Annotated in this window: 113 protein-coding genes, 3 tRNA genes, 1 pseudogene and 1 other annotated feature (2 of these 118 only partly in view); of the genes and pseudogenes, 54 read left to right on the forward strand and 63 right to left on the reverse strand. The window is 56.3% G+C overall.

Going from position 1 to position 114559, the window contains the following annotated elements:
• From lspA to APU11_RS28780, 4 genes and pseudogenes are all read right to left on the reverse strand, one after another.
• Nucleotides 1-46 carry the beginning of a signal peptidase II gene (lspA, locus tag APU11_RS06770; RefSeq protein ID WP_013095527.1) on the reverse strand. 455 nt of this gene lie to the left of the window's left edge, so the window shows 46 of its 501 coding nt (coding positions 1-46); its start codon is at nt 44-46; its stop codon lies beyond the left edge, outside the window.
• Nucleotides 46-2862, reverse strand: a complete 2817-nt coding sequence (gene ileS / locus APU11_RS06775) for an isoleucine--tRNA ligase (protein ID WP_058651117.1) — start codon at nt 2860-2862, stop codon at nt 46-48. Before ileS ends, lspA begins: the two co-directional genes overlap by 1 nt.
• A 45-nt stretch (nt 2863-2907) precedes the next feature.
• Complete coding sequence (gene ribF / locus APU11_RS06780; protein ID WP_058651118.1) at nt 2908-3834, reverse strand: bifunctional riboflavin kinase/FAD synthetase; 927 nt, start codon at nt 3832-3834, stop codon at nt 2908-2910.
• 7 nt (nt 3835-3841) lie between these two features.
• Nucleotides 3842-4060 (reverse strand): annotated as a pseudogene (locus APU11_RS28780) (DUF2575 domain-containing protein).
• Nucleotides 4061-4161: 101 nt separating this feature from the next.
• On the opposite strand from APU11_RS28780, the gene rpsT reads away from it, so the two are divergent.
• Complete coding sequence (rpsT, locus tag APU11_RS06785) at nt 4162-4425, forward strand: 30S ribosomal protein S20 (protein ID WP_003856458.1); 264 nt, start codon at nt 4162-4164, stop codon at nt 4423-4425.
• A gap of 57 nt (nt 4426-4482) precedes the next feature.
• Here the strand turns inward: rpsT and nhaR are convergent, their stop codons facing one another.
• The 4 genes from nhaR to dnaK all read right to left on the reverse strand — a co-directional run bounded on the left by nhaR (nt 4483) and on the right by dnaK (nt 9934).
• Nucleotides 4483-5382, reverse strand: coding sequence for a transcriptional activator NhaR (nhaR, locus tag APU11_RS06790; RefSeq protein WP_020688469.1), 900 nt, complete (start codon nt 5380-5382; stop codon nt 4483-4485).
• 56 nt (nt 5383-5438) lie between these two features.
• On the reverse strand, nt 5439-6614 hold the full coding sequence (gene nhaA / locus APU11_RS06795; protein ID WP_029882679.1) for a Na+/H+ antiporter NhaA: 1176 nt from the start codon (nt 6612-6614) through the stop codon (nt 5439-5441).
• A 173-nt stretch (nt 6615-6787) separates the two neighbouring features.
• Nucleotides 6788-7933 carry a molecular chaperone DnaJ gene (gene dnaJ / locus APU11_RS06800; RefSeq protein ID WP_014830600.1) on the reverse strand — a complete coding sequence of 382 codons (1146 nt, stop codon included), beginning with the start codon at nt 7931-7933 and terminating at the stop codon, nt 6788-6790.
• An 87-nt stretch (nt 7934-8020) separates the two neighbouring features.
• Entirely contained in the window at nt 8021-9934 is a 1914-nt protein-coding gene (dnaK, locus tag APU11_RS06805) for a molecular chaperone DnaK (RefSeq protein ID WP_013095521.1), read from the reverse strand.
• Nucleotides 9935-10231: 297 nt separating this feature from the next.
• Between dnaK and satP the strand changes: the two genes are divergently transcribed.
• Complete coding sequence (gene satP / locus APU11_RS06820; RefSeq protein ID WP_013095518.1) at nt 10232-10798, forward strand: acetate uptake transporter; 567 nt, start codon at nt 10232-10234, stop codon at nt 10796-10798.
• Here the strand turns inward: satP and APU11_RS06825 are convergent.
• The 3 genes from APU11_RS06825 to tal all read right to left on the reverse strand — a co-directional run bounded on the left by APU11_RS06825 (nt 10775) and on the right by tal (nt 13871).
• Nucleotides 10775-12097 carry an MFS transporter gene (locus APU11_RS06825; RefSeq protein ID WP_020688467.1) on the reverse strand — a complete coding sequence of 441 codons (1323 nt, stop codon included), beginning with the start codon at nt 12095-12097 and terminating at the stop codon, nt 10775-10777. The two genes, satP and APU11_RS06825, sit on opposite strands and share 24 nt — an antisense overlap.
• 122 nt (nt 12098-12219) lie before the next feature.
• Entirely contained in the window at nt 12220-12807 is a 588-nt protein-coding gene (gene mog, locus APU11_RS06830) for a molybdopterin adenylyltransferase (protein WP_013095516.1), read from the reverse strand.
• Between the two features lie 110 nt (nt 12808-12917).
• On the reverse strand, nt 12918-13871 hold the full coding sequence (gene tal, locus APU11_RS06835) for a transaldolase (RefSeq protein WP_013095515.1): 954 nt from the start codon (nt 13869-13871) through the stop codon (nt 12918-12920).
• Between the two features lie 262 nt (nt 13872-14133).
• Here tal and APU11_RS06840 point away from each other — a divergent pair, with 262 nt between their 5' ends.
• Entirely contained in the window at nt 14134-15564 is a 1431-nt protein-coding gene (locus tag APU11_RS06840) for a sodium:alanine symporter family protein (RefSeq protein ID WP_058651119.1), read from the forward strand.
• Between the two features lie 66 nt (nt 15565-15630).
• Nucleotides 15631-16404: a peroxide stress protein YaaA gene (gene yaaA, locus APU11_RS06845; protein WP_013095513.1), complete on the forward strand. Its 774-nt coding sequence runs from the start codon at nt 15631-15633 to the stop codon at nt 16402-16404.
• Between the two features lie 33 nt (nt 16405-16437).
• Here the strand turns inward: yaaA and APU11_RS06850 are convergent, their stop codons facing one another.
• From APU11_RS06850 to yjjY, 7 genes are all read right to left on the reverse strand, one after another.
• Nucleotides 16438-16731 carry a DUF2502 domain-containing protein gene (locus APU11_RS06850; RefSeq protein WP_013095512.1) on the reverse strand — a complete coding sequence of 98 codons (294 nt, stop codon included), beginning with the start codon at nt 16729-16731 and terminating at the stop codon, nt 16438-16440.
• Between the two features lie 243 nt (nt 16732-16974).
• The gene (thrC, locus tag APU11_RS06855) at nt 16975-18261 is read right to left on the reverse strand and encodes a threonine synthase (RefSeq protein WP_058651120.1); all 1287 of its coding nucleotides are present in this window, start codon (nt 18259-18261) and stop codon (nt 16975-16977) included.
• Between the two features lie 3 nt (nt 18262-18264).
• Nucleotides 18265-19194: a homoserine kinase gene (gene thrB, locus APU11_RS06860; RefSeq protein ID WP_038418657.1), complete on the reverse strand. Its 930-nt coding sequence runs from the start codon at nt 19192-19194 to the stop codon at nt 18265-18267.
• A gap of 1 nt (nt 19195) precedes the next feature.
• A complete protein-coding gene (gene thrA, locus APU11_RS06865; RefSeq protein WP_058651121.1) occupies nt 19196-21658 on the reverse strand; it encodes a bifunctional aspartate kinase/homoserine dehydrogenase I in 2463 nt (820 codons plus the stop codon).
• 24 nt (nt 21659-21682) lie between these two features.
• Nucleotides 21683-21800: a sequence feature (Thr leader region), on the reverse strand.
• Entirely contained in the window at nt 21739-21807 is a 69-nt protein-coding gene (gene thrL / locus APU11_RS26620; protein WP_015572623.1) for a thr operon leader peptide, read from the reverse strand. It overlaps the preceding feature by 62 nt.
• A gap of 211 nt (nt 21808-22018) precedes the next feature.
• Entirely contained in the window at nt 22019-22705 is a 687-nt protein-coding gene (locus APU11_RS06870; RefSeq protein WP_038418655.1) for a tRNA/rRNA methyltransferase, read from the reverse strand.
• Nucleotides 22706-23104: 399 nt separating this feature from the next.
• Nucleotides 23105-23245 carry a protein YjjY gene (yjjY, locus tag APU11_RS27905; protein ID WP_001541509.1) on the reverse strand — a complete coding sequence of 47 codons (141 nt, stop codon included), beginning with the start codon at nt 23243-23245 and terminating at the stop codon, nt 23105-23107.
• A gap of 95 nt (nt 23246-23340) precedes the next feature.
• Here yjjY and arcA point away from each other — a divergent pair, with 95 nt between their 5' ends.
• Nucleotides 23341-24057 carry a two-component system response regulator ArcA gene (gene arcA / locus APU11_RS06875; RefSeq protein WP_003856501.1) on the forward strand — a complete coding sequence of 239 codons (717 nt, stop codon included), beginning with the start codon at nt 23341-23343 and terminating at the stop codon, nt 24055-24057.
• Nucleotides 24058-24103: 46 nt separating this feature from the next.
• Here arcA and creA read toward each other — a convergent pair whose 3' ends face one another.
• Nucleotides 24104-24577, reverse strand: a complete 474-nt coding sequence (gene creA, locus APU11_RS06880; protein WP_040020122.1) for a protein CreA — start codon at nt 24575-24577, stop codon at nt 24104-24106.
• 211 nt (nt 24578-24788) lie between these two features.
• Between creA and robA the strand changes: the two genes are divergently transcribed.
• Entirely contained in the window at nt 24789-25658 is an 870-nt protein-coding gene (gene robA, locus APU11_RS06885) for an MDR efflux pump AcrAB transcriptional activator RobA (protein ID WP_013095505.1), read from the forward strand.
• Here robA and gpmB read toward each other — a convergent pair.
• Nucleotides 25655-26302: a 2,3-diphosphoglycerate-dependent phosphoglycerate mutase GpmB gene (gene gpmB / locus APU11_RS06890; protein WP_013095504.1), complete on the reverse strand. Its 648-nt coding sequence runs from the start codon at nt 26300-26302 to the stop codon at nt 25655-25657. The two genes, robA and gpmB, sit on opposite strands and share 4 nt — an antisense overlap.
• 49 nt (nt 26303-26351) lie before the next feature.
• On the opposite strand from gpmB, the gene yjjX reads away from it, so the two are divergent.
• Nucleotides 26352-26867, forward strand: coding sequence for an inosine/xanthosine triphosphatase (gene yjjX, locus APU11_RS06895; RefSeq protein ID WP_029882672.1), 516 nt, complete (start codon nt 26352-26354; stop codon nt 26865-26867).
• A 27-nt stretch (nt 26868-26894) separates the two neighbouring features.
• Here yjjX and trpR read toward each other — a convergent pair whose 3' ends face one another.
• Both trpR and sltY read right to left on the reverse strand, forming a co-directional pair.
• Entirely contained in the window at nt 26895-27224 is a 330-nt protein-coding gene (gene trpR, locus APU11_RS06900; RefSeq protein ID WP_013095502.1) for a trp operon repressor, read from the reverse strand.
• Between the two features lie 55 nt (nt 27225-27279).
• Nucleotides 27280-29217 carry a murein transglycosylase gene (gene sltY / locus APU11_RS06905; protein WP_013095501.1) on the reverse strand — a complete coding sequence of 646 codons (1938 nt, stop codon included), beginning with the start codon at nt 29215-29217 and terminating at the stop codon, nt 27280-27282.
• Between the two features lie 227 nt (nt 29218-29444).
• Between sltY and ettA the strand changes: the two genes are divergently transcribed.
• Nucleotides 29445-31112, forward strand: coding sequence for an energy-dependent translational throttle protein EttA (gene ettA / locus APU11_RS06910; RefSeq protein WP_013095500.1), 1668 nt, complete (start codon nt 29445-29447; stop codon nt 31110-31112).
• A 91-nt stretch (nt 31113-31203) separates the two neighbouring features.
• On the opposite strand, the gene APU11_RS06915 is transcribed toward ettA, so the two are convergent.
• Complete coding sequence (locus APU11_RS06915; protein ID WP_047023421.1) at nt 31204-32103, reverse strand: LysR family transcriptional regulator; 900 nt, start codon at nt 32101-32103, stop codon at nt 31204-31206.
• A gap of 108 nt (nt 32104-32211) precedes the next feature.
• Between APU11_RS06915 and APU11_RS06920 the strand changes: the two genes are divergently transcribed.
• Nucleotides 32212-33213: a zinc-binding alcohol dehydrogenase family protein gene (locus APU11_RS06920; RefSeq protein ID WP_058651122.1), complete on the forward strand. Its 1002-nt coding sequence runs from the start codon at nt 32212-32214 to the stop codon at nt 33211-33213.
• 116 nt (nt 33214-33329) lie between these two features.
• Here the strand turns inward: APU11_RS06920 and nadR are convergent, their stop codons facing one another.
• The 3 genes from nadR to serB all read right to left on the reverse strand — a co-directional run bounded on the left by nadR (nt 33330) and on the right by serB (nt 37027).
• The gene (nadR, locus tag APU11_RS06925; protein ID WP_014830583.1) at nt 33330-34562 is read right to left on the reverse strand and encodes a multifunctional transcriptional regulator/nicotinamide-nucleotide adenylyltransferase/ribosylnicotinamide kinase NadR; all 1233 of its coding nucleotides are present in this window, start codon (nt 34560-34562) and stop codon (nt 33330-33332) included.
• A 35-nt stretch (nt 34563-34597) separates the two neighbouring features.
• A complete protein-coding gene (gene radA, locus APU11_RS06930) occupies nt 34598-35983 on the reverse strand; it encodes a DNA repair protein RadA (RefSeq protein WP_013095496.1) in 1386 nt (461 codons plus the stop codon).
• 75 nt (nt 35984-36058) lie between these two features.
• Complete coding sequence (serB, locus tag APU11_RS06935) at nt 36059-37027, reverse strand: phosphoserine phosphatase (protein WP_058651123.1); 969 nt, start codon at nt 37025-37027, stop codon at nt 36059-36061.
• 117 nt (nt 37028-37144) lie between these two features.
• Here serB and APU11_RS06940 point away from each other — a divergent pair, with 117 nt between their 5' ends.
• Nucleotides 37145-37789, forward strand: a complete 645-nt coding sequence (locus tag APU11_RS06940; protein WP_013095494.1) for a YtjB family periplasmic protein — start codon at nt 37145-37147, stop codon at nt 37787-37789.
• 39 nt (nt 37790-37828) lie between these two features.
• On the forward strand, nt 37829-38845 hold the full coding sequence (gene lplA / locus APU11_RS06945; RefSeq protein ID WP_058651124.1) for a lipoate--protein ligase LplA: 1017 nt from the start codon (nt 37829-37831) through the stop codon (nt 38843-38845).
• A gap of 61 nt (nt 38846-38906) precedes the next feature.
• Here lplA and deoD read toward each other — a convergent pair whose 3' ends face one another.
• The 4 genes from deoD to deoC all read right to left on the reverse strand — a co-directional run bounded on the left by deoD (nt 38907) and on the right by deoC (nt 43190).
• The gene (gene deoD, locus APU11_RS06950) at nt 38907-39629 is read right to left on the reverse strand and encodes a purine-nucleoside phosphorylase (RefSeq protein ID WP_013095492.1); all 723 of its coding nucleotides are present in this window, start codon (nt 39627-39629) and stop codon (nt 38907-38909) included.
• Nucleotides 39630-39712: 83 nt separating this feature from the next.
• The gene (gene deoB / locus APU11_RS06955) at nt 39713-40936 is read right to left on the reverse strand and encodes a phosphopentomutase (RefSeq protein ID WP_013095491.1); all 1224 of its coding nucleotides are present in this window, start codon (nt 40934-40936) and stop codon (nt 39713-39715) included.
• 51 nt (nt 40937-40987) lie between these two features.
• On the reverse strand, nt 40988-42310 hold the full coding sequence (gene deoA, locus APU11_RS06960) for a thymidine phosphorylase (protein ID WP_032618491.1): 1323 nt from the start codon (nt 42308-42310) through the stop codon (nt 40988-40990).
• Between the two features lie 100 nt (nt 42311-42410).
• Complete coding sequence (deoC, locus tag APU11_RS06965; RefSeq protein WP_058651125.1) at nt 42411-43190, reverse strand: deoxyribose-phosphate aldolase; 780 nt, start codon at nt 43188-43190, stop codon at nt 42411-42413.
• A 262-nt stretch (nt 43191-43452) separates the two neighbouring features.
• Here deoC and APU11_RS06970 point away from each other — a divergent pair, with 262 nt between their 5' ends.
• Together APU11_RS06970 and APU11_RS06975 are read left to right on the forward strand one after the other, a co-directional pair.
• Nucleotides 43453-45000: a YjjI family glycine radical enzyme gene (locus APU11_RS06970; RefSeq protein ID WP_058651126.1), complete on the forward strand. Its 1548-nt coding sequence runs from the start codon at nt 43453-43455 to the stop codon at nt 44998-45000.
• Nucleotides 44975-45835 (forward strand): YjjW family glycine radical enzyme activase, encoded by an 861-nt coding sequence (locus tag APU11_RS06975; protein WP_040020135.1) that lies wholly within the window; start codon nt 44975-44977, stop codon nt 45833-45835. Before APU11_RS06970 ends, APU11_RS06975 begins: the two co-directional genes overlap by 26 nt.
• Here the strand turns inward: APU11_RS06975 and APU11_RS06980 are convergent.
• From APU11_RS06980 to APU11_RS07015, 8 genes are all read right to left on the reverse strand, one after another.
• Nucleotides 45830-46612 carry a TatD family hydrolase gene (locus tag APU11_RS06980; protein WP_023621924.1) on the reverse strand — a complete coding sequence of 261 codons (783 nt, stop codon included), beginning with the start codon at nt 46610-46612 and terminating at the stop codon, nt 45830-45832. The genes APU11_RS06975 and APU11_RS06980 overlap by 6 nt on opposite strands.
• On the reverse strand, nt 46609-47661 hold the full coding sequence (locus tag APU11_RS06985) for a patatin family protein (RefSeq protein ID WP_040020138.1): 1053 nt from the start codon (nt 47659-47661) through the stop codon (nt 46609-46611). Before APU11_RS06985 ends, APU11_RS06980 begins: the two co-directional genes overlap by 4 nt.
• A gap of 120 nt (nt 47662-47781) precedes the next feature.
• Complete coding sequence (locus APU11_RS06990; RefSeq protein WP_003856556.1) at nt 47782-47943, reverse strand: DUF1328 domain-containing protein; 162 nt, start codon at nt 47941-47943, stop codon at nt 47782-47784.
• Between the two features lie 126 nt (nt 47944-48069).
• The gene (gene osmY / locus APU11_RS06995) at nt 48070-48687 is read right to left on the reverse strand and encodes a molecular chaperone OsmY (protein WP_013095484.1); all 618 of its coding nucleotides are present in this window, start codon (nt 48685-48687) and stop codon (nt 48070-48072) included.
• 300 nt (nt 48688-48987) lie between these two features.
• Nucleotides 48988-50577 (reverse strand): peptide chain release factor 3, encoded by a 1590-nt coding sequence (gene prfC / locus APU11_RS07000; RefSeq protein WP_023621922.1) that lies wholly within the window; start codon nt 50575-50577, stop codon nt 48988-48990.
• A gap of 92 nt (nt 50578-50669) precedes the next feature.
• A complete protein-coding gene (yjjG, locus tag APU11_RS07005) occupies nt 50670-51347 on the reverse strand; it encodes a pyrimidine 5'-nucleotidase (protein WP_058651127.1) in 678 nt (225 codons plus the stop codon).
• 20 nt (nt 51348-51367) lie between these two features.
• On the reverse strand, nt 51368-51811 hold the full coding sequence (gene rimI / locus APU11_RS07010; protein ID WP_013095481.1) for a ribosomal protein S18-alanine N-acetyltransferase: 444 nt from the start codon (nt 51809-51811) through the stop codon (nt 51368-51370).
• On the reverse strand, nt 51780-52193 hold the full coding sequence (locus tag APU11_RS07015) for a DNA polymerase III subunit psi (RefSeq protein WP_058651128.1): 414 nt from the start codon (nt 52191-52193) through the stop codon (nt 51780-51782). Before APU11_RS07015 ends, rimI begins: the two co-directional genes overlap by 32 nt.
• 102 nt (nt 52194-52295) lie before the next feature.
• On the opposite strand from APU11_RS07015, the gene rsmC reads away from it, so the two are divergent.
• The 4 genes from rsmC (at nt 52296) to APU11_RS07035 (ending at nt 53795) form a co-directional block, all read left to right on the forward strand.
• Nucleotides 52296-53324, forward strand: a complete 1029-nt coding sequence (rsmC, locus tag APU11_RS07020; RefSeq protein WP_058651129.1) for a 16S rRNA (guanine(1207)-N(2))-methyltransferase RsmC — start codon at nt 52296-52298, stop codon at nt 53322-53324.
• A 151-nt stretch (nt 53325-53475) separates the two neighbouring features.
• Nucleotides 53476-53562: transfer RNA gene (locus APU11_RS07025), tRNA-Leu, on the forward strand.
• A gap of 28 nt (nt 53563-53590) precedes the next feature.
• Nucleotides 53591-53677, forward strand: a tRNA-Leu gene (locus tag APU11_RS07030).
• Between the two features lie 31 nt (nt 53678-53708).
• Nucleotides 53709-53795, forward strand: a tRNA-Leu gene (locus APU11_RS07035).
• A 42-nt stretch (nt 53796-53837) separates the two neighbouring features.
• Here APU11_RS07035 and APU11_RS07040 read toward each other — a convergent pair.
• On the reverse strand, nt 53838-54107 hold the full coding sequence (locus APU11_RS07040; protein ID WP_028028099.1) for a DUF1435 domain-containing protein: 270 nt from the start codon (nt 54105-54107) through the stop codon (nt 53838-53840).
• Between the two features lie 216 nt (nt 54108-54323).
• Between APU11_RS07040 and APU11_RS07045 the strand changes: the two genes are divergently transcribed.
• Together APU11_RS07045 and fhuF are read left to right on the forward strand one after the other, a co-directional pair.
• Nucleotides 54324-55388: a GGDEF domain-containing protein gene (locus APU11_RS07045; RefSeq protein ID WP_058651130.1), complete on the forward strand. Its 1065-nt coding sequence runs from the start codon at nt 54324-54326 to the stop codon at nt 55386-55388.
• Between the two features lie 92 nt (nt 55389-55480).
• Nucleotides 55481-56269 carry a siderophore-iron reductase FhuF gene (gene fhuF / locus APU11_RS07050; RefSeq protein WP_058651131.1) on the forward strand — a complete coding sequence of 263 codons (789 nt, stop codon included), beginning with the start codon at nt 55481-55483 and terminating at the stop codon, nt 56267-56269.
• A 95-nt stretch (nt 56270-56364) separates the two neighbouring features.
• Here the strand turns inward: fhuF and APU11_RS07055 are convergent, their stop codons facing one another.
• Nucleotides 56365-57711 (reverse strand): PTS sugar transporter subunit IIC, encoded by a 1347-nt coding sequence (locus APU11_RS07055; RefSeq protein WP_058651132.1) that lies wholly within the window; start codon nt 57709-57711, stop codon nt 56365-56367.
• A gap of 328 nt (nt 57712-58039) precedes the next feature.
• Between APU11_RS07055 and APU11_RS07060 the strand changes: the two genes are divergently transcribed.
• Entirely contained in the window at nt 58040-58498 is a 459-nt protein-coding gene (locus APU11_RS07060; protein ID WP_058651133.1) for a YbaK/EbsC family protein, read from the forward strand.
• 42 nt (nt 58499-58540) lie between these two features.
• On the opposite strand, the gene bglJ is transcribed toward APU11_RS07060, so the two are convergent.
• The gene (gene bglJ / locus APU11_RS07065) at nt 58541-59176 is read right to left on the reverse strand and encodes a DNA-binding transcriptional activator BglJ (protein ID WP_013095473.1); all 636 of its coding nucleotides are present in this window, start codon (nt 59174-59176) and stop codon (nt 58541-58543) included.
• Nucleotides 59173-59910, reverse strand: a complete 738-nt coding sequence (locus APU11_RS07070) for a LuxR C-terminal-related transcriptional regulator (RefSeq protein ID WP_020688833.1) — start codon at nt 59908-59910, stop codon at nt 59173-59175. The genes bglJ and APU11_RS07070 overlap by 4 nt, the downstream gene beginning before the upstream one ends.
• Before the next feature lie 412 nt (nt 59911-60322).
• Here APU11_RS07070 and APU11_RS07075 point away from each other — a divergent pair, with 412 nt between their 5' ends.
• From APU11_RS07075 to APU11_RS07120, 10 genes are all read left to right on the forward strand, one after another.
• On the forward strand, nt 60323-61099 hold the full coding sequence (locus APU11_RS07075; RefSeq protein ID WP_029882175.1) for a threonine/serine exporter ThrE family protein: 777 nt from the start codon (nt 60323-60325) through the stop codon (nt 61097-61099).
• A complete protein-coding gene (locus tag APU11_RS07080; RefSeq protein WP_058651134.1) occupies nt 61090-61563 on the forward strand; it encodes a threonine/serine exporter in 474 nt (157 codons plus the stop codon). The genes APU11_RS07075 and APU11_RS07080 overlap by 10 nt, the downstream gene beginning before the upstream one ends.
• 67 nt (nt 61564-61630) lie before the next feature.
• Nucleotides 61631-62272: a TetR family transcriptional regulator gene (locus tag APU11_RS07085; RefSeq protein WP_029882177.1), complete on the forward strand. Its 642-nt coding sequence runs from the start codon at nt 61631-61633 to the stop codon at nt 62270-62272.
• A gap of 41 nt (nt 62273-62313) precedes the next feature.
• The gene (locus APU11_RS07090; RefSeq protein ID WP_058651183.1) at nt 62314-62766 is read left to right on the forward strand and encodes a MarR family transcriptional regulator; all 453 of its coding nucleotides are present in this window, start codon (nt 62314-62316) and stop codon (nt 62764-62766) included.
• An 84-nt stretch (nt 62767-62850) separates the two neighbouring features.
• Entirely contained in the window at nt 62851-63279 is a 429-nt protein-coding gene (locus APU11_RS07095) for an organic hydroperoxide resistance protein (protein ID WP_013095463.1), read from the forward strand.
• A gap of 148 nt (nt 63280-63427) precedes the next feature.
• A complete protein-coding gene (gene dnaT / locus APU11_RS07100; protein ID WP_014830554.1) occupies nt 63428-63973 on the forward strand; it encodes a primosomal protein DnaT in 546 nt (181 codons plus the stop codon).
• On the forward strand, nt 63970-64707 hold the full coding sequence (gene dnaC, locus APU11_RS07105; protein WP_013095461.1) for a DNA replication protein DnaC: 738 nt from the start codon (nt 63970-63972) through the stop codon (nt 64705-64707). The genes dnaT and dnaC overlap by 4 nt, the downstream gene beginning before the upstream one ends.
• Before the next feature lie 83 nt (nt 64708-64790).
• Entirely contained in the window at nt 64791-65273 is a 483-nt protein-coding gene (locus APU11_RS07110; protein ID WP_013095460.1) for a DUF2501 domain-containing protein, read from the forward strand.
• A gap of 270 nt (nt 65274-65543) precedes the next feature.
• Nucleotides 65544-67835: a phosphatidylglycerol--membrane-oligosaccharide glycerophosphotransferase gene (opgB, locus tag APU11_RS07115; protein ID WP_058662023.1), complete on the forward strand. Its 2292-nt coding sequence runs from the start codon at nt 65544-65546 to the stop codon at nt 67833-67835.
• Entirely contained in the window at nt 67835-68353 is a 519-nt protein-coding gene (locus APU11_RS07120) for a GNAT family N-acetyltransferase (RefSeq protein ID WP_045902510.1), read from the forward strand. Before opgB ends, APU11_RS07120 begins: the two co-directional genes overlap by 1 nt.
• Nucleotides 68354-68423: 70 nt before the next feature.
• Here APU11_RS07120 and tsr read toward each other — a convergent pair whose 3' ends face one another.
• Together tsr and hpaR are read right to left on the reverse strand one after the other, a co-directional pair.
• Nucleotides 68424-70088 carry a methyl-accepting chemotaxis protein gene (tsr, locus tag APU11_RS07125; RefSeq protein ID WP_013095457.1) on the reverse strand — a complete coding sequence of 555 codons (1665 nt, stop codon included), beginning with the start codon at nt 70086-70088 and terminating at the stop codon, nt 68424-68426.
• A gap of 83 nt (nt 70089-70171) precedes the next feature.
• A complete protein-coding gene (hpaR, locus tag APU11_RS07130) occupies nt 70172-70612 on the reverse strand; it encodes a homoprotocatechuate degradation operon regulator HpaR (protein ID WP_013095456.1) in 441 nt (146 codons plus the stop codon).
• A 268-nt stretch (nt 70613-70880) separates the two neighbouring features.
• Between hpaR and hpaG the strand changes: the two genes are divergently transcribed.
• The 14 genes from hpaG (at nt 70881) to yjiA (ending at nt 85849) form a co-directional block, all read left to right on the forward strand.
• Entirely contained in the window at nt 70881-72158 is a 1278-nt protein-coding gene (gene hpaG / locus APU11_RS07135; RefSeq protein ID WP_013095455.1) for a 4-hydroxyphenylacetate degradation bifunctional isomerase/decarboxylase, read from the forward strand.
• Nucleotides 72155-73621: a 5-carboxymethyl-2-hydroxymuconate semialdehyde dehydrogenase gene (gene hpaE, locus APU11_RS07140; protein ID WP_013095454.1), complete on the forward strand. Its 1467-nt coding sequence runs from the start codon at nt 72155-72157 to the stop codon at nt 73619-73621. The genes hpaG and hpaE overlap by 4 nt, the downstream gene beginning before the upstream one ends.
• A 1-nt stretch (nt 73622) precedes the next feature.
• Nucleotides 73623-74474: a 3,4-dihydroxyphenylacetate 2,3-dioxygenase gene (hpaD, locus tag APU11_RS07145; protein WP_013095453.1), complete on the forward strand. Its 852-nt coding sequence runs from the start codon at nt 73623-73625 to the stop codon at nt 74472-74474.
• A 9-nt stretch (nt 74475-74483) separates the two neighbouring features.
• The gene (locus APU11_RS07150; protein ID WP_040020166.1) at nt 74484-74864 is read left to right on the forward strand and encodes a 5-carboxymethyl-2-hydroxymuconate Delta-isomerase; all 381 of its coding nucleotides are present in this window, start codon (nt 74484-74486) and stop codon (nt 74862-74864) included.
• Between the two features lie 122 nt (nt 74865-74986).
• On the forward strand, nt 74987-75790 hold the full coding sequence (hpaH, locus tag APU11_RS07155; protein ID WP_038981112.1) for a 2-oxo-hept-4-ene-1,7-dioate hydratase: 804 nt from the start codon (nt 74987-74989) through the stop codon (nt 75788-75790).
• Nucleotides 75791-75799: 9 nt separating this feature from the next.
• Complete coding sequence (hpaI, locus tag APU11_RS07160) at nt 75800-76597, forward strand: 4-hydroxy-2-oxoheptanedioate aldolase (protein ID WP_038981110.1); 798 nt, start codon at nt 75800-75802, stop codon at nt 76595-76597.
• A gap of 21 nt (nt 76598-76618) precedes the next feature.
• Complete coding sequence (hpaX, locus tag APU11_RS07165) at nt 76619-77965, forward strand: 4-hydroxyphenylacetate permease (protein WP_040020168.1); 1347 nt, start codon at nt 76619-76621, stop codon at nt 77963-77965.
• A 9-nt stretch (nt 77966-77974) separates the two neighbouring features.
• On the forward strand, nt 77975-78865 hold the full coding sequence (hpaA, locus tag APU11_RS07170; protein WP_045295466.1) for a 4-hydroxyphenylacetate catabolism regulatory protein HpaA: 891 nt from the start codon (nt 77975-77977) through the stop codon (nt 78863-78865).
• A gap of 218 nt (nt 78866-79083) precedes the next feature.
• Complete coding sequence (hpaB, locus tag APU11_RS07175; RefSeq protein ID WP_013095447.1) at nt 79084-80646, forward strand: 4-hydroxyphenylacetate 3-monooxygenase, oxygenase component; 1563 nt, start codon at nt 79084-79086, stop codon at nt 80644-80646.
• A 17-nt stretch (nt 80647-80663) separates the two neighbouring features.
• On the forward strand, nt 80664-81176 hold the full coding sequence (locus tag APU11_RS07180; protein ID WP_013095446.1) for a 4-hydroxyphenylacetate 3-monooxygenase reductase subunit: 513 nt from the start codon (nt 80664-80666) through the stop codon (nt 81174-81176).
• Between the two features lie 178 nt (nt 81177-81354).
• On the forward strand, nt 81355-82257 hold the full coding sequence (locus APU11_RS07185) for a WYL domain-containing protein (protein WP_020688847.1): 903 nt from the start codon (nt 81355-81357) through the stop codon (nt 82255-82257).
• A gap of 205 nt (nt 82258-82462) precedes the next feature.
• The gene (locus tag APU11_RS07190; protein WP_058651136.1) at nt 82463-84616 is read left to right on the forward strand and encodes a carbon starvation CstA family protein; all 2154 of its coding nucleotides are present in this window, start codon (nt 82463-82465) and stop codon (nt 84614-84616) included.
• Between the two features lie 65 nt (nt 84617-84681).
• Complete coding sequence (locus APU11_RS07195) at nt 84682-84885, forward strand: YbdD/YjiX family protein (protein ID WP_003856610.1); 204 nt, start codon at nt 84682-84684, stop codon at nt 84883-84885.
• Between the two features lie 10 nt (nt 84886-84895).
• The gene (gene yjiA / locus APU11_RS07200) at nt 84896-85849 is read left to right on the forward strand and encodes a GTPase (protein ID WP_058651137.1); all 954 of its coding nucleotides are present in this window, start codon (nt 84896-84898) and stop codon (nt 85847-85849) included.
• A gap of 58 nt (nt 85850-85907) precedes the next feature.
• On the opposite strand, the gene APU11_RS07205 is transcribed toward yjiA, so the two are convergent.
• Nucleotides 85908-87266 (reverse strand): esterase-like activity of phytase family protein, encoded by a 1359-nt coding sequence (locus APU11_RS07205; protein ID WP_045295464.1) that lies wholly within the window; start codon nt 87264-87266, stop codon nt 85908-85910.
• A gap of 402 nt (nt 87267-87668) precedes the next feature.
• Here APU11_RS07205 and APU11_RS07210 point away from each other — a divergent pair, with 402 nt between their 5' ends.
• Nucleotides 87669-88214 (forward strand): YfaZ family outer membrane protein, encoded by a 546-nt coding sequence (locus APU11_RS07210; protein WP_013095440.1) that lies wholly within the window; start codon nt 87669-87671, stop codon nt 88212-88214.
• Nucleotides 88214-88534, forward strand: a complete 321-nt coding sequence (locus APU11_RS07215; RefSeq protein WP_013095439.1) for a hypothetical protein — start codon at nt 88214-88216, stop codon at nt 88532-88534. The genes APU11_RS07210 and APU11_RS07215 overlap by 1 nt, the downstream gene beginning before the upstream one ends.
• 41 nt (nt 88535-88575) lie before the next feature.
• On the opposite strand, the gene APU11_RS07220 is transcribed toward APU11_RS07215, so the two are convergent.
• On the reverse strand, nt 88576-89946 hold the full coding sequence (locus tag APU11_RS07220; RefSeq protein WP_013095438.1) for an NAD-dependent succinate-semialdehyde dehydrogenase: 1371 nt from the start codon (nt 89944-89946) through the stop codon (nt 88576-88578).
• Nucleotides 89947-90083: 137 nt separating this feature from the next.
• Here APU11_RS07220 and APU11_RS07225 point away from each other — a divergent pair, with 137 nt between their 5' ends.
• From APU11_RS07225 to APU11_RS07235, 3 genes are read left to right on the forward strand one after another with little or no spacing between them, the layout of a single operon-like run.
• A complete protein-coding gene (locus APU11_RS07225) occupies nt 90084-90827 on the forward strand; it encodes an AraC family transcriptional regulator (protein WP_013095437.1) in 744 nt (247 codons plus the stop codon).
• A gap of 48 nt (nt 90828-90875) precedes the next feature.
• Nucleotides 90876-91529 (forward strand): LysE family translocator, encoded by a 654-nt coding sequence (locus APU11_RS07230; RefSeq protein WP_044158894.1) that lies wholly within the window; start codon nt 90876-90878, stop codon nt 91527-91529.
• A gap of 3 nt (nt 91530-91532) precedes the next feature.
• Nucleotides 91533-92831: a DUF445 domain-containing protein gene (locus APU11_RS07235; RefSeq protein ID WP_013095435.1), complete on the forward strand. Its 1299-nt coding sequence runs from the start codon at nt 91533-91535 to the stop codon at nt 92829-92831.
• Here APU11_RS07235 and APU11_RS07240 read toward each other — a convergent pair.
• The 7 genes from APU11_RS07240 to APU11_RS07270 form a co-directional block, all read right to left on the reverse strand.
• A complete protein-coding gene (locus APU11_RS07240; RefSeq protein WP_013095434.1) occupies nt 92801-93877 on the reverse strand; it encodes a DUF2955 domain-containing protein in 1077 nt (358 codons plus the stop codon). The two genes, APU11_RS07235 and APU11_RS07240, sit on opposite strands and share 31 nt — an antisense overlap.
• A complete protein-coding gene (locus tag APU11_RS07245; RefSeq protein WP_029882194.1) occupies nt 93867-94934 on the reverse strand; it encodes an HlyD family secretion protein in 1068 nt (355 codons plus the stop codon). Before APU11_RS07245 ends, APU11_RS07240 begins: the two co-directional genes overlap by 11 nt.
• Nucleotides 94931-95401 (reverse strand): MarR family transcriptional regulator, encoded by a 471-nt coding sequence (locus APU11_RS07250; protein ID WP_013095432.1) that lies wholly within the window; start codon nt 95399-95401, stop codon nt 94931-94933. The genes APU11_RS07245 and APU11_RS07250 overlap by 4 nt, the downstream gene beginning before the upstream one ends.
• A 203-nt stretch (nt 95402-95604) precedes the next feature.
• On the reverse strand, nt 95605-96300 hold the full coding sequence (locus tag APU11_RS07255; RefSeq protein WP_045295461.1) for a winged helix-turn-helix domain-containing protein: 696 nt from the start codon (nt 96298-96300) through the stop codon (nt 95605-95607).
• Nucleotides 96272-96670 carry a hypothetical protein gene (locus tag APU11_RS07260; RefSeq protein WP_058651138.1) on the reverse strand — a complete coding sequence of 133 codons (399 nt, stop codon included), beginning with the start codon at nt 96668-96670 and terminating at the stop codon, nt 96272-96274. Before APU11_RS07260 ends, APU11_RS07255 begins: the two co-directional genes overlap by 29 nt.
• Nucleotides 96663-96986 carry an antibiotic biosynthesis monooxygenase gene (locus APU11_RS07265; protein WP_023620659.1) on the reverse strand — a complete coding sequence of 108 codons (324 nt, stop codon included), beginning with the start codon at nt 96984-96986 and terminating at the stop codon, nt 96663-96665. The genes APU11_RS07260 and APU11_RS07265 overlap by 8 nt, the downstream gene beginning before the upstream one ends.
• A 151-nt stretch (nt 96987-97137) precedes the next feature.
• Nucleotides 97138-98553 (reverse strand): aldehyde dehydrogenase family protein, encoded by a 1416-nt coding sequence (locus tag APU11_RS07270; RefSeq protein WP_048972326.1) that lies wholly within the window; start codon nt 98551-98553, stop codon nt 97138-97140.
• Between the two features lie 100 nt (nt 98554-98653).
• Between APU11_RS07270 and APU11_RS07275 the strand changes: the two genes are divergently transcribed.
• Nucleotides 98654-99556, forward strand: coding sequence for a LysR family transcriptional regulator (locus APU11_RS07275; RefSeq protein ID WP_023620661.1), 903 nt, complete (start codon nt 98654-98656; stop codon nt 99554-99556).
• Here APU11_RS07275 and APU11_RS07280 read toward each other — a convergent pair.
• The gene (locus APU11_RS07280; RefSeq protein WP_013095424.1) at nt 99543-100022 is read right to left on the reverse strand and encodes a carboxymuconolactone decarboxylase family protein; all 480 of its coding nucleotides are present in this window, start codon (nt 100020-100022) and stop codon (nt 99543-99545) included. The two genes, APU11_RS07275 and APU11_RS07280, sit on opposite strands and share 14 nt — an antisense overlap.
• A gap of 102 nt (nt 100023-100124) precedes the next feature.
• Between APU11_RS07280 and APU11_RS07285 the strand changes: the two genes are divergently transcribed.
• Nucleotides 100125-101513, forward strand: coding sequence for a PLP-dependent aminotransferase family protein (locus APU11_RS07285; RefSeq protein ID WP_047023206.1), 1389 nt, complete (start codon nt 100125-100127; stop codon nt 101511-101513).
• Between the two features lie 87 nt (nt 101514-101600).
• On the opposite strand, the gene APU11_RS07290 is transcribed toward APU11_RS07285, so the two are convergent.
• On the reverse strand, nt 101601-101762 hold the full coding sequence (locus APU11_RS07290) for a DUF1127 domain-containing protein (protein WP_020687816.1): 162 nt from the start codon (nt 101760-101762) through the stop codon (nt 101601-101603).
• A 176-nt stretch (nt 101763-101938) separates the two neighbouring features.
• Between APU11_RS07290 and APU11_RS07295 the strand changes: the two genes are divergently transcribed.
• Nucleotides 101939-103357, forward strand: coding sequence for a PLP-dependent aminotransferase family protein (locus tag APU11_RS07295; protein WP_029882201.1), 1419 nt, complete (start codon nt 101939-101941; stop codon nt 103355-103357).
• A gap of 100 nt (nt 103358-103457) precedes the next feature.
• Here APU11_RS07295 and APU11_RS07300 read toward each other — a convergent pair whose 3' ends face one another.
• The 3 genes from APU11_RS07300 to APU11_RS07310 form a co-directional block, all read right to left on the reverse strand.
• On the reverse strand, nt 103458-104579 hold the full coding sequence (locus APU11_RS07300) for a cupin domain-containing protein (RefSeq protein ID WP_013095420.1): 1122 nt from the start codon (nt 104577-104579) through the stop codon (nt 103458-103460).
• A 136-nt stretch (nt 104580-104715) separates the two neighbouring features.
• A complete protein-coding gene (locus APU11_RS07305) occupies nt 104716-105312 on the reverse strand; it encodes an ATP-dependent Clp protease proteolytic subunit (protein WP_013095419.1) in 597 nt (198 codons plus the stop codon).
• Nucleotides 105313-105375: 63 nt separating this feature from the next.
• Nucleotides 105376-106146 carry a DeoR/GlpR family DNA-binding transcription regulator gene (locus tag APU11_RS07310; protein WP_058651139.1) on the reverse strand — a complete coding sequence of 257 codons (771 nt, stop codon included), beginning with the start codon at nt 106144-106146 and terminating at the stop codon, nt 105376-105378.
• Nucleotides 106147-106227: 81 nt separating this feature from the next.
• Here APU11_RS07310 and APU11_RS07315 point away from each other — a divergent pair, with 81 nt between their 5' ends.
• Entirely contained in the window at nt 106228-106614 is a 387-nt protein-coding gene (locus APU11_RS07315) for a VOC family protein (RefSeq protein ID WP_058651140.1), read from the forward strand.
• A gap of 179 nt (nt 106615-106793) precedes the next feature.
• Nucleotides 106794-107411, forward strand: coding sequence for a response regulator (locus tag APU11_RS07320; protein WP_023620669.1), 618 nt, complete (start codon nt 106794-106796; stop codon nt 107409-107411).
• A 3-nt stretch (nt 107412-107414) separates the two neighbouring features.
• On the opposite strand, the gene APU11_RS07325 is transcribed toward APU11_RS07320, so the two are convergent.
• The 5 genes in view from APU11_RS07325 to APU11_RS07345 are tightly spaced (at most 60 nt apart) and all read right to left on the reverse strand, a layout consistent with a single transcriptional unit that may run on beyond the window.
• Entirely contained in the window at nt 107415-112997 is a 5583-nt protein-coding gene (locus tag APU11_RS07325; protein ID WP_058651141.1) for an ATP-binding sensor histidine kinase, read from the reverse strand.
• A 9-nt stretch (nt 112998-113006) separates the two neighbouring features.
• Nucleotides 113007-113387 (reverse strand): response regulator, encoded by a 381-nt coding sequence (locus APU11_RS07330; RefSeq protein ID WP_013095414.1) that lies wholly within the window; start codon nt 113385-113387, stop codon nt 113007-113009.
• A gap of 22 nt (nt 113388-113409) precedes the next feature.
• Nucleotides 113410-113670, reverse strand: a complete 261-nt coding sequence (locus APU11_RS07335; protein WP_013095413.1) for a XapX domain-containing protein — start codon at nt 113668-113670, stop codon at nt 113410-113412.
• Complete coding sequence (locus APU11_RS07340) at nt 113667-113879, reverse strand: DUF1427 family protein (protein ID WP_013095412.1); 213 nt, start codon at nt 113877-113879, stop codon at nt 113667-113669. Before APU11_RS07340 ends, APU11_RS07335 begins: the two co-directional genes overlap by 4 nt.
• 60 nt (nt 113880-113939) lie before the next feature.
• Nucleotides 113940-114559, reverse strand: partial view of a hydrolase gene (locus APU11_RS07345; RefSeq protein ID WP_013095411.1) — the 3' portion only. The gene runs 67 nt beyond the window's last position; only the last 620 of its 687 coding nucleotides appear in the window; its start codon lies beyond the right edge, outside the window — the gene reads right to left on this strand; it ends in the stop codon at nt 113940-113942.

The raw sequence follows: 114559 nt of genomic DNA on the forward strand, positions 1-114559 counted from the left end.
CCAGCCACAGCCAGCGCAGTCCTGTTGAACAGAGAGTTTTACTCATCAGGCAAACTTACGTTTTTCGCCGTCACCGGCGACGTTGCTTACACAGCGTCCGCAGATGTCTGCGTGTTCCGCCACCTGGCCGACATCGGTGGTGTAGTGCCAGCAGCGCGGGCACTTCTCACCTTCGGCTTTGCTCAGTGCGACTTTCAGTCCTTTAAGCAGTTCGCTCTGCTGAGCATCAGCAGAAGCGTCGGCATAATCCGCAACTTTCGCACCAGAGGTCAACAGGACAAATCGTAATTCATCGCCCAGCGCCGTCAGTTTGGCCGCCAGCTCAGGTTCTGCGTACAGGGTCACTGCCGCTTCCAGAGAACCACCGACTTTCTTGTCAGCACGCGCCTGTTCGATGACCTTGTTCACTTCGCCACGCACTTTCAGCAGCTCGTCCCAGAAGGCATCGTTCATCGCTTCGGTACTGGAGAGATCGAACAGACCTTCGTACCACTCGCCGGTAAAGACATACTTCTCACGCTCACCTGGCAGGTAGCCCCAGATTTCATCCGCGGTGAAGGACATAATTGGCGCCATCCAGCGCACCAGTGCTTCTGCGATGTGATACAGCGCAGTCTGGCAGCTACGACGCGCCACGCTGTCCGCTTTCGCGGTGTACTGGCGATCTTTGATGATGTCGAGGTAGAACGAGCCCATCTCGATGGAGCAGAAGCGCATCAGGCGCTGCACCACTTCATGGAAATCGTAAGACTCATATGCCTTAACGATATCTTCCTGCGCCGCTTTCGCACAGCCTACCGCCCAGCGATCCAGCACCACCATATCTTCCGGTTTCACCATGTCTTTTGCCGGATCGAAACCATTCAGGTTCGCCAGCAGGAAGCGCGCGGTGTTACGGATACGACGATAGCTGTCAGCAGCACGTTTCAGGATCTCATCTGATACCGCCATTTCGCCGGTATAGTCGGTAGATGCCACCCACAGACGCAGAATGTCTGCGCCCAGTTTGTTCATCACGTCCTGCGGAGAAACGGTATTACCGATAGATTTGGACATCTTACGGCCCTGACCATCAACGGTGAAACCGTGGGTCAGTACCTGACGGTAAGGAGCTTTACCTTTCATGGCGGTGGAGATCATCAGAGATGACATGAACCAGCCACGGTGTTGGTCAGAACCTTCCAGATACATATCAGCCGCGTGACCGGCAAACTCAGGGCGCACGTCAACCACGGAGGCGTGAGTAGACCCGGAGTCGAACCACACGTCCAGGGTATCTGGCACTTTCTCGTAGTTGTCCGCGTCAGCGCCCAGGATATCGCGGGCATCGAGATCCCACCACGCCTGAATGCCATCAACTTCAACACGCTTCGCCACTTCTTCCATCAGTTCCAGCGTATTCGGGTGCAGTTCGTGCGTCTCTTTATGCACGAACAGCGACATCGGCACGCCCCAGGTGCGCTGACGGGAGATACACCAGTCAGGACGGTTAGCCACCATGGATTCAATACGCGCCTGGCCCCAGTCCGGGATCCACTGCACGCCTTTGATCTCTTTCAGAGACTGCTCGCGCAGGCCTTTCTGATCCATGCTAACGAACCACTGTGGGGTCGCACGGAAGATGATCGGCGTCTTGTGACGCCAGCAGCACGGGTAGCTGTGCTGCATTTTCTCAACGTGCAACAGCGCGCCGCGCTCACGCAGCATCTCCACGATGATGTCGTTCGCTTTGAAGACGTTGATACCGTCCAGAGATGGATACGTACCAGGCAGGTATGATCCGTCCGGACCAACCGGGTTCGCGATTTCCAGACCATATTTCAGGCTGATGTTGTAGTCGTCAGGACCGTGACCACCGGCGGTATGTACTGCACCGGTACCGGCTTCCAGCGTCACGTGGTCGCCCAGGATCGCCGGAACGTCGAAGTCCAGGAACGGGTGTTTGAAACGCATCAGCTCCAGCGCGTCGCCCTTCACGGTGCCCAGGACAGTGTAGTCGGTGATGTTCGCGCGTTTCAGCACGCTTTCCACCAGATCTTTCGCCAGGATCAGCGCCTGACCGTCAATCTGAACCAGTGCATATTCGAACTCACCGGAGAGGGAGATTGCACGGTTAGCAGGCAGCGTCCATGGGGTGGTGGTCCAGATAACCAGCGAGATCGGGCCGCTTACGCCCGGCAGACCGAATTTACCTTTGATCGCATCCTGATCGACCGCTTCGAAGGCCACGTCGATTGAAGGCGAGGTTTTGTCGTAATACTCAACTTCTGCTTCTGCCAGCGCAGAACGGCAGTCCACGCACCAGTGCACCGGCTTCGCGCCTTTGTGCAGGTGGCCATTGCCGATGATTTTACCCAGCGCACGGATGATGTTGGCTTCGGTTTTGAAGTCCATGGTCAGGTATGGATGCGACCAGTCGCCCAGCACGCCCAGACGAATAAAGTCTGCACGCTGGCCGTCAACCTGAGTGGCCGCGTATTCACGGCATTTCGCACGGAATTCCGCCGCAGTGAATTTCTCACCCGGCTTACCAAATTCCTGCTCAACTTTCAGTTCAATCGGCAGACCGTGGCAGTCCCAACCCGGAACGTAAGGCGAGTCATATCCCGCGAGTCCTTTGGACTTCACGATAATGTCTTTCAGAATCTTGTTTACAGAGTGACCAATATGAATGCTGCCATTCGCATATGGAGGGCCATCATGCAGAATGAAGGTTTTTTTGCCTTTCTTGGCTGCACGGATGATGCCGTACAGGTCATCATCGGTCCAACGCGCCAGCATTCCCGGTTCGCGCTTGGCGAGATCGCCGCGCATCGGGAACCCTGTTTCCGGCAAATTCAGGGTTGATTTATAGTCACTCATCAGATTCTCGGTTCCGTATTTATCACGTAGGCATTTAAGCCGGGTTCAAAGCCCAAAAAACTCGCGGGCCGTTAATTCATCTCGCGCGATTTGCGCTTTTAGTTCATCCAGCGAGGCAAATCGCTGCTCATTGCGTATTTTTTTACGCAGTATGACATCTATATGGCGACCGTAGAGGTCCATTACAACGTCCAGCAGATGCACTTCCAGCTGCTGTCGCACACCGGCGACCGTAGGACGTGTGCCAATATTGGCGACACCGTAAAAAGGTTTCTCGCCCAGTCCAGCCACTTCCACCGCATATACCCCTTTAACCGGGGAGACCTGACGACGCAGCGGTATATTCGCCGTCGGGAAACCTATCGTACGCCCCAGCGCATCGCCATGAACCACACGACCAGAAATGGTAAACGGATGCCCCAGCAAATTATCTGCGGTCTCCAGTTCATCATTGGCCAGCGCCTGACGAACCGCCGTACTGCTGACGCGCACGCCACCTTCGCAAAAGGTCATCGCGCTGGTGACGTCAAAACCATATTCCAGGCCAGCCTTCTGTAATAGCAAGAAATCGCCCTGACGACCAGCGCCAAAGCGGAAATCATCACCCACGGCGAGAAACTGCACGCCAAGGCGCTTGACCAACAGGTCGCTGACGAAATTTTGTGCTGTCAGCGCGGCAAAACGACGATCAAAACGGACACACAATACGTAGTCCACACCGGACTGTGCCAGATAGCGCAACTTCTCGCGCAGGCGAGTAAGTCGGGCAGGCGATTTATCGCCCGCGAACAGTTCCAGCGGCTGCGGCTCGAAAATCATCACTACCACGGGCAGGCCACGTGCCTCCCCTTCTTTACGCAATCCCTGCAACAGCGCCTGATGCCCACGATGCACGCCGTCGAAATTACCAATGGTCAGCACGCACCCGTGGGGGGCTTTGCTGAGATTATGTATGCCGCGTATCAGCTTCATGTCTGGCTCAAAACAGTGAAAATCGCCAAAGTATACCTTGTACAGCGATTAAGGTTAACCGACGATTGTCTGCACAAAACAGAAAGCCGTAATGATTTCATCATGCTGACCTTTCACAGCAAAAAAATCTGCCCGGGAACTGCGATTTTTATGCCGAAAAGCTGTATTCACGAAAGACAAGCTGGTAGAATCCTGCGCCATCACTACGTAACGTAGCGTCGCTAATTAACGGCGCTTATTTGCACAAATCCATTGACAAAAGAAGGCAAAGAGGGCATATTCCTCGGCCTTTGAATTGTCCACATAGATCATATTTGGGAGTTGGACTTGGCTAATATCAAATCAGCTAAGAAACGTGCCGTTCAGTCTGAAAAGGCTCGTAAGCACAACGCAAGCCGTCGCTCTATGATGCGTACTTTCATCAAGAAAGTATACGCAGCAATCGAAGCTGGCGACAAAGCTGCAGCGCAGAACGCATTTAACGAAATGCAACCAATCGTGGATCGTCAGGCTGCTAAAGGTCTGATCCACAAAAACAAAGCAGCGCGTCATAAAGCAAACCTGACCGCGCAGATCAACAAACTGGCTTAATCGCCGCTTGTTGTTGCTTGTTTAAAGAACCCGCTTAACGCGGGTTTTTTTATACCTTCAGTTTGCTGGCGGGGTAAACAGCGCCGAGTAGTCGCGGTTACAGATACGCTGCACCGCCGGGTGTTGAATCATCCTTTCGGCGAAGATGGCGTGGTACTCCTCCATGACGTTATCGACTCTGCCAATCTCGGTAATCTTGTTATCTGAATAGAGATCGTGCATGTACAGCGTCGGCGCAACAAAGATTGCGTTGTGCGCCTCACCAAACGCTTTCATCAGTGCTGCATCATCGAACTCACCCAGGATCTCCACGTTCAGCCCCTGAGAGTTAAACCAGTTCTGCAGCTTACGCCCCAGCATGGAGCGCCTTCCCGGCACCAGCAAGCGGCGTTCTTCCAGACAGGCAGGGAACGGTTTTTCCGGAGGCGGGTTGATGCACCAGAAGCTTACCCCGCATTCACCAATCTTGACCGAAAACAGCCCCTCCTGCTGCGTGGAGTCGATGGGGCAATCCGAGATAATCATATCCAGCTTATGCTGGCTCAACTGCTCCAGCAGCATTTCGTGTGTGGATTCAAAACAGCGCAAATGGATCTGCTCGTCTTCAACCACCGCCGCATCCAGCACGCCGCTCACCAGCCGTTTCGAGAGGGCATCCGCCACGCCCACGTCAAACAGCAAATTAGACTCTTTGCGGTAGTTGACGATATCCAGCATCTCCTGGCTCAGGGTAAACATCTTGTCCGCATAGCGAAAAACCAGTTCACCCAACTCGCTTGGCTCTATGCCACGTCCTTTACGCTTGAACAGCTTGCCTTGCAGGCGTTCTTCCAGAGCCTTGATTTGCCCGGTGATAGTTTGTGGCGTCAGAAAAAGAGCTTCTGCCGCCCCGACCACCGAGCCTTGTTTGTAAACATGCCAGAAGTAATACAGATGGTTGTAATTCAAATGAGACATCGCGTCTTCTCTCCCTGAGTGTATCGGGAGAAGAATGACCTCCTCCCGGTTTTCCGTTATGCCTGGACGACCTGCCCGGACAACTTCACCTTCAATAAGGTATAACCAATAACTGCGGCCAGTAATGAACCGATAAGAATGGCGAGTTTTGCCCAGATAATCAGCTCAGGCGCGTTTGCACCAAACGCCAGCGTCGAGATAAAGATCGACATGGTAAATCCGATACCGCACAGCACGCCGACCGCCATAATCTGACCAAATGTTGTGCCGTTCGGCAACGATGCCAGCTTAAGCTTCAGCGCCAGCCAGCAGAACAGGCTGATCCCCAGCGGTTTACCAATAAACAGCCCGGCAATAATACCCAGCGGCAGCACGGAAGTGAGCCCCTCCAGCGTAACCCCTCCCAGGGAAACGCCCGCGTTGGCAAACGCAAACAGCGGCAGGATCATAAAGGCGACCCACGGGTGCAGCACATGCTCCAGTTGTTTGGCGGGTGATTTACCCTCCTGCGGCTTAAGCGGCACAAAGAAGCCGACGATCACCCCGGCCAGCGTGGCATGGACACCCGATTTCAGCACCGCCGTCCACAACACCATCCCCACAAGGATGTAAATTCCAATGCGACGGACATTGAAAATGTTCAACAGCGCCAGGACAGCAATCGCCCCTGCTGCCACGCTCAGCGACAGAATCGACAGATCGCTGGTGTAGAACAGCGCGATAATGACGATAGCCCCCAGGTCATCAATGATCGCCAGCGCCATCAGGAAGATTTTCAGTGCAACCGGAACCCGGCTCCCGAGCAACGCTAAAACGCCAAGCGCAAACGCGATATCCGTTGCCGCCGGGATCGCCCACCCGTCACGCGCAACAGGATCCTGCCAGGCAAACGCGAGGAAGAGCAGCGCCGGAACGACCATCCCGCCAATGGCGGCGATCACCGGAAATGCTGCGCGCTGGCGGCTGGCTAACGAGCCCATCACCAGCTCACGTTTCACCTCAAGCCCCACCAGCAGGAAGAACACCGCCATCAGCGCATCGTTGATCCACAGCAGCATGTTCTTGTTAATTTCCAGCGCGCCGACCTTAAGCTCGACGGGCGTTTCCAGAAATGCGTGATAGAGATCGCGCGTCATGCCCATGTTGGCGAGCAGCATCGCGGCCGCAGCAGCAATAATCAGGATCACGCCGCCGGATGCTTCACTGCTAAAGAAACGGTGTAGTAATTTCACGTTAATTCTCTCTTTTACAACAATACCTCGATAAAACCATAATATCAGCGCAAACAAATCGGTAAAAACAGATTAATATTGAATATATACTCAGTTTAACCGAGCTTTCGAACAAGAAACAAAAAACCCGGAATCGCTTCCGGGTTTTTAAAGGATAGTTACCAGCTAACGATTTAGCGGGTCAAATCATCGAAGAATTTTTTGACGCCATCGAAGAAGCTTTTGGAGCGTGGGCTGTTTTTCTCACCCGTCGGGCCGCCAAAGCTTTCCTGCAGCTCTTTTAACAGCTGCTTCTGCTTGTCGTTCAGGCCAACCGGGGTTTCAACCACCACGCGGCACAGCAGGTCGCCCTGCGCACCACCGCGAACGGATTTCACGCCTTTACCGCGCATGCGGAACAGCTTACCGGTCTGCGTTTCGCCTGGGATTTTCAGGTTCACGCGCCCATCCAGTGTAGGCACTTCAATTTCGCCACCGAGCGCTGCCATAGCAAAGTTGATCGGGACTTCACAGTAGAGGTTGTTGCCTTCACGCTCAAAGATAGCGTGCTGTTTCACCTGCACCTGAACGTACAGATCGCCTGCTGGTGCGCCGTGCTCACCTGCTTCGCCTTCACCTGCCAGACGGATGCGGTCACCCGTATCTACGCCAGCCGGGATTTTAACGGACAGGGTTTTGGTTTTCTCAACGCGACCGTGGCCGTGGCATTTGGTGCATGGATCTTTAATCAGCGTCCCACGACCATGACAGTGCGGACACGCCTGCTGGACGGCGAAGAAGCCCTGACGCATCTGCACCTGACCGGAACCGTGACAGGTTGGACAGGTTTGTGGCTGCGTACCCGCTTTCGCACCGCTGCCATGGCAAACGTCACACTCTTCCAGCGTCGGGATACGGATCTCTTTGGTGACACCGCGAACGGCCTCTTCCAGCGTCAGCTCCATGTTGTAGCGCAGATCCGCACCACGCGCTGCGCGTTGACGACCGCGGCCACCACCGAAGATATCGCCGAAAACATCGCCAAAGATATCGCTGAAATCAGCGCCGCCGCCAAAGCCGCCGCCACCGAATCCACCGCCACCCATGCCGCCCTGTTCAAAGGCTGCGTGACCGTACTGGTCATAGGCCGCACGTTTTTGTGCATCGGTCAGGACTTCGTAGGCTTCTTTGATCTCTTTAAATTTAGCTTCAGCCTCTTTGTCACCCTGGTTGCGATCCGGGTGGAATTTCATGGCCAGGCGCTTATACGCCTTTTTGATTTCACGCTCTTCCGCAGTTTTCGGAACGCCTAAAATCTCGTAATAGTCTTGCTTTGCCATTGGTTTTTTTAAGCCCCTTAACATGCGAGCACGGGCGTGGAGAGTTCTCCTACGCCCGTGCCGATTAATTACCCTGCATCAGGGCGATTATTTTTTGTCTTTAACTTCTTCGAACTCAGCGTCGACAACGTCGTCGTCTTTCGCGTTGTTCGCTGAAGCGTCAGCGCCTGCCTGCTGCTGGGCATGCTGCTGCTGAGCGATTTCCATCAGCTTCTGAGAAGCCTGTGCCAGCTCCTGCATCTTCGCTTCGATATCCGCTTTGTCTTCGCCTTTCAGAGACGTTTCCAGCGCGCTCAGTGCAGCTTCGATAGCAGTTTTGTCTTCCGCTGGCAGTTTATCGCCTGCTTCTTCAACCTGCTTACGAGTGCTGTGCAGCAGATGGTCACCCTGGTTACGGGTCTGAACCAGTTCTTCGAACTTACGGTCAGATTCCGCGTTGGCTTCCGCTTCACGAACCATTTTCTGGATCTCTTCCTCGTTCAGACCGGAAGAGGCCTTAATGGTGATCTTCTGCTCTTTACCGCTGTTTTTGTCTTTCGCGGAAACGTGCAGAATACCGTCAGCATCGATATCGAAGGTCACTTCGATCTGCGGCATGCCGCGTGGTGCCGGGTTAATACCATCCAGGTTGAACTGACCCAGAGATTTGTTATCAGACGCACGCTTACGCTCACCCTGCAGCACATGGATGGTTACCGCAGACTGGTTATCTTCAGCGGTAGAGAACACCTGGCTGTGCTTGGTTGGGATGGTGGTGTTTTTGCTGATCAGCGCCGTCATTACGCCACCCATGGTCTCGATACCCAGAGACAGTGGGGTAACGTCCAGCAGCAGAACGTCTTTAACATCACCGGTCAGCACGCCGCCCTGAACCGCAGCACCAATTGCCACTGCTTCATCCGGGTTAACGTCTTTACGTGGTTCTTTACCAAAGAATTCAGCCACTTTCTTCTGAACCATTGGCATACGGGTCTGGCCACCAACGAGGATAACGTCGTTGATATCAGACACGGACAGGCCAGCATCCTGCAGTGCAACTTTCAGTGGCTCGATAGAACGGTTCACCAGGTCTTCTACCAGGCTTTCCAGTTTCGCACGGGTCACTTTGATGTTCATGTGCTTAGGACCAGTCGCGTCTGCAGTAATGTACGGCAGGTTCACGTCGGTCTGCTGAGCGGAAGAGAGTTCGATCTTCGCTTTCTCAGCGGCTTCTTTCAGGCGCTGCATAGCCAGCGGGTCGTTACGCAGGTCAATGCCCTGATCTTTCTTAAATTCGTCAACGAGATAGTTGATCAGACGGGTATCGAAGTCTTCACCACCCAGGTGCGTATCACCGTTGGTTGCCAGAACTTCGAAGGTTTTTTCGCCGTCTACTTCGTCAATTTCGATAATAGAGATATCGAAGGTACCACCACCCAGGTCGTAAACCGCGATAGTACGGTTGCCAACTTCTTTATCCAGACCGTAAGCCAGAGCAGCAGCGGTTGGTTCGTTGATGATACGTTTTACTTCCAGACCTGCGATACGGCCAGCATCTTTGGTTGCCTGACGCTGAGCATCGTTGAAGTACGCAGGAACGGTGATAACAGCTTCAGTTACCGGCTCACCCAGGTAATCTTCTGCGGTTTTCTTCATTTTTTTCAGCACTTCTGCAGAGATCTGAGGTGGTGCTGTTTTGGTGCCTTTCACATCAAGCCATGCATCGCCGTTATCTGCTGCGATGATTTTGTAAGGCATGATAGAAACGTCACGCTGAACTTCTTCGTCCTGGAAGCGGCGGCCAATCAGGCGTTTAATCGCAAACAGGGTGTTTTGCGGGTTCGTCACTGCCTGACGTTTAGCCGGCTGACCAACCAGAGTTTCACCATCCTGGGTATAGGCAATGATAGAAGGCGTGGTGCGATCGCCCTCGGCGTTCTCCAGCACACGTGCAGTAGTGCCATCCATAATCGCTACACAAGAGTTGGTAGTACCCAGGTCGATACCAATAATTTTACCCATCTAAACGTCTCCACTAAAAATTCAGTCAACATGTGGTTGTGTACCTGTAATAAGGGCAGAACGTGCTTTTTCAACTGCCCACATTTGATTTTTTTCAGGTCCACACACTGCGGTTGCTTACAAGATGGGGTCGCAACGTCATCCATCAAGGGGGGAAGGATAAAAAAAATTTTAATTTCACCCTGACGAGATCATAGACGGCATCGTTTGCGCCCATTATGATGCCGCGCCCCTTCAGGGAGTACTGTCGCGGGTTTAACCATTTCACCATATTAATGATGATTTTTTTGAGGACTTATGGGCAACACTAAGTTGGCTAATCCGGCTCCGCTGGGCCTGATGGGTTTTGGCATGACCACCATTCTGCTGAACCTGCACAACATCGGGATGTTCCCGATGGACGGCATTATCCTGGCGATGGGCATTTTTTACGGCGGTATCGCGCAAATCTTCGCGGGCCTGCTGGAATATAAGAAAGGCAATACCTTCGGCTTAACCGCCTTTACCTCTTACGGTTCCTTCTGGCTGACCCTGGTCGCCATTCTGCTTATGCCTAAAATGGGCCTGGCAGAGGCGGCAAACGCCCATTTCCTGGGCGTTTACCTGGGCCTGTGGGGTGTCTTCACCCTGTTCATGTTCTTCGGCACCCTCAAGGGTAACCGCGCACTGCAGTTTGTCTTCCTGAGCCTGACCGTGCTGTTCGCCCTGCTGGCGATTGGTCATCTGGTGGACAACGAAGGCATCGTTCACGTTGCAGGCTGGATTGGTCTGGTTTGCGGCGCAAGCGCTATCTACCTGGCAATGGGTGAAGTGCTGAACGAGCAGTTTGACCGCACCATTTTACCGATTGGTGAAAAACACTGATCCCTCTGTCGTGTCCGCCTCGCGGGCACGACATTCTCCCATCTGGCGAAGCCAAATCCCCAACACCAGCCCCATCAGCGACAACGCCAGCACATACCAGGCAGGTGCCAGCGGTGACACGCCCATCAATACCGTAACCGCAATCGGCGTCAGTCCACCGAAGATGGCATATGAAACATTGTATGAGAATGAGATCCCGGTGAAGCGGACTTCTGGCGGGAAGGCCCGAACCATCACATAAGGCACCGCCCCCACCACGCCAACGCACAGCCCTACCACGCCGTATAAAAGGAACAGCTGTTCAGGATGACTACCGGCCAGATGGTAAAACGCCCAGCTTGAGCCCGCCAGTAACAGGCTGCCAACGATAAAGGTTACGCTGGCACCGAAACGATCCGCAGCCAGCCCGGCGGCCAGGCAGCCGAAGCAGAGCATAACCGTGGCGATACTGTTCGCCTGTAAGGTCACCGCCGGGGCAAAGCCGTACTGCTTTTGCAGCCAGACCGGCGACATCAAAATCACCACCACAATGCCTGCCGAGAGCAACCAGGTAAGCAGCATCGACACCACCACCGCTTTTTTATGACGCACCACGACGGCTTTAACGGGCAACTCCTGTGCCAGCGCTTTGCGCTGCTGCATTTCGAGGAAAATCGGTGTCTCCTGGAGCCAACGGCGCAGGTACATCGCCACCAGGCCAAACGCCCCGCCCAGCAGGAACGGCAGACGCCAGCCCCAGTCGTGTACGGCCTGTTGCGTCATGCTGGTATTCACAATTGTCGCGACCACGGAACCGAGCAAAATCCCCACCGTTAGCCCCGCGGTTAAGGTTCCGCAGGCGATACCAATGCGGCGCGCCGGAACATGCTCCGCGACAAACACCCACGCCCCCGGCACTTCACCGCCGATGGCCGCCCCCTGAAGAATACGCATCAGCAGCAACAATAACGGGGCGAGAATGCCCATCGAGGCGTAGGTTGGCAGCAGACCAATGGCCAACGTCGGCACGGCCATCAGCAGGATACTGAGGGTAAACATCTTTTTGCGCCCGACAAGATCGCCAAAGTGCGCCATCACAATCCCACCAAGAGGACGCGCCAGATACCCGGCAGCAAAAATACCGAAGGTTTGCACCTGACGCAGCCATTCCGGGATATCCGCCGGGAAGAACAACTCCCCCACCACAGCGGCAAAGAAAACAAAGATGATGAAATCGTAAAACTCCAGCGCGCCGCCCAGGGCCGCGAGCGTAAGAGTTTTGTAGTCCTGTCGATTCAGAGGTCGGGTGTTATGTGACATAGCGAACCATTTAGCGTGTGTTGTGGAATTATTATTACAGCTATCGTAAAGAAAAAATTACTATACCGTAAAACTTTTAGCACACCACAGCAGCTTCAGCTAATGTCACATAATGATTATTTTCAGGAGATTGTTTCGCGGCGTGCGCTTTTAGGACGAAATGCTGCTACTACTTTGTCGTCGGTTTCGACATACGGCCCGTCCAGCAGCTGTATACAATACGGTACACTTGCAAAGATCCCATGGACGATCACGCTGCCGTCATCCGCTTTTAACCCTTCCAGCGTCTCTTTGATCGACTTAGGCTGGCCCGGCAGATTCAGGATCAGCGCCTGCTTGCGAATCACCCCCACCTGACGGGAGAGGATCGCCGTTGGAACAAAGTGCAGGCTAATCTGGCGCATCTGTTCACCGAAGCCCGGCATTTCACGGTCAGCTATAGCAAGCGTAGCATCTGGTGTCACATCACGACGTGCAGGACCGGTTCCGCCGGTGGTCAGCACCAGGTGGCAGCTCATCTCATCCACCAGCTCACACAACGTCTGCTCAATGATCGGCTGTTCGTCCGGGATCAGGCGGGTCTGGATTTCAAACGGGGTGGTCAGCGCGCTACCCAGCCACTCTTCAAGAGCAGGGATGCCTTTATCCTGATAAACACCGCTTGAGGCGCGGTCAGAAATCGACACTAAGCCGATGCGTAAGGTATTCATATCCATTCCATTCAAAAAGTACTGATTAAAGGGAATGATACACGCAGAGGGGAATTTCAGACAGAGTACGAAAGAAGTCGCGTGACCGGGAGCCCGGTCACGCAGAATGATTACAGCAGATCGCCGATCATTTTTTCCAGTTTTTCCTGGTCAATAGCAAACTTACGGATACCGTCAGCCAGTTTGTCTACCGCCATTGGATCCTGGTTGTGCTGCCACAGGAACTCGGATTCAGTGATACGCTCTGGACGCGCTTTCACTTCACCGGTGTAAGACAGTTTACGCTCGATGGTACCTTCGCTCTCAGCCAGCTCTTTCAGCAGCGCTGGTGCGATGGTCAGGCGGTCACAGCCAGCCAGTTCGATGATTTCGCCGACGTTACGGAAGCTTGCGCCCATAACAACGGTCTCATAACCGTGCTGTTTGTAGTATTCGTAGATTTCAGTCACGGAAATCACGCCTGGATCTTCAGACGCGGCGTACTCTTTTTTGTCGGTATTGGCTTTGTACCAGTCCAGAATACGACCCACGAACGGAGAAATCAGGTATACGCCCGCTTCCGCACATGCACGCGCCTGCGCGAAGGAGAACAGCAGCGTCAGGTTACAGTTAATACCGTCTTTTTCCAGCTGTTCAGCAGCGCGGATACCCTGCCAGGTAGATGCCAGTTTGATCAGGATACGGTCATTGCTGATACCCGCATCGTTATACATTTTGATCAGACGTTTGGCTTTCGCGATAGACGCTTCGGTGTCGTAGGAGAGACGCGCATCCACTTCGGTAGAGATGCGGCCAGGAACCAGTTTAAGGATCTCCAGACCGATGTTCACTGCCAGTTTATCAGTGGCATCCACAACCTGCTGCGCGCGGTCGTTGCTCTGTGCTTTCGCCCAGGTCACAGCGTCGTCAATCAGTTTGCGATACTCAGGGATCTGCGCGGCGTTAAGGATCAGAGAAGGGTTAGTTGTGGCATCCTGCGGCTGGTACAGCTTCATTGCCGCGATATCTCCGGTGTCAGCTACGACAGTGGTGAACTGACGAAGGGAGGTCAATTTATCCGTCATGATAGTGTTTCTCTTTTAACGTGCCCTGGATAATTCACGCTACCGACAGCATGCCTGCAGCGGAAAAATGACAGGTTTACTTGTTAGGGGGATGTAACCGGTCTGCCCTGATGATAACACGCCAGAGGGGTAGCGCAACCGCAGACAGTGCGCTTAGCCAATGTATGATAAACTCGGAATATTAAGAGGCAGCTACGTAACAGTACGCCCAATATGTGGTAGCGCTTACATCCTTACCCTGGCATCAACATGAGGGACGTTAATGCCTGATTTCTTTTTCTTTATTAACGAAGTGCTCTGGGGTTCGATAATGATATACCTGCTTCTGGCAGCAGGTATATGGTTTACGTTACGCAGCGGTTTTATCCAGTTTCGTTATATCCGCAAATTTGGCAGAAGTCTGAAAAACAGCGTCACGCCACAACCCGGTGGATTAACCTCGTTCCAGGCGCTGTGCACCAGCCTTGCGGCAAGGCTTGGCAGCGGTAACCTGGCGGGGGTCGCGCTGGCTATCAGCGCCGGTGGGCCGGGGGCGGTTTTCTGGATGTGGGTGACGGCAATTATCGGCATGGCAACGTCCTTTGCCGAATGCTCTCTCGCCCAGCTCTACAAAGAAAAAGATCATCATGGCCAGTTTCGCGGTGGCCCAGCCTGGTACATGGCGCGCGGCTTAGGGATGCGCTGGATGGGCGTGCTGTTCTCAGTTTTCTTACTCGTCGCCTATGGCCTGATTTTCAACACCGTCCAGGCAAATTCTGTCGCCCATGCCCTACGCTATGCCTTCGCCTGTCCGGAATGGCTCACCGGCGCGGGGTTAGCCCTCTGCATACTGCTGACCATCTCTACCGGTCTTAAGGGTACAGCCCGCCTGATGCAGTGGCTGGTTCCCGTTATGGCCTTGCTCTGGGTTGCGGCCAGTCTGCTGGTCGCTGCGTTGCATATCGACCAGGTGCCGGATGTGATTGCGACCATTTTCAGCAGCGCCTTTGGCTGGCGTGAAGCGGCTTCGGGTGCGCTGGGCTATACCTTTAGCCAGGCGCTGATGGCGGGTTTTCAACGCGGTATGTTCTCTAACGAAGCCGGAATGGGGTCTACCCCCAATGCCGCGGCGGCGGCCGCTTCCTGGCCCCCTCACCCGGCCGCGCAAGGCATTGTGCAAATGATTGGCGTCTTCACGGACACGATTATTATCTGCTCCTCCAGCGCCATGATCTTGCTGCTGGCAGGCCCAATCTCTCACTCAACGGAAGCCGGCGGGATACAGCTTCTTCAGCAGGCGCTGGTGAACCTTACCGGTGGCTGGGGAGCGGGATTTGTTTCGCTCATTCTGCTGTTGTTCGCCTTCAGCTCAATGGTCGTCAATTACCTTTACGCCGAGAACAACCTCATTTTCCTGAAGCTCAACTCTCGCCCCATGCTCAACCTGTTGCGTCTGGGCATGTTACTGATGGTCATCGTGGGTTCTCTGCTCAGCATGCCGGTGGTCTGGCAACTGGCGGATGTGATTATGGCGCTGATGGCGATCACCAACCTGACGGCGATTTTGCTGCTCTCGCCCGTAGTCACCCTCATCGCCCGGGATTACCTTCGCCAGCGCAAGCTGGGGGTTCCGCCGGTATTTGACGCCTCGCGCTATCCCGAAATCAAATCGCAGATTGCGCCCGGCACGTGGGATGATTTGCCGCGGCAATAACAGCTATCGATCAATTCAGGGCGATTTTTTGCTAAAGTCGCCTTAAATTTCCTGCAAGGACTGGATATGCTGATTCTGATTTCACCTGCAAAAACGCTCGACTACCAGAGCCCGCTCGCGACCGAGCGTTATACCCAGCCTGAACTGCTGGACTACTCGCAACAGTTGATTCACGAGGCGCGTAAGCTCTCCGCGCCGCAAATCGCCTCTCTGATGAGCATCAGTGATAAGCTCGCCGATCTCAACGCGACCCGCTTCCATGAGTGGCATCCTGACTTTACTCCTGCGAATGCGCGCCAGGCGCTTCTGGCCTTCAAGGGCGATGTCTATACCGGCCTGCAGGCAGAAGAGTTCAGCGAAGCCGATTTCGATTTTGCCCAGCAGCATCTGCGTATGCTTTCAGGCCTGTACGGCGTGCTGCGCCCGCTGGATCTGATGCAGCCCTATCGTCTGGAGATGGGCATCCGCCTGGAAAACGCCAAAGGCAAAGATCTGTACCATTTCTGGGGCGACATTATCACCGATAAGCTGAACGCAGCCCTGCACGCGCAGGGGGATAACGTGGTGATTAACCTCGCCTCCGATGAATACTTCAAATCGGTGAAGCCGAAGAAGCTCGATGCGGAAATTATTAAACCGGTCTTCCTTGATGAGAAAAACGGCAAGTTCAAGGTCATCAGCTTCTATGCCAAAAAAGCGCGTGGCCTGATGAGCCGCTACATCATACAAAACCGCCTGACGAAGCCAGAGCAGCTCACCGGATTCAACAGCGAGGGGTATTTCTTTGACGAGGAAGCGTCAGGGAAAGGGGAACTGGTATTTAAGCGTCACGAACAGTAAAAAAAACAACCCCGCCTGCTGGCGGGGTTTGTATTAGTGATGCTTCCAGTCCGGGCCTGGTCGGTGATCGTCGTGGCGGTGGTCATGACGATCGTCACGATCGCGATGCTCATCATGTGGACGCCAGTGGTTATCGCGCCACTCATAATGCGCCTTCCACCAGTCATGGTCGCGCCAGCGGCCACCGTCCCAGTAATGGCCGTTATTATCCCGATCGCCAATCTGCAGTTTGACCGCCGGAACCAGGGTGATTTCGGATGCCTGTACCGCCATGGGAGCGACCAGCATCAGTGAAAGCGCAATCAGCGCAGGTTTCAGTTTAGACATCGGTGACTCCTTATGATTCTTGCCCAACGTGGGCCGATGTAAGGAGAGTACGTGAGGGGAACCGGGGATGTTATTCTCTGCAATCCTAAACGCTAAGTGACCGCATTTATTGGGAATTTCTGCTTTTTCCCTGCTATTTTTCTCCTTATTTTCTTCACAAAAAAGCCGGGTGATGCTTCGCTTACCCGGCCTACGATTGAGATTGTTGCAGGCCCGGTAAGCGCAGCGCCACCGGGCAAAAAATCACGCTCGAGTCATCATCAGCTTACGCAGCGCGGCAAAATCCGCCGGCAGCTCATGAGAGAGCAGCGGTAGGTCAGCGCGATCCGCCAGCTCTTTCGGCAGCGGCAGCGTTTCACCCAGAATCTCTTCCACGCTCTCTTTGAATTTTGCCGGATGCGCCGTCCCCAGGAACAGGCCATACTCGCCAGGATTAAGCTGGTCGCGCAGCGCACGGTAAGCAATCGCCGCATGCGGTTCAGAGGTATACCCCACCGCTTTCAGCTCACGCATGGTGCTTTTGGTGGTTTCATCGGTGACCGCCGCATAGCCCAGCTCGCCCAGACGCCACACTTTACGGCGGAACAGCTCTTCCACGCGCGGCCAGTTGTTTGGCTGTGACACGTCCATCGCGTTAGAGAGCGTCGCCTGGGTCGCGTTCGGCGCCCATTTACCGTCTTTCAGGAAGCGTGGCACGGTGTCGTTGGCGTTGGTCGCCGCAATAAAGCGTTTCACCGGCAGCCCGATGGATTTCGCCAGCAGGCCCGCGGTCAGGTCGCCAAAGTTTCCGCTCGGTACCGAAACCACCAGCTGATTACGCGCCTCTTGCGGCAGTTGGGCAACCGCTTCGAAGTAGTAGCAAATCTGCGCCAGCAGGCGGCTGATGTTAATGGAGTTAGCAGAGTTGAGCCCCAGCGCGGCTTTCAGCTCTTCATCATCGAAGGCCTGTTTCACCAGTGCCTGACAGGCATCGAAGTCGCCATCTACCGCCACGGTTTCAATGTTGCCGCCGAGGGTGCAGAACAGTTTTTCCTGGAGCGGGCTGATCTTGCCTTTCGGATAGAGGATCACCACGCGGACATTCTTCAGACCGTAAAAAGCATGCGCCACGGCGGCACCGGTATCCCCGGAGGTGGCGGTCAGAATGGTGACCGGCTTGTCGCCGCTGATGTGGGTAAGCATCTGCGCCATAAAACGGCCGCCGAAGTCTTTAAACGCCAGCGTTGGGCCGTGGAACAGCTCCAGACAGCCCACATCCGGCTCAACCTGCTGAACCGGTGCCGGGAAGGCGAACGCCGCACGTACGCGCTCTTCCAGCAACTCCTGCGGGATTTCGTCGCCGATAAACGCAGACAAAATTTTTGTGCTGCGAGTGACAAAGTCCTGCTTCAGCAGCTCATCAATGTCGGTCAGCGGGAATTCAGGGAGATCGTGAGGGAAGAACAGCCCCTGATTTTTGCCCAGTCCCTGAGTCACCGCCTGCGCGAAGCTGACCTGCTCGTTATGATCTTTCAGATTGTAGAGTTTCATTCGTTATCCCAGTACTCGTGCGCCAGCCGTGTCCAGACGGCAAATATGAACAAAGCCTTCCTGATTTTGCAGGTAGTGTTTAGAGAGCCAGTCCGCCACGCGCTGCGCGGTGTCTGGCTTATCGCACAGGGCGAACAGCGTCGGGCCGGAGCCGGAGATGCCGCACGCCTGCGCGCCAATATCAAGCGATGCCAGTCGCGCCTCATTAAAGCCAGGCAGCAACTTCGTACGATACGGTTCGGCAATCACATCTTTCATCAATTTCGCCGCCAGCTGTGGCTGACGGGTATAACAGGCGTGAATAAAGCCTGCCAGATGACGCCCGTGGGCGATGCAGTCCTGACGGCGATACTGCGCAGGCAGGATCGCCCGCGCTTCCGCAGTAGACACTTTGATACCCGGGTAGGCCAGGACCCACAGCCACTCATCAAACCCTGGCACCTGCTGGCTGATGATGCCATTTTCTTCGATCATCAACTGCATACCGCCGAGGAAACACGGCGCGACGTTATCGTAGTGGATACTGCCAGAGATGCGGCCTTCCAGCTCACCCATTAACCCCAGCAGACGGCTATTGTTCAGGGGTTTGCCGCAGTGCTCATTCATCGCCACCAGCGCGGCCACAACAGAGCAGGCACTTGACCCCAGGCCAGAGCCAATCGGCATACTTTTTTCCAGCGTCATGGCGACCGGCACGTTTTTCCCGATCTCCTGACAGAAGCGCTCCCAGCACTGATAGACAATATTCTCGCGCGGTTCGGACGGCAGCTTGCTGGCAAAACGTCCCACGTTATTCAGGCTGAAGCTTTCTGCTGCTTCCACCGTGACCGTATCGCCCAATAGTGAACCGTCCACCGGCGTCACCGCCGCACCCAGCACATCAAACCCGACGCTCATATTGGCGCTGGAAGCCGGGGCATAAACTTTGACCATGTTAAACTCCTAACTTCCATGACAGGGTACGCAGCAGATCGGCAAACACACCCGCCGCCGTAACATCGTTCCCTGCGCCATAGCCGCGAAGCACCAGCGGCAATGGCTGATAATAGTGGCTGTAAAACGCCAGGGCGTTTTCGCCGTTTTTGACTTTGTACAGCGGATCGTTGCCATCGACTTCGGCAATCTTCACCCGGCACACGCCATCTTCTTCAATGTTGCCAACATAGCGCAATACCTTACCTTCATCACGGGCTTTCGCCACGCGTGCGGCAAAAGCGTCATCCAGCTGCGGTAAATTATCCATAAAGGCGCTGACGTCACCGCTGCTGTCAAATTCAGCCGGCAGCACGGGTTCTATCACGATATCGGAAAGCTCCAGTTCACGGCCCGTTTCGCGCGCCAGAATAAGCAGTTTGCGCGCCACGTCCATACCGGAGAGATCGTCACGCGGATCCGGCTCGGTGTAGCCCAGTTCACGCGCGGCGCGGGTTGCTTCTGAGAGGCTCATCCCTTCATCCAGCTTACCGAAAATAAAGGACAGCGAGCCGGAGAGAATGCCGGAGAAACGTTGCAGTTCGTCGCCCGCGTTCAGCAGGTTCTGCAGGTTTTCGATAACCGGCAGGCCCGCCCCCACATTGGTGTCGTACAGGAACTTGCGACGCGATTTGCTCGCCGCCAGACGCAGCTGGTGATAGTAATCCATCGACGAGGTGTTGGCCTTTTTGTTCGGCGTGACCACGTGGAAGCCTTCGCGCAGGAAGTCCGCGTACTGATCGGCAACCGCCTGGTTCGACGTACAATCGACAATCACCGGGTTCAGCAGGTGATACTCTTTCACCAGACGGATCAGACGCCCAAGGTTGAACGGCTCTTTTGCCTCGTTCAACTCGGCCTGCCAGTTTTCCAGGTTCAGCCCGTGAACGTTGGTCAACAGCGCTTTTGAGTTGGCGATCCCGCAGACGCGCAGATCGATATGCTTCTTCTTCAGCCACTCCTGCTGACGCTTCACCTGCTCCAGCAGCGCACCGCCAACACCGCCCACGCCAATCAGGAACAGCTCAATCACCTGATCGGTGTTGAACAGCATCTGATGAACCACGCGTACGCCGGTAGTCGCGTCATCGTTATCAACCACCACCGAAATAGAACGCTCGGATGAGCCCTGGGCAATCGCCACGATATTAATATTGGCGCGCGCCAGCGCGGCAAAGAACTTGGCGGAGATACCGCGCAGCGTGCGCATACCGTCGCCAACCACGGAGATAACCGCAAGACGTTCTTGAATGGATAATGGCTCCAGCAGCTCTTCTTTCAGCTCCAGATAGAACTCTTCTTCCAGCGCACGACGGGCGCGCAGACAGTCACCCTGCGGCACGCAGAAGCTGATGCTGTATTCCGATGAGGACTGGGTGATCAGCACCACAGAGATCCCATTGCGTGACATTGCGGCAAACACGCGCGCCGCCATGCCAACCATCCCTTTCATACCAGGCCCGGAGACGCTGAACATTGCCATGTTGTTGAGGTTAGAGATACCTTTCACCGGCAGGCCATCTTCGTCGGTGCTGGCGCCAATCAGCGTGCCAGGCGCTTGCGGGTTACCGGTATTTTTAATCAGGCAAGGGATCTGGAACTGGGCAATGGGGGAGATGGTACGAGGGTGAAGCACTTTCGCGCCGAAGTAGGAAAGCTCCATCGCCTCCTGGTAAGACATCGACTTCAGCAGCCTGGCGTCCGGTACCTGGCGCGGGTCGCAGGTGTATACGCCGTCAACGTCAGTCCAGATCTCGCAACAGTCCGCGCGTAAACAGGCGGCCAGCACAGCAGCAGAGTAATCAGAGCCGTTACGGCCCAGCACCACCAGTTCACCCTTTTCATTGCCGGCGGTGAAGCCCGCCATCAGGATTATATGGACAGAAGGAATTTTGCTCGCAGCGATGCGGCGGGTTGATTCAGCAATATCAACGGTGGATTCGAGGTAGTGGCCCACCGCCAGCAGTTTTTCAACCGGATCAATCACCGTGACGTGATGCCCGCGCGCTTCCAGCAGGCCCGCCATGATGGCGATAGAGAGTTTCTCACCGCGGCAAATCAACGCCGCGTTGATGCTGTCCGGGCACTGACCCAGCAGGCTGATACCGTGCAGCACATGTTTAATCTGGGCAAATTCTTGTTCTACGAAGGCTTTCAGCTGTACGAGCGGGAAACCTGGCTGTGCCTCCGCCAGCCCCTGCAGCAGCTCGGCGAAGATACGCTCGGCATCGCTAATGTTCGGAAGTGCATCCTGACCGCCAATGGTCTTTTCAATCATCGCCACCAGGTGGTTAGTGATTTTTGCCGGCGCAGAGAGAACGGTCGCGACCTGTCCCTGCCTGGCGTTGCTCTCCAGGATATCGGCAACACGCAGAAAGCGTTCTGCATTTGCCACTGATGTACCGCCGAACTTCAACACTCGCATGGTTCTACCTCGTTTCCTTTAGCCGAAAAAAAAGCCCGCACTGTTCAGGTGCGGGCTTTTTTCTGTTTTTCCTGTACGCGTCAGCCCGCATCGTTACCTGTGGTAATGATGATGGTTGTGGTAATGGTGGTGATGCTGATGCGTTTCATGGATGTTGTGTACTCTGTCATTATTATCTGTCTGTGCTGTATTCTTTTAGGGTTAAAGGATCGGGCACCTTAAGTCAATGAATTTTTAATTTGATCACAATTCAGCGCCTTCTTACGTCCCGCTGCGTGCAGATTTATTTTCATCCGATTCCGCCAGAGGCAACCCTTAACGTCAGACGCTTACGCCATAGTAAAAACTTATGGCAGCATTTTACTCGGCTAATTTTTTTTCGATATCGTGCAGCAAACGGTGCAGCATTGCCGTATCGCGCTGCTCCAGGCGCCCAAGACGCTGCTGCAGCCAGTCAGCCATTTTTTGGTCATCCGCCACGCCAAGTTGCATCAGCAGGTTGTCAACGCGCGTACGCAGCGCGGCCAGTTGGTTTTCGTCGGTACCCACCGCTGGCGGTTGAGGAATTTGTATTAAGGACGCTAATTGATAGCAATAGACCATCACCGCCTGGCCTAAATTCAGGGACGGATAATCCGCGACCATTGGAGCCCCCGTCAGCACATCCGCGAGCGCCAGTTCGTCGTTTGTTAATCCTGAATCTTCCCGCCCAAACACCAGCGCCGCTTTTTCCAGCCACTGGCTTTTCTCGCTCAGCATCGGTACCAGTTCCGCTGGCGTGGCGTAATAGTGGAACTTCGCCCGACTGCGCGCCGTGGTCGCAACGGTAAACGAAATATCGTGCAGCGCGTCGGCGAGCGTGTCGTAAGTGGTTATATTATCAAGAATATCGCCCGACCCGTGCGCCACCCAACGCGCCGCGGGCTCCAGGTGAGCAGCGCTGTCCACAATACGCAAATCGGTGAACCCCATGGTCTTCATGGCACGCGCCGCAGCGCCTATATTTTCAGCTCTGGCTGGCGCGACCAGTACAATCGACAGATGCATTTATGCTCTCTTTTTAATCAGTTAGCGGGGATTAATGTGATGCGCGTCAACATATTACGCGGCGCGAATTTACAATTTTGCAACACAAATCACCGAAATAGCGTTTCATAACAAATTAAAAGCGCTAAACTATTTTGTAGCTGAACAATCATTTAGAATGTTAACAGAACCTGATTATCCTTATGTTTTATAATGATAATGACAGGGTGAATACGCGATTTAAGTTGGATTCGTAACGTTTATCAATCAAGATCCGCAACTAGTTGGTTTATTGAAAAATTGTGACAAAGGCTAGCATTTAGCTATGATGATTTCATCAAACTGTTAACGTGCTACAATTGAACTTGATATATGTCAACGAAGCGTAGTTTTATTGGGTGTCAGGTGTCACTTAGCCTGTTATGTTGCTGTTAAAATGGTTAGGATGACAGCCGTTTTTGACACTGTCGGGTCCAAAGGGAAAGTACCCACGACCAAGCTAATGATGTTGTTGACGTTGATGGAAAGTGCATCAAGAACGCAATTACGTACTTTAGTCACGTTAGCCCGGTCATGTTAATTTGCGACATGCATCAGGCAGGTCAGGGACTTTTGTACTTCCTGTTTCGATTTAGTTGGCAATTTAGGTAGCAAACATGCAGACCCCGCACATTCTTATCGTTGAAGACGAGTTGGTAACACGCAACACGTTGAAGAGCATTTTCGAAGCAGAAGGCTACGATGTCTTTGAAGCGACCGATGGCGCAGAGATGCATCAGATCCTTTCTGAAAATGATATCAACCTGGTCATTATGGATATCAATCTGCCAGGTAAAAACGGCCTTCTGCTAGCGCGCGAACTGCGTGAACAGGCGAACGTCGCATTAATGTTCCTGACAGGCCGTGATAACGAAGTTGATAAGATCCTTGGCCTGGAAATCGGTGCGGATGACTACATCACCAAACCGTTTAACCCACGCGAGTTAACCATTCGTGCACGCAACCTGCTGTCCCGCACCATGAACCTGGGTACCGTCAGCGAAGAGCGTCGTAGCGTAGACAGCTACAAATTCAACGGCTGGGAACTCGATATCAATAGCCGTTCACTGATCAGCCCGAACGGTGAGCAGTATAAACTGCCGCGCAGTGAATTCCGCGCGATGCTGCACTTCTGTGAAAACCCGGGCAAAATTCAGTCCCGTGCAGAACTGCTGAAGAAAATGACCGGCCGTGAGCTGAAGCCACACGACCGTACTGTAGACGTGACCATCCGTCGTATTCGTAAACATTTCGAATCTACGCCAGATACGCCGGAAATCATCGCCACGATCCACGGCGAAGGCTATCGTTTCTGCGGTGACCTGCAGGAGTGATCCCGCAGTCAGCACCATAAAAAACGGCGCTTTCGCGCCGTTTTTTTTATTCCCGCCACGGCATAATCGGCACCGCGCTAATCGCGTTTTTCGGTGAGCCTTCCACTACTTTGTCGGAGTAGGCAAGGTAGGCCAGGGTGTTACGTTTAGCATCGTAAAAACGCACCACCTGCAGCTTTTTGAAGACCAGCGACGTCCGTTTCTGGAACACCACATCCCCCTGCGCTTTGCCGTTTTTGATTTTGTCGCTCAGTTCAACCGGCCCGACCTGCTGGCAGGAGATGGCCGCATCGGATGTATCCTCGGCCAGCCCCAGACCGCCTTTTATCCCCCCGGTTTTTGCCCGGCTAACGTAGCAGGTGACGTTTTTCACATCCGGATCGTCAAACGCCTCCACCACAATTTTGTGGTCCGGCCCAAACATTTTAAACACGGTATCGACAGAACCAATCTGTTCCGCCTGCGCCGCGCGGCCCGCTATCAGCAGTAAGGCTGTTAAGAGCAATGTCTTATATTTCATATTGTTACCATTTCTTAATATTACGTTGAGCGATTATTCAACACGTTAGACAAAAATGTAGCAAGATCACAGGATTAGAATATATTCACCCAAAACGCAGGACAAAAAGCATTAATGAGCAAAAAAAACACTGAATGCTAAAACATCAAAAAATGCTATTATCCGCTAACCTGTTATCAGGCACCTGCTGTTTTAAGGATGAGGATAGTATATGGATCAAGCTGGAATTATTCGCGACCTGCTAACCTGGCTGGAAGGTCATCTTGACCAGCCTTTGTCACTGGATAATGTGGCGGCTAAAGCAGGCTATTCCAAGTGGCATCTGCAAAGGATGTTCAAGGATGTCACCGGTCATGCTATCGGTGCCTATATTCGCGCACGTCGTTTATCTAAATCTGCGGTGGCCTTACGCCTGACCGCGCGGCCCATTCTTGATATTGCCCTGCAGTATCGTTTCGACTCGCAACAAACATTCACCCGAGCTTTTAAAAAACAGTTCTCGTTGACGCCAGCACTCTATCGCCGCTCACCTGACTGGAGCTCATACGGTATGCGCCCGCCGCTGCGTCTGGGCGAGTTCGCCATGCCGAAGTACGAAATCATTACCCTGCCGGAAACCCATTTGATCGGTACGACACAGAGCTACACCTGTTCTCTGGAGCAGATTTCTGAGTTCCGCCATCAAATGCGCGTTCAGTTCTGGCGCGACTTTCTGAGCCATGCCCCGGCGATCCCGCCTATCCTGTATGGTCTCAACGAAACGCATCCAAGCCAGGAAAAAGACGACGAGCAGGAGGTGTTCTACACCACCGCGTTAACGCCGGAGATGGCCAATGGCTATATTCAGGGCTCTAAACCGGTCGTGCTGGAAGGCGGAGAGTATGTGATGTTCTCCTACGAAGGGCTGGGAACGGGCGTACAGGAATTCATCCTGACCGTTTACGGAACATGCATGCCTATGCTGAACCTGAATCGCCGTAAAGGTCAGGATATTGAGCGCTACTACCCGGCAAGTGATGCGAAACCGGAAGAAGGCCCCATTAATCTGCGGATGGAATTCTTAATCCCGATCCGTCGTTAGCGCTGCAGTTCATCCAGTGCAGGGGCATCAAGATGCGAAATGTCCCCTGCCATCTCAACGACCCATCCCGACGCCAGCCACGCGCTTTCCTGATAATCAATACGGGAAATAGAGCAGTTGCGCAGACGCAAACGGCGCTCCGCATAGGCCGGTAACCCCAGAATGGTGCTGACCAGACATCCCAGCGCAATCCCGTGACTCACCAGCAGTGGACGGCTTCCGGCGGGCAGCTTCAGGCATTCCGCCAGCGCAGCATGCATACGCACGCTCAGCTCCTGCATGGATTCGCCCTCAGGAATACGACCATCTTCGGTACCGTTAACCAGCGTGCGGCGCCAGCCCTCTTCCGTTTCCGTCAGCGTATCGATATGGCGTTTTTCGAGCACCCCCATATCCAGCTCGCGCAGGCGCGGTTCAAGCAGCACATCACAACCACAGGCATCAGCAATAATGCGCGCCGTCTGCTGCGTGCGACCTAGATCGCTGGTGATGACATGGGTAATGCCCAGCGTTCTGGCACGTTCTGCCACCTGCCACGCTTGCTGCACACCCTTTTCAGTGAGAGGACTGTCGGACTGGCCTTGAATACGTCGCTCGGCGTTCCACTGCGTTTCACCGTGGCGAACAAGGTATACCTGTAACATGCTTTTTTTCCGTTATACTGCGATGAGTTTTTTTGAATCGAGCTTAATTATGCACCATGTTGTCTCTGCTACCACCAATCCTGCCAAAATTCAGGCAATTCTAAGGGCATTTGAAGAGATTTTCGGCGAAGGATCCTGCCATATTGATGCCGTCGGCGTCGAGAGTGGCGTTCCTGAACAGCCGTTTGGCAGCGAAGAAACGCGCGCTGGCGCACGAAATCGCGTGTTAAATGCGAAAGCGGCCGCACCCGATGCCGACTTCTGGGTCGCCATTGAAGCGGGAATTGACGAAGGCGCGACGTTTAGCTGGGTGGTTATCGAAAGCCGTGAACAGCGCGGTGAAGCACGCTCGGCCACCCTGCCACTGCCGGACATCATTCTGGAAAAAGTGCGCGCAGGCGAAGCGCTCGGGCCAGTGATGTCGCAATACACCGGCATTGATGAAATAGGCCGTAAAGAAGGAGCGATTGGCGTCTTTACTGCTGGCGCGCTTACGCGCTCAAGCGTTTACCATCAGGCAGTGATCCTGGCGTTAAGCCCGTTCCATAACGCCATTTATCGTTGAACGTGTAGGCCGGATAAGGCGCAGCCGTCATCCGGCGTTTTTCAGCAATACCGCTTCCAGCCACTGACGCAGCTCAACCGGCGCAGACTTCAGGCTGTTTGAACCGCGGGTGATCGTCGCGATCCCCGCGCCCAGCTCGTTTTTGAGCTCACGCTGGCTCATCTCACCGCGCAGTAACTCTTCGATGATCCGCACGCGCGTGCCCAACGCCTCACGCTCGTCAGGCGTCAGCATCAGTTGCAGCAGGGGTAAATGCAGATCCTGGTCGTAAGACTGGCGGAGCAACTCCACAAAACGAAGCCACTCCTGATGACGTTGTTCGGCCAGTGCCGAGGAATACGGGGAATGCTGGGTCATGTTATGCCGCCTGTTGTACTCATTAACGAGTACAGCATAACACAACCCATCCCAATCAGTAACGTCTCTGCCATTCCGCATCGCTCATCAGGGTATCTTTTTGCCCCATGAAGTAACGGTAATAGGCATCATACGCCAGCACGTTCTTCACGTAGCCGCGCGTTTCTGAGAACGGAATGCTCTCGACAAACGCCACGGCGTCGATGCGTCCGGCGCTGTTACCCAGCCAGGTACGCACGCGCCCTGGGCCCGCGTTATACGCCGCAGAGGCGAAAATGCGGTTGTTACCAAACTGCTGATAGACGTACTGCAGATAGCTGGTACCAATGTTGATGTTGGTATCCGGATCCAGCAGCTGTGATGGACTGCTGTATCCCGGGATATTAAACATCTTCACCGTATGCGTCGCCGTGCCCGGCATAATCTGCATCAGGCCGCTGGCCCCTACCGGGGAACGGACTTTCGGGTTCCAGGCGCTCTCCTGACGGGCAATCGCCATGGCGTAGCTTTGCGGAATATCTTTACCGCTGGTGTAGCGATCGAACAGATCTTTGTAGGCCAGCGGGAAACGTTCTTCGAGATGATCCCACAGCTTACCGGCGATCGTCGCCTGAACGCTCAGATCCCACCAGTGGTTATCAAAGGCGTAACGGGCAAGCTGGGCTTTCTCATCCGTAGTGCGGCTGGTGACCAGATTCGCCCACTCGCTACGGGCGGTGTTGTCCATATTCCAGTACATCAGCTCGCGCACGCGCGCCATTTCCGGCCCCTGGGTCAACGCCGGGCTGGCGTTACCCGGCGCTTTATCAATGCGGAAGGTGTACTCCTCACCCAGACGCTGCGCGGCCACCATCGGGTAGAAGCCTCGCTGCTGCATCAGCGCGTGGAGGATCTCTTTGGCTTCGTCATCGCGTCCCCGCTCCATCAGCAGATCCGCCTGCCAGTAGCGCCATTCGTCTTTCTCTTTGGCTTCCATCGGCAGACGCGCAAGCCAGGTATTGAGGCCTTTACGATCGCCCGTCCCCAGCGCCATGCGCACGCGACGTTCCACCAGCGACGTGGAGTTGGAGCGCATAATGGCATCGTCCCGCCAGCGGGCCTGTTCGTCGGTTACGTCCGAGCCCATCAGTCTCCACGCCACGATATCGCGCAGTTCCTGGGTTTGCTCTTCATTGAGCTGCTGTGCCTGCACCAGCTGCGGGATCATCAGCCGCGCGTTTTCGACATCGTCACGCGCCACGCTGGCAAAGGCCACCGCCGCCATCTGTCGGGTAAAATCGGTCGCTCCCGTGCTGCGGGCAAAGGTCAGAACGCTGTTGGGGTCGTTTGCCAGCGACATCACGGCCGTGGAAATGGTCTGGTAATCCGACGGCATTTGACCCGCCAGAGCCATCACCAGACGCGTGTTTCCGGCTTTCATCGCCAGACGGATACGTTCAAGGTAAGCCAGCGGATCCTGTTTACCGGAAGCACGCCAGGCACCAAAGAGCGAATCACAGGCGTTCGGCTGGCTTTTCCCGGTCAGCCACAGCTCTTTTGCCCCGGCCCAGGCTTCCTCCTGCTGACCGGTGGCCCATTTTGCATAGTAATAGTTACACTGGGCTTCCGTGGTGTTCGGTTTTTCCGGGCTGAACGCCAGCAGTCCGCGCCAGTCTTCACGACGCGCCAGCTCGTTTACAAAACGAGACTGCAGGTTCCGGGCGGGCGGCAGGGTCGGGTTCGCCTGAATGAAGTTATTCACGGTGACCGTGGGTTGATTCATGAGATCGTCAGTAATCTGGCGATACTCCAGATAGGGATAGAGAGGATAGTCTTTCAGCGTCGGCATCAACGCCTGCACAGTATCCATCTGTTTGTTGTCCCACGCCTGTTTAATCTGGGCGTAGCGGTTACGTTGTTCATCCAGTGAATCGGCATGCACCGCCTGGCTTACCGCCATTACGCATACGCTGGCCGCCAGCAGACGCCAGACCACCCGTTTGGCTTTTTCCACAAGCTCTTCCTCATTGTTTTTTCGTCAATTGCAGCGTCTTGCCACGTCAAAGTCTAATTAACTTATGCTAACCAGGCATCCCGGAACGCGCCACGTTACGGACACTTTTTTACCTTTCCTGCGCGTTTTAACACTCCCGACGTTCCTGGCTGGGATTAGGGCGGGAAAAAGGCTACACTTCGAGGCTGAAATTCCTTTTCATCACGATAAAAGAGGCGAAGTCCAACGTGGCTCAATTCGTTTATACCATGCATCGTGTCGGCAAAGTGGTACCGCCGAAACGTCATATTCTTAAAAATATCTCGCTGAGCTTCTTCCCGGGCGCAAAAATCGGTGTTCTGGGCCTCAACGGTGCCGGTAAGTCCACCCTGCTGCGCATCATGGCCGGCATCGATACAGACATCGAAGGTGAAGCCCGTCCGCAGCCAGGCATCAAAATTGGCTACCTGCCGCAGGAACCTCAGCTGAACCCTGAACACACCGTTCGTGAATCGGTTGAAGAAGCGGTATCCGAAGTGGTTAACGCGCTGAAAGGTCTGGATGAAGTGTATGCCAAATACGCCGAGCCAGATGCGGACTTCGATAAACTGGCCGCTCAGCAAGGCAAATTTGAAGAGATTATCCAGGCGCACGACGGTCACAACCTGAACGTGCAGCTGGAGCGCGCCGCTGACGCCCTGCGTCTGCCGGACTGGGATGCGAAAATCGCCAACCTCTCCGGTGGTGAGCGTCGCCGCGTGGCGCTGTGCCGTCTGCTGCTGGAAAAACCAGACATGCTGCTGCTCGACGAACCCACTAACCACCTGGATGCGGAATCCGTGGCGTGGCTGGAACGCTTCCTGCACGACTTCGAAGGCACCGTGGTGGCGATCACCCACGACCGTTACTTCCTCGACAACGTGGCGGGCTGGATCCTGGAGCTGGACCGCGGCGAGGGTATCCCATGGGAAGGCAACTACTCTTCATGGCTGGAGCAGAAAGATCAGCGTCTGGCGCAGGAAGCGTCTGCTGAAGCAGCACGCCGTAAGTCTATTGAGAAAGAGCTGGAGTGGGTACGTCAGGGCACGAAGGGCCGTCAGTCTAAGGGCAAAGCCCGTCTGGCACGCTTCGAAGAGCTGAACAACACCGAATACCAGAAACGTAACGAAACCAACGAACTGTTTATTCCACCTGGCGCGCGTCTGGGGGATAAAGTGGTCGAAGTCAGCAACCTGCGTAAATCTTACGGTGACCGCGTGCTGATCGACGATCTCTCCTTCTCCGTACCGAAGGGTGCCATCGTCGGTATCATCGGTCCGAACGGCGCGGGTAAATCCACCCTGTTCCGTATGATGTCCGGTCAGGAGCAGCCAGACAGCGGTTCTATCACCCTGGGTGAAACGGTGAAACTGGCGTCCGTTGACCAGTTCCGTGACGCAATGGATAACAGCAAAACCGTGTGGGAAGAAGTGTCCGGCGGGCTGGATATCATGCGTATCGGCAACACCGAGATGCCAAGCCGTGCCTACGTTGGCCGCTTTAACTTCAAAGGTACCGATCAGGGTAAACGCGTCGGCGAGTTGTCCGGTGGTGAGCGTGGTCGTCTGCATCTGGCGAAGCTGCTGCAGGTTGGCGGTAACGTACTGCTGCTCGATGAACCAACCAACGACCTCGACATCGAAACCCTGCGCGCGCTGGAAAACGCCCTTCTGGAGTTCCCGGGCTGTGCCATGGTTATCTCGCACGACCGTTGGTTCCTTGACCGTATCGCCACCCACATTCTGGACTACCAGGATGAAGGGAAAGTGGAGTTCTTCGAAGGTAACTTCACCGAATACGAAGAGTACAAGAAACGCACGCTGGGCGCAGACGCGCTGGAGCCGAAGCGTATTAAGTACAAGCGTATCGCGAAATAAAAGCACAACGGCAACTTCGGTTGCCGTTTTTTATGTTTGTGCCCTCTCCCCGTGGGAGAGGGTCAGGGTGAGGGCATCAGGCCACACATAATCACCCACCCACATAAAACCGCTTCACCTCATCACACTGCATCGCAAAGTCGATATAGCTCATCAGCGCAGGCGAATTGAGCTTACGGCTCGGATAGGCGAGCCAGAGATCGTTTCCTTCAACGTTCCACTCCGGTAGCACCTGCACCAGCGCCCCTTTTTCAATTTTATCTTCCAGCAAAAAAGCGGGTAAGAGTGTGATTCCCGCACCAGCTACCGCGCACTCACGAGCATACACAAGATTATCCGTCATATGCGCATTGTCCGGCAGATAGCGGTAATCCTCACTCTCGCTTTGCAGGAGCCATTCAGACCAGGCCTTGTGGGTAATACAGCGGTGATCCACCAGCTGGCGGGGATGATACAGCGGCTCCCGGCGTGCCAGATATTCCGGTGAGGCCAGCATATAGCGCGGACAGTGGCCAATCATGCGGCCAATCAGCGAGGAGTCCTGCGGTTTACCGGTACGCAGCGCCACGTCAAAGCCAGACTCCACCAGATCGAGCACATCGTCAGAAATAGAGACATCCAGCGAAACGTCAGGATAGCGGAGCTGAAACTCGGCATTCAGGTGTGCCAGTAACGTCGCGCCAATGCCCGCCGGGCAGGTGATACGAAGCCGCCCGCTGGGGTTTTCACGCAGCCGCTGAATGGCATACTCCGCCCTTTCGCTGGCCGCCAGCATCTCGCGACAATGCACCAGATAGTGCTCCCCCGCAAAGGTCAGATTCAGCCTGCGCGTGGTGCGGTTTAGCAGGCGGATCCCCACCTGCTGCTCAAGCTGGCTAATCCGCTGGCTAACGCTGGATTTCGGCAGGTCTGCTTTCTGCGCTGCGGCGGTAAAACTCCCCATCTCCGCCACCAGCGCAAACAGCGCCATATCCTGCAGCTGTTTAAACATGATTGTTCACCCCATACGAACACTCCGTTCTTGATTGTCCATCTTATCATGCGCATGACCACTTAATAGACTAGCCTCAACAAAACGCATTCCATTGAGGAGTTGATCATGTCTGTTAAAGCCATTGCCGTTAATCCTGAAAATCCCGCAGCTTTTATTGAGATCACCCAACCGATGCCACAGCCCGGTGAACACGATCTGCTGGTGGAAGTAAAAGCCGTTTCCATCAACCCGGTCGATACCAAAGTGCATGCGAGTCTTGTTAAAAACGGCCTGCAGGCGCCACGCATTCTCGGCTGGGATGCCAGCGGTGTCGTCAAAGCGGTGGGAACAAGCGTCTGCGGCTTCAAACCGGGCGACGAAGTGTGGTACGCGGGTGATATTACCCGTCCGGGCAGTAATGCCACGCATCAGCTGATTGATGCGCGTATTGTCGGACACAAACCGACAAGCCTTGGCTGGGATGCCGCTGCCGCACTGCCGCTGACCGCGCTCACCGCCTGGGAAGGGCTGTTTGAGCGCCTGAACATTCAGAATGCCGGGTCGGACAAAACGCTGCTGATCATCGGCGGTGCCGGCGGCGTAGGCTCCCTTGCGATCCCGTTTGCGAAGCACAACAGCAAGGTCAGGGTCATCGCCACCGCGTCGCGGGAAGACTCAGCCCAATGGTGTCGCGATCGCGGCGCGGATCTGGTGGTGAATTATCGCGATCTGCAAGGTGAATTGGCCAAACAAGGCATCACCTTTGTGGATTATATTTTTATCCTCAATGATACCGATGGCCACTGGGATGCGGTCAGCGAACTGATTGCGCCGCAGGGACACATCTGCTCCATCGTCGAAAATGCGCACCCGCTGAACCAGGACAAGCTGAAATCCAAATCCGCCGCCCTGCACTGGGAATTCATGTATACCCGCAGCATGTACCAGACTGCCGATATGGCGCGTCAGGGTGAGATCTTAAACGAGGTGGCGAAGCTGGTGGATAACGGCGTGGTGGAGAGCTCGCTCAGCGAAACGCTGCACGGGCTGAGCGTGGAAAGCATTACCGAGGCCCACCGCAAAGTGCTGGACGGGCATATGCGCGGGAAGGTGGTGGTTGCGTTCTGAGTGGATAATTCCCCCTCACCCTGCCCTCTTCCCACGGAGGAGAGGGTAAAGACAGCTCCGTACGATCCCCTCTCCCCCATGGGGAGAGGGTTAGGGAGAGGGGCAAACCTGTGAATTTACCCCTGCTCCCCCATCATCTCCTTCACCAGCTCGACGCAGCGCAGGAAACGGGTGTCGTAATCCGACGCTTCAACGTGGACAAACTCCACGTTGTTCTCATGAAGCATCTCTACCAGCATCGTCTGGAACTCTTTTCTGTCCACTGAGCTACCGAGGCTGCGCATTCCGTCGGCGACCCACGGCGTGTTGTTTTCCAGCAGGATCACCAGGTCGAAGCGATATTCATCGATCAGCGCCTGTACGAACGGGTGCTCGCGTCCTTCATACTTCTTACAGAAAGCTTGTGTGGTGACAAAATCGGTGTCGATGAAGGCCACTTTGTTGGCGTATTTCACCGCGAAATCAATGTACTGAGCATGGCCTAGCGCGATTTTGTCGTAATCAGAATACTGCAGCGCCATCTCGTCTCCCCCCAGATGGGAAAAGACATAATCACGTCCGTATTCCCACGCGCTGGTGGTATTGAAGATATTTGCCAGCTTGTTAACCAGCGTCGATTTCCCGCTGGATTCACCGCCCAGAATCGCAACTGTGCGCACAAAGAACGGCTTCACTTCGGTCGGGATGTAATCCCAGTAGCGGAACGGGTTTTCGCGGATCTGCGCCCCGCTGATGTTCATGAATGTACGCTTCGGATCGATCAGCACCGTTTCAATGCCCAGATGCTCGCGGAACTGCGGTGCGTCGGACTCTTCAGAGGTGTAGATCCAGTTGGGCGCAATGCCCTTCTCTTCCATAAACGCTTTAATGCCGTTGCTCCACACGTCCCAGCCGTGTGGATACGGCTCCATGCCCTCTTCGTTAAAGGCATGAATGCGAATGTTTTTCTGATATTTGAAGGTCTGAAGCAGCCAGCGCAGGCGATCCGGCACCGTCGGCTGCTGCGACATGGCGCTATCTTCGAACAGCTGACGGTCACGGGTTTCATCGTAACCCATGATGATGTGCAGCTCGTCGACCTGGCTACAGGCGCGCTGGATCAGGTAGATATGGCCGGTATGCAGCGGGTAAAACTTACCAAACACCACGCCGATGTTCTTTTGCATACGCGGGAATTCAAGCCCCAGAAAGCGATGTAACGCTTCCAGCTTTTGCGCGCTGGGGCTTTTGATTTTGGCGTTCAGCAACTGGCTAAGATAGCCTTTCGTCATGCCGCTGGCGTCAGCCACCTGCTGTAGCGTGCAGCCTTTCTGACGGATTGCGGTCTTGATGTAGTCAAATGATGACATAAATTACGATGCCTCCTGCAAAATCGAATACGTAATTATAAGTCGTCAAAGACATTTAACGCATCTGCGAGTTTTTTAACGCCAAAGACCTGCATCCCTTCGGGGATCTTCTTCGGCACGTTGGCCGCCGGCACAATCGCCCGGCGGAAGCCATGTTTCGCCGCCTCGGAGATGCGCTCCTGGCCGCTGGGCACCGGGCGGATCTCCCCGGCCAGCCCCACTTCGCCGAAGACCACCAAATCCTGCGGCAGCGGTCTGTCACGCAGACTGGAGACCATCGCCAGCAGCAGCGCCAGATCGGCACTGGTCTCTGAAACTTTCACGCCCCCGACCACGTTGACGAAGACATCCTGATCGGCCATTTGCAGGCCACCATGACGGTGTAGCACCGCCAGCAGGATCGCCAGACGGTTCTGTTCCAGACCGACCGCCACGCGCCGCGGATTACCCATCATCGAGTGATCCACCAGCGCCTGAATTTCAACGAGCAGCGGGCGCGTCCCCTCCCACAGCACCATCACCGAACTGCCGGAGGTGACTTCATCTCCCCGGCTCAGGAAGATGGCCGACGGGTTGCTGACTTCGCGCAGCCCCTGCTCGGTCATGGCAAATACGCCCAGTTCATTCACCGCACCAAAGCGGTTTTTATGGCTGCGCAGGGTACGGAAGCGGGAGTCTGCGTCGCCGTCGAGCATCACGGAGCAGTCGATACAGTGCTCTAGCACTTTCGGCCCCGCCAGCGAGCCGTCTTTGGTGACGTGGCCGACCATCACAATTGCCACGCCGCGCGTTTTGGCAAAGCGCGTCAGGTAGGCCGCCGTTTCACGCACCTGCGCCACGCTGCCCGGCGAGGACTGAATATCCGCCATGTGCATCACCTGGATGGAGTCAATCACCATCAGCTTCGGCTGCTCTTCTTCGGCGATCATGCAGATCTGCTCGATGCTGGTTTCCGACAGCATGTTCAGGTTGCCGGTCGGCAGGCCCAGACGGTGCGCGCGCATCGCCACCTGTTGCAGAGACTCTTCGCCAGTGACGTACAGGGTTTTCATCTGCTCGGCGAGCTTGCAGAGCGTTTGCAGCAGCAGGGTCGATTTACCCGCTCCCGGGTTACCGCCGATTAGGATCGCACTGCCCGGCACCACGCCGCCGCCAAGCACGCGGTCAAACTCTTTGAAGCCGGTGGAGAAGCGCGGCAACGCTTCCAGACTGATCTCTGACAGTTTTTGGACTTTTGCCACACCGGCATTACCCGCATAGCCGCTCAGGCGTTCATTGCGGGCCACGCTCGGCGAAGCCGCCACACCACGCACTTCGGTGATGGTGTTCCAGGCATGACAGGCGCTGCATTGCCCCTGCCAGCGCGGATAATCCGCACCACATTCATTACAGACAAATGCGCGTTTTGGGGCTTTAGCCACGGTTTACCTCGTTATTTCAGTGCGGCCTGCGCGCCGGGTGACGCTAACGCTTACCCGGCCTACAATCGCATACCGTTATTTCTGATTCAGGCTGCCGGAGAGGATGCAGAACACCCCCATCAGGTCAGCGTGACGGATTGTCACTTCCGTCTTTTCATTCACTTTTGGCTTGGCATGGTAGGCAATGCCAAGACCGGCAACTTTGATCATCGGCAGATCGTTTGCGCCATCGCCAATGGCAACGGTCTGGGCAACCGGAATTTCATATTTCTCGGCCAGTCGGCTCAGCGTATTGGCTTTATACTGCGCATCCACGATATCGCCGAGCACCTGCCCGGTCAGCTTACCGTCCATGATCTCCAGCTCGTTGGCGACCACGGTGGTCAGATGCATTTTTTCCCGCAGGTAATCCGCGAAGAAGGTAAAGCCACCGGAAGCGATCGCCACTTTCCAGCCCAGCGACTGGAGCTTCAGCACCAGTTGCGTCAGCCCGGGCATCAGCGGCAGTTCATCGCGCACCTGACGCAGGATATTGGCATCGGCCCCTTTGAGGGTCGCCACGCGCTGTCTCAGGCTGGCAGTAAAATCCAGCTCGCCGCGCATCGCGCGCTCGGTCACTTCCGCCACCAGCTCGCCGCTGCCCGCCAGTTTGGCAATCTCATCGATACACTCAATCTGGATGGCGGTAGAGTCCATATCCATCACCAGCAGACCCGGCGTTTTCAGATGGGGGATTTTACCCAGCGGGGCAACGTCCAGCCCGGCGTCGTGCGCCAGACGCGTCGCGCGCTGCGTCAGGGAACCGGCCAGGCGAATGACCTGATAATCTTCCACACACCAGGCGGCGACAATCACCATCGCCGCACCCAGTTTAGTTTGATATTGGGTAAGGCGTTGCTTATCCAGGCCGCGTCCGTACAGCAGCCAGCCGCTACGGCCAGCGTGGTAATCCAGAGGCATCACCTCATCGCCACTTAAAGAGAGCGGCAATCCTGGCCATAAAGAGACATCCGTTGGCAGGTCGCACCAGGTAATGTTCGGCATTGAAGCTCCTGTAATTTCGTTCGCGCCGGAAGGTTCCAGAGGGAAAATAACGCATGAGGCTACCCTGTAACCATCACTTCTGGCAACATTAAGCCGTAAATTTTCAGCAGGTGGAATATGGCTCGCGCAAAACTGAAATTCCGGCTTCATCGTGCCGTGATCGTCCTTTTCTGTCTCGCCCTGTTAGTGGTGCTGATGCAAGGGGCGTCGTGGTTTAGCCAGAATCATCAACGGCAACGGAATCCGCAGTTTGAGGAGCTGGCCCGCACGCTGGCGCGTCAGGTTACGCTTAACGTCGCGCCCGCTATGCGTACCGAAACGCCGGATGACAAACGCATCAGCCAGGTTTTGCGTCAGTTAACCGAGAACAGCCGTATCCTGGATGCCGGTGTCTACGATGAAAAAGGCGATCTGATTGCCCGCGCGGGCGAGCATGTCGACGTACGCGACAGGCTGGCGCTGGATGGTAAAAAAGCCGGGGGCTACTTTAACCAGCAGATCGTCGAACCTATTCAGGGCAAAAATGGTCCGCTGGGGTATCTGCGCCTGACGCTCGACACCCATACCCTGCCCACGGAAGCCAAACAGGTGGATAACACCACCAATATACTCCGTCTGATGCTCCTGCTCTCCCTCGCCATTGGCGTGGTACTGGCCCGCACCTTGCTGCAGGGCAAGCGCACCCGCTGGCAGCAGTCGCCCTTCCTGCTGACCGCCAGTAAATCCGTTCCTGAAGACGAAGAGAGCGAAAAGAAAGATTAGTGATAAAGTAGGCTGATGATTTGGAAAAGGAACTCTGCCATGACGACGTTACGCCTGCTGCTCTCTGACTCTTACGATCCGTGGTTTAATCTTGCGGTAGAAGAGTGCATCTTCCGCCAGATGCCCGCCACCCAACGCGTGCTGTTTCTCTGGCGCAACGCCGACACGGTGGTCATTGGCCGCGCGCAGAATCCGTGGAAAGAGTGTAACACCCGGCGTATGGAAGAGGACAACGTCCGTCTGGCGCGCCGCAGCAGCGGCGGTGGTGCGGTATTCCACGATCTGGGCAATACCTGCTTTACCTTTATGGCGGGTAAGCCGGAATACGACAAGACTATCTCAACGTCCATTGTTCTCAACGCGCTCAATTCGCTCGGCGTGACGGCAGAAGCCTCCGGGCGTAACGACCTGGTGGTCAAAACGCCAGACGGAGATCGCAAAGTGTCAGGCTCAGCCTATCGCGAAACACTGGATCGCGGCTTCCACCACGGCACCCTTCTTCTTAACGCCGATCTCAGCCGTCTGGCGAACTACCTGAATCCCGACAAGAAAAAACTGCAGGCCAAAGGGATCACTTCCGTGCGGGGGCGCGTGGCCAACCTGGTTGAGCTACTGCCAGACATCACTCACGCGCAAATCTGCAAGGCGATCCAGGAAGCCTTCTTTGCCCATTACGGTGAGCGCGTAGAGGCAGAGGTGATCTCCCCGGATAAAACCCCGGATCTGCCCAATTTCGCCGAAACCTTTGCCCGTCAGAGCAGCTGGGAGTGGAACTTTGGCCAGGCGCCTGCCTTTTCGCATCTGCTAAACGAACGCTTTACCTGGGGCGGCGTGGAGCTGCACTTTGACGTAGAGAAAGGTCATATCACCCGCACGCAGGTATTTACGGACAGCCTTAACCCGGCGCCGTTAGAGGCGCTGGCGGCTCGTTTGCAGGGCTGTTTGTATCGGGCGGATATGCTGCAGCAGGAATGCGATGCGTTGATCGGGGATTTCCCGGGGCAGGAAAATGAGCTGAGGGAGTTGTCAGCGTGGATTGCACGGGCCGTGCGCTAGGTGCGGCCTGGTGCTCTCACCCCAACCCTCTCCCACAGGGAGAGGGCCGGAAGAGACAGAATTACTCTTTATCGCCCAGCAGAACGGATTCCAGCGCGATTTTGATCATGTCGTTGAAGGTGGTCTGACGCTCAGCAGCCGTGGTCTGCTCGTGGGTACGGATGTGGTCAGACACGGTGCAGATGGTCAGCGCTTTCGCACCGAACTCAGCCGCGACGCCGTAGATGCCCGCCGCTTCCATTTCCACGCCCAGGATGCCGTATTTTTCCATCACGTCGAACATCTCGCCGCCGTCCGGCGCATAGAACAGATCCGCAGAGAACAGGTTACCCACGCGAGCATCAACGCCCAGCGCTTTAGCCGCGTCAACCGCGTTACGCACCATGCCGAAATCAGCAATCGCCGCGAAGTCGTGATCTTTGAAACGCATACGGTTGACTTTGGAATCGGTGCAGGCACCCATACCAATCACCACGTCACGCAGTTTAACGTCCATGCGCACCGCGCCGCAGGAGCCAACACGGATGATTTTCTTCACGCCGAAATCAGTGATTAGCTCTTTGGTGTAGATGGAGCAGGATGGGATACCCATACCGTGGCCCATCACGGAGATTTTGCGGCCTTTGTACGTTCCGGTGAAGCCCAGCATGCCGCGAACGTTGTTCACTTCACGCACGTCTTCCAGGAAAGTTTCTGCAATGTGTTTCGCGCGCAGCGGGTCGCCCGGCATCAATACGACGTCAGCGAAATCACCCATTTCTGCGTTAATGTGAGGAGTTGCCATCTTCAGTTCCTTTTCATTGTAAATTCGCCCTCTCCCCGTGGGAGAGGGTTGGGGTGAGGGCATCAGGCCGCACCCAACATAACTCAGAACATCGCCTTGCCATATTCCATGTCAGACGTGCCAAAATATTTCGCAATCGTCTGGCCGATGTCTGCGAAGGTTTCACGGTGCCCCAGCGAGCCCGGTTTCACTTTCGGGCCGTACACCAGCACCGGAATGTGCTCACGGGTGTGGTCAGTACCGGTCCAGGTTGGGTCACAGCCGTGGTCAGCGGTCAGGATCAGAATGTCATCTTCACCCACCAATTCCATCAGCTCTGGCAGACGACGGTCGAACAGCTCCAGGCCAGCCGCATAACCCGCCACGTCGCGACGGTGGCCCCAGGAGGAGTCGAAGTCGACGAAGTTGGTGAAGACGATGGTGTTATCACCTGCTTCTTTCATCTCTTTGACGGTCGCGTCAAACAGCGCATCCAGGCCGGTGGCTTTCACCTTTTTGGTGATACCGCAGTTGGCGTAGATATCGGCGATTTTACCCACGGAAACCACGTGACCGCCTTTCTCATCAACCAGTTTCTGCAGCACGGTAGGTGCCGGTGGCTCAACGGCCAGGTCGTGACGGTTACCGGTACGCTGGAAGTTACCCGCTTTGTCGCCGATAAACGGACGCGCGATAACACGACCAATGTTGTAGCCGCCTTCGGTCAGCTCTTCACGGGCGATTTCGCACAGTTCGTACAGTTTATCCAGGCCAAACGTCTCTTCGTGGCAGGCAATCTGGAATACGGAGTCAGCTGAGGTGTAGAAAATCGGCTTACCGGTTTTCATGTGCTCTTCGCCGAGCTGATCCAGAATCACAGTACCGGAAGAGTGGCAGTTACCGAGGTAGCCCGGCAGGTTGGCGCGTTTCACCAGCTTATCAAGCAGTTCCTGCGGGAAGCTGTTCTCGTGATCGGAGAAATAGCCCCAGTCAAACAGAACCGGCACACCGGCGATTTCCCAGTGTCCAGACGGGGTGTCTTTACCGGAAGAGAGCTCATGCGCCCAGGCGTAAGCGCCCACCACTTCCGCGTTGCCGTCCATACCGGCAGCGATTTTACCGGTAGAACCTTCATGCGCTTTCACCAGACCGAGGCGGGTCAGGTTGGGCAGAGTCAGAGGGCCTTTACGACCGTTGTCCGCTTCGCCTTTCGCACAGGCTTCCGCGATGTGACCCATGGTATCGGAACCCACGTCACCAAAACGTTCTGCATCTTCGGTTGCGCCGATGCCGAATGAGTCCAGCACCATAATAAATGCACGTTTCATAATTGTTCTCCGTACGTAGTGCTAAAAATGATTGATCAGATCAGTATACCGCTATTCGGTGATACGACGATAGACCGAAGGCGAGCTTTCTGGTGCTTTATCCGCAAGCGTAATAGCCGCTTTCACCGCCTTCGCCGCCTCCTGCCAGCTGGCTTCGTCTTTGGCGTGGATCACCGCCAGCGGACGTTCTCCGTCAACGCTGTCGCCCAGACGGGCCATATCGGTAAAGCCAACGCTGTAATCAATGGTGTCCGATGCCTGACGACGGCCGCCGCCCATCGAGACCACCGCCATACCCAGTGCACGGGTGTCCATAGCAGAGACGAAACCTTCGCTATCGGCATAAACGGCTTTGCTGAGCGTCGCGGTCGGCAGGTATTTCGCGTAGTTTTCCACGAAGTCGGTCGGGCCTTTTTGCGCCGCTACCATGCGGCCAAAGATCTCTGCCGCTTTGCCGTTATCCAGCACCGCCTGCAGTTTCGCGCGCGCTTCAGCGTCGTCTTTCGCCAGTTTGCCTGAAATCAGCATCTCGACGCACAGCGCCATGGTCACGTCGAACAGTCGTGGGTTACGGTAAACGCCTGTCAGGAACTGAACGGCTTCGCGCACTTCGACGGCGTTACCGGCGCTGGAGGCCAGCACCTGATTCATGTCCGTCAGCAGTGCGGTGGTGCGCACGCCTGCGCCGTTGGCGACGCCAACGATCGCTTCAGCAAGCTGAGCAGAGAGTTCATAGGTTGGCATAAACGCGCCGCTACCCACTTTTACGTCCATTACCAGCGCGTCCAGCCCTTCTGCCAGTTTCTTCGCCAGAATAGAGGCGGTGATCAGCGGGATAGAATCAACGGTTGCGGTGATATCGCGGGTTGCGTAGAAGCGCTTGTCTGCCGGGGCAAGCGAGCTGGTCTGGCCGATGATCGCCACGCCAACGTCTTTAATAATTTCGCGGAAGCGGTTGTCATCCGGGAAGATATCGAAGCCCGGAATGGCTTCCAGTTTGTCGAGCGTACCGCCGGTGTGTCCCAGGCCGCGCCCGGAGATCATCGGGATATAACCGCCGCAGGCCGCCACCATGGGGCCGAGCATCAGAGACGTTACATCGCCTACGCCGCCGGTGGAGTGTTTATCGACAATCGGACCGTTGAGGTTGAGGCTCTTCCAGTCCAGTACGGTTCCTGAATCTCGCATCGCCATGGTCAACGAGACACGCTCAGGCATCGACATATCGTGGAAGAAGATGGTCATCGCCAGGGCTGCAATCTGCCCTTCTGAGATGGTGTTATCTCGAATGCCGTTGATAAAGAAGCGGATCTCTTCGTCGCTTAATGCATGACCATCACGTTTTTTACGAATAATTTCTTGTGCGAGAAACACGGTAACCCCCATGAGGAATCGGGTGAATGATGGCGGGTACGATATACCCGACCACGATCCTGTAGGCCGGGTAAGCGTAGCGCCACCCGGCAATTCAAACTTAGTAGCTGCTGGCGCTCTTACCGTCGCCATGACCCAGCGCTTTCAGCAGGCTTGCCAGCAGGCTGGACGCGCCGAAGCGGTAGTGACGTGAGTCCGCCCACTCTTCGCCGAACAGCTCGTCGGCAATCGCCAGGAACTGCTGCGCGTCTTCCGCAGTACGCACGCCGCCCGCCGGTTTAAAGCCCACAGTTTTGGACACGCCCATATCGCGGATCACTTCCATCATGATGCGCGCGCTTTCCGGGGTCGCATTCACCGGCACTTTACCGGTAGAGGTTTTAATGAAATCCGCACCGGCTTTGATGGAGATTTCGGACGCTTTACGAATCAGCGCTTCTTCTTTTAGTTCGCCGGTTTCGATGATCACTTTCAGCAGCACGTTTGCCGCCGCGCAGGCCTCTTTACAGGCTTTCACCAGGTCAAAGCCCACCTGCTCGTTGCCCGCGATGAGCGCACGGTACGGGAATACCACGTCAACTTCGTCTGCGCCGTAGGCAATCGCCGCGCGGGTTTCCGCCAGCGCGATCTCGATATCGTCGTTGCCATGCGGGAAGTTAGTTACGGTTGCAATGCGCACGTCCGGGGTACCCTGCTCTTTCAGCGTTTTGCGGGCAATCGGGATAAAGCGCGGATAGATGCAGACAGCGGCAGTGTTGCCCACTGGCGTTTTCGCCTGATGACACAGGGCGATGACTTTTTCATTGGTGTCGTCATCGTTCAGGGTGGTCAGGTCCATCAGTTTCAACGCGCGCAGGCTGCTTGCAGTTAAATCGGTCATAACATTCTCCAACGGCGGTGCCGTATCAATTTTACCTTGCGGGTCTGTGAGTATTCTAACATCCACCCGCATTCACACTTCGACATTCATCACAGTTAATGAAAACTACGTACAAATTTGCATTACTGTAATGAGATCTGATTCAAACTTTAATGCGTGAACTGCTGACGAATGCAGCGATTCCCCTCGTCAGATCAAAAGCCCTGACGGGATGGCTTCCTACAATCCGTTCATCATCCGCAGAACAATCAAGGAAGCGAACATGCCCCACGCCAGCCCCGACGCCCTGCAACAACGTTGCCAGCACATTGTGACAAGCCCGGTGTTAACCCCGGAACAGAAACGTCATTTTCTGGCGCTGGAAGCGGAAAACAATCTGCCTTATCCGGCACTTCCTGAGGCGGCTCGTGCCGCGCTGGACAAGGGATTTATCTGCGACATGTTTGAAGGCCACGCGCCCTATAAACCCCGTTATGTTCTGCCGGATTACGCAACGTTTCTGGCTAAAGGTTCAGAATGGCTGGAGCTGGAGGGGGCGAAAGATCTGGATGACGCGCTCTCGCTGTTAACCATTCTCTACCATCATGTGCCGTCAGTAACATCAATGCCGGTCTATCTCGGTCACCTTGATGCCTTACTGCAACCATATGTTAGAATTCTAACACAAGAAGCGATTAATAGCCGAATAAAACGTTTCTGGCGCTATCTCGACAGAACGTTGCCGGACGCCTTTACGCACGTCAACATTGGTCCGGCAGATACCCCCATCACCCGCGCCATTTTGCGTGCCGATGCAGAATTGAAGCAGGCTGCACCGAATCTGACGTTTATTTATGACCCGGACGTGACGCCGGACGATCTCCTGCTTGAGGTGGCAAAAAATATCTGTGAATGCAGCAAACCACATATTTCCCATGGCCCGGTGAATGATAAAATTTTCACAAAAGGCCGCTATGGCATCGTGAGCTGTTACAACTCGCTGCCGCTGGCGGGCGGTGGCAGTACGCTGGTCCGCCTCAATCTGCGGGCGATTGCTGAACACAGCGCGTCACCCGACGATTTCTTCACGCGTATGTTGCCGCACTACTGCCAGCAACAAATGGCCATCATTGATGCCCGCTGCGCGTTTCTCTATCAACAATCCGGCTTCTTTGAGAATAGCTTCCTGGTGAAAGAGGGGCTGATTGATGCCGATCGCTTTGTACCGATGTTTGGCATGTACGGCATGGCAGAGGCGGTGAATACGCTTTGCGAAAAAGCGGGTATCGACGGCCGTTACGGTAAGAGCGAGCAGGCTAACGCGCTGGGCTATCGCATCAGCGAGCAGCTGGCGGCGTTTGTGGAAAACACGCCGGTGAAATACGGCTGGAAACAGCGTGCGATGCTCCATGCACAGTCGGGAATAAGTTCAGATGTCGGTACCACCCCGGGTGCGCGTCTGCCGTACGGCGACGAGCCAGATCCCATCACTCATCTGCTGGCCGTGGCGCCGCATCACCCGCACTACTCCGCCGGGATCAGCGACATTCTGACGCTGGATGAGACGGTAAAACGCAATCCGCAGGCGGTCGTGCAGCTGTGCCTGGGGGCGTTTAAGGCCGGTATGCGGGAATTTACCGCCAACGTTGCCGGTAACGATCTGGTGCGCGTGACCGGCTATATGGTGCGGCTGTCGGATCTGGCACAGTATCGCGAAGCCGGATCGCGCACCAATACCACCTGGCTTGGCGAAGAAGCCGCACGCAATACCCGCATTCTGGATCGTCAGCCGCGCGTGGTCAGCCATGAACAGCAGATGCGCTTTAGTTAGTCAGGTTATCCCCTTCTCCTGCGTGGACGGGCCGGGCAGCCGCCTGGCCCTCTTCCTGCAGGGCTGTAACCTGCGCTGTAAAACCTGCCACAACCCGTGGACCATCGGGCGCTGCAACGACTGCGGCGACTGCGTGCCCCACTGCCCGCACGATGCACTGAACATTCAGGCCGGACGCGTCTGGTGGCAAGAGAATCAGTGCCAGCAGTGCGATACCTGCCTGCATCTGTGCCAGCAGCAGGCAACGCCAATGGCGCAGCGCCTGAGCGTGGAAGAGATCCTCGCGCAGGTCCGTAAAGCCGCCCCTTTTATTGAAGGGGTTACCGTGAGCGGCGGCGAAGCCACCACCCAGTTGCCGTTTTTGATCGCCCTGTTCACGGCGATCAAAACGGATCCCGCCCTGCGCCACCTGACGTGTCTGGTGGACAGCAACGGTCTGCTGGGGGAAACCGGCTGGCAAAGACTGCTGCCGGTACTGGATGGCGCGATGGTGGATCTCAAGGCGTGGGGAAACGAACATCACCGCGTGCTGACCGGACGCGAAAACCCGCAGATTAAGCAAAGCATTCGCTGGCTGGCGCAGCATCAGCGGCTGACGGAACTGCGTTTACTGATGATCCCTGAGCAGTGCGATTATCTGGAGCATCTTAAGCCCCTGACAACATTTATCCTCGGGCTGGGGAATGTGCCGGTACGCATTAACGCGTTTCACGCGCACGGGGTTTACGGCGAGGCGGCGTCATGGCGCAGCGCTACACCGGAGGACATCGAGCCGCTGGCGCTGGCGCTCGAAAAACAGCACATCACGGTGATCCGCCCGGCACTTTACCTATAGCGTGATGCCAAACAGCGCGCGGGTATTTTCCAGCAGCGCATCTGCAATCTCCGTTTCCGGCTCCTCACGCAGTTCACACAGCGTGGTAAACACGCGTGCCGCCTGTTCCGGGCGGTTCGGCTGCCCCTGAAAACCGTTTAACGGCATATCAGGAGCATCCGTTTCCAGTAACAGAGCAGACAGCGGTAACTGTGCCATTACGTCGCGCGTTTTGCTGGCCCGGGGATAGGTAATGGTGCCGCCCACGCCAATCTTATAGCCCAGTTCAATAAAACGCTGCGCCTGCTGCAAGCTACCGGAGAAACCGTGCACTACCCCTTTTCGCGGCAAATCGATGCGTTTCAGGTGCATCGCCAGTTTGTCGTGCGTACGTCGTGAGTGGAGGATCACCGGCAGATCGTGACGCTTTGCCAGCCTGAGCTGGGCATCAAGGATCGTCTGCTGGCGTTCAAACTGCGGATTATCGCGATAGAGATCGAGGCCGATCTCACCCATCGCGACCAGTTTGTTTTCGCGGGTTTGCAGCGCCGCATCCAGTACGTCGAGATGTTCGTCCAGATGGTGTTCTATCACAATAGGATGCAGACCCAGCGCGGCGTACAGCGCATCATGGCGGCGGGCGAGATCAAGCACGCGCTCGAATCTGTCCACTTCGATTGCAGGCACAATCATCGCGTGGATACCCGCCTGAGCGGCGCGCTCAATGCTCTGCGTCTCGTCCCCCGTAAACGGCGGAAAATCAAAGTGACAGTGGGTATCAACAAAGCGGTGCGTCACGCCAGATCCTCGTTATCCAGTAAAGCGTCATTCGCCTGCGGGACATCCACCAACGGCACGGTCAGCGGATCGTTAGCCACAATCGCAGGCGGCGTAATAATGTGTTTGTGCCGATGCAGCGGCGGTTGCTCTGCCAGCATTTTTCCAACCGTCGCCAGGAAGTAGCGTCCGCACAGTCGCCCCGTTTTATAATCTGCACGCAGCGCGGGTACACGGCTGCCGAGCGCCATACTGACCAGCGGTTTCGGCGGATAAATTTCAAAAATACGCAGCTTACCCGGCGGTTTTTCGATAAAGCGTTGCATCGCGCCGTAGGTGGTTTCATGCTGCTTCGCGATATTCACCAGCGGCTGCAGGCTACTGTCGCCCAACCAGCGCTCCATCCGTTTAAACCACTGCGGCGTGTAGTACATTTGCGACGGCACAGTGCGGATCACCACAATGGTTTTTGCCCCCCGCCGGGCCGCTTCCTGCACCGGCACCGCGTCACTGATGCCGCCGTCGAGATAGCTGATGCCGTCCAGCAGCGCGCCGGTCCGATAAAAGCCGGGAATGGCGCTGGAGGCACGGATGATATCCAGCCAGTTCTCTTTTTGCGGAGAGAAATAGCCCGGGGAATAATCATCGCCCCGGCTGGCGCACATCCAGAACGCCTTGCCGCTATCAAACAGGCGTGCGGCGGTATCCATCGCCAGCGGCATCTGGCTGGAGGTGGTTTCCAGCAGCCAGTCGAGATCGATCAGGTTGCCGCCGCGCACAAAGCGCACCGGGTTAAAAAATTCTTTCGCCGTGGTGTAGCGCATAATGACCTTTCGCGCGTAGCCGGGCTGGTTACAGACATAGGCAGACAGGTTCTGCGCCCCGGCAGACGTGCCGAAGTAAAGATCAAACGGGTTGAATTGCGCGCGCATAAATTCATCCAGCACGCCGGCGGTAAAAATGCCGCGCTGCCCGCCCCCCTCGCAAACCAGCGCAAGTTGACCAGCACGAAACGGTTTTAACGTCAGCGGCGCAATATTGCCGAGCGTAACGGGAATTCGTTGCCCCACCTCTGCTTTCCTGTTTTGATTATTTTCTCTCTCCACAGTAACGCACCCGACCAGCAACGCAAATAAGAAAAAGCCAGTCATCACGACTGGCTTTTTTTTGTTTAAGGAATATTGCGTTTGCTACGGACGTCTGCGTCCCGTAAACAGGCTCACCAGGAATAGGATGATACCGACAACGAAGACAATTTTAGCTGCCCAGGCCGCTGTACCCGCCAGTCCGCCAAAGCCCAAAGCGGCGGCAATTAACGCGATAACCAGAAATATAATGCCCCAACGAAACATAAGCCTCTCCTTTACCATAGTTAATGTCGGCCGCTAAATATGAGCGCTCAGGTCACTCACCGGCGTTTTTCCAGAGTCATTTTTATTTCGCCCGCAGGGCTGGCCTGTCGGGCGAATCGTGCAGGTTTACTTCGTTTTCAGATCGTTTTTAACGCTTTTCACACCATCAATCGCTTTCGCAATGGATTCGGCGCGGTCAATTTGCGCCTGAGAATCTACCGTACCGGAAAGCTGAACCACACCGTCGGTGGTTTCCACTTTGACTTTACGCGATGGCACGATGTCGTCAGCTAACAGTTTAGCTTTGATTTCGCTGGTCGTAGCGGCATCGCCTGCATAGCCTTTCACCGACGCGTTTTTGCTGTCACGGACGTGCAGTTTGTCACTTACAGACGCAACGCCTTCAACACCCTTCGCCACTTTTACGGCCTGTTCGGCCTGGGCCTGGCTTTCAACAAAGCCACTCAGGGTGACGACTTTTTGCTCGGTTTTTACGGAAATATCGGTGCTCTTGATAGCTTCATCATCTACCAGCGCGGCTTTCACTTTTGCTGTGATTGAGCTGTCATCCATGAAATTACCGACTTTATTCATAGAGCTATCGATTTTTTCCCCTGCGGTATTAGCGGTGTTTTGCGCTTTATCCATGGTGCTGGATTCCGCCAGAGCGGAGCCGCTTACCAGAACGCTACCCAATGTCACCGCCAGCAGAGTTTTAGAAATCTTCAGTCTTGTCATATTCATCGATGTATTCCTGTGTTTTGCCCGTTATTCGGGCTACATACTTCCTTAGTAGTTTTATATATTGCGAATAGACACACGGGCAAAATGGAGAACCTAAAGTCATGCATTGAACAGTTTATTCATCCACTCCCGGAGCTAAACACTGAGTTAAATATAGATCACTCTCACAGAGGTGCTTTCAGTTTCGGGCAAAAAACGAGCAAAAAGCGCGAAAATGCGATGAATTAAGAACATTCCGCAAGGGACTAATAAGACAGGAAATAAAGAAGAGCACGGCGGCTGCCGTGCTCTGAGAGGGGATTAGTGTTCGCGCGTTTTGCGGAACTGTACGTCAGGATAACGTTCCTGCGTCAGATTCAGGTTAACCATGGTTGGGGCGATATAGGTCAGATTATCACCGCCATCCAGCGCCAGCTGAACTTCGTTCTTACGCTTGAACTCTTCGAATTTCTTCACGTCAGCACATTCAACCCAGCGCGCGGTCGCCACGTTGACCGATTCGTAAATCGCTTCCACGTTGTATTCGCTCTTCAGACGCGCAACCACCACGTCGAACTGCAGCACACCCACCGCACCCACGATCAGATCGTTATTCGCGATTGGACGGAAGACCTGCACAGCACCCTCTTCGGAAAGCTGCACCAGCCCTTTCAGCAGCTGTTTCTGCTTCAGCGGATCTTTCAGGCGAATGCGGCGGAACAGCTCTGGCGCGAAGTTCGGAATCCCGGTGAACTTCATCATTTCGCCCTGCGTGAAGGTATCACCGATCTGGATGGTGCCATGGTTATGCAGACCGATAATGTCACCCGGATACGCTTCTTCCACGTGCGAACGGTCGCCCGCCATGAAGGTCAGCGCGTCGGAGATCACCACATCTTTACCGATACGCACCTGACGCAGCTTCATACCCTTTTCATACTTGCCGGACACCACGCGCATAAAGGCCACGCGGTCGCGGTGTTTCGGGTCCATATTGGCCTGAATTTTAAAGACGAAGCCGGTGAACTTCTCTTCTTTCGCTTCCACTTCACGGGTGTCGGTTTTACGTGGCATCGGCTGCGGCGCCCACTCCACCAGACCGTCGAGCATATGGTCGACGCCGAAGTTACCCAGAGCAGTACCAAAGAAGACCGGGGTAATTTCGCCGCTCAGGAACAGCTCTTTGTCGAACTCATGAGATGCGCCTTTCACCAGCTCCAGCTCGTCACGCAGCTGCGCAGCCAGCTCGTCACCCACCGCGGCGTCCAGATCCGGGTTATCCAGACCTTTCACGATGCGCACTTCCTGAATGGTGTGGCCTTTACCTGTCTGATACAGATAGGTTTCGTCTTTATAAAGGTGGTAAACCCCTTTGAACAATTTACCGCAGCCAATTGGCCAGGTGATGGGCGCACAGGCAATCTTCAGCTCGTTTTCCACTTCATCCATCAGCTCCATCGGATCACGGATGTCACGGTCGAGTTTGTTCATAAAGGTGAGGATTGGCGTATCGCGCAGACGGGTCACTTCCATCAGCTTACGGGTACGGTCTTCTACACCTTTTGCGGCGTCGATCACCATCAGGCAGCAGTCCACCGCCGTCAGCGTACGATAGGTATCTTCGGAGAAGTCTTCGTGGCCCGGGGTGTCCAGCAGGTTCACCAGGCAGTCGTGATACGGGAACTGCATCACGGAGGTGGTAATCGAAATACCACGCTGTTTTTCCATCTCCATCCAGTCAGATTTTGCGTGCTGGCTGGAGCCACGGCCCTTAACGGTACCGGCGGTCTGGATGGCCTGTCCGAACAACAGCACCTTCTCGGTGATGGTGGTTTTACCGGCATCCGGGTGCGAGATAATGGCAAAAGTGCGGCGTTTGGCCACCTCTTGCAGATAAGGAGACAACGTCATAATCAAATCTTCTTATATAAGCGCGACAGCAGGCCGCGCATCATGGAATACGAAAAATGCGGCTATTTTACCCATCAATGGGGGGCAGGCAATCATTGTTTACACAGGAGCTGCTCCAGTTCGTTCAACGACGTTACGGTCCAGGTTGGCTCAATACCTTCTGGCTTCACGCGGCCATGCGCATTCAACCAGACGGTGGACAGACCAGAATTCATGCCGCCCAGAATATCCGACTCCGCGGTATCACCCACCATCAGCACACGGTCGCGATCGGGGTTGCCGGCTTGCGCCAGTGCATAATCAAAAATACGTGGATCCGGCTTCGGCACGCCCACCTCTTCTGAGATCACCAGCGCGTCGAAATGATCGCGCAGGCCCGTGCGCTCAAGGCGAATCTGCTGCAGCGCGGTAAAACCGTTGGTGATGATCCCCAGTTTGACCTTGCCTTTCAGCGAATCAAGCAGGGAAACCGCCCCCGGCAGCGGGGCGCAGATATCGGCCATCGCATTGAGGAATGCCTCGTTTAACGCGCCTGGACTCACATTTAACCGTTCGGCCCAGACATCGAAACGCTGGTGCTGCAGTTGTAACGCGGTGATGGCACCGTTCTGGTAATCCACCCACAGCGGTTTATTCACCGCCTGATAGTCCTGAAAATCTTCAGCGGTGAAGGTCACGCTATAGTTCAAAAACATCCGCTGTAGACCACCGAACGAATCGAACGTAAAGAGCGTTTCGTCGGCGTCAAAGAAAATCCAGTCCCATTTCATCGTTACAACCTTATTTTTCGTTATCCAATCGGCAGAGCCATAATAATGGCGTCTTCACGTCCCTCTGCGGTCGGGTAGTAGTTACGGCGAATTGTCGCCTCGTTAAAGCCTAAGCTTTCGTAGAGCGCGATGGCGGCGACATTTGACGCGCGCACCTCCAGCCACAGGGTGAAAACGTCACGGGTTTCGAGCTCACGAATGAGATGCGTAAGCAGTTCTCTTCCCAGCCCACGGCGCTGAAACGCGGGATCCACCGCGATATTAAACAGCGTCGCCTCATCCAGAACGACCTGGGTTATCGCAAATGCGGCCAGGGTGCCGTCAACGTCCAGGCGGTAATTCAGATACCGTTCGCCCTGATTGCTGGCGAGTGTCTTTTCGCTCCACGGAAATGCATGGGCGCGTGTTTCAATCGCATACGCCGCAGGCAGATCAGGCGTCGTGAGGGAAGAAATCGTGTTCATATTCGCAGATTTGTTGCCATAGCGCGCTTCGCGCTTTTGGGTTGGCTTTCAGCTCTTCCAGCACGGGGGAGCTGATCTGGCTCCCGGAAAGGGATATGTCGTTTGTCTCGCCCATTCGCCAGCAGTTGCAATGGCTGTCAGGAGGAAGCATGGCGATCCTGTCCGGCGTCAGCTGTAAAACCTGGTCGGCCGTCAGCTTCAGGCTGCGAAGGACATCACCAATCAGGGCATCATTCAGGGCAGGCAGTTCTTCCGCCACCATCACCAGACGCACATGCGCAGGGATGGCGATGGCGATTTCACCCTGCAACGCCGTCGGGCGACGCAAGGCCCACTGGGTGATACCCAGCTGCTGCAACTGCCAGTCACGTCGGGATGTCATAGCGAAAACTCCTGTCTCTCAGGCGCGCAAATATAGCAAATGTGTCGAAAGTGCGCCATCTACCTACTATAATCCCCGCCTGAGTTTATTGAGGAACAATTCATGTCTGCATTTACCCCGGCAAGTGAAGTCTTGCTGCGTCACAGTGATGATTTCGAAGAAAGCCGTATTCTGTTTGCCGGAGATATGCAGGATGACCTGCCCGCGCGTTTCGACTGTGCTAAAAGCCGTGCCCACACCCAATACTACCACCACTGGCAGGTGCTGAGCCGCCAGATGGGCGAGCGCGCACGCTTTAGCCTGGTGGCGGAACAGAGTGATGTCGCTGACTGCGACACGCTGATCTACTACTGGCCGAAGAACAAACCGGAAGCGCAGTTCCAGCTGATGAATCTGCTCTCTCTGCTGCCGGTCGGGTGCGATATTTTCGTGGTCGGTGAGAACCGCAGCGGCGTGCGAAGCGCAGAGCAGATGCTGGAAGCGTACGCCCCGCTCAATAAAGTCGACAGCGCCCGTCGCTGCGGCCTGTATCATGGTCGTCTGGAAAACCAGCCTTCCTTTGATGCCGGGACCTACTGGGATGCGTATCAGCTTGATGGCCTGACCATTAAAACCCTGCCGGGCGTTTTCAGCCGTGACGGGCTGGACGTGGGCAGTAAGCTGCTGCTCTCCACGCTGACGCCGCACACCAAAGGCAAAGTGCTGGACGTGGGCTGCGGTGCAGGGGTACTGGCCACGGTGCTGGCAAGCCACTCACCAAAAGTCCGCCTGACGCTCTGTGACGTCAGCGCGCCAGCAGTTGAAGCCAGCCGTGCGACGCTTGCCGCAAACGGCTTCGAAGGGGATGTCTTCGCCAGCAACGTCTTCTCGGACGTTACCGGTCGGTTCGACATGATTATTTCAAATCCGCCGTTCCACGATGGCATCGAAACCAGCCTTGAAGCAGCGCAAACGCTGATCCGTGGCGCTGTACGTCACCTGAACAGCGGGGGTGAACTGAGGATCGTCGCCAACGCGTTTCTGCCGTACCCGAAAGTGCTGGATGAAACCTTCGGCTTCCATGAAGTTATCGCGCAAACGGGCCGTTTTAAGGTCTACCGTACCGTGATGACGCGTCAGGCTAAAAAGTAATCCACGGGTATTGTTTGCCGGAGAAGTGCCATCCCCCTCCGGCCATTTTTGCAGCAATCAAAACAACGCGCGCATTTTTCTATTGACGTAAAGCTCAAAACATCTAGAATGCGCCTCCGTGGTTACGATACTTTTGCAGTATCGATGGTATGCGAAGGTGGCGGAATTGGTAGACGCGCTAGCTTCAGGTGTTAGTGTCCTTACGGACGTGGGGGTTCAAGTCCCCCCCCTCGCACCATAAATCACGTTGATATTGCTCGCACTGGGCGAAGGTGGCGGAATTGGTAGACGCGCTAGCTTCAGGTGTTAGTGTTCTTACGGACGTGGGGGTTCAAGTCCCCCCCCTCGCACCAACGAGGCGATATCAAAAAGTAAGATAACTGTGCGAAGGTGGCGGAATTGGTAGACGCGCTAGCTTCAGGTGTTAGTGTCCTTACGGACGTGGGGGTTCAAGTCCCCCCCCTCGCACCAATTATCTTGTATCCCCTCTGAAGTCCTTCATGTTATTCCCTGTTATTTCAAACTCATCAGTATCACCAGAATTCCACTGACCAGCGCGACGCATGATGGCAACAAAACAAAGTGCCGTAATTGCTTATGCCAGATCATCGCTGAGGTCATCAGCAGCCCTGACACGATGATGGCTTTCCAGAGTTCAATGGAGAGATCGGCAAACATCAGACCGCCGAGGATGGCTCCCGGCAGTAATACCCCCCAACCACTTCCTAACACCCGGTTCAACATGGTTTGCCCTTTCGAATCGATAATGATAACCAATATCATATGACAAGCATTATCATTTGTCAGCACCGATAATTAAAAACCGTGGCCGTTTACCTTTCCCGTAATGACAGGCATTGTTTAAGGTGATAAATTGCCCACCTGTTAACTACTCATAAAGTTTCTCTGATAATTACTCGTTGATTTTTTTTGCTTCCATTATTGCGAAACAACATCCATTTATCTGTTTTAATTAAATTTTAATAAAAACGCACTACTATGACATCACAATCCTGGCGGTCTTTGGTCAACAGCAAATATCAATTATCGTTACGTTTATTTTTATTTTTGAACGCAACCTCAGCGGTGTTCTCGGTAACAAATCCGCTCTATTCTGTTCAGCTGTTATCTTTCCCCCTGCTGGCTATTTTTACGCTCAGCACCGGATTGCTGCTCTGGCACTGGCAAAAGTGTACCCGCAAGATAAATATTCCTGTGGTTTCAGCGATATTCGGTATTTTATGGGCCTGGCAAATCGCCTCAAAATTTTCGTTAATTACGCAGGATCGGGCGACATATTTGATCATGGCGCTATTAACGGTGCTTTTTATCGGTTCGCTGGCATTCGCCATTAATATCAAAGCGTTTACGCTCCACTCATTACCCGCATTTATTGTCTGCCTGTGGTTAAGCCCCTCTGAACACTGGTTGAGAATGATCTACTCTTTCATTCTTCCGGTCTTGGCTATCGGCGTTCACCACGTACTACAAAGACGTAACGATCGCTTCGCTCAGGAGCTCCTCTCCCGGTTACTGGAAGAACGAGAAACCCTGACCGATCTCAGCATGATGGATCCGCTTACCGGCCTGTATAACCGTCGCGGCTTGCAAAGCCGACTGGAGAATCTGCCCGCGGTAGAAAACGGCGAACACTTTGTCCTGCTAATGGATATCGATCACTTCAAGGCCTATAACGACCACTACGGCCATATGATGGGTGACCAGGCGTTAATCCGTGTCTCGGCAGCCATTCGTGATGCCGTACGCTCGCGGGATATTGTGGCGCGGTTTGGCGGGGAAGAGTTTATGGTACTGCTGACGAACATCTCGCTGGAACATGCCCGCCAGACGGCAGAGCGTATCCGTCAGAAAGTGTACGACTTAAAAATCCCCCACATGTTCAATGAGCGCGTCGCGACTAACGTCACCATCAGCATTGGTATTGCCATTTTCGAGAATGAAGACGCAGAAGGCGCGCTGGAAAAAGCAGATAAAGCCCTCTACGAAGCAAAGCATCTTGGGCGGAATAACATTCTGCTCAGCGAAGAACTACAGGCGGTTTAAGCACAGCATTCTCTCTCCAGGACAAAAGTCTTGCCATCGGTATGAGCAATAGTTAGGATTGGCAATCATTATCATTTAGATTTCTATCTATTATGGCCACTCATACCGTACAGACTGTTGAACCCCTCCTCTGGCGAGCCCGTCTCACCACGGGAGACTCTTCGCTTGCGGAAGCCATACGCGAAAAGATAGCGGCAACCCGTGCCCATCTGCTGGACTTTATCAAACTGGATGAGCCGCATCCGCACCACGCCATGACACTGGCACAGTGGCAGCAGCCGGCAAAACGCCAGTCGCTGCTGGCAACCTATTCTGACCATATCTATCGCAATCAACCCACCCTTACGCGGGAAAATAAGCCCCTGCTCTCTCTCTGGGCGCAATGGTATATCGGCCTGATGGCGCCTCCGCTCATGCTGGCATTGCTCACCCAGGAGACCATGCTGGATCTCTCCCCGGAGTATTTTCACGTTGAGTTCCACGAGACGGGGCGTGCGGCCTGCTTCTGGATCGATCTTCACGAAGACCCAACGGCCATGCATCTTTCTGCCACGCAGCGGATGGAGCGGCTCGTGACCCGCGCCCTGATGCCGGTGGTGAATGCTCTGGAAGAGACAGGTGAGATCAACGGGAAGCTTATCTGGAGTAATACCGGCTATTTAATCCACTGGTATTTGACGGAAATGAAGCTCCTGCTCGGTGATGAGAAGGTGGATGCCCTGCGTCAGTCCTTGTTCTTTACGAAACAGCTTGCAGATGGCCGCGATAACCCGTTATTCCGTACCGTAGTGCCGCGTGACGGGCTTCTGGTGCGCCGCACTTGCTGCCAGCGCTATCGCCTGCCGGACGTTCAGCAGTGCGGGGATTGTACGCTGAAGTAGTCAGGACCGGCCTGATGCCCTCATCCTGGCCCTCTCCCACAGGGAGAGGGAACAAACACTAAAAACGGCAACTTATGTTGCCGTTTTGCTTTTACCTAGGCCACCTGCTGATTTTCCGCTTCCGCATTACGCTGCGCTTCTTCCGCTTCCTGCTCCAGCAGTTGCTTCTCGTACACTTTAAAGAACGGGAAGTAGATGATGGCGGAGACACACGCAAGCACCACTACCAGGATGGCCGCGCGGAAATCCCAGCCCAGCGCCCATGCGGCGCCCACAGGCGCGGGTGCTGTCCATGGCACAACAGAGATCACGCGGCTTATCAAATCAAACTTCATTGCCGCCCAGGCCAGCACGGCGTTGACCATCGGTGCCAGCAGGAACGGAATAAAGAACACCGGGTTCATGACGATCGGCGTACCAAAAATGACCGGCTCGTTGATGTTAAAGATGCTCGGCACCACGCTCAGACGCCCGATTGAGCGCAGATGCGCTGAACGGCTGCGCAGGTAGCAGAACACCAGCCCCATTGTCGCCCCCGAGCCCCCAATCACGATAAAGAACGTCCAGAACGCTTCCATAAAGATATGGGGAAGAGGCTGGCTTGCCGCCAGGGCGGTCTGGTTAGCCCCGAGATTGGTCAGCCAGAACATCTGCAGCATCCCGGAGACAATTGCCGCCCCGTGGATCCCTGCGAACCACAGTAAATGACCAATCAACACCGCCAGCAGGATGGCAGGCAGAGAATCCGCAGCGGAAACCAGCGGTTTGAAGATTGACATAATGGCCTGCGGGATCAGCATGCCAAACTGAGACTGAATCAACAAACTCAGCGGATAGAGCGTCAGTACGACCACCAGCACCGGGATCAGCAGATCAAAGGAGTTTTTGATCATCGGAGGAACCTGGTCCGGCAAACGGATACCGATATTGTGCGCTTTGAGGAAACGCATCATCTCAACGCAGTAGATTGCTACCAAAATCGCAGTAAAGATCCCCGTGCCTCCCAGGTTGTCTACGGGCAGCGTGCCTTTGGTCTTAGGTGCAGCCACCAGCAGAAACGCCATCAGCGACAGCATGGCGCACATGAACGGATCTAACTGATGCGATTTCACATAGTGTTTGCCGAGGTTATAGGCAATGGCCGCACAAATATAAATGGACATAATGCCCATCGTCATATCGAACGGCGTCAGGATCTGGCCTTCAAATTGCTTTGCCATGTCCAGCCAGGCGCGCGCGAAGCCCCAGGTAGTGTCTGGCGAAAACGGTGGGTAAGCAAACACTAATAAAAATGAACCGACAATCATGAAGGGCATCGCGGAGATAAACCCGTCGCGGATAGCCATAACATGACGCTGGGAAGAGATCCGCCCGGCAATGGGACTGACGTAATTTTCAACGAAACGGAATATCAGATTAAACGCAGCATGGTTGGCAGACATAGCAGATCTCCTGTCAGACGTTCGATACGGGCGTTTTCACGCCACACGTTGTTCCATAAATCAGCTTCACAACCTTGCTGGCTCGTGTACCAGCGGTACTGCTCAGACGGAATGGTTTCATAATGTGCTCTTATTATTGGATACAGGGGACGTTACGTCCTCAGTATTAATCTCTGATTCACGCTCTGCAACCGGTTACTGTAACCGGTTTCCGTGAATGTGAAGGCGATCCAGAAATCGGCCATGTAGGATATTTGTTACTTAAGAGATATTTACAGCAGATAAATTCTTATGACAGATTACGCAGGATATTTGTCAGGAGGAAACAATGAGTTTGCAGTCTGTACAGCAGTTTTTTGCCGACAACGCGCCGGATATAGAAATCATTGAACTGAGTCAGAGTACCGCGACCGTTGCGCTGGCTGCTGCCGCTCATCGCGTTGAGCCGGGACAAATCGCCAAGACGTTATCGCTAAAAGTAAAAAATGAGGTGATTCTGGTAGTGGCGAAAGGCGATGCGCGTCTGGACAACAAAAAACTGAAAGATACCTTTGGTGCAAAAGCGCGCATGCTCAGTAGTGATGAAGTGGTGACGATTACAGGCCATCCCGTCGGGGGAGTCTGTCCGTTCGGGCTGGAAACCCCACTTTCTGTTTACTGCGATATTTCGTTAAAACAGTACGCGGAAGTGCTGCCCGCTGCAGGCGCCATCCACAGCGCCGTGCGCATTTCTCCAGACCGGATGGCTGAGCTGACGTCCGCAAAGTGGGTCGATGTATGCATTTAATTGATGTGCCAGAATGTATCTGGCGCATCAAAAAATCACCGATTATAAAAATGCCGGCGAGCCTGACACCGAACAGCGCATGTCTCTTGCCGGAAGATGAGTAAGAATATCCGCCGCATCAAGCAACCCTACGTCAGAATTCACCCCCAGTTTCACCATCGCATTAAACTTGTGCGCGCGGATGGTTTTAATATTGCGTTCAAGTTGTGTCGCGATTTCAGGAATGGAAAACCCGAAAGACATATACCGCAATATCGCCCGCTCCGTTGGGCTTAACAATCTGTTTTGATTGACATACCAGTGGTTCAGCATATTGTCATTGATATGATGCGTCTCTCTCAATAGCACCACCAGCTCCTCCTGCAGGTGGCTCAGCGGTACCGATTTACTCACAATGCCATGCAGACGAGAAGGCGACAGATGGCTTATCAGGCGCGCTTCCATGTCATCAGACGCAAGTACAATTCGCTGAATATCGCTATGGGTGAAAGCGAGATCCCGCAGGGAAGCCAGGCAGTTACGACGCTCTTCACGCGCATCCGAGAGCGAATAGATCACCGAGAAAAAAGAGATGTTGGTCAGCGCCTTTTTAAAGCTTTCGAACTGACTGAAGAGGTGCAGTCGATAATGGCTGAGCATCGGCATCGCAAAAAGATGCTGCAGCCCAACGGCACTCATTGTGCAATTTTCGATGACAGCGATATGTCCTGGTGTATCGGTTTTTTCCATTCCTCATACTCTCCATAGGCTGACATTAAACTCAGCTCTCTCATTCCCTGTGCACTGTTAATCCAGGCGTACATATCAGCATTGCTGCGCAGCGACAACCGTCGCATCGCACTGTTTTTCTGCGCACTGATCGTTTTGTTGCTCTTCTTGAGCAGGGTAGCAATTTGGTTAATTCCCCAGCCCTTACCTAGCAGGCGTAACACTTTGCGTTCAGAGTGGGTAAGCGCAACAAACGGTTCGTCTTCGGTTTCCGCCTCGGCGGGTTCAGGAGACAATAACGTCTGGCTTATCCGCTCCGCCCGCTCGCTACCTGCACGAATAGCATTAATCACGCCTTCAATCGGTTCCATTTCTGAAAGCAACGTGCTTTCCGGGCGCATAAGCAGTTCCACTGCAATGGGATAAAGGGGACGAGAGACCATAAAAATCCAGTGAATATCCCGGTATTGGTTCAGTAAGTTGTAATATTCTTCTAACGTTCCCCGGGGTTTCCTGTATTCACCTGAAATATCAGCAATAATGACATTAGCCCGGCGAAGCTGAAGTAACGTTAACTCCTGCAGCGAACGACAATAAGTCAATTCAAATTCTGGGAAATGGTTTGCCATAACGCTGCCTAACCCGTTTTGCATAACGGGTACCCTGCTAATAACTACGCCATGTTTACCATTCAATGACAACATAGACCCTCCGTGTCCATTTTTCATTTGATGAGTAGCGTCTAAACGCATCAAGATTTATGTTTTTTCGTCCCTGAGTGTAGACTGATTAATACAAGCAGAAGATGAGATATGTTCTTAGCTTAAGAAAGGCCTAAAACAACGCTAATATCTCACAAAGCGCAATTAAATTTAATTGCAAGAGCATTAAAATAATGAAAATATAAAATAAGAATAACTTAATACAAATATTCTATATTTCGACTCATACAAATTCGTCGTATTTATATTTAAACCTCATTCTCTTTCGCGAACCGGGCTGCAACTGTTTGCAGGAATCTTGATCTGACCCAGAGCAAGGGATACCGCACTCTGTGCTAAAAGTAAGCATCAGGGGCCAACAGGCAAGCGACTCACCAACACTTCGGGACACTACATGCAGGCAGAAATATCGATGCAGCGTGCCACCACGCGGCTGTGTATTCAGTGCGGACTTTTCCTGCTCCAGCACGGGGCGGAAAGCGCCCTGGTCGAGGAGCTTTCGACGCGTCTGGGGCTGGCATTGGGGATGGATAGCGTCGAAAGCGCGATTTCATCGAACGCTATCGTGCTGACCACCATCAAAGATGGCCAGTGCCTCACCTCTACCCGTAAAAACCACGACCGCGGCATTAATATGCATGTGGTAACCGAAGTGCAGCACATCGTCATTCTGGCTGAACATAAGCTGCTCGACCTGAAAGAGATAGAAAAACGGTTCAACCAAATCAAACCCCTACGTTATCCGCGCTGGCTGGTGGTTTTGATGGTGGGGTTATCGTGCGCCTGTTTTTGTAAGCTCAATAAAGGGGGCTGGGACGGCGCGTTCGTGACCTTCTGCGCCAGCAGCATCGCCATGTATGTACGCCAGGTACTGACGCACCGGCAGTTGCACCCGCAAATTAACTTCTGCATCACCGCGTTTGTTGCCACCACGGTGTCGGGGCTGCTGCTGCGCCTGCCGCAGTTTGCCAACACGCCCACTATCGCCATGGCCGCCAGCGTGCTTCTGCTGGTTCCGGGCTTCCCGCTGATTAACGCCGTTGCCGATATGTTTAAAGGGCACATCAATACCGGTCTGGCGCGCTGGGCGATTGCCAGCCTGCTTACGCTGGCAACCTGTATCGGCGTAGTGATGGCCATGACGCTGTGGGGGTTACGCGGATGGGCATAATAACGTTTCTGCTGGTACTGATGCAGGACATGATCCTGGCCGCCATTCCCGCCGTCGGCTTTGCGATGGTCTTCAACGTCCCGCAGCGCGCTTTGCCATGGTGTGCGCTGCTGGGCGCCATCGGTCATGGCTCGAGAATGATCATGATGACCGCTGGTTTTAACATCGAGTGGTCAACTTTTATGGCCTCCATGCTGGTCGGCAGCATTGGTATTCAGTGGTCGCGCTGGTATCTGGCGCACCCTAAGGTGTTCACCGTCGCGGCCGTCATCCCGATGTTCCCCGGCATTTCAGCCTATACGGCCATGATTTCAGCGGTAAAAATCAGCCACTTTGGCTACACCGAGCCACAGATGATCCTGCTTCTGAGCAACTTTCTTAAGGCCTCATCTATTGTTGGCGCACTCTCGATCGGGTTGTCGATCCCGGGGCTGTGGCTTTACCGCAAACGCCCGCGCGTTTGATGTTTGTGTTATTTCGCTGCCATGGGGATAATCTTTCTATTCCGTTTAGTGACGATAAGGAAAGGATGTGGCAAACCCTGGCAGCGAACTCCCTGAGCACAGTGAAGAATCCAGCCTGAAGGAAAAAATCTTTCAGAGCGCTATCGCCCTTTTTGCCGAATATGGGTTGAACGGCGCCCGCATGGAGCAGATCGCAGAGAAAGCAGGCACCACTAAACGGATGGTGGTTTACCATTTTAAGAACAAAGAAAATCTGTACCTTCTCGTTCTTGAGTACGTCTACACCCGGATCCGCGCCAGTGAAAAAGCGCTCAGCCTTGCAGAGATACCGCCGGTTGAAGCGCTGGTGCACCTGGTGGAAGCCACCTTTGACTACCACGCAGACCACCCGGATTACATTCGTATTATCTGCATGGAGAACATGCAGCGTGGTCGCTTTATGCAGCAATCCAGCTACCTGCGCCAGGTCAACCGCAGCGCGCTCGACCTGCTCGACGATATCCTGCGGCGCGGAAAAGAAAAGCAGTTGTTCAGCCAGTCGGTTGACCCGCGGGATCTTCACCGCCTGATCAGCAGCTTCAGCTTCCACTATGTTGCCAACAGCTACACCTTTACGCTGCTGTTTGAAGAGGGAGCAGACGAGCAGGCTCAGCGCCAGCACTACCGGAAAATGGCCGTTCAGGTGGCGCTTCGTTATACCTGCCCATAAAATTGCTTGCAATTATATCGCGCACTATCTATATTCAACTCATGAACGCAAAAACGAACGACACCATCAACGCGCTTCTGCTGGATAACCAGCTCTGTTTTGCCCTCTATTCGGCAAACCTGGCGCTTAACAAGCTGTACCGGCAACTGCTGGCACCGCTGAACCTGACCTACCCGCAATACCTGGTGATGCTGGTACTGTGGGAGCAGGATGACATTACGGTGTCGGACATCGGTGAGCGGCTGTTCCTTGACTCTGCTACCCTGACGCCGCTGTTGAAGCGTCTGGAAAGCGCCGGGCTGATCAACCGTCAGCGTTCGCGTAAAGATGAACGCCAGGTCGCCGTCACGCTGAGCGATGCGGGACGTGAGCTGCAGCAGCAGGCCTCCGGGATCCCCCACGCGGTGGGATGCGCAGCGCAATGTGACACTGACACCATGCTGGCACTCAAGCAGCAGCTTGAACTTTTGCGACATCAGTTACATCACGCGTAAGGCTATACTTTACGCGTATTTATTTACCCAAATAAATCGTGTGCTATTTAATAGCACACACTAACGTAAGATGAGGAACCTGCCATGTCTTTAGAAAAAGTTGTCTACACTGCCAAAGCAAAAGCGACCGGAGGCCGTGACGGCCGCGCAACCTCTTCCGATGGCGTCCTGGACGTCAAACTGGGTGTGCCAAAAGAGATGGGCGGCATGGGGGGCGAAGTGACCAACCCTGAACAGCTGTTTGCTGCCGGCTACTCTGCCTGTTTCCTGGGGGCGATGAAATTTGTGGCTGCACGCGACAAATTTACGCTGCCAAAAGAGGCCTTCATTGAAGGTGAAGTGGGCATTGGTCCACTGCCAACCGGTTTTGGTATCGAAGCCAAACTGAACATTCACGTTGAAGGCATGGATCCTGCAGAAGCCAAAAAACTGGTGGATGCCGCGCACATTGTGTGCCCGTACTCTAACGCGACCCGCGGCAACATCGACGTGACCCTGAATATCATCGCGTGATAAATGCCTGATGGCGCTGCGCTTATCAGGCCTACGACTGTAGCCCCGGTAAGCGCAGCGCCACCGGGGAAATCCCCTCCATTCCCTCATCCTCTCTGTGCTACCATAAGCCCATATCACGCCCGTAGTAATCAGTAGAGAAAGCGTTATGTCCTCCAGAATTCTGACCACCAGCATTGCTGGTATTGATGCCTTTATGCGCGATCCCCGCGGTGTGTTGACGCACGCCGAAGGCGGCACGCTTGCAGTGTTGGCCGATAACGCCCCGGCGTTTTACGCCCTCACCCCGGAGCGTCTGGCGCAGCTTCTGGAGATAGAAGCGCGGTTGTCGCGCCCGGCAAGTGACGTCACGCTCGATAACCAGTTCTTTGAAGAGCCGGGTAACGCCCCCGTCACGGTGCCGATGGGGAAATTTGCCCTGTACGCGGGCTGGCATCCGGATGTGGATTTTCAGCGGCAGGCGGCATTGTGGGGCATTGCGCTGACGCAACCGGCTACCCCTGAGGAGCTTGCCGCCTTTATTGCCTGGTGGCAGGCAGAAGGCAAAGTCTTCACCCACATTCAGTGGCAGCAAAAGCTCGCCCGCCATCTGCAAATTAACCGCGCCAGCAATAACGGCCAGCCAAAACGCGATATCAACGCTTTTTCAGAACCGGATAAACAGATCCCTAATGGATTCCGAGGTGCGAAATGAAAAACGTCGGCGACCTGATGAAACGACTGCAAAAGATGATGCCAGCCAATGTGAAGCCTGCCTTCACAACGGGTGAAGAACTTCTGGCGTGGCAAAAAGAACAGGGTGAGATCCGCGCTGCCGCCCTCGCCCGTGAAAACCGGGCGATGAAAATGCAGCGTACCTTTAACCGCTCCGGTATTCGCCCCCTGCATCAGAACTGCTCATTCGATAACTATAAAATTGAGACCAACGGGCAGATGAACGCCCTGGCCGCCGCCCGGCAGTACGTGGACGAATTCGACGGCAACATCGCCAGCTTTATCTTCAGCGGTAAGCCCGGCACCGGTAAAAATCACCTGGCCGCCGCCATCTGCAACGAACTGCTTCTGCGTGGGAAATCGGTGTTAATCATTACCGTGGCCGATATCATGTCTGCCATGAAAGACACCTTCAGCAACCGTGAAACCAGCGAAGAGCAGTTGCTTAACGATCTGAGCAATGTGGATTTGCTGGTTATTGACGAGATCGGTGTTCAAACCGAATCCCGCTATGAAAAGGTGATCATTAACCAGATTGTCGATCGCCGCTCTTCTTCCAAGCGTCCCACCGGCATGCTGACCAACCACAATATCGACGAGATGACCCGCTTACTGGGCGAGCGCGTGATGGATCGCATGAAGCTGGGCAACAGCCTCTACGTCATCTTTGACTGGGAAAGCTATCGCAGCCGCGTCACCGGTAAAGAGTATTAAGACAGTTCCAGGAATCGCCGCCGGAGCGGAGGTATATACTGGACCGCTTCCGGCCCAAAACGGACCTTTTTGAGAAAGCCATTATGAAAAAACAGATTCTTTTCAGCACACTTTTAGGCGCCCTGCTGGTCACCGGCATGGCCCATGCCGCGTCATGGCAGGAGTCCCTCTCCAGCGCCGCCAGCGAACTCACCAAAGAGAGCGGCAGCACTCAGGGCGGGCTGTCAGCCTCTTCCCTCACCAGCCTGCTGGGCAATAGCTCCCAGAGTCTGAGTGCCGGCACCATGAACAACGCAGCAGGCATCCTGGAATACTGTGCGAAACAAAAACTGGCTTCCGTGACCGATGCGCAAAATGTGAAAAACCAGGTGCTCGGCAAGCTGGGTCTGGACACCCAGGAGCAGAAAGCCGACACCAACTACATGGACGGCATTCAGGGTCTGCTGAACGCGCAAAATGGTCAGCAGCTGAATCTGAGCACCCTTGGCAACTCATCTCTGGCGAAACAGGTGAAAACCAAAGCCTGCGATCTGGTGCTGAAACAAGGCGTTAATTTCATCTCCTGATCGGCCCCATTTCCTGCCACAACACGCCGCGTTTAATACGTTAGTCTTGCAACGCGGCGTGAAACCGGCATTTTCCCCTTCTGCCCTCGTCTCAGCATCCGTACAGCAGGATGCGACCGCCTTCAAAAAAACGATTTTCTAAACCAATTCCTAACAACGGCACACTTTCGTGACACTAAAATTGCAGCTTAGCGACATCACCATTACATTGTATTACCCAAAAAATAATCAATTAGCCAGCGAAGCACCTGGCGTCATGAGGATATGCTGTTGTCAGAGTTAATGTCCCTTGCCCTTTTTCTGGCCTCCATCGGCGTTTACGCCTGGAAAGCTGGCCGTAACACCTGGTGGTTTATCGCCACGCTGGTGGTGCTCGGCATTTTTATTGTTTTAAACATTACGCTCTACGCCAGCGATTACTTTACCGGAGACGGGATAAACGATGCGGTGCTCTACACCCTGACCAATAGCCTGACGGGCGCGGGCGTGGGTAAATATATCCTCCCCGGTCTGGGCCTGGTGCTGGCGCTGGTGACCATTTTTGGCGCGCTCGCCTGGGTGCTGCGCCGCCGCCGTCATCTTCCGCACCACCATGGCTACAGCCTGCTGGCGCTTTTCCTTGCGCTGGCCTCCGTGGATGCCAGCCCGGCATTTCATCAGATCACCGAGCTGGTGAAATCCCAGTCGCGCGACGGTGACCCGGATTTCGTGGCGTACTATAAAGAGCCATCGAAAACGATAGCCAACCCGAAGCTTAATCTGGTGTACATCTACGGTGAGAGTCTGGAGAGGACCTATTTCGATAACGACGCCTTCCCGAACCTGACGCCGGATCTGGGCGCGCTGAAAAACGAAGGCCTCGACTTCAGTCACACCATGCAGCTGCCCGGCACCGACTACACCATTGCCGGAATGGTTGCCTCCCAGTGCGGCATTCCTCTGTTTGCCCCCTTTGAAGGCAACGCCTCAGCTTCAATGTCGAGCTTCTTCCCGCAGAATATCTGCCTGGGCGACATCCTGAAAAACTCCGGTTACGAGAACTATTTTGTCCAGGGGGCCAACCTGCGCTTTGCCGGGAAAGATGTGTTCCTGAAATCACACGGGTTTGATCATCTGTACGGCTCAGAAGAGTTAAAAACGACCGTCGCCGACCCCACTTACCGCAACGACTGGGGCTTCTACGACGATACCGTGCTGGAGGAGACCTGGAAAAAATTCGAAGAACTGTCCCGCGCCGGGAAACGCTTCTCCCTCTTTGCCCTGACGGTAGATACTCACCATCCTGACGGTTTCGTCTCGCGCACCTGCAAGCGCAAACGCTACGACATTGACGGCAAAGATAATAAATCCTTCAGCGCCGTCACCTGTAGCCAGGAGCATATCGCCGCCCTTGTTCAGAAAATCAAAACCTCACCCTGGTTCAAAAACACGGTGATCGTGGTCTCTTCAGACCATCTGGCGATGAAAAACAGCGCGTGGGATCAGCTGAACAAACAGGATCGCAGCAACCTGTTCTTCGTTCTGCGCGGCGACACACCGCAGCAGGAGGTAATCGCCACCAAGCGTAATTCGATGGATAACGGCGCCACGGTGCTGGATATTCTTGGCGGTGACAACTTTATTGGCCTGGGCCGCAGCACGCTGTCGGGACAATCGCTGTCCGAAGTGTTCCTCAACATGAAGGAAAAAATCCTCGCCTGGAAGCCGGATATCATTCGTCTGTGGAACTTCCCGAAAGAGATGAAAGACTTTACTATCGATCAGGATAAAAAAACGATCGCCTTCTCAGGCAGCCACTTCCGGCTGCCGCTGCTGCTGCGCGTGTCAGATAACCGCGTTGAGCCGCTGCCCGAAAGCGAATACTCGGCGCCGCTGCGCTTCCAGCTGGCGGAGTTTGCCCCGCGAGATAACTTTGTCTGGGTCGATAAGTGCTACAAAATGGGCCAGCTCTGGTCGCCGCCGCTGGCGCTGTCGACGGACTGGTGCGTCTCTCAGGGGCAGCTTGGCGGGGAGCAAACCGTGCAGCACGTGGACAAGCCAGTATGGAAGGGCAAAACCGCCTTCAGGGATACGGTTATCGATACCGCCCGCTATCAGCGCAACATTGATATGCTGAAAATCGTCGACAACGATATTCGTTATAAAGCGGACAGCTTTATCTTCAACGTCGCCGGTGCGCCGGAAGAGGTTAAACAGTTCAGCGGTATCTCTCGTCCGGAGTCCTGGGGACGCTGGTCCAACGCACAGCTGGGCAATGAGGTAAAAATTGAGTATGCCCACCCCTTGCCGCAGAAATTCGACCTGGTGATCACCGCCAAAGCGTATGGCGCTAATGCTAACCGCCCTGTTCCGGTACGCGTGGGCGACAGCGAGCAAACGCTGACCCTTGGCAACGAAGTCAGCACCACCACGCTGCATTTCGATAATCCTTCACGGAGTAATACCCTGGTGATTGTGCCGCCAGAGCCGCAATCCACCAATGAAGGCAATATTCTCGGCCACTCACCGCGCGAGCTCGGGATTGGCATGGTCGAAATTAAAATCGTGGGTAACGCAGGCTAATGCGTGTCGGCCTTAACATCACCGTTCGCCCAACACGCCCCGGTGACGTCACCGCCCTGCCCGCCATAGAACGCGCGGCGGGCGAGCGTTTCCGGGATTACCCGGAACTCGCCTGGCTTGCAGAGGGCGAGGTCATTTCCGCTGAGCAGCATCTCGACTACGCCGAACGCGGACTGAGCTGGCTGGCGCTGGCCAACGACCAGCCGGTCGGTTTTATCCTCGCAGAATTGCATGCTTCGTCGCTGTTCATCGTGGAGCTTTCGGTGCATCTGGACTGGCAGGGAAAAGGGATCGGCCGACGGCTCATCGCCTGTGTCGCTTACCAGGCCCGCAAAAGGGGGCTGGCATCGCTGACGCTGACAACCTTCCGGGACGTGCCGTGGAATGCGCCGTTCTATGCGCGGCTGGGGTTTGAAATGATAACGACGCTGACGCCTGAACTGCGTGAAAAACGCGAAGAAGAGACGGCGCACGGTTTAGCGTATGACGCTCGCTGTGCCATGCGCCTGCCTCTGTAATATCGCCCGGTGGCGCACCGCCATTGCGTAGGCCGGGTAAGGCGTAGCCGCCACCCGGCATCACACAGCGTTAGAAGGTTTCCCAGTTATCGCCCGCATCCGCGGTCGCCGGTTTACGCATCACCACCGGTGCAGCAACGCTTTTGGCAGCGGCAAACTCACGTGCTTTCATCTGCTCCTGCTGAATACGGAACACCGCGACGGCCTGCGTCAGGCGGCTCGCCTGCTCTTCCAGCGCCGCAGCGGCAGCAGCAGACTCTTCCACCAGCGAGGCGTTCTGCTGAGTCACGCGATCCATCTCCGCCACCGCCAGACCAACCTGATCGATACCGCGGCTCTGCTCATCAGAGGCAGAGGCGATTTCGCCCATGATATCGGTCACGCGGGTCACCGCATTAACGATTTCACCCATCGTTTCACCGGCGCTTTCCACCAGCGTTGAGCCCACTTCCACACGACCGACGGAGTCTTCAATCAGGCTCTTGATCTCACGGGCAGCCTGGGCACTGCGCTGGGCCAGGTTACGTACTTCACCTGCCACGACGGCGAATCCGCGACCCTGCTCACCCGCACGTGCAGCTTCAACCGCCGCGTTCAGTGCCAGAATGTTGGTCTGGAAGGCAATACCGTCAATCACGCTGATAATATCGGCGATTTTCTGCGAACTGCCCGCGATGTCGCGCATGGTTTGCACCACGTTATCCACCACTTTCCCGCCCTTCTGTGCGGTTTCAGACGCACTCAGCGCCAGGTTGCTCGCCTGGCGGGCATTCTCGGCGTTCTGCTTCACGGTCGCCGTCAGCTGCTCCATGCTGGCTGCGGTCTCTTCCAGGGAAGCGGCCTGCTGTTCCGTACGGGAAGAGAGATCGTTATTGCCCATCGCGATTTCGCTCGCGCCGCTGTAGATGGCGTTTGCGCCGTTACGCACGTCACCAACGGTACGCACCAGTTCGCTCTGCATATGACGCAGCGAGTCGGCCAGCTCACCCATCTCGTTAGCGCCTTCCACTTCAATGCGCTTCACCAGATCGCCGCTGGCGATATGGCGGATGTTGTCGATGAGACGGGTCAGCGGAGAGATCAGCGCCTGCTTGATACCCAGCCACACGCCCACGATGACCACCAGCACAACCATCAGCACGCTGATCAGCACCCAGATCGCCTGGCTGTAAGAGCTGTTGCTGTTTTCCACCGCCATCTGATACAGCTTATCGTTCTGCAGCAGGTAGTTCACATACTGCTTCTCAAAACCATCCTGATAGCTCTGGGTAGGCTGATCGAAGAAAGCGTTAATTTTGCCTGCCCCCAGCAGCTGAATCAGCTCCGCCAGCGCGCCGTGATAAATATCGTAGTTACGCTTAATTTCCATCGCTTCAGCGTCGCTCTGACGCGGATCGCGCGGCAGGGCTTCGTAGGCGGCCCAGTTTTTTTCCGCCTGTTTCAATGACACAGAGGCAATTTGCATCAGATCGTTCACGGTCGCGCCGCTACCGATATTGTTCTGATCCATCATGTAGCGGATGCCCGCGCGGTTCAGGGTGTTACGGGTTTGCAGCAACGCCACCCAGCTGGCGTTCAGCGTGGATTGTTGCTGGCGAATGGTTTGCAGGACGGTGAAATTCTCTTTGTCATGCTTCAGGGCATTGAAGAAAAGACCACCGGAGGTCAGTTGTAAAAGGCCAAATATCGCTAAAACCAGCATTAAGCTGGTGACAATCTTGATACGGTTTAACATGTTTTCTCTTCCTTCAGACAGATACAGAATTTTCGGCCTGGAAAGGGAAAACTTTACGAAAATCATCCTTTAATTTGTGGTTTTTACTCTTCGTCACGCGCTGCGTTATGGCGGTTTCCCAGCGCGATAAACTCCTCAAGCAGCGCCGTCAGCTGTTTCATCTTCTCCGGCGTATATTCCGCCTCTATTTGCTGGTACGCCTCTTCCACCTGCGCCTGAGCGTGCTCGTACAGCGCGTTGCCCTCTTTGGTCAGCGACACGTACAGTTTGCGCTGGTCATTGACCGGTTTTAAGCGCAGCACCAGACCGTCGCGCTCCATGCGCGTCAGAATGCCCGTCAGGCTCGGGCGCAATATGCAGGTCCGAAACGCCAGATCGTGAAAATCCATCGAGGGATGTTCAGCCAGTACGCGCACAATGCGCCACTGCTGCTCGGTCAGGTTATGCCGCTTCACAATTGGTCGGAAGTAGGACATTGCCGCTTCCCGCGCCTGCAACAGGGCGATAGTTAAAGAATCATGCATAGCCACTCCCGCTTATTGTTAACAAGTAAACAATTCAAAATCGCTGTTTTAATCAACTGCTTTTTGACCATCGAAAAGTCTAACAGAAACAACAGCACTTTATTAACACGATGATAAATATATCATTTTAAACGAAAGTGTAAATTTATTGTTATTCATATCACAAATATTTCACTTCTGATTGCGAAATAATCAGCAAAAGCATAAAACCAGATCATTAACATATTAACAAAATCAACGCCGGCGTTCCGGCCTGAGGAGTATGTCAATGAAAGGTACCGTTTTTGCCGTGGCGCTGAACCACCAAAGCCAGCGCGACGCCTGGGCTGAGGCGTTTGAAAAAGCCCCTTACAACACCCCGCCGAAAACCGCGGTGTGGTTTATCAAGCCACACAACACGGTGATCCGCGCAGGTGAACCCATCCCGTTCCCGCAGGGTGAGACGGTGCTGAGCGGCGCAACCGTCGCGCTGGTGGTGGGCAAAACGGCCAGCAAAGTTCGCGTCGAGGATGCGGCGGCCTACATCGCCGGATACGCGCTGGCCAACGAGGTAAGCCTGCCGGAAGAGAGCTTTTATCGTCCGGCAATCAAAGCCAAATGCCGGGACGGGTTTTGTCCGCTGGGTGAGCTGGTCGCCGTCGACAACGTGGATAACCTGACTATCATCACCGAAATCAACGGCCGCGAAGCGGACCACTGGAACACCGCCGGGCTACAGCGCAACGCCGCCGAACTGCTGAGCGCCCTGAGCGAGTTCGCGACCCTGAATCCGGGCGATGCGATCTTGCTCGGCACGCCGCAAAGCCGCGTCGAGATCCGCCCGGGCGATCGGGTACGCATTCTGGCGGAAGGGTTCCCGGCACTGGAAAACCCGGTGGTGGATGAACGCGACGTGGCGATGGCTCAGGGCGCGCACCCTCACCCCACGCTGTTCGCCCTCGGCCTGAACTACGCCGATCACGCCAGCGAGCTGGCATTCACGCCACCGACCGAGCCGCTGGTATTTATCAAAGCGCCCAATACCTTCAACGGCGACAACCAGACCTCGGTACGCCCGGACAACGTTGAGTACATGCACTACGAGGCGGAGCTGGTGGTGGTCATCGGCAAAACCGCGCGTAAGGTCAGTGAAGCCGAGGCGATGGATTTTGTTGCGGGCTACACGGTCTGTAACGACTACGCCATTCGCGACTATCTCGAAAATTACTACCGCCCGAATCTGCGGGTCAAAAGCCGCGACGGGTTAACCCCCATCAGCCCCAACATCGTGCCAAAAGCAGCCATTCCCGATCCGCATAACTTAACCCTGCGCACCTTCGTCAACGGTGAATTACGTCAGGAAGGGACCACGGCGGATCTGATCTTCAGCATCCCATACCTGATTGCATACCTGAGCGAATTCATGACTCTGCAGCCGGGCGACATGATCGCCACCGGCACGCCAAAAGGACTGTCCGACGTGGTACCGGGGGATGAAGTGGTGGTGGAAGTGGAAGGCGTGGGTCGCCTGGTAAACCGGATTGTGAGTGAGGAGACGGCAAAATGAAAAAGATTAACCACTGGATCAACGGCAAAAACGTGGCGGGAAGCGACTACTTCCACACCACCAATCCGGCCTCCGGCGAGGTGCTGGCAGAAGTCGCCGCCGGCGGGGAAGCGGAAATCCATCAGGCCGTGGCGGCAGCAAAAGAGGCTTTCCCAAAGTGGGCCAACCTGCCGATGAAAGAGCGTGCGCGTCTGATGCGTCGCCTGGGCGATCTGATTGACCAGAACGTGCCGGACATTGCCGCGATGGAAACCGCCGACACCGGCCTGCCCATCCACCAGACCAAAAACGTGCTTATCCCGCGCGCCTCGCACAACTTTGAGTTCTTCGCCGAAGTGTGCCAGCAGATGAACGGCAAAACCTACCCGGTTGACGACAAGATGCTGAACTACACCCTGGTGCAGCCGGTGGGCGTCTGCGCGCTGGTGTCGCCGTGGAACGTGCCGTTTATGACCGCCACCTGGAAGGTCGCCCCATGCCTGGCGTTGGGGAATACCGCCGTGCTGAAGATGTCTGAACTCTCGCCGCTGACCGCCGACCGTCTGGGCGAACTGGCGCTGGAGGCGGGTATTCCGGCGGGCGTGCTGAACGTGGTGCAGGGCTATGGCGCCACGGCAGGCGATGCGCTGGTGCGCCATCACGACGTGCGGGCCGTCTCCTTCACCGGCGGCACCGCCACCGGGCGCAATATCATGAAAAACGCCGGGCTGAAGAAATACTCCATGGAGCTGGGCGGCAAATCCCCGGTACTGATTTTTGAAGATGCCGACATTGAGCGCGCGCTGGACGCCGCCCTGTTCACCATCTTCTCCATCAACGGCGAGCGCTGCACCGCGGGCTCGCGCATTTTCATCCAGCAGAGCATCTACCCGGAATTCGTCAAACGCTTCGCCGAGCGCGCCAACCGCCTGCGCGTGGGCGATCCGACCGATCCGAACACCCAGATTGGCGCACTGATTAGCCAACAGCACTGGGAGAAAGTCTCCGGCTATATCCGCCTGGGCATTGAGGAGGGCGCGACCCTGCTGGCGGGCGGCCCGGACAAACCGGCCGACCTGCCTGCGCACCTGAAAGGCGGTAACTTCCTGCGCCCGACGGTGCTGGCGGATGTCGACAACCGCATGCGCGTGGCGCAGGAGGAGATCTTCGGCCCGGTAGCATGCCTGCTGCCGTTCAAGGACGAAGCGGAAGGGCTACGCCTGGCCAACGACGTGGAGTACGGCCTGGCGTCGTACATCTGGACCCAGGACGTCAGCAAAGTGCTGCGTCTGGCGCGCAATATCGAAGCGGGCATGGTGTTCGTGAATACCCAGAACGTGCGCGATCTGCGCCAGCCGTTTGGCGGCGTGAAGGCCTCCGGCACCGGGCGCGAAGGCGGCGAGTACAGCTTTGAGGTGTTCGCGGAGATGAAGAACGTCTGCATCTCCATGGGCGACCATCCGATTCCAAAATGGGGGATCTAAAATGGGAAAGTTAGCGTTAGCGGCAAAAATCACGCACGTACCGTCAATGTATCTCTCTGAGCTGCCGGGTAAAAACCACGGCTGCCGTCAGGGGGCCATCGACGGGCACAAAGAGATCGGCAAGCGCTGCCGCGAGCTGGGCGTCGACACCATCATCGTCTTCGACACCCACTGGCTGGTGAACAGCGCCTATCACATCAACTGTGCGGACCATTTTTCAGGCATCTACACCAGTAACGAGCTGCCGCACTTTATCCGCGACATGACCTACGACTACGACGGCAACCCGGAGCTCGGGCAGTTGATCGCCGACGAGGCGGTCAAGCTTGGCGTGCGCGCCAAAGCGCACAACATCCCGAGCCTGAAGCTGGAGTACGGCACGCTGGTGCCGATGCGCTACATGAACGCGGATAAGCACTTCAAAGTGGTCTCCATCTCGGCGTTCTGCACGGTTCACGACTTCGCCGACAGCCGCAGGCTGGGCGAGGCCATCGTCAGCGCCATCGAAAAGTATGATGGCACCGTGGCGGTGCTCGCCAGCGGCTCACTGTCGCACCGCTTTATCGACGACCAGCGTGCGGAAGAAGGGATGAACAGCTACACCCGCGAGTTCGACCGCCAGATGGACGAACGGGTGGTGAAGCTATGGCGCGAAGGCCAGTTCAAAGAGTTCTGCAGCATGCTGCCGGAGTACGCCGATTACTGCTACGGCGAGGGCAACATGCACGACACGGTGATGCTGCTGGGTATGCTCGGCTGGGACAAATACGACGGCAAGGTTGAATTCCTCACCGAGCTGTTCGCCAGCTCCGGTACCGGCCAGGTTAACGCCGTTTTCCCGCTGCCCGCGTAAGGAGCCACCATGCCGCATTTTATCGCTGAATGTACCGACAACATCCGCGAGCAGGCCGACCTGCCGGGGCTGTTCGCCAAAGTGAACGAGGCGCTGGCCGCCACCGGCATTTTTCCTATCGGCGGTATCCGCAGCCGCGCCCACTGGCTGGATACCTGGCAGATGGCGGACGGCAAGCAGGAGTACGCCTTTGTGCATATGACGCTGAAGATTGGCGCCGGGCGCAGCCTGGAGAGCCGCGAGGCCGTGGGGGAGATGCTGTTTGCGCTGATCAAAGCGCATTTTGCCAACCTCATGGCCGCCCGCTATCTGGCGCTGTCGTTTGAGCTCGATGAACTGCACCCGACGCTCAATTACAAACAAAACAACGTACACGCGTTGTTTAAGTAATACCGTCCCCTCTCCCACAGGGAGAGGGTTAGGGTGAGGGGAAATCTCTGCGGCCCGATGCCCTCACCCCGTCCCTCTCCCAAAGGGAGAGGGAGAAAACAAACATAAAACAGGATATCGCCATGCTCGACAAACACACCCATACCCTGATCGCCCACCGCCTACATCAGGCGGAGCAGTCCCGGGAGCAGATCCGCGCGATCTCGCTGGAGTACCCGGAGATCACGATTGAAGACGCCTACGCCGTACAGCGCGAATGGGTGAACCTGAAAATCGCCGAAGGCCGCGTGCTGAAAGGCCACAAGATCGGCCTCACCTCAAAAGCGATGCAGGCCAGCTCGCAGATCAGCGAGCCGGACTACGGTGCGCTGCTGGACGATATGTTCTTCCACGACGGCAGCGACATCCCCGTCGATCGCTTTATCGTCCCGCGCATTGAGGTGGAGCTGGCTTTCGTGCTGGCAAAACCGCTGCGCGGCCCCAACTGCACGATCTTCGACGTCTACAACGCCACGGATTACGTGATCCCCGCGCTGGAGCTGATCGACGCCCGCTGCCACAACGTTGACCCGGAAACCCAGCGCCCGCGCAAGGTGTTCGACACCATCTCCGATAACGCCGCCAACGCGGGCGTGATCCTCGGCGGCCGTCCGATTAAGCCCGACGAGCTGGATCTGCGCTGGATCTCCGCCCTGCTCTATCGCAACGGCGTGATCGAAGAGACCGGCGTCGCCGCAGGCGTGCTCAACCACCCGGCTAACGGTGTGGCGTGGCTGGCCAACAAACTTGCCCCCTACGACGTGCAGCTTGAGCCAGGGCAGATCATCCTCGGCGGTTCGTTTACCCGTCCGGTCGCGGCCAGCAGAGGCGATACCTTCCACGTGGACTACGGCAACATGGGCTCCATCAGTTGCCGCTTTGTCTAGGAGATAACCATGCAAAACGCATTCAAAACGGCGCTGAAAGCCGGAAAGCCGCAGATTGGTTTATGGCTGGGGCTGACCAGCAGCTACAGCGCCGAACTGCTGGCGGGGGCTGGTTTCGACTGGCTGCTGATTGACGCCGAACATGCGCCGAACACCGTGCAGACCGTCTTAACCCAGCTGCAGGCCATCGCCCCTTATCCGAGCCAGCCGGTCGTCCGCCCGTCGTGGAACGATCCGGTGCAGATCAAACAGCTGCTGGATGTGGGCGCGCAAACCCTGCTGGTACCGATGGTACAAAACGCCGAAGAAGCCCGTCTGGCGGTCCGTTCCACGCGCTATCCGCCTGCGGGTATTCGCGGCGTGGGCAGCGCCCTGGCGCGGGCCTCGCGCTGGAACCGCATCCCGGACTACCTGCACCAGGCCAACGACGCCATGTGCGTGCTGGTGCAAATCGAAACCCGCGAGGCGCTAAAAAACCTGCCGCAGATCCTGGATGTGGACGGCGTCGACGGGGTGTTTATCGGCCCGGCGGATCTGAGCGCCGACATGGGCTTTGCCGGTAATCCTCAGCACCCGGAAGTGCAGGCGGCCATTGAACAGGCGATCGCGCAAATCCTGAGCGCCGGCAAAGCGCCCGGCATCCTGATGGCCAACGAGCAGCTGGCAAAACGTTATCTCGAACTCGGTGCGTTGTTTGTCGCCGTCGGCGTCGACACCACCCTGCTCGCCCGCAGCGCCGAAGCGCTGGCGGCACGTTTTATCGATCACCCGGTTACGTCAGTTAATAACAATAAATCCGTCTACTAAACGTAAGATCTGGAGCGCACCATGACGACCTCTACCCTGCAAGATAATAAAGCTGTTGAACATCGCGTTATAAATAAGCTGTTCCGTCGTTTGATCGTGTTTCTCTTTATCCTGTTTGTCTTCTCGTTTCTCGATCGCATCAACATTGGCTTTGCCGGGCTGACGATGGGCAAAGATCTGGGCCTCACCTCCACGATGTTTGGCCTGGCCGCGACGCTCTTTTACGTCACCTACGTGTTGTGCGGGATCCCGAGCAACATCATGCTGGCGAAGATCGGCGCCCGGCGCTGGATCGCCGGGATCATGGTGGTGTGGGGGATCGCGTCCACCTGCACCATGTTCGCCACCAGCCCGGAAACGCTCTATGTGCTGCGCATGCTGGTGGGCATTGCCGAGGCTGGCTTCCTGCCGGGGATTTTGGTCTATCTCACCTGGTGGTTCCCGGCCTATCACCGCGCCCGCGCCAACGCGCTGTTTATGATTGCCATGCCGGTAACCATGATGCTCGGCTCTATTCTTTCCGGCTACATCCTGGCGATGGACGGGCTGTGGAACCTGAAAGGCTGGCAGTGGCTGTTCCTGCTGGAAGGGTTGCCGTCGGTGGTGCTCGGCGTGGTGACCTGGTTCTACCTTAACGACACCCCGGATCAGGCCAGCTGGCTGGATTATGAAGAAAAGCAAACGCTGAAAACCATGATCGCCCGTGAGCAAGAGCTGGCGGTGGCGCATGCCGCCACGCCGCGTTCAACGCTGCGTGAAGTCCTGACTCCGGCGGTACTGCTCTATACGCTGGCCTATTTCTGCCTGACGAACACGCTGAGTGCGATCAACATCTGGACGCCGCAGATCCTGCAAAGCTTCAACACCGGCAGCAGCAACATTGTGATCGGCCTGCTGGCGGCGATCCCGCAGTTTTGCACCATCCTCGGCATGATCTGGTGGAGCCGTCGCTCCGACAGGCTGAAAGAGCGAAAAAAGCACACCATCCTGCCGTATCTCTTCGCGGCGGCGGGATGGATGCTGGCCTCGGCCACCGATCACAGCCTGATCCAACTGCTTGGCATCATCATGGCCTCAACCGGATCGTTTACCGCCATGGCGATATTCTGGACCACGCCGGATCAGGTTATTAGCCTGCAGTCCCGTGCGGTGGCGCTGGCGGTGATCAACGCTATCGGCAACGTCGGATCCGCCGTCAGCCCGCTGCTGATCGGCATTCTGCGTGATGCTACCGGCAGCTTCAGCTCCGGGCTGTGGTTCGTCGCCGGGCTGCTGGTGGTGGGCGCGCTGGTGCTGACGCGGATCCCAATGACCCGCCAGGAAAGCCTCGGACGCGATCCGGGGATGGCGGCACAGAAGATCCACTGAGGAGGAGCTATGTGCCAGAGCCCCGTCGCCAATATCGATATCAGCAAAGAGTACGACGAAAGTCTGGGCACCGACGATGTGCACTATCAGTCGTTCGCCCGCATGGCGGCCTTTTTTGGCCGCGACATGCAGGCGCATCGTCACGACCAGTATTTTCAGATGCACTTTCTTGATACCGGGCAGATAGAACTCCAGCTCGACGATCATCGCTACTCGGTACAGGCTCCGCTGTTCGTCATTACCCCGCCGTCGGTGCCACACGCGTTTATCACCGAATCCGACAGCGATGGCCACGTTCTGACGGTACGCGAGGATCTCATCTGGCCGCTGCTGGAGGTGCTCTACCCCGGCACGCGAGAAGCGTTTGGCTTGCCGGGAATCTGCCTGTCGCTGGCCGATAAGCCCGACGAGCTGGCGGCGCTCAGGCACTACTGGCAGCTGATTGCCAGGGAATCCACCGGGCAACTTCCTGGGCGCGAGCATACCCTGGTGCTGCTCGCGCAGGCGGTCTTTACCCTGCTGCTGCGTAACGCCAGGCTCGACGACCACGCTTCAGGCGGCATGCGCGGTGAGTTAAAACTGTTCCAGCGCTTTACCCAGTTGATTGACACCCACTATCATCAGCACTGGACGGTGCCGGACTACGCCTGTGAACTCCACCTGACCGAATCCCGCCTGACCGATATCTGCCGCCGCTTCGCCAACCGTCCGCCGAAACGGCTGATCTTCGACCGCCAGCTGCGCGAAGCCAGACGGCTGTTGCTCTTTTCCGACAGTACGGTCAGCGAGATTGCGTGGCAGTTGGGCTTTAAGGATCCGGCCTATTTTGCCCGCTTTTTCAATCGCCTGACGGGCTGCTCGCCCAGCGCGTATCGGGCGCAGAAAGTACCGGTGTCGTAATCCCCCGGTGGCGCTACGCTTACCGGGGCTACGGTCCGTAGGGCGGGTAAGCGTAGCGCCACCCGCCTAAAAGCCGCACAGATCACAAAACCACATCTCACCCGAAAAGTACCTGCCGTTGTCCCAATCGTCCCTTCACGTTCCGCCCCTCTCACGCTTCAATTAAACAACAAAAACAAAACATAAATTTAACAAACCAATTCCGATACGAGGTCCCTATGAAGCCTGAAGAGTTCCGCGCTGATACCAAACGCCCGTTAACCGGCGAAGAGTATTTAAAAAGCCTGCAGGATGGCCGCGAGATTTATATCTACGGCGAGCGCGTTAAAGACGTCACCACCCATCCGGCGTTTCGCAATGCGGCGGCCTCCATCGCGCAGATGTACGACGCGCTGCACAAACCGGACATGCAGGATACGCTGTGCTGGGGCACCGACACCGGCAGCGGCGGTTACACCCATAAGTTCTTCCGCGTGGCGAAAAGCGCCGACGACCTGCGTCAGCAGCGGGACGCCATCGCCGAGTGGTCTCGCCTGAGCTACGGCTGGATGGGCCGCACGCCGGACTACAAAGCCGCGTTCGGCTGCGCGCTCGGCGCAAACCCGGCCTTCTACGGCCAGTTTGAGCAAAATGCCCGTAACTGGTATACCCGCATTCAGGAAACCGGCCTGTACTTTAACCACGCTATCGTCAACCCGCCTATCGACCGCCACAAACCGGCGGACGAGGTGAAAGACGTCTATATCAAGCTGGAAAAAGAGACCGACGCCGGGATCATCGTCAGCGGCGCCAAAGTGGTTGCCACCAACTCCGCGCTGACCCACTACAACATGATCGGCTTTGGCTCCGCGCAGGTGATGGGCGAAAACCCGGACTTTGCGCTGATGTTCGTCGCGCCAATGGACGCCGAAGGGGTGAAGCTGATCTCCCGCGCCTCCTACGAGATGGTGGCTGGCGCTACCGGCTCGCCGTACGACTACCCGCTCTCCAGCCGTTTTGATGAGAACGACGCGATCCTGGTGATGGATAATGTACTCATCCCATGGGAAAACGTGCTGATCTACCGCGATTTCGACCGCTGCCGTCGCTGGACTATGGAAGGCGGTTTTGCCCGCATGTACCCGCTGCAGGCCTGCGTGCGTCTGGCGGTGAAGCTCGACTTCATCACCGCCCTGCTGAAAAAATCGCTGGAGTGTACCGGCACCCTGGAGTTCCGCGGCGTGCAGGCAGATCTCGGCGAAGTGGTCGCCTGGCGCAATATGTTCTGGGCGCTGAGCGACTCCATGTGTTCCGAAGCCACGCCGTGGGTGAACGGTGCGTACCTGCCGGATCACGCGGCGCTGCAAACCTATCGCGTGATGGCGCCAATGGCCTACGCGAAGATTAAAAACATCATCGAACGCAACGTCACCAGCGGGCTGATCTACCTGCCATCCAGCGCACGGGATCTGAACAACCCGCAGATCGATCAGTATCTGGCGAAGTACGTGCGCGGCTCCAACGGTATGGATCACGTCGAACGCATCAAGATTTTGAAGCTGATGTGGGATGCCATCGGCAGCGAATTTGGCGGCCGTCACGAGCTGTATGAGATCAACTACTCCGGCAGCCAGGACGAAATTCGCCTGCAGTGTCTGCGCCAGGCGCAAAGCTCCGGCAACATGGACAAAATGATGGCGATGGTCGACCGCTGCATGTCTGAGTACGACCAACACGGCTGGACGGTGCCACACCTGCACAACAACAGCGATATCAACATGCTGGACAAGCTGCTGAAATAACGCAGCGGGAGGTTTCAATGCATTCAGATGAACAACGCCTGCGTTTTCGCGACGCCATGGCCAGCCTGTCGGCCGCGGTGAATGTCATCACCACGGCGGGCGATGCCGGACGCTGCGGGATCACCGCCACTGCCGTCTGCTCGGTAACGGATTCCCCGCCGTCGGTCATGGTCTGTATCAACGCCAACAGCGCCATGAACCCGGTGTTTCAGGGCAACGGCAAACTGTGCGTGAATGTGCTCAACCACGAGCAGGAGATCATGGCTCGCCACTTTGCCGGTATGACCGGGATGGCTATGGAGGAGCGCTTTACCCTCTCCTGTTGGCAGAAAGGTCCTCTGGCGCAACCGGTGCTGAAAGGGGCGCTGGCAAGCCTGGAAGGCGAGATAAGTCAGGTGCAAACCATCGGCACGCATCTGGTTTATCTTGTTGAAATTAAAAATATCATCCTCAGTGAAGAGGGCCACGGCCTGATCTATTTCAAACGCCGTTTCCACCCGGTAATGATGGAGCCGGAAGCAGCCGTGTGATCCCCTCCCGCGCTGGCCCTCCTGAGGCCAGCGCGCCTTTCTGCAAAAATTCCTAAGGTTTCCGCTAAATCACGCCGTTATATAGCCATAAGAGAAATTTTCTGTGCCTGAATACTGACACGCTGTGTCAGTGCTACCCGCATCATTCAGCGCATACCCTAATATACAGGAAGACCTTATGGCTAAAACGACGCGGAGCCGCTCGGCTGAACGTCTGGTCGATATTCTCCTTGAGCTACATTTAAACGGTGTGATAAACCGCAGTGCGCTGATGGAGAAATTTAATATTACCGAGCGTACCGTCTACCGGGATTTAAATGCGCTCTCCCCGATTGTGGAACATACCGGAAACGGGCTATATCGGCTGATCCATTCCGCGCAATCGCCCGGCGGACAAGGATTACACCATACCCTTGCTAACTTCCTGAATGCTGATAGTTTTTTCCCCGAAAGAAACGCGGAGTTTTGGGAGAAACTCGAAAACCGCGTTGACGAAAATCATATTCTTATTCTCGCCAACGAGGCGGAGCACACGGCGGAACGTGATATTCGTCGCCATTTATCCAACATTGAAAAATCGATTAAAAACTGTAATGTTTGCCAGATCGTTTATAAAGGCAAAACCCGGCTGATTAACCCCTATAAACTCATTAACAAAAAAAATATATGGTATTTACAAGCTACCGAAAATAGCCGGTTAAAATCCTTCTCATTGAGTCAGATTCGCTGGCTTGATATTCAGAAACGCACCTTTACGCCGGACGAAAATGTGATCGGGCTGTTGGAAAAAAACCTCGATCCGTGGGTATCGGAAGATACTTTCGAGGTGAAAATATTTATTAAGGATAATATTTCACACTACTTCCTGCGCCGCGATCTCCTCCCGGCACAAGAGCTGCTGGAGGAGCAACACGACGGCGTGACGCTGCGCTGTCAGGCAGCACATGAAAACCAGATCCTGCCGCTGCTGTTCTACTGGTTACCCAACATTCAGATCCTGGAGCCAGCCTGGCTTAAGGAAAAGCTGGTTAAAACGCTGGAAGGCTACCTGGCGGGGAGCGCAGCCACGGTAACCGGGTGATCTGTATCACATTATTTCTCCCGCTGGCGGCGAGCCTGAACCACTCGCCGCCCCCTTTGACCGCTCACCAGGCACTTTCAACCACTCACCCATTTTCTCCCCTTTACGCGCGCAAGCTTCTGGCACGATCGCTCCAGCATTACTCAATACCTCCTCACAACGAACCCTGACCCTTTTTTCTTTACATAAAAAACCAGGTCTTACTATGGATACTAAAAAACTACTGAAGCACGTGCCCTGGGCCTTACTCGGGATCCTCGGCGCTTTCTGTCTGGCGGTTGTCGCATTACGCCGGGGCGAACACGTAAGCGCCCTGTGGATCGTGGTCGCGTCGGTTTCCGTCTACCTTGTGGCTTATCGCTACTACAGCTTATACATCGCGCAGAAGGTCATGAAACTCGACCCGACGCGTGCCACCCCGGCGGTCATTAACAATGACGGCCTGAACTACGTGCCAACCAACCGCTATGTGCTGTTTGGTCACCACTTTGCCGCCATTGCAGGCGCTGGCCCGCTGGTCGGCCCGGTACTGGCCGCGCAGATGGGCTACCTGCCGGGTACCCTGTGGCTGCTCGCTGGTGTAGTGCTGGCGGGTGCGGTGCAGGACTTTATGGTGCTGTTTATCTCCTCGCGCCGTAACGGTTCGTCGCTGGGTGAGATGATCAAAGAAGAGATGGGCCGCGTGCCGGGTACCATCGCCCTCTTCGGCTGCTTCCTGATTATGATCATCATCCTCGCGGTGCTGGCATTAATCGTGGTGAAAGCGCTGGCTGAAAGTCCGTGGGGCGTCTTTACCGTCTGCTCTACCGTGCCGATTGCGCTGTTCATGGGGATCTACATGCGCTTCCTGCGCCCTGGCCGCGTCGGCGAGGTGTCGGTCATTGGTATCGTGCTGCTGGTTGCCTCAATCTACTTCGGCGGTGTGATTGCGCACGACCCGTACTGGGGTCCGGCGCTGACCTTCAAAGACACCACCATCACCTTTGCCCTGATTGGTTACGCGTTTATCTCTGCCCTTCTGCCGGTATGGCTGATTCTGGCTCCGCGTGACTATCTGGCGACCTTCCTGAAAATCGGCGTCATCGTCGGGCTGGCGATCGGTATTGTGATCATCAACCCTGAACTGAAAATGCCGGCGGTGACCCAGTACATTGACGGTACCGGTCCGCTGTGGAAAGGCGCCCTGTTCCCGTTCCTGTTTATCACCATCGCCTGTGGTGCCGTTTCTGGCTTCCACGCGCTGATCTCCTCCGGCACCACGCCGAAGCTGATGGCCAACGAAACCGACGCGCGTTTCATCGGTTACGGTGCCATGCTGATGGAATCCTTCGTGGCGATCATGGCGCTGGTGGCTGCGTCTATCATCGAACCGGGTCTTTACTTCGCGATGAACACCCCGCCGGCAGGCCTGGGCATCACCATGCCAAATCTGCATGAGATGGGCGGTGACAACGCGGCGCTGATTATGGCGCAGTTGAAGGACGCCAGCGCCCACGCGGCGGCGACCGTCAGCTCCTGGGGCTTTGTGATTTCGCCTGAGCAGATCATGCAGACCGCGAAAGACATCGGCGAACCGTCCGTGCTGAACCGCGCCGGTGGCGCACCGACGCTGGCGGTAGGTATTGCACACGTGTTCCACAAAGTGCTGCCATGGGCGGACATGGGCTTCTGGTACCACTTCGGTATTCTGTTCGAAGCGCTGTTCATCCTCACCGCGCTGGACGCCGGTACCCGTGCAGGCCGCTTTATGCTGCAGGATCTGTTGGGGAACTTCGTGCCGTTCCTGAAGAAAACCGACTCTCTGGTGGCGGGCGCGCTGGGTACCGCGGGCTGCGTTGGCCTGTGGGGTTACCTGCTGTACCAGGGCGTTGTTGACCCACTCGGCGGCGTGAAGAGCCTGTGGCCGCTGTTCGGTATCTCTAACCAGATGCTGGCAGCCGTTGCCCTGGTGCTCGGCACCGTGGTACTGGTGAAGATGAAACGCACCAAATACATCTGGGTCACCGTTGTGCCTGCGCTGTGGCTGCTGCTCTGCACCACCTGGGCGCTGGGTCTGAAACTGTTCAGCAGCAACCCGCAGCTGGAAGGCTTCTTCTACATGGCTAACCAGTACAAAGCGAAAATTGCCGCCGGTGGCGCGGATCTCACCGCCCAGCAGATTGCCAACATGAACCATATCGTGGTGAACAACTACACCAACGCGGGTCTGAGCATTCTGTTCCTGGTGGTGGTGTACAGCATTATCTTCTACGGCATCAAAACCTGGATGAAAGTGCGTAACGCTGAAGGTCGAACGGACAAAGAGACCCCGTACGTGCCGGTACCGGAAGGCGGCGTGAAGACCTCTTCGCACCATTAATCCTGCATGTAACTGTAAGCCCGGATCGCTGCGCGCCACCGGGCTTTTTCTTATCAGGACAGGTTATGTTTGGTAACTTAGGCGAAGCAAAAAAATACCTCGGTCAGGCAGCGAAAATGCTGATTGGCATTCCGGACTATGACAACTACGTTGAGCATATGAAAACCAACCACCCGGATAAGCCCTACATGACCTACACTGAATTCTTCCGCGAGCGTCAGGAAGCGCGCTACGGCGGAAGTGGAGAAGGCGGCGTCCGCTGCTGCTAAAGGAGAGACCATGACCCCGATTGCCGTCACCCTGTTGACCGGTTTCCTCGGCGCCGGTAAAACCACCCTGCTGCGCCACATTCTCAACGCGCAGCACGGTTTCAAAATCGCCGTGATCGAAAACGAGTTCGGCGAAGTCTCCGTTGACGACCAGCTGATTGGCGATCGCGCCACGCAGATCAAAACCCTGACCAACGGCTGCATCTGCTGTACCCGCTCTAACGAACTGGAAGATGCCCTGCTGGACCTGCTCGACAGCCGCGATCGTGGGGACATCCACTTCGACCGCCTGGTGATTGAATGCACCGGCATGGCCGACCCCGGCCCGATTATTCAGACCTTTTTCTCGCATGACATCCTTTGCCAGCGCTACCTGCTGGACGGCGTGATTGCCCTGGTCGACGCGGTTCACGCCGACGATCAGATGAACCAGTTCACCATCGCCCAGTCTCAGGTGGGCTACGCCGACCGCATCCTGCTGACCAAAACCGACGTGGCGGGCGAGAGCGTTAAACTGCGCGAGCGCCTGGCACGCATCAACGCCCGCGCACCGGTATACACCGTGACGCACGGCGATATCGACCTGTCTCAGCTGTTCAACACCAACGGTTTTATGCTGGAAGAGCATGTCACCTCAAAACCGCGTTTTCACTTTATGGCGGATAAGCAGAACGACGTAGCGTCGATTGTGGTGGAGCTGGATTACCCGGTAGACATCAGCGAGGTCGCCCGCGTGATGGAGAACCTGCTCCTGTCGTTTGCCGATAAACTGCTGCGCTACAAAGGCATGCTGTGGATCGACGGCGAACCAAACCGCCTGCTGTTCCAGGGCGTACAGCGGCTGTACAGCGCGGACTGGGACAGACCCTGGGGCGACGAGACACCGCGCAGCGTGATGGTATTTATCGGTATCCAGCTGCCGGAAGAGGAAATCCGGGCGGCGTTTGCGGGGCTGAAGAGATAACCGCCCGGCATTCCCTCTCCCTTTGGGAGAGGGTTAGGGTGAGGGGTAAGAGATAAACTTATTTCACCGCCTCCGGCAGCGTCACAATCCACAGCTCACTGTCAGACTCCGGTTTCTCCAGCGGCTTCACGCTGAGGGTCGTTTTAACCGGCTTATCATCCAGCGTCAGCTTTCCTTCCGCGTTCACCCGATAATCCTTGAGCTTCTTGCCCTCGACAGGATGTTGCATCGCCACCTTCACGCCAAAATCGTTATCGTTCGCCACCGCCAGCGTTTTGCTGTCGATCAGCGCCAGCCCTTCAGCCTTTTCCTGCTGCCAGCCCAGGGCGCGCAGATCAACAACCTGCGTTTTCTGCGCAAGGGTAATGCCGCGCTGTGCCAGGGTTTTCTCATCATCAAACTCCGGATACTCGCCCGGCTTGTCGAAACCTGACAGGTCGCTCGCCTTACTGAGATCGACCTTGTAAATCAGGTTACGCATTCCGTCGTTTTTATCACTTCCCTGTTCGATCAGCAGGATGTGCTGGTTATCGAGCGCCACGATGTCGCCGGTTTTAGCGTCGCTGTTTTTGCTGTAAGCCGCGCTGTCGATGGGATAACCGTACATCGCGGTTTTTCCGCTTGCCGGGTCAAAGCTCACCAGACGCGTAAACAGCGCCTTTTTCTTGCTCTTACCGTCGATATCCAGCGTACTTTGCACGGCGGCAATAATACGCCCGTCCGGCATACGGGTGAGGCCTTCAAAGCCGCGGTTCGCCTGACGCCATTTGAGGATATTTGGCAAACCGCCCGCAATTGCTTTTTCCCCTTCCGCCGCCTGCGGACCGTGGATCGCCAGGATTTTCCCTTTACTGTCGATGTTAATCAGGAACGGGCCATACTCATCGCACAGCCAGTAACCGCCTTTACCGTCCGGGGTGATCCCTTCCGTATCCAGCCCGCGATTATCCCCCTTCAGCCTCTTTAACGTGTCGCTGAAGGCCACTTCATTGGTGGATCCAATCACGTCGCTTTCGAGCGGCAGACCGTTGATCGCGCCTTTATCGTCATGCAGAGGACGGGCATCAATGGCCTCCGCTTTGCCGTTTTGTACACGAATCGTCATCAGCAGCGGCGCGAAATCTGGCGTAACGAAAATTTTGGCTTCGTTTTTACCCACTTTCGGTGAATCCGCGTTCGGACCGCGATCGGTAATGGTGGCGAAGGTCAGGGCATCGCCCTGTTTCCCGGTGAACAGCAGGCCAGAACCTATCCCAACCGGAAGGCCGTTCGGGAATGCACTGGCAAATGCGCCGGTGTAGTTCACGTGTGTGCCTTCTGGAAAACTGACGACATAGCGCTCAGCCGTAGGCTGCGCCGCGAGGGCAGAGAAAGAGAGCACACAACCGATTAGCACAGGAATAATTTTTCTTTTCATATTGTTAGCATCCATAAAGTGAAGCTCACACCGTAAAGAAGAAACGTGTCAGGAAAATGACATCGAATGGCAACATTGCGCGGGCCGGAGCGCCAAAGAAATGTAAAGCTCTGTTGTTATCTGTAACAGCGGAAACATTTCTGGAAATTATTAGAAACCCAATTAATTCGCTGCGAACCACTCTTTCTGCTCTCGTTCAGATTATGTTTAGCTAAAAAAATAAACACTTTCTAAACGCCAAATCATTACCCGTTGACGACCTCGCAACCCAACACTCTCGCAACACCACCAAATTAAAAAATTAACAAAACCAGCATAAAACGGCGACTTTCATCACATTTGCAGTCATTAACATCGCTTGTTAAGGTGCGCCCAGATTAAATTGATGACGAGGCATATGAGATGAAAAAACTGAATATCCTTCTGCTGACTGCGTTGACTGCTGTATCGGGTTCTGCACTGGCTCTGGGTGGCAGCGTTGAGCAGGGTAAAAACTTTACCAACCTCAACCTGGAGATGGGTAAATCCTCATCCGGCCTGTATGTGGAAAGCAACTGGCTGAAAAACACCGATGACGGTACGCAGACCGGCGGTGTGGGTGCAGGTTATAACCTGGGTCTTGGCCCGGTCATGCTGAACGCGGGTGCAAAAGCTATCTATATCGGCCCGAAAAAAGGCGATAACGGCGTGGCGTTCCCGATCGGTGGCGGCGTAAACGTTGCCCTGACCGACAGCATTCATCTGTATGGTGAAGGCTACGTGGCACCAGAAGGGATGAACAACAGCGTGAAAAACTACGTTGAAGCCAACGGCGGCGTAAGCTGGACGCCAGTTACACCTGTGACCCTGAAAGTGGGTTACCGCCACGTGAGCGTGGATGGTAAAGACGGTCGTCCAGGCCACACCCTGATTGACGGTGCGTATGTTGGCGGTGGAGTCACCTTCTGATGAAACACCGCATTACCGCGCTTTGCGTTCTGAGCCTCACGCTTCTGCTCACCGGCTGCGTCCAGTACAAATGGGTGAAACCGGGCGTCAGCGACGCTGAAATGAACAAAAAGCTCACGGAATGTGAAGCGCAGGCGCTGATCGATCTGCCCCCGGATAACGTCGTAACCGGTTCGGACTCGGAAAAAACGGATCTGAAGAACAAGAAAAAGGATATTTCCACGAGCTACACGGTTGAAGACGCCAATGAGGATCGCAGGGCGACCCTCGTAGACAGCTGCATGTTCAAAAGCGGCTGGGATAAAATTGAAGTGCAATAATCTCTAAAAAACCTGCCTACTGGCAGGTTTTTTATTGCTGCTTACTTACGCACCACCACCAGCTTCTGGTTCACAAACTCTTTGATCCCCAGATCCGACAGCTCGCGTCCGTAACCGGAGCGCTTCACGCCGCCAAACGGCAGCTCCGGTGCGGTATCGGTGAGCCAGTTGATATACACCATCCCGGTCTCAATCCGTGACGCCATTTTCTTCGCGCGTTCAATATCCTGACTGAACACCGCACCGCCCAGTCCGTAGTGGGAGTCGTTCGCCAGGGCGACCGCCTCGTCATCGTTTTTCACCACATATATCTGCGCCACCGGGCCGAAGAACTCCTCGAAGTACGCCGGGTTGTCGCGGGAGATATTCGTCAGGATCGTCGGCTCAAAGAAGCTCCCGTCGCGCTGCACCGGTTTACCACCATAGTGTAACGTCGCGCCCTTTTTCACCGCCTCGTTGACCTGTTTTGTCAGCGTTTCGAGCGCATCTTTAGACGACAGTGGCCCAAGCGTGGTGCTTTCATCCAGCGGGTCGCCAATTTTCACCTGCTTAAAGGCGTCGGTGAATTTGCTCAGGAAGGCATCAGCAATTTTCTCATGCAGGATAAAGCGCTTCGCTGCGGTACAGACCTGACCGGCGTTGTTAAGTCGCGCGTTCACGCCTGTCTTCACCGCTTTATCGAGATCCGCGTCGTCCAGCACCACGAAAACGTCGTTACCGCCCAGCTCAAGGGTGGATTTCTTGATGTGCTTCGCCGCCTGCGCGGCCACCACGCTGCCCGCTTTCTCAGAGCCGGTTAGCGCGGCCCCCTGTACGCGGTCGTCAGCAATGATGTTCGCCACCTGCTCAGACGAGATAAAGAGATTGGTCCATGCCCCTTCCGGCGCCCCTGCCTCACGCACCAGATGAGCAAAGGTTTCGGCACAGTGCGGCACGATGCTGGCATGTTTAGCCAGAACCGGGTTACCCGCCGCCAGGTTAGGTGCCAGAACACGCATCAGCTGATAATACGGGAAATTCCACGGTTCCACGGCCATCAGCACGCCGATGGGGTGATGCTCCACCCACGCTTCTCCGAGTTCAGACGGGTACTTCACCGGGGCCAGGAACTGCTTCGCGTTATCGGCATAGTAGCGGGCGATTTGCGCGCACAGCTTCACCTCGCCGCGGCTTTGTTCGATGAGCTTACCCATCTCCTGACTGGCAATTTTAGCCAGCTCCTCGGTGCGTTCGTCGATCAGGTCAGCAAGCTTATGCAGCACCGGCAGGCGCTGTTCAATGTCGCCTTTCGCCCACTGCGAATGGTAAAGGGCGTCGGCCGCTTTCAGCGCCGCTTCGATATCCGCGTCGGTATGAGAGGGATATTCTTTGATGAGCTGGTTGGTGGCAGGATTTACTGTCTGATAAGCCATATCGAATCTCCATGTTTTACCGCTTAGGGTAGTAAGGGTAGACAACATGACGGGTGATGGACGTAAAGTTGGGTATATCCGGAAGGTTCTTAGCAGGGCCAGGGCATGGTATAAAAATGTTCCTGACAGGAGCGCCTATGACCCATACCCGACAGATCCGCCAGACCTTTAACCGCCTTCCGGGCCTTGAGCTGCGCAGCACGTGGCAGAGTACCGTGGCGTATAAACGTCATTGTCACCCCCAACTTTCGATTGGCGCGATAGTGGAAGGCCAGACCTGCTGCCGGTGCAATGACACGCAGTACATCCTCCACCCCGGCGATCTCATCGTGATCCCGGCACATGTGCCGCACAGCTGCAACCCCGTTGCGGGCCAGCCCCGTAGCTATCACATGCTCTATATCGACACGGATTATCCCCTGGCAGAACAGGTCATACGCGACAGCACGTTGTTTGCTCTTTACCAGAACGTTGTTGAGAACATGTCGGCTAATTCCCTGAACATGCTGATTTCTGCCCTTCCGCGCTGCGCCAGCCGCACGGGTGAACTACGTACAACCAGCCAGCACATCCAGCAGGCGTTTCTTGCCGATTTAACCAGCCCGCCGTCACTCGACGACCTTGCCCATCGCTTCTCGCTGCGCAAGGAGACGCTGATCCGCACCTTCAGGCAGGACACTGGCCTGACGCCGGGCAGCTTTCTCAACATCTCCCGCGTGGAATACGCCAAAGCGCGGCTGCGTGCCGGGGATGATATTGCCGATGTCGGCTACCAGAGCGGGTTTGCCGATCAGAGCCATTTTCATAAGACCTTTGTGATCTATACCGCCGCCACGCCGCGCCAGTACGCCACGGGCCGATCAATATCGGACAATAAATAGCGTTTGCATCGCCGTAGTCTGACCTCGGTTTTTTACACAGAGGTTGCTATGGAACTGTTATTCCCTTCCGCTTTTCTCGCTCTGGCGCTGGCGCATTTTGTCGCCCTGTTAAGCCCGGGCCCGGATTTCTTCCTGCTGGTGGGCTACGCGGCGCGCTACCGGGTCCGCGGCAGCGCCGGGCTGTGCCTCGGCATCGCCGCGGGCAACGGGTTGTATATCCTGCTGGTGATTATCGGCTGGAGCGCGCTGCGCCAGTTTACGTGGCTGTTTACCCTTATCGAGTTTTGCGGGGCGCTGTATCTGCTGTGGATCGGCTCGCATCTGGTGCGCAGCCGCCCGCAAGCACTGGCACTGAATGAAACCCACCAGCGCTTCCCTTCACTGCGTAAGCAGATCCTGCTGGGACTTGGCTCGGCGTTATTAAATCCAAAGAACGCCCTGTTCTATCTGGCGCTGATGACGGCGTTACTGGGGCCGGACGTCACGCTGCTTCAGCAGTCGACCTGCGGCGTCTGGATGGTGATGGTAGTGCTGGTGTGGGATCTGGCGCTGGTATCACTGATGGGGCTGCCCGCGGTGCAACAGAGGCTCAGCCGTTCGCTGTGGCTAATTGAGCGGGCGGCGGGCGCGGTGTTGATAGGTTTTGGGGTATGGGTGTTGTGGCGGTTTTTGCACTTTCCCCCCGTCTCCCTCTATCCTTAACCCATGGAAAAAATCGCTGAACTCAAACGCGCCAAGCTGCTGGCGCTGTCGCTGCTGCTGATTGCCGTCGCGGCGTTTATCACCACCCTGTTTCTGCCGCAAACCTTCTGGGTGCGCGGCGTGAAGGCCATTGCCGAGGCGGCGATGGTTGGCGCGCTGGCGGACTGGTTTGCGGTCGTCGCGCTGTTTCGCCGGGTGCCCATTCCGTTTATCTCGCGCCATACGGCGATTATCCCGCGCAATAAAGACCGGATTGGCGATAATCTCGGCCAGTTCGTGCAGGAGAAGTTTCTCGACACCCAGTCGCTGGTGGCGCTGATCCGCCGCTATGAGCCGGCGCAGATGATTGGCACCTGGTTTAGCAAGCCCGACAATGCCCAGCGTGTCGGGCAGCATCTGATTCAGGTGATGGGCGGTTTTCTTGAGCTGACCGACGACGGGCGTATTCAGCGCCTGCTCAAACGCGCGGTGCATAAGGCCATCGACAAGGTCGATTTCACCGAAACCAGCGCAGTGATGCTGGAGAGCATGACCAAAAACAACCGGCATCAGGTACTGCTGGACGCCATCATCAACCGCCTGATCACCCTGATTCAACGCGATAGCACGCGGGAATTTATTTCAGACCAGATCGTCCACTGGCTTAAAACCGAGCATCCGCGCAAGGCGATGGTGCTGCCCACCGAGTGGCTGGGCGATCAGAGCGCGGAGATGGTGTCGAACGCGGTGAATACCCTGCTGGACGACGTCAGTCATGACCGCACCCACCAGATCCGCCAGGCGTTCGACCGCGCCACGCTGAAGCTTATCGACAACCTGAAAAACGATCCGGAGATGGCCGCAAAGGCAGAGAACATCAAGCATTACCTGAAGAACGACGACGCGTTCAACCGCTATCTGGGTGAGATGTGGGCTGACCTGCGCCAGTGGCTGAAGGCGGATATGCAACGTGAGGATTCCCGCGTGAAGCAGCGCATCGCCAACGCCGGGCAGTGGTTTGGTGAAACGCTACTCGGTGACGACAGCCTGCGGGCATCGCTCAATGAGCATCTCGAGCAGGCGGCACACCGCGTGGCACCGGATTTCGCGGCGTTTCTCACTCGCCATATCAGCGACACGGTAAAAAGCTGGGACGCCAAAGATATGTCCCGCCAGATCGAGCTTAATATCGGCAAAGATCTGCAGTTTATCCGCGTCAACGGCACCCTGGTGGGCGGGACGATTGGCCTGATCCTGTTTTTACTTTCGCAACTGCCCGCCGTGCTTGCGCATTACTCCGTTTTGGGTGGTGCAATGACGTAGCGCGTCGCCTCAAAGCGATTGAGGATTAAGTGCACCAGAAACACCATCGTCAGCGTCGCCACCAGAGAAAAGGTCACCGAGGTGATGCGGTAGAGATCGCTGAACACCAGGTCGCTGTCCGGGTGCATGTTCTGACCGAACATAATCCCGATGGTGGTGATGCTGGCAAACCCAACGCCGGCTCCCACCTTCTCCATCACATGCAGACGCGCACCAAACGCCAGCCCGAGGCCGATAAGCGGCATCATCAGTAGCATGTGGCTGCTGTGATCGTAGAGGATAAGCTGCACCACCAGAATATAGAGACAGCCCAGCACCACGCCAGCCACGCGCCAGATAGAGCTCATCACCGCGCCGCGATAGTGCATCGGGAACAGAATCAACACACCGGCCATCAGCGCCGAAAGCGAATCGCTCAAATCGCTTATCTGGAAGATGACAAAAATCATCGTCGCAACGGTGCCGGAGAGCAGAGACTCGTGTCGCACGCGGGCATCATCTTTCTCGATCAGCGGCGGCGGCTTGCGTGGCTCAACGTCCGGCAGGAGGTAGTTCATCAGCGCGCTCAGGCATACCGCCATCACACTCGCTTCAATGTTGGAAAACAGCAGCGTGTGCCAGTCGGTGGTGGGATAGCTCATAAAGTTGAGCATCACGCTCTGGCACACCACGCCCATCGACCCGAACAGGAACAGCGGCCCCTTACTCATAAAGCGAAAACGCATGACATACAGCGCAAAAACCACCAGCGTCATGATCACCGGCCACTGGGACAGATAGCCGATGATAATCACCATTTCGACGCAGTTTAGCGATGCGCTGAAGATAAACTGCTTCGCCACATGGCGGTTAAAGACCGGCACCAGAGACAGCAGCATGATAGGGTAGACCACATAAAACACGCCGTAGCTGGTGTTATAGAAACTTGAAATACTCAGCGCGATCATCCCGGCAAAGACGATGCGCAGGGTCTGGCGAAAGTCATTGGCCGTATAGACGATGTTGCCGTGCGGGGTAAAGACCCGCGCCAGCGTGCTAATAGACATAGTGGAGCAGGCTCACCAGGTGGATTTGCATCCCGGAGAAGAAGCGCGCAAACGGCCCTTCGCTGTTGTAGAGCTGCACGGTGGCACGAGCGCCGGTCGGGAGCGGTTTCGGCAGCGTCTCATCCAGCGCCACGTGAATGCGCATTCGCTGAGCGTCGCGCACCCAACGGTTGGAGGTTTCCGGCGCGGACAGTTCGCCGCTCACCGCCTCCTGTCCGGCAAGGATCCCCGCATCGCTGCTGGTCACGTGGGCGCGGAAAACCTGTCCCGGAAAGGCGTCAAATACCACGGCGGCATCGGTCCCCTGATGGGTATGGCGCAGACTCTTCTCACGAAAATCGGCCACAATATCGGTCTGATTATTCACCAGCGCCAGCGCCGCCGAGCCGGACGAGGCATAAAACCCGGGGCTCAACTGCAGGTTGCTGACCGTACCATCCGCCTGGGCGTAAACCTTCGTCCAGCCGAGGTTCAGCTCCGCCTCATCCAGCGCGTTACGGTATTTTTGCAGCGTCACGTTGCGGTGCTCTTCCCGCTCGCCGCGCTGGATGCGCAGGTTATGGATGTTCGCCTGAATCGAGCTCACGGACTGCTCGCTGCTCTGCCAGGTGGTACGGACCTTATCCAGATCCGCCTGCGAGACGTTCTGTAACGTGCTCAGCTTCTGGTAGCGGTCAAAGGTCACTTTGTCGTTACGCGCGGTCAGCACGGCGGTTTTCAGGCTGGCCTGGGCGGCGGCGATCTGCGCATCCAGCTGTTCATTGGACAGGCGTGCCTGCTCAAGCGCGATTTGCGCCGCTTCCACTTTATTGCGAAACGGTGTGTCATCCAGCTCAAACAGCAGGTCGCCCCGCTTCACCTGGCTGTTGTTGTGCACGTGCACCGCCGACACATACCCGGAGACGCGCGGAGAAACCGGCGTCACCACGCGCATGACGGTGGAGTCTGGCGTCAGCGGGATCCAGATATCGGCGACGACAAAGTAGACAAACATCAGCAGGAAAGAGGCAATACTCACCCTTACCCAGCGGGCAAACTTTTGTTCAGGAGTCATTATTTTTCGGTCTTGTTATCTTCTTCGCGGATTGTCCGCAAATTGCAGGCGATTTGATTCAAGGTGGCGCTGAAAATTTCGATATGCTCAGGCGCGATGTTTTGCGATACGCGTGTCTGGTACGTCTCAATCACCTGGGTGAGCCTTTTTAGGATGGCTTTTCCCTCAGGCGTCAGCGTCAGAAGCCGGATGCGCTTGTCATAAGGCGATACGGTGCGCAGCAGGTATCCCTGCTTTTCCAGCTGTGTCAGGGTGCGCATCAGCGGCGGCAGTTCAATGCCCTGCACCTCCGCCAGCTCACTCACCGAGACGTTATCCCCCAGTTGATGAAGCTGCATCATTACCGTCCAGCTCGACTGGGTTAACCCGGTATCGAGAATGGCGTCGTCAATAACGGCGCGCCACTGGCGCACAATCATCGCCATCCGCATGCCCATCGGCCTGCGGCAAAACAGTTGTTCTTCACTCATGGGGGGAACCTCTCTAAACACGTCGTCAAGATAATAGTTATCAGGGTAAGTATCAAGAAACGCGAGACGAAAGAGCAGGAATTGCGAAACGATGTCTCCCTCTCCCGGCGGGCTGAGGGTTCCCCATACAATAATGCCTGCACGGAGGACCCCCTCTCCCTTGAGGGAGAGGGTTGGGGTGAGGGCACAGCCCGCAGCGGAGTTTAGCGGCTAAAATGTCGGGTAATGGCGCCCTTCCCCGAAGCCGTAAGCACCACTTCCCGATACCCCGCTACCCGCTGGATCCAGCCCTTGCTTTCCAGGTGCATGAGCAGCGCCGCACCGGCTTCACCGCCCAGATGAAACCGCCGCTCGCTCCAGTCCAGACAGGCGCAACAGGCCTTTCGCCGGGGATGGGTGCTTAACGGGATACCGAGTTTCAGAAACTGCTCCCGGCCATACAGGGTCAGTGCCGAACCGTCTGGCTCCAGCCAACTTTCGGCCTGCATGAAATCGTAGATCTGCACCGCCACCGCGCCCGCCAGATGGTCGTAGCAGGTGCGGGCTTCACGCAGGGCTTTTGGCGCGCTGGTTTCCGGCGGAGAAATGCGGTGCCACGACAGCCCCATCATCTGCTCCACCAGCTCCGCTACGTCATACCCTGCCAGGCGATAATAGCGATGGCGCCCCTGCGACAGGCAGGTAATGAGCTTTCCGTCCAGCAGCCGCGCAAGGTGCCCGCTGGCGGTAGACGGCGCCACATCCGCCGCCGCACTCAGCTCGGTGGCCGTCCACGCTCGCCCGTCCATCAGCGCACAAAGCATTTTCACGCGCGACGGATCGGCCATTGCGGCTGCTACTGCGGCAATGGCCTGCTCCAGCGCTGCGCTGTTATCTGGCGGTAAGCTCGTCTTTAACATAGGTTGCCCAGGGTTCGGTGATTGCTGCGGCCAGCTTATCATTATCCGTCAGCAGAATGAGGTGATTCGCGTGGTCGCTGTACTGGGTAAGAATAGACACCCCGCGAGCCGCCAGTGCAGCAGCTATCTCCCCCAGCTCGCCGGGGCGTTCCTGCCGCAGTTTTCTGATGATGGGCCGACGAACCGCTTTCAGGTTAAATCCGGCCTCAAGCAGAACATGGCGGGCTTTTTCGCCGTCTTCCACCAGAAAATGCGCCTCAACGCCGATTACACCACCGCCTTCCAGCCCAATCCCCTTACTGCCCAACAGCTGACCAAAGCGTGCCAGTTCACCCGGCTTATCGTTAAAAATCACATGAACATCATACATCCGCGTGCCCTCCGTTTTCGGCGCTGTATTCCCGCACCAGCTGTGCCACCCGAATGCGGTAGTACGTAAAAATCGACTCCCGCCCCTCGGCCTGCGCGGCCTGATGAAAAACGTTCTGCTTCCAGTTGCGGATAGCCTCTTCGTCCCGCCACCAGGAGAGCGAGAGAATTTTGCCGTCGGTGGTCAGGCTCTGGAAACGTTCGATATCGATAAAACCGTCAATATCCGCCAGCAGGGGTTTAAGTTCGGCCGCGAGCTGCAGGTAGCGCGCCTGATGCGCCGGCGCGGCTTTGGCTTCGAAAATGACTGCGATCATGAAGGTCTCTCCGTTGTGATGGTGTGAAGAGAATGCAGGACAGATGACAAGGATGCTTCGGTATGGAGCGAAGTGTTGTGCCGGATGGCGCTGCGCTTATCCGGCCTACGGTTTTTGTAGGCCCGGTAAGCGTAGCGCCACCGGGCAGGGTTTAACCCACAATCGACTTCGGTTCCATAAACGCCCCAATTCCCCATTCGCCCATCTCGCGTCCCACGCCGGAGTGTTTAAACCCGCCAAACGGGGCTTTTGGCTCATGCGCGAGGGTGTTTACCAGCACGCGCCCGGAAACAATCTGCTGCGCCACGCGACGCGCACGCCCGGTGTCACGCCCCAGCACCATCGCGCTCAGGCCGTACTCGGTATCGTTGGCAATCGCGACAGCCTCCGCCTCGTCCTGATAAGGAATAATGCACAGCACCGGGCCAAAAATTTCCTCACGCGCGATGGTCATCTGGTTGTTCACATCAGTAAACAGCGTCGGGCGCACAAACCAGCCGTCCCGCGTCCCGTCCGGTCGCCCTTCGCCGCCCGCCAGCAGTCGCGCGCCTTCGTCGAGCCCTTTGCGAATATACCCCTGCACCCGCAGCCACTGCTTTTTGCTGACCATTGGGCCAATCTCTGTCGCGCTTTCGCGCGGGTCGCCGGATTTCACCGCCGCCACCGCCTGCGCCAGGGCGGTTTCCATCTCGGCCTTGCGCGACTGCGGCACCAGAATACGTGTGCCGGCCACGCACGCCTGCCCGCTGTTCATAAACCCGGCCTGAATCACCAGCGGGATCGCCCGTGCAAGATCGACATCATCCAGCAAAATCGTCGGCGATTTACCGCCTAACTCCAGCGTGACGCGCTTAAAACCCTCCGCCGCGTTACGCAGGATCGCTTTGCCGGTATTCGTCGACCCCGTAAACGAGATTTTCGCCACGTCCGGGTGGCGGCTAGTGGTCTCCCCCACCGTCTCGCCGCGCCCGGTGATGATATTAAACACGCCCGCTGGCAATGCGGCATCACGCAGCGCCTCGGTAATAATCTGCGTTTGCAGGGCGCTCATTTCGCTGGGTTTGATCACCGCCGTGCAGCCCGCCGCGAGCGCTGCCGCCAGTTTCCCGCAGATAAACCCCGCATCGCTGTTCCACGGCGTGATCAGGCCCGCTACGCCTAGCGGCGTCATCTGCACCGATGCCGCCCCCGCTGAAAATGAAAATTCAAACGCCTCCAGGGCCTCAATCGCCTGGGCAATGACATCGGCCGGATAACTGGCCATCCACGCCGAGCGCGCAGCCGGTGCGCCGTACTCTTCGATTATCGCCTCCAGCAGTTCGTCATGACGGGCGGCAACAGCGGCATGCATACGTGTTAACGCAGCAATCCGTTCCTGTTTTGTGGTTTGCGACCACGCCGGAAATGCCGCTTTGGCGGCCGCAATGGCGCGTTCAGCGTCGACCTCATCTGCCAGACGCACCTGCCCTATGACCTGTGCCGTCGCCGGGTTGTATAAATCAAAACGCTCGGTGCCGTGCGGGGTAACAAATTCGCCGTTGATAAAAATCTGTTCGATGTGGTGCATATAAACCTCCTCAGGCTGTGTAGACACAGTCTGGCACGACTACTCTGTTGCGATAATCCACGCTATGCTGCAAAGGTTGTTTCGATTTTCAGGATAATCTATGCATCGTTCAGGTTTGACAGAGCTGGAAGTGGTGATGGCGGTGGTACGACGCGGCAGCTTTCGCGGTGCCGCCCAGGAGCTGGGTATGTCCGCCACGGCGGTGAGTAACGCCATCGCCGGGCTGGAGAGCCGCCTCGAGACGCGTCTTTTTAACCGCACTACCCGCAGCGTGGCGCTCACCGACGCCGGGCAGCGTTATGTGGCGCGCATCGGTCCGGCGCTGCAGGAAATTCGTCAGGCCGGGGAAGAGATCCACAGCGACACCGGCGAACCCGCAGGCACCCTGCGCCTGAACGTGCCGAACAATATTGGCTCCCTGTTTCTGGACCAGCTGCTGATCGACTTTATGATCCGCTACCCGAAAATGCGCGTGGAAACGGTGAGCGAGGCGCGGATGATCGATATCGTCGCCGAAGGCTACGACGCCGGGATCCGCCTTGAAGAGGCGGTGCCGCAGGATATGATCGCCGTACCGCTGACCGGAGAGATCCGCCAGCTCGTGACCGCCACACCGGACTATTTTGCCCGCCACGGTATCCCGCAAACGCCGGAGGATCTGCTGTTGCATCAGGGGATCGGGATGCGCATGGCCCACGGGGGGATCTACCGCTGGGAGCTGGCCCGTCGGGGAGTCCAGTATGCGCTGGCCGTGCCGCCGCGTTTTGCGACATCCGATCTTTTTGCCTCGATCCGCGCGGTCAAAGCAGGGCTGGGGATTGGCTTTTTACCGGAACTCTATATCCGTGATGAGCTGAAAAGCGGGGAACTGGTGAGCGTGTTAAACGACTGGACGCAGCCGTTTGCCGGGCTGCGTCTTTACTATCCAGGCCATCGCCACGTCCCGCCGGGGTTGCGGGCGCTGGTGGCGATGATCCGCGAGCGCGGGATTATTCCAGGTTAGCCTTGTTCAGTCCGTAAGCTGCGTCCAGCGAGCCGGGGGCCATGCGCGAGGTAATGCCTAAACGGTTCCAGGCGTTGATCGCCACGATGGCGAAGTTCAGCTCTGAAATTTCCACGTCAGAAAAGTGTTCCGCCACGCTGCGGTACAGCGCGTCGCTCACCCCGTGAACGCCAATCTGGGTCAACGCTTCGGCGAAGGCCAGCGCCGCTTTCTCGCGAGCGCTGAACAGCGGAGATTCGCGCCAGGCCGCCAGGTGGTAAAGGCGCAGTTCGCGCTCCCCGGCAATTTTGGCCTCTTTGGAGTGCATATCCAGACAGAAGGTACAGCCGTTCAGCTGGGAAACGCGAATGTCGATCAGGTGCTTCAGCGCCGGGTCGATGGAGGTTTTCGCCACTTCCATGCTCAGGGCGGACAGCGCGTTGGCAAGGGCTGGAGTGACTTTATGGTGGTTTACGCGAGTGCTCATTGTCTTTCCTCTTATTTACACGGTATGTGTCATGCGATGAGGACAATCTACGCGGGTCATGACATAGTAAAAAGATACAAAAACCATAAAATGAGGTAGGACATGAAGCCGGGCTATCACGACATTTACACCCGCTATCGCGACAACATTACGCGCGGCGTGCTGAAGCCTGGCGATAAGGTGCCCGCCATTCGCGTACTGGCCGAAGAGCTCAAGGTGGCGCGCAAAACCGTCGAAACGGCGTATGCTATTTTAATCGGCGAAGGGTACCTGGTGAGCCAGGGCGCGCGCGGCACGCGGGTCAATCCCGATCTCTTGCTACCCGCGACGCCGGCTCCAGCGGATCACACCACCGGTACACTCCCGGCATCGCTTATCAGCCAGCGTGAACGAGCGGGTTTTCTGCGCCCCGGCATTCCCTCCCTCGACAGCTTCCCCTATAAAAAATGGTTACTGCTGGCAGGCCAGGCAACGCGCTCGATGCGACCGGAAGAGATGCTCAACCCGCCGGTGCTGGGCTGGTATCCCCTGCGCCAGGCCATCGCCCGCTATCTGAATATCTCCCGCGGGCTCTCGTGTACCGCCGAACAGGTGTTGATCACCAGCGGCTACAGCGGCAGTCTGCGCCTGATCCTCGATACGCTCGCCAGCCGCAGCGACAAAGTGGTGTTTGAAGATCCGGGCTATTTTATGGGCCAGCAGTTGCTTAAGCGGATTGTGCCACGTCTGCACACCGTGCCGGTCGATCGCTGCGGCATCGACACGGAGTATCTGTTGCATCATCACCGCGACGCCCGTTTTGCTATCGTGACGCCCTCTCACCAGAGCCCACTGGCGGTAACGCTCTCTCTGCCGCGTAAACAGCAGCTTCTCGACTGGGCGAGCCAGAACGGGGCGTGGATTATTGAAGATGATTACGACGGAGAATTTCACTATACCCGCAAGGTGCTGCCGTCGCTGAAAAGCCTCGATCGCCATGATCGGGTGATCTTTATGGGCACTTTCAGTAAAACCATTATGCCCTCCTTACGCATGGGCTACATCGTGATGCCCGCCAGCACGGTTGAGGCATTTACCGACTGCGCGGACATCGTCGCCAGCGGCCAGCCGGTATTGACGCAAAAAATCCTCACCACCTTTCTCAACGAGGGTCATTTTTTCCGTCATCTCAAGAAGATGCGCGCGCTGTACCAGACCCGCCGGGAGTGGATGATTGCCGCCCTGCGTGAGGTATATGGCGATCTGTTTTTCACCGAGCAAAACGACGGCGGAATGCATATCGTGGCGTTTCTGGCGAAAGGCAGCAACGATCGGGAGGTGGCGTGCTGCTGGCAAGCGCAGCAGCTGCAGGTGAATGCCCTTTCAGAGTGGTATCGCGGGTCGGGCAAACGTTACGGGCTGGTGATGGGCTATAACAACGTGCGGTCATATCAGGAGGCGGTGGATTTGCTGGAAAGACCGAAGCGGCAGACGCTTACGCTGTTGAGCTAAACATCGCCCGGTGGCGCTACGCTTACCGGGCCTACGGGATCGTAGTAGGCCGGGTAAGGCGCAGCCGCCACCCGGCGGCGACGTGTCTCACACATCATACCGCGACAACCCAACGTCCTTGAGCTGCTCGTCGCTCATCTGGCTCAGAATGCGGCGGGTACGGTTGACGCGATACCAGTTACGCAGCGTTTTCGCTACCCACACAAACGCGATAAACGGACGTTTTGAACGATTTTCGTAGAATTCCATGATGCCTTCCTCACCGTGTCAGTGGGGCTATGATCGTGGAAAACGGTTTTAGCAATACAGACTCAAAAACAACTTTTGTTTAACATACAGATCCGCTAAAACGGTATCTGCATGCCGTTTTTTGCGGCAATCTGTACTGGTTTTGTAATCTGTATGGTGACAACAAAGGATACAGCATGACGCGCTACCAACATCTGGCCAATCTACTGGCAGAACGCATTGAACAAGGGCTGTATCGCAGCGGTGAACGTCTGCCGTCGGTACGCGCGCTGAGCCAGGAGCATGGCGTGAGCATCAGCACCATACAGCAGGCCTATCAGATCCTCGAAAACCTGCAGCTCATCACTCCCCAGCCGCGTTCCGGCTATTTTGTGTCTAAGCGCAAGGCCCAGCCGCCGGTGCCGGCCATGACGCGCCCGGTGCAGCGCCCGGTGGACGTCACCCAGTGGGATGAGGTGATGATGCTGCTGGATGCCCGCGCCGACAAAGAGATGATCTCCTTTGGCGGCGGTTCGCCAGACGTTAACCAGCCGAGCCTGAAGCCCCTGTGGCGTGAGATGAGCCGCATCGCACAGCACAACCCCGCCGAAATGCTGAGCTATGACGTACTCGACGGCCGCCTTGAGCTGCGCGAGCAGATCGCCCGGCTGATGCTCGACGGGGGCTCCACCGTGGCGGCGAACGAGATTGTGATCACCAACGGCTGCCACGGCGCGCTCTCCATCGCCCTGCTGTCGGTCTGTAAACCAGGAGACATTGTGGCGGTGGAGTCGCCGTCGTTCCACGGCACCATGCAGATGCTGCGCGGGTTTGACATCAAGGCGATAGAAATTCCGACCGATTCGCAAACCGGGATCAGCATTGAGGCATTAGAGCTGGCGCTGGAGCAATGGCCCATCAAAGCAGTCATCCTGGTGCCCAACTGCAATAATCCGCTTGGGTTTATCATGCCGGAGTCGCGTAAGAAGCAGGTGCTGGCCCTGGCCCAGCGGCACGATATCGTGATCGTCGAGGATGATATCTACGGCGAGCTGGCGGCGGAATACCCGCGCCCGCGGACCATTCACTCCATGGATATTGATGGCCGCGTGATCCTCTGCAGTTCGTTTACCAAAACCGTGGCGCCAGGGTTACGCGTCGGCTGGATTGTGCCGGGACGCTACTACGACCGGGTGATGCACATGAAATACGCCGCGGGCGGGTTTAACGTGCCGGGCACGCAGATGGCGGTGGCGGCGTTTATCCGCGACGGCCATTATCATCGCCACGTGCGCCGTATGCGCCAGATTTATCAGCAGAATATGGAAACCTATACCTGCTGGGTACGGCAATATTTTCCGGCAGACATATGCGTGACGCGCCCGCAGGGCAGTTTTTTGCTGTGGGTGGAGCTACCGGAGAAGGTCGACATGGTGTGCGTCAGCAAGCAGCTGTGCCGGTTGAAGATCCAGGCGGCGGCCGGGTCGCTGTTTTCCGCCTCCGGAAAGTACCGCAACTGCCTGCGGATTAACGTGGCATTACCGCCGACGGATAAGCATCGCGAGGCATTGAAGAAGATGGGTGAAGCGATTGTGATTGCGATGGAGGAGGGCTAGTGCGGCCTGATGCCCTCACCCCGGCCCTCTCCCACAGGGAGAGGGAGAAAACCGCCGTTGTAGGCCCGGTAAGCGCAGCGCCACCGGGCAACAGGCCGCACTACTCGTCGAAGTACCAGTACCCCTGGTTAATTAGCCCGGTGAGCTCCTCGACAAACGCCGGGTTGTTCAGCGCATCGCCCAGCTCGGCCTGGCCCAGCTCAGTGTAGCGGCACAGCGCGTCCGCCGCCTTCGCGTCTACCGTCTCGAGCTGTTCACTGTTGATAAAGAAACTGCCGTTGATATTCAGCACGCGCAGGCCGCTCAGGCGCGACAATCTCTCGCCGCCCTGCAGCGCGTCCAGCACCTCCTCGGGCGCATACGGCGGCTCGGCGGCGGCGATATCCAGCTCGTGACGTGGCGTGGAGACAAAGCTGCCGAACCATTTTGTGAAATCATCCGGCTTACCGATCATGTCGATCATCATCTGGCGAATGCGATCGAGCTCGTACTGCTCAATGCGCCCAGGGTGTTCGCGGCAGGTCAGATCCGGATCGCTGTAATGCTCCCCACCCAGATCGTTTTCCAGCGCGTAATCGGCAAAGCTGCTGATCAGATCGCGGCCGTTTGGCCCCCGGAAACCCACAGAGTAGTTCAGCGCGGTTTCATGAGTGAAGCCGTCGTGCGGGAATCCAGGTGGAATGTAGAGAATATCGCCCGGCGCCAGATCTTCGTCGATGATCGGTTCAAACGGATCCACGTGCAGCAGCGCCGGATGTGGGCAGAACTGACGCATCGGCAGCTTGTCACCCACGCGCCAGCGACGGCTGCCCATCCCCTGAATGATGAACACATCGTACTGATCGATATGCGGGCCCACGCCGCCGCCCGGCACGGAGAAGGAGATCATGAGATCATCCAGACGCCAGTCCGGCAGCACGCGGAACGGGCGCACCAGCTCCGCCGCCGGCATGTGCCAGTGGTTCACCGCCTGCGCCAGCAGCGACCAGCCGGTTTCGCCCAGGCCGTCAAAGTGCTCAAACGGACCATTGCTGGCCTGCCATTTGCCGTTGAAATGGCTCACCAGACGGCTATCGACCTCCGGCTCCATCGCCAGGCCTGCCAGCTCGTCCGGGGTAATCGGGTCGACAAAATTCGGGAAGGCATTTTTCAGCACAACGGGTTTTTTTTGCCAGTATTTCTCAAGAAATTCCGGCCAGTTCAGGTTCAGTTGATACGCCATGGATAGCACCAGTGAGAGGGGAAACAGGCGCGATTATAGGCAAGAAGGCAGAGGGGGAACTTGTCATGGGTCAAACCAGCACGCGTAGGTCGGGTAAGGCGTAGCCGCCACCCGACACGTACACGGCGTTAAAAACTTAATCCAGCTTCAGATCGTCATAATGGGTAATCAGTTTACCCACAATGCCGTAATCCAGCGCTTCGGCCGGAGACATCCAGAAGTTGCGGTCGGTGTCTTTTTTCACTTTTTCCAGCGGCTGGCCGGTGGCGTCGGCGATCAGTTTGTTTACCCGGTCCAGCATGCGGATGATCTCGCGCGCTTCAATCTCAATATCCGTCGCCTGACCGCGCACGCCGCCCAGCGGCTGGTGGATCATAAAGCGGGTGTTTGGCAGCGAGTAGCGATGCTCTTTTTTCGCCGCCAGGAAGATGGTGATCCCGGCGCTCGCCACCCAGCCGGTGCCGATCACGTGCACGTCCGGGCGGATGAACTTGATGAAGTCGTGAATGGTATCACCGGCTTCCACGTGACCGCCCTGGCTGTTGATGTACAGTTTGATCGGATCGTTGCTCACGCTTTGCAGCAGGATCAGCTGGGTGATGACTTTCTCTGCCAGCGCCTGGTTGATTTCACCGGAGATAACAATCGAGCGGGATTCCAGCAGCTTCTGCTGCAGTGCGCTCTGTGTCCCTTCCGCTTTATCCTTATCGCCGTCTTTCAGTGTGTAGTGCATTGTTATGTCCTCAGCATTTAGCGCTCAAAACCAGAGTGTAGCCTGTTTTACCCGTGAAAGTCCTCAGGCGCACACAATGCGAATGTCCTGGGCCGCAAACGCGTCGACAACGCCCTGTTCCAGCGCCTCTTCTACCACCAGCACATCAATGTCCTGGCACGTCGCCACCACAAAGCGCGCCACACCGGGAAGTTTGTCTGCCGTCAGGGCCACGATGGTCTGGTTGCTCTGGGCGATAACCGCCTTTTTGAATTCGCAGTCGGCAAAGTCAAAGCCGGTGAGTCCCATCTGCGGATCCATCGCGCAGCCGCCAATAAAGGCCTGATCGAAGATGATGCCCTGGATCTGACCCGCGGCCGTGGCGCCCACCGACCCGCCGGATGCCCGCTGGATCTGCCCGCCGGTGATGATCACCTCGCACAGGGGATGGCGCAGCAGTTCCGTGGCGATGGCCGGGGAGTTGGTCACCACCGTGACGTTGAGATCCGCCGGGAGGGCTTTCGCCAGCGCCAGGTTTGTTGTACCCGCGTCAATAAAAATGCACCCGCCCGCCTGAACCAGCGTTGCTGCTTTCTGCGCGATTGTGTGCTTTTCTGCACTTATTTTCTGCTCGCGGCTTAAAAAATTACCCGCATCCGAAAGCTGAAGCACCGCGCCGCCGTAGACCTTTTTGCAATACCCCTCTTTGCTAAGTTCATGTAAATCACGGCGAATCGTGTGCTCGGATACGTTCATCTGGCTCGCCAGCTCGGTACAGACCACCCTTCCGCTCTTCTGAAGGATCTGGCGGATCCGCGCTTGTCGCTGTTCAGGAAAAGCTGCATAATCGAGCATTGAAAGTCCTTTAAAAATTCTAATCGAGTATCAATGCGCATAATGTTGCATAACCGCGCAACACAAACAACGAGGGTTACAATGAATATTGCACATGTCGCACTCTGGACCCGCAGCCTTAAGACCCAGGTTCAGTTCTGGGAAACGGTGTTTAATGGCCGCAGCAACGCACGCTACGTCAGTAAAAATCGTCCGGGCTTTGAGTCCCATTTTATTACCCTGGACGAGGGGCCGACGATTGAGCTGATGACCATTCCGGACCTGCCCGACGCGCCTGCCCACCCGGAATTTATTGGCTGGGCGCATATCGCCATCAACGTCGGCGGAAAAGCACAGGTGGACAGCATGGCGGCACAGGCCAGGGCAAACGGCACGCTGCTTAGCGCCCCGCGGATGACCGGGGACGGCTTCTATGAAGCGGTAATCGCGGACCCGGACGGCAATCGCATTGAGCTTGTCGGTGCATAAAAACAGCGTTTCGTTCCTTCACCGCCCCTGCTCCGGCTCGCTATACTTCATATGGTTATCATATTGTTAAATGATAATGATATTTAATGTGTTAAGATGAAAGTCAGCATAAACAGTCTCTTACGTAACCGAAGGGACGGTTTGCATCCTCGACCTTTAAATCAGCACCGGGGCGGTGAATGGAACACATTGTGTATGTGGTTGATGACGATGACGCCGTCAGGCAGTCCGTGACCGGGCTACTGGAATCGGCAGACCTGAACGCTATCGGCTTTTCATCGGCAGAAGCATTTCTTCAGCACCGCTTCGAGGATCTGCCTTCGTGCGTGATCCTCGATATGCAAATGCCCACCATCTCCGGTTTTGAGGTGGCTGATGCCCTCAGGGACAGCGGGCGTGAGATCCCGATTATTTTCCTCACCGGCCACGGCACCATCCCGATGTCGGTTCGCGCCATCAAAGGCGGGGCCTATGAGTTTCTGACCAAACCGGTTGAATCCGCCGCGCTTATCGACGCCATTGAATCCGCGCTCCGGCTGGCGGAAAACAACGCCGTGCGTAACAAAGAGCACTACGCCCTGAAGCAGCGCCATATGTCTCTTACCCCGCGCGAACATGAAGTGCTCCAGCTGGCGATAAGCGGCCTGCTGAACAAGCAGATCGCCGCCGAGCTTGGGGTGAGCGAAATCACGGTGAAAGTCCATCGCCGCCGCGTGATGGAGAAGATGCAGGTGCGCTCCGTGGCAGAGCTGGTCAGGGTTGTGGAACGCCTGAGCAAAAGTCTGCCAACGGAATAGCCGTTACCCTTCCTGTGCCGCAAGCGGCAGCGCAAAAGCAAAGACGGTGCCGTGCGGCTCCCGGCGGCGCGCGCTCAGTTTCCCGCAGTGCCGCTCAATGATGCTGGCGCTGATGGTCAGCCCCATCCCCATGCCCTGCGCTTTGGTGGAATAGAACGAGTCAAAAATCTTCTCCAGCCGCTCAGGCTCTATGCCGCTGCCGGTATCGGCTATCTCCACCAGCACTCTCCCTTCTGCATTGCTGGTGCTGATGGTGATGGTGCAAGAGCGATCTTTCACCTCGGCCATCGCCTCTACCGCGTTCATCACCAGGTTGAGCAGCACCTGCTGGATCTGCACGCTGTCGCCGGTGATAAAGCTGTCCTGCGCCTGCAAAAGGTAATCGACGCTAATGTGTCGCTGCTCAAGCTCGCTGCGCGACAGCGCGATGATATGGTGGACCAGGTAGTGCAGATCGATGCGTGAGAAGGTCGGATCCTGCTTGCGCGTCAGGGACTGAATGCTGCGGATGATCTCCCCCGCCCGCGCCCCTTCAGCGGCGATCTCCTCCAGCCCTTCACGCACTTTATCCAGCCGGGCTGGCTCCCGGTTGAGCCAGCGCAGGCTCGCCCCGGCGTTGGAGACGATCGACATCAGCGGCTGGTTGATCTCATGAGCGATGGAAGAGGTCAATTGCCCGACGGTGGTCGCCCGGGAAACGCGCGCCAGATCCGCCTGCGCCACCCGCATCGCATCTTCCGCCGCCCGCTGGCTGGTAATGTCGGTGATGATGCCGTAATACTCGTTCACCTCGCTGCCCACGCCCACCGGATCGCCAATCCCGAGAATATAGCGGGTTGAGCCATCGGTACGGTTAATGCGGAACTCCGCCCGCATGGAGAGCCCTTCGCGTACGCTTTGGGTGACGATGGTACTGATCCGGGCGTAATCATCCTGATGCACAAAGGTCAAAAACTCCGCCATGGAGATCTTCTTTTGCTGTTCAGGCAGGCCGAGGATTCGGGCGTACTCCTCGGAGATAAACATCAGATCCTGCTCCAGCTCCCAGCGCCAGCTGCCGGTGTGGCTGATCTGCTCGCCCAGCATCAGCGAGGTCTGGCTGGATCGCAGCTCTTTCTCCACGCGACGACGCTGGATGTTTTCCGCCAGCAGCTCGGCATACAGGCGCGCCGTCTCCAGCGAGACCGCCGCCTGCGCCCCCAGCAGGCTCACCACGCGGGAGTGCTCGGCGGTAAAGACCTCCGGCATCAGGCGATTTTCCAGGTAGAGCACGCCCACCAGACGCGCCTGTTTGAACATCGGGACGCACATCACGGCCGCCCCCGAGGTCACGAGATAAGGATCCTGGCTGAAGGGGTGGAACTCTTCCGGCTTGCCGGTGCGGATCTCCTGTCCGGTGCGGATCACCGCCGCCAGCACCGACAGCGGCATATCGGTCGCCATCGGGACCTCTTTCAGGATCCGCACCCGCACGCCGTCAGTACTGGTCCACGCGCTGGCCTCGATCTCCGGGATATGGTTGTCGCTCACGCGCAGCAGCAGACCGCGCTGCGCCCCGGCCCGTTCAAGCAGCAGCGTCATCAGGTTTTCGATTAACCGCTCAAGGTTAATTTCTTCAGACAGCGCGCGTGACGCCTTGATCACGCTTTGCAGATCGCGAATCACTTCATTCTGCGCGAAAGCCACCGTGTCGTACGCGCTGGCCTGGGCGGAGCTCAGAAGATGCGGAAAATCCTGCTCAAGCTGGCGCACTTTTGCCTGTGCACCGGCGCGGCCCCAGGCGGCGATCGCCCCGCGGAAGTGGGCGTCCGAGGCGGTCGGATAGCCGCAGGCAAGGGCAAAGCGCCCTGCCAGCTCGTGGGCCAGCGCGTTCAGCGGATTAAAACCACCCTCCCGCGAGAGGCGCACCGCTTTCTCATACTGCTCAAGCGCAATGCTGTTCATCCCGTCCAGACGCACGATTTCGGCGTAAATCAGCGCCTCTTTGTCGGCAAACGTGCCCGGATTAATCCGTGCCCAGAGGGCGATTTTGTCGTAGTGGGCGTGAATGCTGCGACGGTGATTTGCCGAGAAGGTCTCCGGCGTCAGCTGTCTGGAAAGCGACAGGGCGCTGTAGAGATGGTAATCCAGCAGGTGAATGTGGCCGGGCGCAGACCATGCGAACCAGCCCGCCTGCTCCAGCTCCGCCTGCGCGGCGGCATACTCCCCGCAGGTAAAGTGCGCCATCCCACGGTACAGCCAGTACCAGAACAACATGGTCGAGGTCTGCTCCGGGGCCTGCTCAGGCGCCGCTGGCAGCATCGCTTCAGGGAGTACCTGCGCGGCGCTCCAGGTGCCGATGACCGGCGTACGCAGAAACTCAACGTAGCCGCGCTGGAGCATCAAAATCGTTTCGATGTCCTGGAAGTGGGTTTTACGGACAAAGGCCAGACCGCGATCGATGCTGGTCAGCACCCCGTCCAGATGATCGCCCCGCGAGAGGAAGTTGATCACCTGATGGCAGGCCGCAAAGCAGGCCACCGTCATATCACCGTGAGTGACGGCGGCGGTAAAGCAGGCTTTGGCGCACTCGATGGTGAATGACAGCGGCTGGGTCCAGACGCTGAGCTGATCGAGCGGCAGCAGGGTTTTGGCTTCAAAGGCATCGTAGCCGTGACGGTTTACCAGCTCGCGGGCCAGCGTGCCGTACTGGAAACCAAGGCGATACTCGGCGTAGCGTTGGCCAATCAATACGCCAAACCAGGCCATCGCCGTGGTGGAGGCGCCGGTGATACCGTGGTCGAGGGTCAGATGCATCATGCGACAAAGCAGCAAAAAGTGCAGGCGCGGACAGATAAAACTGGCGCAAATGCTGGCGCTATACAGCAGGTTCATCACCGCTTCGGTTTGCGGGTTGTCCATTTGCGAGAGCTGGACAAATTGCTGTTGCGGCGCGTCACCCACGCGGTTGCAGAAGTGTTTCCAGGCTTCGTCGCACTCGACGTCTTCCGGGTAGTGGCTGATCTGGATACCAAAAATCCCCAGCCAGCACAGCGCCGCCTCCAGCGCCAGACGGCTGTCGGACTGGCGAATGTAGACTTCCACCAGCAGGTTAGCCGCCAGCGCTTTTTCAGTCAGCCCGCCGGGGCAGCCGAGGATCGCGTCACACAGCTCGCGGGTTCGCTCCAGGTGGCCGAGCGCAAATTCACAGCCCGCCTCTTCGATGTCGAGCATAAAGTCAGACACCGCCCCGGCATTGCCCAGCGCTCTGGCGGTCTGAATGTAGCTCAGGGCCGAATGATAATCGCCGGTGCGCTTCGCCCGCCGTGCGGCCAGCAGGCTGAGCTCGCGGAACATCTGGCGCTGCGGCGCGGGCTGAATGCTGTCCAGCGCGGCCGTCACGTGGTGCACGGCGCGGAACAGCAGTTCGTTCCCCGCCGCCTGACGCGCGGCCTCGGCCAGCAGGCTGGCGGTGGTCAGGTGCAGGTGGCTCCTCTCACGCTGATCCAGCAGTGCGAAAGCAGCCTCCTGCACCCTGTCGTGGGTAAAGGCATACGCTTTTTCCGTCAGCACAATCAGCTGCGCCATCACCGCCGGGTGCAGCGCATAACGGATTTCCGCCACCGACATCCCGACCACGCGGCACAACATCTCCAGCTCGCCCGTGCCGCCAAGACAGGCAATGCTGCCCAGCAGACGACGCGTCTCGTCGGGCATCTCTTCGAGCTTTTCCAGCACCAGGGTGACGACATTTTCGGTGTAATGCCGGGCGCGGATCGCCTGCAGATCGTACTGCCATTTATCCTGATACTTGTTATGCACCACCAGCCCGTCATCAACAATGCGGCGGAAAAACTCATGCACGAACAGCGGGTTGCCGCCGGTTTTTTCGTGGATAAGCGTGGCGAGATCGGTTGTTGTGGCGCTGCGCACGCGAAACAGCGTGCCCAGCCAGCGTGCTACCGCCTTCACCGTCAGCGGCTGCGGGATAATCTCGATGGCGTGTTGCGCCGACGCCGGCAGGCTCGCGAGCTGCTGCTGTAACGCGGGATCGGATAACGAGGCGATGTCCCGGTGCGCCACCACCAGCAATAGCGGAATGGCACCGCAGGTCGCCAGCAGGTGCTTCAACGTTTGCAGGCTGGCGGCGTCGCTCCACTGCAGATCGTCAAGCAGCAAGACCAGCGGACAGCCCTGCGAGGCAAAGGTTTTAACCAGCACCAGCACCATATGGCTGAAGCGGGCCCGGGCATCAATGGAAAATGTATCTGCCGAGAAGCGAGGTTTACTCTCCAGCAGCAACCCCAGCTCGGGCACCAGGCTGACAGCCAGCTCTTCATATCCTTCCAGGGCGCGCGAGAGGCGGATTTTCCACTTCGCCACCTCTTCCGCAGGCAGCCCGAGCAGGTGCAGCGTCAGGGTGCGAAACGCCGAGCTTAATACGCCGTAGGGTAACGTCGGCGAAAACTGATCGACCTTGCCCACCGCCAGCAGCACCCTGCGCTGCTGCAACGTTTTTAGCGCCGTGGCGATGATCGAGGATTTACCGATCCCCGACGGCCCGCCGATTGTCACCAGCTCCGGCACAATGTTTTGCCCCACCCGCTCAAACGCGGCGATGACGTCGTTTGCCTGCGGATGCGCCGCAAACAGGGAGTCCGCCAGATGGATCGCCGGCGTCCGATCCTGCTGGCCGGGCGTAAAGGCGACGATCTCGCCTTCGGAGGTTAACGTCGCCTGACAGCGTCGAAGATCGGCAATCAGCCCGTCGACGGTCTGGTAGCGGTTATCGGGTTGCTTCTCCAGCAGCTTGAGGATGATGGTCGACAGCATGTCGGGCACATCCGGGCGCAACACGGCGGGAGAAAGCGGCTCAGAGGCAATGTGGTAATGCGCCCAGTTGGTCTGCTCGTTCTCGCCCAGCTCAAACGGCAGGCGTCCGGTCAGGAGCTCATAAAGCACAATGCCCAGGCTGTAGAGATCGCTGCGGCAATCGACGGCCCGCTGTGTGCGGGTGGTGTGCTCCGGGGACATATAGGCGGGCGTACCGCCAGAGACGGCCAGCCGGGTCTGGGAAAAGGCCCCGGAGATGCTACATGACAGGCCAAAGCTGCCCAGACGGCAGGTTGAATCGTGATGAACAAAGATATTGCCGGGCTTGATATCGCCGTGGATCAGGTTTTGCAGGTGCATCTGACGCAGCGGCGTGCAGATCTGGATCGCCAGCTCGATAAACCGGGCGATCCCCGAGATCGCCCTGCCCGCGCGTCGCGCCAGCAGCTCAAACGAAAACGGCGCATACACCAGTGCAAAACGCCCCCGGTACTGGGTGGAGGCCACGGCGCGAACGGCCCAGCTGTCCTGCAGGTGATCGCGCAACGCAAACTCATTTTTGAGCAGCCGGGTGGCCCGCTCTTCCTCTTCGTCGCTGACCGCGGTGGCAATGATAAAGGAGCCGCCAGAATGAGGATGTCGGGCGTTCATCCAGGAGATCCCGCCCTCCTGCGCCAGCACGGTAAAAATGACATCCTCTTTAAGGACAAAAACCCGCCCATCATGGAGATTTCCCTGGGCGGGCCAGAATGCAGGCAGCTCGTTTTCGTTCATCCGCGATCCTTATTGTCGGCGGGCCAGCTCCCGCTGAATATGATCCAGCAGAATATCGATGTTAATAGGCTTACGCAAAAATGCAGCGGCGCCCAAATCAAGAGCGTACCGCTGCATATTTTCATCAGCATGACCGGAGATAAAGAGTACGGGGGGAGGCGGGGCAGCCAGCAGCCGCAGCTTTTCAAACAGCTCCAGGCCGTTCATGCCCCGCAGCTTGATATCGGTGATCACCAGCGCCGCGCCGGACAGGGCGAACGGGTGGCTCAGAAACACCTCTGCCGAATCAAACGTGTCGGTCGCATACCCTTCCGACTCCAGGAGGTTACTCAGCCCGCTGCGGACAGAACGTTCGTCATCAATGATGGCAATGCGCCACGGCAGCGTCATGCTGTTATTCCTCAAAAAATCATTAAACGTCGCGGTTTTCCTTCACGGGCGCGGGAGGCGCCGTGCCGCTGATTTTCGGCACACACTCGTGACGAAACCAGGCCAGAGTCAGCGGTTCGCGATTCAGTATGCGACGTCCCACCGGGATCAGCTGTTCGCCCACCAGCATACCAAACAGGCCAAGCAGGGCGACAACCGGCGGTGCCGGAGAGTGGACGTTGAGCAGAGCGTAAATTACCCCAGCCAGCACGCCGCACACCAGCGAAATTATCCAGGCCTTCATGATGACTCTCCTGCCGGATGGTGAACCACTGCCGGAACGCTCACCACGCTGTCGCGGGCTAACAGATGGCGCGTCGCCTGCTCCCCGGCCAGCATCCCCAGCAGGCCAATCAGCGCCAGCGCGGGCGGCGCGGGGGAGCGTACCTTCAGCGCGGCATACATCAGGCCGATCAACACGCCTGCCGCAAGGGATATCAACCCTGTACTCATAGAGAACTCCAGAAAGCAGTCAGTGGCAGGCCGGATGAGGGACCAGCCTGCCGCCGGGACTTAGCGGGCCGGGACCGGCGCTAAGGTACGGTGCTCGCTCTTCTGGCGAGACGGCGCTTTGTGCACCATGGTGTAAGCGTAATCCACGCCCATGCCGTACGCGCCGGAGTGCTCGCGCACGATATCCATCACCGCGGTGTAGGTCTCTTTACGCGCCCAGTCGCGCTGCCACTCCAGCATCACCTGCTGCCAGGTCACCGGGATCACGCCCGCCTGGATCATGCGCTGCATGGCAAAGTCGTGGGCTTCTTTGGTGGTACCGCCGGACGCGTCCGCCACCATATAAATTTCGTAGTCGCCTTCCAGCATTGCGCACAGGGCAAAGCTGTTGTTGCACACTTCGGTCCACAGACCGGCAACCACCACCTTCTTCTTGCCGTTGGCTTTCAGCGCGTCGCGCACCTTCTGGTCATCCCAGGAGTTCATGGAGGTACGCTCCAGAATGTCCTGGCCCGGGAACACGTCCAGCAGCTCCGGGTAGGTGTTACCGGAGAAGCTTTCAGTCTCTACGGTGGTGATGATGGTCGGGATGTTGAACACTTTGGCCGCTTTCGCCAGCGCCACGGTGTTGTTTTTCAGCACCTGGCGGTCAATAGACTGCACGCCAAACGCCATCTGTG

The organism is Enterobacter sp. 50793107, from assembly GCF_001463365.1.
In the GTDB taxonomy this organism is placed as follows: domain Bacteria; phylum Pseudomonadota; class Gammaproteobacteria; order Enterobacterales; family Enterobacteriaceae; genus Enterobacter; species Enterobacter cloacae.

Coding starts and splice junctions, on each gene's coding strand:
- APU11_RS06970 (WP_058651126.1), top strand. CDS start 43,453: ATGCCCCACGCCAGCCCCGACGCCCTGCAACAACGTTGCCAGCACATT.
- APU11_RS06870 (WP_038418655.1), bottom strand. CDS start 22,705: ATGCATCTGTCGATTGTACTGGTCGCGCCAGCCAGAGCTGAAAATATA.
- APU11_RS07015 (WP_058651128.1), bottom strand. CDS start 52,193: ATGACATCCCGACGTGACTGGCAGTTGCAGCAGCTGGGTATCACCCAG.
- thrC (WP_058651120.1), bottom strand. CDS start 18,261: ATGAAACTCTACAATCTGAAAGATCATAACGAGCAGGTCAGCTTCGCG.
- dnaC (WP_013095461.1), top strand. CDS start 63,970: ATGAAAAACGTCGGCGACCTGATGAAACGACTGCAAAAGATGATGCCA.
- deoC (WP_058651125.1), bottom strand. CDS start 43,190: ATGACCGATTTAACTGCAAGCAGCCTGCGCGCGTTGAAACTGATGGAC.
- APU11_RS07235 (WP_013095435.1), top strand. CDS start 91,533: ATGGAAAAAATCGCTGAACTCAAACGCGCCAAGCTGCTGGCGCTGTCG.
- APU11_RS07240 (WP_013095434.1), bottom strand. CDS start 93,877: ATGTCTATTAGCACGCTGGCGCGGGTCTTTACCCCGCACGGCAACATC.
- APU11_RS07330 (WP_013095414.1), bottom strand. CDS start 113,387: ATGACGCTGCCGTGGCGCATTGCCATCATTGATGACGAACGTTCTGTC.
- APU11_RS07095 (WP_013095463.1), top strand. CDS start 62,851: ATGTCTTTAGAAAAAGTTGTCTACACTGCCAAAGCAAAAGCGACCGGA.
- satP (WP_013095518.1), top strand. CDS start 10,232: ATGGGCAACACTAAGTTGGCTAATCCGGCTCCGCTGGGCCTGATGGGT.
- APU11_RS07220 (WP_013095438.1), bottom strand. CDS start 89,946: ATGGCTTATCAGACAGTAAATCCTGCCACCAACCAGCTCATCAAAGAA.
- APU11_RS07305 (WP_013095419.1), bottom strand. CDS start 105,312: ATGCACTACACACTGAAAGACGGCGATAAGGATAAAGCGGAAGGGACA.
- APU11_RS06975 (WP_040020135.1), top strand. CDS start 44,975: ATGAACAGCAGATGCGCTTTAGTTAGTCAGGTTATCCCCTTCTCCTGC.
- tsr (WP_013095457.1), bottom strand. CDS start 70,088: ATGTTAAACCGTATCAAGATTGTCACCAGCTTAATGCTGGTTTTAGCG.
- APU11_RS07300 (WP_013095420.1), bottom strand. CDS start 104,579: ATGGCGTATCAACTGAACCTGAACTGGCCGGAATTTCTTGAGAAATAC.
- hpaX (WP_040020168.1), top strand. CDS start 76,619: ATGACGACCTCTACCCTGCAAGATAATAAAGCTGTTGAACATCGCGTT.
- deoD (WP_013095492.1), bottom strand. CDS start 39,629: ATGGCAACTCCTCACATTAACGCAGAAATGGGTGATTTCGCTGACGTC.
- APU11_RS07340 (WP_013095412.1), bottom strand. CDS start 113,879: ATGAGTACAGGGTTGATATCCCTTGCGGCAGGCGTGTTGATCGGCCTG.
- hpaG (WP_013095455.1), top strand. CDS start 70,881: ATGAAAGGTACCGTTTTTGCCGTGGCGCTGAACCACCAAAGCCAGCGC.
- APU11_RS07230 (WP_044158894.1), top strand. CDS start 90,876: ATGGAACTGTTATTCCCTTCCGCTTTTCTCGCTCTGGCGCTGGCGCAT.
- yaaA (WP_013095513.1), top strand. CDS start 15,631: ATGCTGATTCTGATTTCACCTGCAAAAACGCTCGACTACCAGAGCCCG.
- ileS (WP_058651117.1), bottom strand. CDS start 2,862: ATGAGTGACTATAAATCAACCCTGAATTTGCCGGAAACAGGGTTCCCG.
- fhuF (WP_058651131.1), top strand. CDS start 55,481: ATGGCCACTCATACCGTACAGACTGTTGAACCCCTCCTCTGGCGAGCC.
- osmY (WP_013095484.1), bottom strand. CDS start 48,687: ATGAATATGACAAGACTGAAGATTTCTAAAACTCTGCTGGCGGTGACA.
- APU11_RS07080 (WP_058651134.1), top strand. CDS start 61,090: ATGGGCATAATAACGTTTCTGCTGGTACTGATGCAGGACATGATCCTG.
- APU11_RS06840 (WP_058651119.1), top strand. CDS start 14,134: ATGCCTGATTTCTTTTTCTTTATTAACGAAGTGCTCTGGGGTTCGATA.
- APU11_RS07040 (WP_028028099.1), bottom strand. CDS start 54,107: ATGATATTGGTTATCATTATCGATTCGAAAGGGCAAACCATGTTGAAC.
- APU11_RS06825 (WP_020688467.1), bottom strand. CDS start 12,097: ATGTCACATAACACCCGACCTCTGAATCGACAGGACTACAAAACTCTT.
- APU11_RS07120 (WP_045902510.1), top strand. CDS start 67,835: ATGCGTGTCGGCCTTAACATCACCGTTCGCCCAACACGCCCCGGTGAC.
- APU11_RS07255 (WP_045295461.1), bottom strand. CDS start 96,300: ATGTTAAAGACGAGCTTACCGCCAGATAACAGCGCAGCGCTGGAGCAG.
- robA (WP_013095505.1), top strand. CDS start 24,789: ATGGATCAAGCTGGAATTATTCGCGACCTGCTAACCTGGCTGGAAGGT.
- hpaA (WP_045295466.1), top strand. CDS start 77,975: ATGTGCCAGAGCCCCGTCGCCAATATCGATATCAGCAAAGAGTACGAC.
- yjiA (WP_058651137.1), top strand. CDS start 84,896: ATGACCCCGATTGCCGTCACCCTGTTGACCGGTTTCCTCGGCGCCGGT.
- hpaR (WP_013095456.1), bottom strand. CDS start 70,612: ATGCATGATTCTTTAACTATCGCCCTGTTGCAGGCGCGGGAAGCGGCA.
- APU11_RS07265 (WP_023620659.1), bottom strand. CDS start 96,986: ATGATCGCAGTCATTTTCGAAGCCAAAGCCGCGCCGGCGCATCAGGCG.
- APU11_RS07195 (WP_003856610.1), top strand. CDS start 84,682: ATGTTTGGTAACTTAGGCGAAGCAAAAAAATACCTCGGTCAGGCAGCG.
- dnaT (WP_014830554.1), top strand. CDS start 63,428: ATGTCCTCCAGAATTCTGACCACCAGCATTGCTGGTATTGATGCCTTT.
- APU11_RS07055 (WP_058651132.1), bottom strand. CDS start 57,711: ATGTCTGCCAACCATGCTGCGTTTAATCTGATATTCCGTTTCGTTGAA.
- dnaJ (WP_014830600.1), bottom strand. CDS start 7,933: ATGGCAAAGCAAGACTATTACGAGATTTTAGGCGTTCCGAAAACTGCG.
- rsmC (WP_058651129.1), top strand. CDS start 52,296: ATGTCTGCATTTACCCCGGCAAGTGAAGTCTTGCTGCGTCACAGTGAT.
- APU11_RS07060 (WP_058651133.1), top strand. CDS start 58,040: ATGAGTTTGCAGTCTGTACAGCAGTTTTTTGCCGACAACGCGCCGGAT.
- nadR (WP_014830583.1), bottom strand. CDS start 34,562: ATGTCATCATTTGACTACATCAAGACCGCAATCCGTCAGAAAGGCTGC.
- arcA (WP_003856501.1), top strand. CDS start 23,341: ATGCAGACCCCGCACATTCTTATCGTTGAAGACGAGTTGGTAACACGC.
- APU11_RS07280 (WP_013095424.1), bottom strand. CDS start 100,022: ATGAGCACTCGCGTAAACCACCATAAAGTCACTCCAGCCCTTGCCAAC.
- APU11_RS07260 (WP_058651138.1), bottom strand. CDS start 96,670: ATGTATGATGTTCATGTGATTTTTAACGATAAGCCGGGTGAACTGGCA.
- APU11_RS07215 (WP_013095439.1), top strand. CDS start 88,214: ATGAAACACCGCATTACCGCGCTTTGCGTTCTGAGCCTCACGCTTCTG.
- APU11_RS07335 (WP_013095413.1), bottom strand. CDS start 113,670: ATGAAGGCCTGGATAATTTCGCTGGTGTGCGGCGTGCTGGCTGGGGTA.
- thrB (WP_038418657.1), bottom strand. CDS start 19,194: ATGGTCAAAGTTTATGCCCCGGCTTCCAGCGCCAATATGAGCGTCGGG.
- trpR (WP_013095502.1), bottom strand. CDS start 27,224: ATGACCCAGCATTCCCCGTATTCCTCGGCACTGGCCGAACAACGTCAT.
- APU11_RS07185 (WP_020688847.1), top strand. CDS start 81,355: ATGGCTAAAACGACGCGGAGCCGCTCGGCTGAACGTCTGGTCGATATT.
- creA (WP_040020122.1), bottom strand. CDS start 24,577: ATGAAATATAAGACATTGCTCTTAACAGCCTTACTGCTGATAGCGGGC.
- bglJ (WP_013095473.1), bottom strand. CDS start 59,176: ATGAGTGCCGTTGGGCTGCAGCATCTTTTTGCGATGCCGATGCTCAGC.
- APU11_RS07110 (WP_013095460.1), top strand. CDS start 64,791: ATGAAAAAACAGATTCTTTTCAGCACACTTTTAGGCGCCCTGCTGGTC.
- hpaE (WP_013095454.1), top strand. CDS start 72,155: ATGAAAAAGATTAACCACTGGATCAACGGCAAAAACGTGGCGGGAAGC.
- APU11_RS07270 (WP_048972326.1), bottom strand. CDS start 98,553: ATGCACCACATCGAACAGATTTTTATCAACGGCGAATTTGTTACCCCG.
- APU11_RS07250 (WP_013095432.1), bottom strand. CDS start 95,401: ATGAGTGAAGAACAACTGTTTTGCCGCAGGCCGATGGGCATGCGGATG.
- thrA (WP_058651121.1), bottom strand. CDS start 21,658: ATGCGAGTGTTGAAGTTCGGCGGTACATCAGTGGCAAATGCAGAACGC.
- gpmB (WP_013095504.1), bottom strand. CDS start 26,302: ATGTTACAGGTATACCTTGTTCGCCACGGTGAAACGCAGTGGAACGCC.
- APU11_RS07315 (WP_058651140.1), top strand. CDS start 106,228: ATGAATATTGCACATGTCGCACTCTGGACCCGCAGCCTTAAGACCCAG.
- yjjX (WP_029882672.1), top strand. CDS start 26,352: ATGCACCATGTTGTCTCTGCTACCACCAATCCTGCCAAAATTCAGGCA.
- APU11_RS07295 (WP_029882201.1), top strand. CDS start 101,939: ATGACGCGCTACCAACATCTGGCCAATCTACTGGCAGAACGCATTGAA.
- APU11_RS07225 (WP_013095437.1), top strand. CDS start 90,084: ATGACCCATACCCGACAGATCCGCCAGACCTTTAACCGCCTTCCGGGC.
- APU11_RS07275 (WP_023620661.1), top strand. CDS start 98,654: ATGCATCGTTCAGGTTTGACAGAGCTGGAAGTGGTGATGGCGGTGGTA.
- APU11_RS07320 (WP_023620669.1), top strand. CDS start 106,794: ATGGAACACATTGTGTATGTGGTTGATGACGATGACGCCGTCAGGCAG.
- APU11_RS06990 (WP_003856556.1), bottom strand. CDS start 47,943: ATGTTTCGTTGGGGCATTATATTTCTGGTTATCGCGTTAATTGCCGCC.
- APU11_RS07180 (WP_013095446.1), top strand. CDS start 80,664: ATGCATTCAGATGAACAACGCCTGCGTTTTCGCGACGCCATGGCCAGC.
- hpaD (WP_013095453.1), top strand. CDS start 73,623: ATGGGAAAGTTAGCGTTAGCGGCAAAAATCACGCACGTACCGTCAATG.
- mog (WP_013095516.1), bottom strand. CDS start 12,807: ATGAATACCTTACGCATCGGCTTAGTGTCGATTTCTGACCGCGCCTCA.
- APU11_RS07150 (WP_040020166.1), top strand. CDS start 74,484: ATGCCGCATTTTATCGCTGAATGTACCGACAACATCCGCGAGCAGGCC.
- hpaB (WP_013095447.1), top strand. CDS start 79,084: ATGAAGCCTGAAGAGTTCCGCGCTGATACCAAACGCCCGTTAACCGGC.
- prfC (WP_023621922.1), bottom strand. CDS start 50,577: ATGACGTTGTCTCCTTATCTGCAAGAGGTGGCCAAACGCCGCACTTTT.
- APU11_RS07070 (WP_020688833.1), bottom strand. CDS start 59,910: ATGTTGTCATTGAATGGTAAACATGGCGTAGTTATTAGCAGGGTACCC.
- hpaI (WP_038981110.1), top strand. CDS start 75,800: ATGCAAAACGCATTCAAAACGGCGCTGAAAGCCGGAAAGCCGCAGATT.
- yjjG (WP_058651127.1), bottom strand. CDS start 51,347: ATGAAATGGGACTGGATTTTCTTTGACGCCGACGAAACGCTCTTTACG.
- APU11_RS07285 (WP_047023206.1), top strand. CDS start 100,125: ATGAAGCCGGGCTATCACGACATTTACACCCGCTATCGCGACAACATT.
- APU11_RS07045 (WP_058651130.1), top strand. CDS start 54,324: ATGACATCACAATCCTGGCGGTCTTTGGTCAACAGCAAATATCAATTA.
- APU11_RS06850 (WP_013095512.1), bottom strand. CDS start 16,731: ATGTCTAAACTGAAACCTGCGCTGATTGCGCTTTCACTGATGCTGGTC.
- serB (WP_058651123.1), bottom strand. CDS start 37,027: ATGCCGAACATTACCTGGTGCGACCTGCCAACGGATGTCTCTTTATGG.
- tal (WP_013095515.1), bottom strand. CDS start 13,871: ATGACGGATAAATTGACCTCCCTTCGTCAGTTCACCACTGTCGTAGCT.
- APU11_RS07290 (WP_020687816.1), bottom strand. CDS start 101,762: ATGGAATTCTACGAAAATCGTTCAAAACGTCCGTTTATCGCGTTTGTG.
- APU11_RS06920 (WP_058651122.1), top strand. CDS start 32,212: ATGTCTGTTAAAGCCATTGCCGTTAATCCTGAAAATCCCGCAGCTTTT.
- nhaR (WP_020688469.1), bottom strand. CDS start 5,382: ATGTCTCATTTGAATTACAACCATCTGTATTACTTCTGGCATGTTTAC.
- APU11_RS07325 (WP_058651141.1), bottom strand. CDS start 112,997: ATGAACGAAAACGAGCTGCCTGCATTCTGGCCCGCCCAGGGAAATCTC.
- hpaH (WP_038981112.1), top strand. CDS start 74,987: ATGCTCGACAAACACACCCATACCCTGATCGCCCACCGCCTACATCAG.
- APU11_RS07210 (WP_013095440.1), top strand. CDS start 87,669: ATGAAAAAACTGAATATCCTTCTGCTGACTGCGTTGACTGCTGTATCG.
- APU11_RS07090 (WP_058651183.1), top strand. CDS start 62,314: ATGAACGCAAAAACGAACGACACCATCAACGCGCTTCTGCTGGATAAC.
- APU11_RS06915 (WP_047023421.1), bottom strand. CDS start 32,103: ATGTTTAAACAGCTGCAGGATATGGCGCTGTTTGCGCTGGTGGCGGAG.
- rimI (WP_013095481.1), bottom strand. CDS start 51,811: ATGAACACGATTTCTTCCCTCACGACGCCTGATCTGCCTGCGGCGTAT.
- APU11_RS07310 (WP_058651139.1), bottom strand. CDS start 106,146: ATGCTCGATTATGCAGCTTTTCCTGAACAGCGACAAGCGCGGATCCGC.
- deoB (WP_013095491.1), bottom strand. CDS start 40,936: ATGAAACGTGCATTTATTATGGTGCTGGACTCATTCGGCATCGGCGCA.
- APU11_RS07205 (WP_045295464.1), bottom strand. CDS start 87,266: ATGAAAAGAAAAATTATTCCTGTGCTAATCGGTTGTGTGCTCTCTTTC.
- APU11_RS06940 (WP_013095494.1), top strand. CDS start 37,145: ATGGCTCGCGCAAAACTGAAATTCCGGCTTCATCGTGCCGTGATCGTC.
- dnaK (WP_013095521.1), bottom strand. CDS start 9,934: ATGGGTAAAATTATTGGTATCGACCTGGGTACTACCAACTCTTGTGTA.
- lplA (WP_058651124.1), top strand. CDS start 37,829: ATGACGACGTTACGCCTGCTGCTCTCTGACTCTTACGATCCGTGGTTT.
- ribF (WP_058651118.1), bottom strand. CDS start 3,834: ATGAAGCTGATACGCGGCATACATAATCTCAGCAAAGCCCCCCACGGG.
- APU11_RS07190 (WP_058651136.1), top strand. CDS start 82,463: ATGGATACTAAAAAACTACTGAAGCACGTGCCCTGGGCCTTACTCGGG.
- APU11_RS07075 (WP_029882175.1), top strand. CDS start 60,323: ATGCAGGCAGAAATATCGATGCAGCGTGCCACCACGCGGCTGTGTATT.